At 73.5% G+C, this 112,693-nt stretch carries 103 protein-coding genes, 1 pseudogene and 1 riboswitch (2 of these 105 only partly in view); of the genes and pseudogenes, 47 read left to right on the top strand and 57 right to left on the bottom strand.

What is annotated here, in order from left to right; translation table 11 throughout:
- Window positions 1-674 carry the 5' end (the start) of an NAD(P)H-quinone dehydrogenase gene (locus ACI2LW_RS01680; RefSeq protein ID WP_404729110.1) on the bottom strand. 775 nt of this gene lie to the left of the window's left edge, so the window shows 674 of its 1,449 coding nt (coding positions 1-674); it begins with the start codon at window positions 672-674; its stop codon lies off the left edge, out of view.
- A gap of 104 nt (window positions 675-778) precedes the next feature.
- Between ACI2LW_RS01680 and ACI2LW_RS01685 the strand changes: the two genes are divergently transcribed.
- Together ACI2LW_RS01685 and ACI2LW_RS01690 are read left to right on the top strand one after the other, a co-directional pair.
- The gene (locus ACI2LW_RS01685; protein ID WP_404729111.1) at window positions 779-1,216 is read left to right on the top strand and encodes a gamma-glutamylcyclotransferase; all 438 of its coding nucleotides are present in this window, start codon (window positions 779-781) and stop codon (window positions 1,214-1,216) included.
- A gap of 205 nt (window positions 1,217-1,421) precedes the next feature.
- Window positions 1,422-2,105 (top strand): PH domain-containing protein, encoded by a 684-nt coding sequence (locus tag ACI2LW_RS01690; RefSeq protein ID WP_404729112.1) that lies wholly within the window; start codon window positions 1,422-1,424, stop codon window positions 2,103-2,105.
- Between the two features lie 1,084 nt (window positions 2,106-3,189).
- Here ACI2LW_RS01690 and ACI2LW_RS01695 read toward each other — a convergent pair.
- Both ACI2LW_RS01695 and ACI2LW_RS01700 read right to left on the bottom strand, forming a co-directional pair.
- Window positions 3,190-4,839 (bottom strand): phospho-sugar mutase, encoded by a 1,650-nt coding sequence (locus tag ACI2LW_RS01695; protein ID WP_404729113.1) that lies wholly within the window; start codon window positions 4,837-4,839, stop codon window positions 3,190-3,192.
- 348 nt (window positions 4,840-5,187) lie between these two features.
- Window positions 5,188-6,012 carry a purine-nucleoside phosphorylase gene (locus ACI2LW_RS01700; protein WP_404729114.1) on the bottom strand — a complete coding sequence of 275 codons (825 nt, stop codon included), beginning with the start codon at window positions 6,010-6,012 and terminating at the stop codon, window positions 5,188-5,190.
- A gap of 339 nt (window positions 6,013-6,351) precedes the next feature.
- Here ACI2LW_RS01700 and deoC point away from each other — a divergent pair, with 339 nt between their 5' ends.
- From deoC to ACI2LW_RS01725, 5 genes are all read left to right on the top strand, one after another.
- On the top strand, window positions 6,352-7,311 hold the full coding sequence (gene deoC, locus ACI2LW_RS01705; protein ID WP_404729494.1) for a deoxyribose-phosphate aldolase: 960 nt from the start codon (window positions 6,352-6,354) through the stop codon (window positions 7,309-7,311).
- 5 nt (window positions 7,312-7,316) lie between these two features.
- Window positions 7,317-8,774: an aldehyde dehydrogenase family protein gene (locus ACI2LW_RS01710; RefSeq protein WP_404729115.1), complete on the top strand. Its 1,458-nt coding sequence runs from the start codon at window positions 7,317-7,319 to the stop codon at window positions 8,772-8,774.
- The gene (locus ACI2LW_RS01715; RefSeq protein ID WP_404729116.1) at window positions 8,775-9,689 is read left to right on the top strand and encodes an aldehyde dehydrogenase family protein; all 915 of its coding nucleotides are present in this window, start codon (window positions 8,775-8,777) and stop codon (window positions 9,687-9,689) included.
- Between the two features lie 120 nt (window positions 9,690-9,809).
- A complete protein-coding gene (locus tag ACI2LW_RS01720; RefSeq protein WP_404729117.1) occupies window positions 9,810-10,064 on the top strand; it encodes a type II toxin-antitoxin system Phd/YefM family antitoxin in 255 nt (84 codons plus the stop codon).
- Window positions 10,061-10,312 (top strand): type II toxin-antitoxin system RelE/ParE family toxin, encoded by a 252-nt coding sequence (locus tag ACI2LW_RS01725; protein WP_404729118.1) that lies wholly within the window; start codon window positions 10,061-10,063, stop codon window positions 10,310-10,312. Before ACI2LW_RS01720 ends, ACI2LW_RS01725 begins: the two co-directional genes overlap by 4 nt.
- 78 nt (window positions 10,313-10,390) lie before the next feature.
- Here ACI2LW_RS01725 and ACI2LW_RS01730 read toward each other — a convergent pair whose 3' ends face one another.
- Window positions 10,391-10,789, bottom strand: coding sequence for a hypothetical protein (locus ACI2LW_RS01730; protein ID WP_404729119.1), 399 nt, complete (start codon window positions 10,787-10,789; stop codon window positions 10,391-10,393).
- Between the two features lie 256 nt (window positions 10,790-11,045).
- Here ACI2LW_RS01730 and ACI2LW_RS01735 point away from each other — a divergent pair, with 256 nt between their 5' ends.
- Window positions 11,046-11,681 (top strand): uridine kinase, encoded by a 636-nt coding sequence (locus tag ACI2LW_RS01735; protein ID WP_404729120.1) that lies wholly within the window; start codon window positions 11,046-11,048, stop codon window positions 11,679-11,681.
- A 241-nt stretch (window positions 11,682-11,922) separates the two neighbouring features.
- Here ACI2LW_RS01735 and ACI2LW_RS01740 read toward each other — a convergent pair whose 3' ends face one another.
- The gene (locus ACI2LW_RS01740) at window positions 11,923-12,666 is read right to left on the bottom strand and encodes a SigE family RNA polymerase sigma factor (protein WP_404729121.1); all 744 of its coding nucleotides are present in this window, start codon (window positions 12,664-12,666) and stop codon (window positions 11,923-11,925) included.
- 285 nt (window positions 12,667-12,951) lie between these two features.
- On the opposite strand from ACI2LW_RS01740, the gene afsQ1 reads away from it, so the two are divergent.
- The 5 genes from afsQ1 (at window position 12,952) to ACI2LW_RS01765 (ending at window position 16,903) form a co-directional block, all read left to right on the top strand.
- Complete coding sequence (afsQ1, locus tag ACI2LW_RS01745; protein WP_404729122.1) at window positions 12,952-13,629, top strand: two-component system response regulator AfsQ1; 678 nt, start codon at window positions 12,952-12,954, stop codon at window positions 13,627-13,629.
- Window positions 13,626-15,353 (top strand): sensor histidine kinase, encoded by a 1,728-nt coding sequence (locus ACI2LW_RS01750; RefSeq protein ID WP_404729123.1) that lies wholly within the window; start codon window positions 13,626-13,628, stop codon window positions 15,351-15,353. Before afsQ1 ends, ACI2LW_RS01750 begins: the two co-directional genes overlap by 4 nt.
- Window positions 15,350-15,964, top strand: a complete 615-nt coding sequence (locus tag ACI2LW_RS01755; protein WP_404729124.1) for a hypothetical protein — start codon at window positions 15,350-15,352, stop codon at window positions 15,962-15,964. Before ACI2LW_RS01750 ends, ACI2LW_RS01755 begins: the two co-directional genes overlap by 4 nt.
- Before the next feature lie 94 nt (window positions 15,965-16,058).
- A complete protein-coding gene (locus tag ACI2LW_RS01760; protein WP_404729125.1) occupies window positions 16,059-16,640 on the top strand; it encodes a VanZ family protein in 582 nt (193 codons plus the stop codon).
- Window positions 16,641-16,702: 62 nt separating this feature from the next.
- A complete protein-coding gene (locus ACI2LW_RS01765; protein WP_404729126.1) occupies window positions 16,703-16,903 on the top strand; it encodes a PspC domain-containing protein in 201 nt (66 codons plus the stop codon).
- Window positions 16,904-17,121: 218 nt separating this feature from the next.
- On the opposite strand, the gene ACI2LW_RS01770 is transcribed toward ACI2LW_RS01765, so the two are convergent.
- Entirely contained in the window at window positions 17,122-17,472 is a 351-nt protein-coding gene (locus tag ACI2LW_RS01770; protein ID WP_404729127.1) for an ATP-binding protein, read from the bottom strand.
- A gap of 127 nt (window positions 17,473-17,599) precedes the next feature.
- Entirely contained in the window at window positions 17,600-18,763 is a 1,164-nt protein-coding gene (locus tag ACI2LW_RS01775; RefSeq protein ID WP_404729128.1) for an adenosine deaminase, read from the bottom strand.
- A 112-nt stretch (window positions 18,764-18,875) separates the two neighbouring features.
- Here ACI2LW_RS01775 and ACI2LW_RS01780 point away from each other — a divergent pair, with 112 nt between their 5' ends.
- Window positions 18,876-19,640 carry an alpha/beta hydrolase gene (locus ACI2LW_RS01780; RefSeq protein WP_404729129.1) on the top strand — a complete coding sequence of 255 codons (765 nt, stop codon included), beginning with the start codon at window positions 18,876-18,878 and terminating at the stop codon, window positions 19,638-19,640.
- A gap of 76 nt (window positions 19,641-19,716) precedes the next feature.
- Here ACI2LW_RS01780 and ACI2LW_RS01785 read toward each other — a convergent pair whose 3' ends face one another.
- Complete coding sequence (locus ACI2LW_RS01785) at window positions 19,717-20,679, bottom strand: LysR substrate-binding domain-containing protein (RefSeq protein ID WP_404729130.1); 963 nt, start codon at window positions 20,677-20,679, stop codon at window positions 19,717-19,719.
- Between the two features lie 252 nt (window positions 20,680-20,931).
- Between ACI2LW_RS01785 and ACI2LW_RS01790 the strand changes: the two genes are divergently transcribed.
- Both ACI2LW_RS01790 and ACI2LW_RS01795 read left to right on the top strand, forming a co-directional pair.
- Window positions 20,932-22,134, top strand: coding sequence for an MFS transporter (locus ACI2LW_RS01790; protein WP_404729495.1), 1,203 nt, complete (start codon window positions 20,932-20,934; stop codon window positions 22,132-22,134).
- Between the two features lie 226 nt (window positions 22,135-22,360).
- Complete coding sequence (locus tag ACI2LW_RS01795; protein WP_404729496.1) at window positions 22,361-23,377, top strand: sigma-70 family RNA polymerase sigma factor; 1,017 nt, start codon at window positions 22,361-22,363, stop codon at window positions 23,375-23,377.
- On the opposite strand, the gene ACI2LW_RS01800 is transcribed toward ACI2LW_RS01795, so the two are convergent.
- A complete protein-coding gene (locus ACI2LW_RS01800) occupies window positions 23,261-23,647 on the bottom strand; it encodes an STAS domain-containing protein (RefSeq protein WP_404729497.1) in 387 nt (128 codons plus the stop codon). The two genes, ACI2LW_RS01795 and ACI2LW_RS01800, sit on opposite strands and share 117 nt — an antisense overlap.
- Before the next feature lie 129 nt (window positions 23,648-23,776).
- On the opposite strand from ACI2LW_RS01800, the gene ACI2LW_RS01805 reads away from it, so the two are divergent.
- Complete coding sequence (locus tag ACI2LW_RS01805) at window positions 23,777-24,697, top strand: AEC family transporter (protein WP_404729131.1); 921 nt, start codon at window positions 23,777-23,779, stop codon at window positions 24,695-24,697.
- A 204-nt stretch (window positions 24,698-24,901) separates the two neighbouring features.
- On the opposite strand, the gene ACI2LW_RS01810 is transcribed toward ACI2LW_RS01805, so the two are convergent.
- From ACI2LW_RS01810 to ACI2LW_RS01835, 6 genes are all read right to left on the bottom strand, one after another.
- Window positions 24,902-26,185: a thymidine phosphorylase gene (locus tag ACI2LW_RS01810; RefSeq protein ID WP_404729132.1), complete on the bottom strand. Its 1,284-nt coding sequence runs from the start codon at window positions 26,183-26,185 to the stop codon at window positions 24,902-24,904.
- An 80-nt stretch (window positions 26,186-26,265) separates the two neighbouring features.
- Window positions 26,266-26,670, bottom strand: a complete 405-nt coding sequence (locus tag ACI2LW_RS01815; RefSeq protein WP_404729133.1) for a cytidine deaminase — start codon at window positions 26,668-26,670, stop codon at window positions 26,266-26,268.
- Window positions 26,667-27,929, bottom strand: coding sequence for an ABC transporter permease (locus ACI2LW_RS01820; protein ID WP_404729134.1), 1,263 nt, complete (start codon window positions 27,927-27,929; stop codon window positions 26,667-26,669). Before ACI2LW_RS01820 ends, ACI2LW_RS01815 begins: the two co-directional genes overlap by 4 nt.
- Window positions 27,926-29,053 carry an ABC transporter permease gene (locus ACI2LW_RS01825; protein WP_404729135.1) on the bottom strand — a complete coding sequence of 376 codons (1,128 nt, stop codon included), beginning with the start codon at window positions 29,051-29,053 and terminating at the stop codon, window positions 27,926-27,928. Before ACI2LW_RS01825 ends, ACI2LW_RS01820 begins: the two co-directional genes overlap by 4 nt.
- Window positions 29,050-30,666, bottom strand: a complete 1,617-nt coding sequence (locus tag ACI2LW_RS01830) for an ABC transporter ATP-binding protein (RefSeq protein ID WP_404729136.1) — start codon at window positions 30,664-30,666, stop codon at window positions 29,050-29,052. The genes ACI2LW_RS01825 and ACI2LW_RS01830 overlap by 4 nt, the downstream gene beginning before the upstream one ends.
- Before the next feature lie 287 nt (window positions 30,667-30,953).
- Window positions 30,954-32,009: a BMP family protein gene (locus ACI2LW_RS01835; RefSeq protein ID WP_404729137.1), complete on the bottom strand. Its 1,056-nt coding sequence runs from the start codon at window positions 32,007-32,009 to the stop codon at window positions 30,954-30,956.
- A 315-nt stretch (window positions 32,010-32,324) separates the two neighbouring features.
- On the opposite strand from ACI2LW_RS01835, the gene ACI2LW_RS01840 reads away from it, so the two are divergent.
- Window positions 32,325-32,669, top strand: a complete 345-nt coding sequence (locus ACI2LW_RS01840; RefSeq protein WP_404729138.1) for a hypothetical protein — start codon at window positions 32,325-32,327, stop codon at window positions 32,667-32,669.
- A gap of 88 nt (window positions 32,670-32,757) precedes the next feature.
- Here ACI2LW_RS01840 and ACI2LW_RS01845 read toward each other — a convergent pair whose 3' ends face one another.
- The 6 genes from ACI2LW_RS01845 to ACI2LW_RS01870 form a co-directional block, all read right to left on the bottom strand.
- Window positions 32,758-33,831: a BMP family protein gene (locus tag ACI2LW_RS01845; protein WP_404729139.1), complete on the bottom strand. Its 1,074-nt coding sequence runs from the start codon at window positions 33,829-33,831 to the stop codon at window positions 32,758-32,760.
- A 230-nt stretch (window positions 33,832-34,061) separates the two neighbouring features.
- On the bottom strand, window positions 34,062-35,330 hold the full coding sequence (locus ACI2LW_RS01850; protein ID WP_404729140.1) for an amidohydrolase: 1,269 nt from the start codon (window positions 35,328-35,330) through the stop codon (window positions 34,062-34,064).
- Window positions 35,331-35,621: 291 nt separating this feature from the next.
- Complete coding sequence (locus ACI2LW_RS01855; RefSeq protein WP_404729141.1) at window positions 35,622-36,860, bottom strand: hypothetical protein; 1,239 nt, start codon at window positions 36,858-36,860, stop codon at window positions 35,622-35,624.
- 34 nt (window positions 36,861-36,894) lie between these two features.
- Window positions 36,895-37,833 carry an N-acetylneuraminate synthase family protein gene (locus ACI2LW_RS01860; RefSeq protein ID WP_404729142.1) on the bottom strand — a complete coding sequence of 313 codons (939 nt, stop codon included), beginning with the start codon at window positions 37,831-37,833 and terminating at the stop codon, window positions 36,895-36,897.
- A 14-nt stretch (window positions 37,834-37,847) separates the two neighbouring features.
- A complete protein-coding gene (locus ACI2LW_RS01865) occupies window positions 37,848-39,203 on the bottom strand; it encodes a cytidylyltransferase domain-containing protein (protein ID WP_404729143.1) in 1,356 nt (451 codons plus the stop codon).
- A 32-nt stretch (window positions 39,204-39,235) separates the two neighbouring features.
- On the bottom strand, window positions 39,236-40,810 hold the full coding sequence (locus ACI2LW_RS01870) for a DUF6716 putative glycosyltransferase (protein ID WP_404729144.1): 1,575 nt from the start codon (window positions 40,808-40,810) through the stop codon (window positions 39,236-39,238).
- Window positions 40,811-41,009: 199 nt separating this feature from the next.
- On the opposite strand from ACI2LW_RS01870, the gene ACI2LW_RS01875 reads away from it, so the two are divergent.
- Both ACI2LW_RS01875 and ACI2LW_RS01880 read left to right on the top strand, forming a co-directional pair.
- The gene (locus tag ACI2LW_RS01875; RefSeq protein WP_404729145.1) at window positions 41,010-41,987 is read left to right on the top strand and encodes a glycosyltransferase family 2 protein; all 978 of its coding nucleotides are present in this window, start codon (window positions 41,010-41,012) and stop codon (window positions 41,985-41,987) included.
- Complete coding sequence (locus ACI2LW_RS01880; protein ID WP_404729146.1) at window positions 41,984-43,372, top strand: polysialyltransferase family glycosyltransferase; 1,389 nt, start codon at window positions 41,984-41,986, stop codon at window positions 43,370-43,372. The genes ACI2LW_RS01875 and ACI2LW_RS01880 overlap by 4 nt, the downstream gene beginning before the upstream one ends.
- A gap of 48 nt (window positions 43,373-43,420) precedes the next feature.
- On the opposite strand, the gene leuE is transcribed toward ACI2LW_RS01880, so the two are convergent.
- A complete protein-coding gene (leuE, locus tag ACI2LW_RS01885) occupies window positions 43,421-44,089 on the bottom strand; it encodes a leucine efflux protein LeuE (protein ID WP_404729147.1) in 669 nt (222 codons plus the stop codon).
- Window positions 44,090-44,185: 96 nt separating this feature from the next.
- Window positions 44,186-45,766, bottom strand: a complete 1,581-nt coding sequence (locus ACI2LW_RS01890; protein WP_404729148.1) for a methylmalonyl-CoA mutase — start codon at window positions 45,764-45,766, stop codon at window positions 44,186-44,188.
- Window positions 45,767-46,031: 265 nt separating this feature from the next.
- Here ACI2LW_RS01890 and ACI2LW_RS01895 point away from each other — a divergent pair, with 265 nt between their 5' ends.
- The gene (locus ACI2LW_RS01895; protein WP_404729149.1) at window positions 46,032-46,916 is read left to right on the top strand and encodes a L,D-transpeptidase family protein; all 885 of its coding nucleotides are present in this window, start codon (window positions 46,032-46,034) and stop codon (window positions 46,914-46,916) included.
- A 473-nt stretch (window positions 46,917-47,389) separates the two neighbouring features.
- On the opposite strand, the gene ACI2LW_RS01900 is transcribed toward ACI2LW_RS01895, so the two are convergent.
- The 5 genes from ACI2LW_RS01900 to ACI2LW_RS01920 all read right to left on the bottom strand — a co-directional run bounded on the left by ACI2LW_RS01900 (window position 47,390) and on the right by ACI2LW_RS01920 (window position 52,617).
- Complete coding sequence (locus ACI2LW_RS01900; RefSeq protein WP_404729150.1) at window positions 47,390-48,676, bottom strand: hypothetical protein; 1,287 nt, start codon at window positions 48,674-48,676, stop codon at window positions 47,390-47,392.
- The gene (locus ACI2LW_RS01905) at window positions 48,676-49,338 is read right to left on the bottom strand and encodes an RNA polymerase sigma factor (RefSeq protein WP_404729498.1); all 663 of its coding nucleotides are present in this window, start codon (window positions 49,336-49,338) and stop codon (window positions 48,676-48,678) included. The genes ACI2LW_RS01900 and ACI2LW_RS01905 overlap by 1 nt, the downstream gene beginning before the upstream one ends.
- Window positions 49,339-49,765: 427 nt before the next feature.
- Window positions 49,766-51,118 carry an MFS transporter gene (locus ACI2LW_RS01910; protein WP_404729151.1) on the bottom strand — a complete coding sequence of 451 codons (1,353 nt, stop codon included), beginning with the start codon at window positions 51,116-51,118 and terminating at the stop codon, window positions 49,766-49,768.
- On the bottom strand, window positions 51,111-51,899 hold the full coding sequence (locus tag ACI2LW_RS01915; RefSeq protein WP_404729152.1) for a thioesterase II family protein: 789 nt from the start codon (window positions 51,897-51,899) through the stop codon (window positions 51,111-51,113). Before ACI2LW_RS01915 ends, ACI2LW_RS01910 begins: the two co-directional genes overlap by 8 nt.
- Before the next feature lie 28 nt (window positions 51,900-51,927).
- A complete protein-coding gene (locus ACI2LW_RS01920; RefSeq protein WP_404729153.1) occupies window positions 51,928-52,617 on the bottom strand; it encodes a FadR/GntR family transcriptional regulator in 690 nt (229 codons plus the stop codon).
- Between the two features lie 189 nt (window positions 52,618-52,806).
- Between ACI2LW_RS01920 and leuA the strand changes: the two genes are divergently transcribed.
- Both leuA and ACI2LW_RS01930 read left to right on the top strand, forming a co-directional pair.
- Window positions 52,807-54,606, top strand: coding sequence for a 2-isopropylmalate synthase (gene leuA, locus ACI2LW_RS01925; RefSeq protein WP_404729154.1), 1,800 nt, complete (start codon window positions 52,807-52,809; stop codon window positions 54,604-54,606).
- Between the two features lie 20 nt (window positions 54,607-54,626).
- The gene (locus ACI2LW_RS01930; protein ID WP_404729155.1) at window positions 54,627-55,412 is read left to right on the top strand and encodes an ABC transporter ATP-binding protein; all 786 of its coding nucleotides are present in this window, start codon (window positions 54,627-54,629) and stop codon (window positions 55,410-55,412) included.
- A gap of 54 nt (window positions 55,413-55,466) precedes the next feature.
- Here ACI2LW_RS01930 and ACI2LW_RS01935 read toward each other — a convergent pair whose 3' ends face one another.
- The 6 genes from ACI2LW_RS01935 to ACI2LW_RS01960 form a co-directional block, all read right to left on the bottom strand.
- Window positions 55,467-56,324 carry a hypothetical protein gene (locus ACI2LW_RS01935; protein WP_404729156.1) on the bottom strand — a complete coding sequence of 286 codons (858 nt, stop codon included), beginning with the start codon at window positions 56,322-56,324 and terminating at the stop codon, window positions 55,467-55,469.
- A 352-nt stretch (window positions 56,325-56,676) separates the two neighbouring features.
- Window positions 56,677-57,492 (bottom strand): hypothetical protein, encoded by an 816-nt coding sequence (locus tag ACI2LW_RS01940; RefSeq protein WP_404729157.1) that lies wholly within the window; start codon window positions 57,490-57,492, stop codon window positions 56,677-56,679.
- Window positions 57,493-57,654: 162 nt separating this feature from the next.
- Window positions 57,655-58,245: an RNA polymerase sigma factor gene (locus tag ACI2LW_RS01945; protein ID WP_404729158.1), complete on the bottom strand. Its 591-nt coding sequence runs from the start codon at window positions 58,243-58,245 to the stop codon at window positions 57,655-57,657.
- Window positions 58,246-58,477: 232 nt separating this feature from the next.
- The gene (locus tag ACI2LW_RS01950) at window positions 58,478-58,894 is read right to left on the bottom strand and encodes a hypothetical protein (protein ID WP_404729159.1); all 417 of its coding nucleotides are present in this window, start codon (window positions 58,892-58,894) and stop codon (window positions 58,478-58,480) included.
- 251 nt (window positions 58,895-59,145) lie between these two features.
- Window positions 59,146-59,763, bottom strand: coding sequence for a hypothetical protein (locus ACI2LW_RS01955; protein WP_404729160.1), 618 nt, complete (start codon window positions 59,761-59,763; stop codon window positions 59,146-59,148).
- 189 nt (window positions 59,764-59,952) lie between these two features.
- The gene (locus ACI2LW_RS01960; RefSeq protein ID WP_404729161.1) at window positions 59,953-61,596 is read right to left on the bottom strand and encodes a glycoside hydrolase family 20 protein; all 1,644 of its coding nucleotides are present in this window, start codon (window positions 61,594-61,596) and stop codon (window positions 59,953-59,955) included.
- Between the two features lie 182 nt (window positions 61,597-61,778).
- On the opposite strand from ACI2LW_RS01960, the pseudogene ACI2LW_RS01965 reads away from it, so the two are divergent.
- The 10 genes and pseudogenes from ACI2LW_RS01965 to ACI2LW_RS02010 all read left to right on the top strand — a co-directional run.
- Window positions 61,779-62,288, top strand: a pseudogene (locus ACI2LW_RS01965) (2-oxo-4-hydroxy-4-carboxy-5-ureidoimidazoline decarboxylase); the annotation flags it as partial.
- A 358-nt stretch (window positions 62,289-62,646) separates the two neighbouring features.
- Window positions 62,647-63,027: a succinate dehydrogenase, cytochrome b556 subunit gene (gene sdhC / locus ACI2LW_RS01970; protein WP_404729162.1), complete on the top strand. Its 381-nt coding sequence runs from the start codon at window positions 62,647-62,649 to the stop codon at window positions 63,025-63,027.
- Between the two features lie 5 nt (window positions 63,028-63,032).
- A complete protein-coding gene (locus tag ACI2LW_RS01975) occupies window positions 63,033-63,512 on the top strand; it encodes a succinate dehydrogenase hydrophobic membrane anchor subunit (RefSeq protein WP_404729163.1) in 480 nt (159 codons plus the stop codon).
- Window positions 63,513-63,536: 24 nt separating this feature from the next.
- Window positions 63,537-65,291 carry a succinate dehydrogenase flavoprotein subunit gene (gene sdhA / locus ACI2LW_RS01980; RefSeq protein ID WP_404729164.1) on the top strand — a complete coding sequence of 585 codons (1,755 nt, stop codon included), beginning with the start codon at window positions 63,537-63,539 and terminating at the stop codon, window positions 65,289-65,291.
- A complete protein-coding gene (locus ACI2LW_RS01985; protein WP_404729165.1) occupies window positions 65,291-66,055 on the top strand; it encodes a succinate dehydrogenase iron-sulfur subunit in 765 nt (254 codons plus the stop codon). The genes sdhA and ACI2LW_RS01985 overlap by 1 nt, the downstream gene beginning before the upstream one ends.
- A gap of 107 nt (window positions 66,056-66,162) precedes the next feature.
- Complete coding sequence (locus ACI2LW_RS01990) at window positions 66,163-66,573, top strand: VOC family protein (protein WP_404729166.1); 411 nt, start codon at window positions 66,163-66,165, stop codon at window positions 66,571-66,573.
- Window positions 66,574-66,742: 169 nt separating this feature from the next.
- Complete coding sequence (locus tag ACI2LW_RS01995; protein ID WP_404729167.1) at window positions 66,743-67,150, top strand: hypothetical protein; 408 nt, start codon at window positions 66,743-66,745, stop codon at window positions 67,148-67,150.
- On the top strand, window positions 67,147-67,695 hold the full coding sequence (locus ACI2LW_RS02000; RefSeq protein ID WP_404729168.1) for a thiol-disulfide oxidoreductase DCC family protein: 549 nt from the start codon (window positions 67,147-67,149) through the stop codon (window positions 67,693-67,695). The genes ACI2LW_RS01995 and ACI2LW_RS02000 overlap by 4 nt, the downstream gene beginning before the upstream one ends.
- A gap of 9 nt (window positions 67,696-67,704) precedes the next feature.
- Window positions 67,705-68,451, top strand: a complete 747-nt coding sequence (locus tag ACI2LW_RS02005; protein WP_404729169.1) for a TetR family transcriptional regulator — start codon at window positions 67,705-67,707, stop codon at window positions 68,449-68,451.
- Between the two features lie 90 nt (window positions 68,452-68,541).
- Window positions 68,542-69,156: a Uma2 family endonuclease gene (locus tag ACI2LW_RS02010; RefSeq protein ID WP_404729170.1), complete on the top strand. Its 615-nt coding sequence runs from the start codon at window positions 68,542-68,544 to the stop codon at window positions 69,154-69,156.
- Here the strand turns inward: ACI2LW_RS02010 and ACI2LW_RS02015 are convergent.
- The gene (locus tag ACI2LW_RS02015) at window positions 69,128-71,554 is read right to left on the bottom strand and encodes an MMPL family transporter (protein ID WP_404729499.1); all 2,427 of its coding nucleotides are present in this window, start codon (window positions 71,552-71,554) and stop codon (window positions 69,128-69,130) included. The genes ACI2LW_RS02010 and ACI2LW_RS02015 overlap by 29 nt on opposite strands.
- Window positions 71,555-71,715: 161 nt before the next feature.
- Between ACI2LW_RS02015 and ACI2LW_RS02020 the strand changes: the two genes are divergently transcribed.
- Complete coding sequence (locus ACI2LW_RS02020; RefSeq protein WP_404729171.1) at window positions 71,716-72,405, top strand: response regulator transcription factor; 690 nt, start codon at window positions 71,716-71,718, stop codon at window positions 72,403-72,405.
- Window positions 72,402-73,880: a sensor histidine kinase gene (locus ACI2LW_RS02025; protein WP_404729172.1), complete on the top strand. Its 1,479-nt coding sequence runs from the start codon at window positions 72,402-72,404 to the stop codon at window positions 73,878-73,880. The genes ACI2LW_RS02020 and ACI2LW_RS02025 overlap by 4 nt, the downstream gene beginning before the upstream one ends.
- A 177-nt stretch (window positions 73,881-74,057) precedes the next feature.
- Here ACI2LW_RS02025 and ACI2LW_RS02030 read toward each other — a convergent pair whose 3' ends face one another.
- Both ACI2LW_RS02030 and ACI2LW_RS02035 read right to left on the bottom strand, forming a co-directional pair.
- Window positions 74,058-75,470, bottom strand: a complete 1,413-nt coding sequence (locus tag ACI2LW_RS02030) for a metallophosphoesterase (RefSeq protein ID WP_404729173.1) — start codon at window positions 75,468-75,470, stop codon at window positions 74,058-74,060.
- Between the two features lie 44 nt (window positions 75,471-75,514).
- Window positions 75,515-75,754 carry an SCO4848 family membrane protein gene (locus tag ACI2LW_RS02035; RefSeq protein ID WP_404729174.1) on the bottom strand — a complete coding sequence of 80 codons (240 nt, stop codon included), beginning with the start codon at window positions 75,752-75,754 and terminating at the stop codon, window positions 75,515-75,517.
- Between the two features lie 91 nt (window positions 75,755-75,845).
- On the opposite strand from ACI2LW_RS02035, the gene ACI2LW_RS02040 reads away from it, so the two are divergent.
- Entirely contained in the window at window positions 75,846-77,108 is a 1,263-nt protein-coding gene (locus tag ACI2LW_RS02040; protein WP_404729175.1) for a D-alanyl-D-alanine carboxypeptidase family protein, read from the top strand.
- Here the strand turns inward: ACI2LW_RS02040 and ACI2LW_RS02045 are convergent.
- Window positions 77,056-77,964 carry a YihY/virulence factor BrkB family protein gene (locus ACI2LW_RS02045; protein WP_404729176.1) on the bottom strand — a complete coding sequence of 303 codons (909 nt, stop codon included), beginning with the start codon at window positions 77,962-77,964 and terminating at the stop codon, window positions 77,056-77,058. The genes ACI2LW_RS02040 and ACI2LW_RS02045 overlap by 53 nt on opposite strands.
- Before the next feature lie 167 nt (window positions 77,965-78,131).
- Between ACI2LW_RS02045 and ACI2LW_RS02050 the strand changes: the two genes are divergently transcribed.
- Window positions 78,132-78,896 carry an SDR family NAD(P)-dependent oxidoreductase gene (locus tag ACI2LW_RS02050; RefSeq protein ID WP_404729500.1) on the top strand — a complete coding sequence of 255 codons (765 nt, stop codon included), beginning with the start codon at window positions 78,132-78,134 and terminating at the stop codon, window positions 78,894-78,896.
- 107 nt (window positions 78,897-79,003) lie between these two features.
- Here the strand turns inward: ACI2LW_RS02050 and ACI2LW_RS02055 are convergent, their stop codons facing one another.
- The gene (locus ACI2LW_RS02055) at window positions 79,004-79,585 is read right to left on the bottom strand and encodes a 2'-5' RNA ligase family protein (protein ID WP_404729177.1); all 582 of its coding nucleotides are present in this window, start codon (window positions 79,583-79,585) and stop codon (window positions 79,004-79,006) included.
- Between the two features lie 169 nt (window positions 79,586-79,754).
- A complete protein-coding gene (trpS, locus tag ACI2LW_RS02060) occupies window positions 79,755-80,768 on the bottom strand; it encodes a tryptophan--tRNA ligase (RefSeq protein WP_404729178.1) in 1,014 nt (337 codons plus the stop codon).
- A gap of 246 nt (window positions 80,769-81,014) precedes the next feature.
- Between trpS and ACI2LW_RS02065 the strand changes: the two genes are divergently transcribed.
- The gene (locus ACI2LW_RS02065; protein WP_404729501.1) at window positions 81,015-81,695 is read left to right on the top strand and encodes a hypothetical protein; all 681 of its coding nucleotides are present in this window, start codon (window positions 81,015-81,017) and stop codon (window positions 81,693-81,695) included.
- 83 nt (window positions 81,696-81,778) lie between these two features.
- On the opposite strand, the gene ACI2LW_RS02070 is transcribed toward ACI2LW_RS02065, so the two are convergent.
- Entirely contained in the window at window positions 81,779-83,227 is a 1,449-nt protein-coding gene (locus ACI2LW_RS02070) for a glycine hydroxymethyltransferase (protein WP_404729179.1), read from the bottom strand.
- Window positions 83,228-83,260: 33 nt separating this feature from the next.
- Window positions 83,261-83,371: riboswitch (ZMP/ZTP riboswitch) on the bottom strand.
- A gap of 104 nt (window positions 83,372-83,475) precedes the next feature.
- Here ACI2LW_RS02070 and rocD point away from each other — a divergent pair.
- Both rocD and cutA read left to right on the top strand, forming a co-directional pair.
- A complete protein-coding gene (gene rocD, locus ACI2LW_RS02075; protein WP_404729180.1) occupies window positions 83,476-84,681 on the top strand; it encodes an ornithine--oxo-acid transaminase in 1,206 nt (401 codons plus the stop codon).
- Window positions 84,682-84,751: 70 nt separating this feature from the next.
- Complete coding sequence (cutA, locus tag ACI2LW_RS02080; protein WP_404729181.1) at window positions 84,752-85,087, top strand: divalent-cation tolerance protein CutA; 336 nt, start codon at window positions 84,752-84,754, stop codon at window positions 85,085-85,087.
- Window positions 85,088-85,195: 108 nt separating this feature from the next.
- Here cutA and ACI2LW_RS02085 read toward each other — a convergent pair whose 3' ends face one another.
- The gene (locus tag ACI2LW_RS02085; RefSeq protein ID WP_404729182.1) at window positions 85,196-86,386 is read right to left on the bottom strand and encodes a glutathionylspermidine synthase family protein; all 1,191 of its coding nucleotides are present in this window, start codon (window positions 86,384-86,386) and stop codon (window positions 85,196-85,198) included.
- Between the two features lie 7 nt (window positions 86,387-86,393).
- On the bottom strand, window positions 86,394-86,741 hold the full coding sequence (locus ACI2LW_RS02090) for a hypothetical protein (protein WP_404729183.1): 348 nt from the start codon (window positions 86,739-86,741) through the stop codon (window positions 86,394-86,396).
- Between the two features lie 149 nt (window positions 86,742-86,890).
- Here ACI2LW_RS02090 and ACI2LW_RS02095 point away from each other — a divergent pair, with 149 nt between their 5' ends.
- On the top strand, window positions 86,891-87,784 hold the full coding sequence (locus ACI2LW_RS02095) for a hypothetical protein (RefSeq protein WP_404729502.1): 894 nt from the start codon (window positions 86,891-86,893) through the stop codon (window positions 87,782-87,784).
- 279 nt (window positions 87,785-88,063) lie between these two features.
- Here ACI2LW_RS02095 and ACI2LW_RS02100 read toward each other — a convergent pair whose 3' ends face one another.
- On the bottom strand, window positions 88,064-89,491 hold the full coding sequence (locus ACI2LW_RS02100) for a PLP-dependent aminotransferase family protein (protein ID WP_404729184.1): 1,428 nt from the start codon (window positions 89,489-89,491) through the stop codon (window positions 88,064-88,066).
- A 47-nt stretch (window positions 89,492-89,538) separates the two neighbouring features.
- Here ACI2LW_RS02100 and ACI2LW_RS02105 point away from each other — a divergent pair, with 47 nt between their 5' ends.
- Window positions 89,539-90,045, top strand: coding sequence for a carboxymuconolactone decarboxylase family protein (locus tag ACI2LW_RS02105; RefSeq protein ID WP_404729185.1), 507 nt, complete (start codon window positions 89,539-89,541; stop codon window positions 90,043-90,045).
- Here ACI2LW_RS02105 and ACI2LW_RS02110 read toward each other — a convergent pair.
- Genes ACI2LW_RS02110 through ACI2LW_RS02120 form a run of 3 tightly spaced genes read right to left on the bottom strand, consistent with a single transcriptional unit; the run spans window position 90,021 to window position 91,789 of the window.
- Complete coding sequence (locus ACI2LW_RS02110) at window positions 90,021-90,713, bottom strand: hypothetical protein (RefSeq protein WP_404729186.1); 693 nt, start codon at window positions 90,711-90,713, stop codon at window positions 90,021-90,023. The genes ACI2LW_RS02105 and ACI2LW_RS02110 overlap by 25 nt on opposite strands.
- 26 nt (window positions 90,714-90,739) lie before the next feature.
- Window positions 90,740-90,931: a hypothetical protein gene (locus ACI2LW_RS02115; RefSeq protein WP_404729187.1), complete on the bottom strand. Its 192-nt coding sequence runs from the start codon at window positions 90,929-90,931 to the stop codon at window positions 90,740-90,742.
- 9 nt (window positions 90,932-90,940) lie between these two features.
- Window positions 90,941-91,789 carry a helix-turn-helix domain-containing protein gene (locus ACI2LW_RS02120; protein ID WP_404729188.1) on the bottom strand — a complete coding sequence of 283 codons (849 nt, stop codon included), beginning with the start codon at window positions 91,787-91,789 and terminating at the stop codon, window positions 90,941-90,943.
- Window positions 91,790-91,999: 210 nt separating this feature from the next.
- Between ACI2LW_RS02120 and ACI2LW_RS02125 the strand changes: the two genes are divergently transcribed.
- Window positions 92,000-92,467, top strand: a complete 468-nt coding sequence (locus ACI2LW_RS02125; protein WP_404729189.1) for an ATP-binding protein — start codon at window positions 92,000-92,002, stop codon at window positions 92,465-92,467.
- A gap of 193 nt (window positions 92,468-92,660) precedes the next feature.
- Here ACI2LW_RS02125 and ACI2LW_RS02130 read toward each other — a convergent pair whose 3' ends face one another.
- The 8 genes from ACI2LW_RS02130 to ACI2LW_RS02165 all read right to left on the bottom strand — a co-directional run bounded on the left by ACI2LW_RS02130 (window position 92,661) and on the right by ACI2LW_RS02165 (window position 103,748).
- Window positions 92,661-93,626 (bottom strand): ABC transporter substrate-binding protein, encoded by a 966-nt coding sequence (locus ACI2LW_RS02130; RefSeq protein WP_404729190.1) that lies wholly within the window; start codon window positions 93,624-93,626, stop codon window positions 92,661-92,663.
- Window position 93,627: 1 nt separating this feature from the next.
- Window positions 93,628-95,580 (bottom strand): ABC transporter permease, encoded by a 1,953-nt coding sequence (locus tag ACI2LW_RS02135; RefSeq protein WP_404729191.1) that lies wholly within the window; start codon window positions 95,578-95,580, stop codon window positions 93,628-93,630.
- Window positions 95,580-96,884: a glycine betaine/L-proline ABC transporter ATP-binding protein gene (locus ACI2LW_RS02140; protein ID WP_404729192.1), complete on the bottom strand. Its 1,305-nt coding sequence runs from the start codon at window positions 96,882-96,884 to the stop codon at window positions 95,580-95,582. Before ACI2LW_RS02140 ends, ACI2LW_RS02135 begins: the two co-directional genes overlap by 1 nt.
- Complete coding sequence (locus ACI2LW_RS02145; RefSeq protein WP_404729193.1) at window positions 96,884-98,413, bottom strand: GMC family oxidoreductase; 1,530 nt, start codon at window positions 98,411-98,413, stop codon at window positions 96,884-96,886. Before ACI2LW_RS02145 ends, ACI2LW_RS02140 begins: the two co-directional genes overlap by 1 nt.
- Window positions 98,414-98,564: 151 nt before the next feature.
- Window positions 98,565-100,127, bottom strand: coding sequence for an aldehyde dehydrogenase family protein (locus ACI2LW_RS02150; protein ID WP_404729194.1), 1,563 nt, complete (start codon window positions 100,125-100,127; stop codon window positions 98,565-98,567).
- 186 nt (window positions 100,128-100,313) lie between these two features.
- A complete protein-coding gene (locus tag ACI2LW_RS02155) occupies window positions 100,314-100,991 on the bottom strand; it encodes a hypothetical protein (protein WP_404729195.1) in 678 nt (225 codons plus the stop codon).
- A 671-nt stretch (window positions 100,992-101,662) separates the two neighbouring features.
- The gene (locus ACI2LW_RS02160) at window positions 101,663-102,022 is read right to left on the bottom strand and encodes a hypothetical protein (protein ID WP_404729196.1); all 360 of its coding nucleotides are present in this window, start codon (window positions 102,020-102,022) and stop codon (window positions 101,663-101,665) included.
- On the bottom strand, window positions 102,006-103,748 hold the full coding sequence (locus tag ACI2LW_RS02165; protein ID WP_404729503.1) for a hypothetical protein: 1,743 nt from the start codon (window positions 103,746-103,748) through the stop codon (window positions 102,006-102,008). The genes ACI2LW_RS02160 and ACI2LW_RS02165 overlap by 17 nt, the downstream gene beginning before the upstream one ends.
- 221 nt (window positions 103,749-103,969) lie before the next feature.
- On the opposite strand from ACI2LW_RS02165, the gene ACI2LW_RS02170 reads away from it, so the two are divergent.
- Genes ACI2LW_RS02170 through ACI2LW_RS02185 form a run of 4 tightly spaced genes read left to right on the top strand, consistent with a single transcriptional unit; the run spans window position 103,970 to window position 110,933 of the window.
- On the top strand, window positions 103,970-104,494 hold the full coding sequence (locus ACI2LW_RS02170) for a CU044_2847 family protein (RefSeq protein ID WP_404729197.1): 525 nt from the start codon (window positions 103,970-103,972) through the stop codon (window positions 104,492-104,494).
- A gap of 3 nt (window positions 104,495-104,497) precedes the next feature.
- On the top strand, window positions 104,498-106,654 hold the full coding sequence (locus tag ACI2LW_RS02175) for a trypsin-like peptidase domain-containing protein (RefSeq protein WP_404729198.1): 2,157 nt from the start codon (window positions 104,498-104,500) through the stop codon (window positions 106,652-106,654).
- Window positions 106,651-107,601, top strand: a complete 951-nt coding sequence (locus ACI2LW_RS02180; protein WP_404729199.1) for an AAA family ATPase — start codon at window positions 106,651-106,653, stop codon at window positions 107,599-107,601. The genes ACI2LW_RS02175 and ACI2LW_RS02180 overlap by 4 nt, the downstream gene beginning before the upstream one ends.
- Window positions 107,598-110,933, top strand: coding sequence for an SAV_2336 N-terminal domain-related protein (locus ACI2LW_RS02185; RefSeq protein ID WP_404729200.1), 3,336 nt, complete (start codon window positions 107,598-107,600; stop codon window positions 110,931-110,933). The genes ACI2LW_RS02180 and ACI2LW_RS02185 overlap by 4 nt, the downstream gene beginning before the upstream one ends.
- 186 nt (window positions 110,934-111,119) lie before the next feature.
- Here the strand turns inward: ACI2LW_RS02185 and ACI2LW_RS02190 are convergent, their stop codons facing one another.
- Together ACI2LW_RS02190 and ACI2LW_RS02195 are read right to left on the bottom strand one after the other, a co-directional pair.
- Window positions 111,120-112,124, bottom strand: a complete 1,005-nt coding sequence (locus tag ACI2LW_RS02190) for a hypothetical protein (protein WP_404729201.1) — start codon at window positions 112,122-112,124, stop codon at window positions 111,120-111,122.
- Window positions 112,125-112,245: 121 nt separating this feature from the next.
- Window positions 112,246-112,693, bottom strand: partial view of a malate dehydrogenase gene (locus ACI2LW_RS02195; RefSeq protein ID WP_404729202.1) — the final stretch only. It continues 542 nt past the right edge of the window; the window shows 448 of its 990 coding nt (coding positions 543-990); its start codon lies off the right edge, out of view; it ends in the stop codon at window positions 112,246-112,248.

Raw genomic sequence — 112,693 nt, forward strand, 5'->3', positions numbered from 1 at the left:
CGGTCCCGGGACGACACGAGCGTGACCTTCGACCCGAGCGCCTGGTACGCGCCGGCGAACTCGGCGCCGGTCACGCCGGAGCCGACCACGATGAGCTCCTCGGGCAGCTCGGTGAGGTCGTAGACCTGGGTCCAGTTCAGGATGCGCTCGCCGTCCGGCTGGGCGTCGGGCAGCTCGCGCGGGTGGCCGCCGGTGGCGATCAGGACGGCGTCCGCGGTGAGCGTCTCCTCGCTGCCGTCGGCGGCGGTGACCACCACCTTGCGCGAGCCGTCGAGGGCCTGCATGCCCTCCAGCCGGCCGCGCCCGCGCATGACCCGGGCGCCCGCGCGGGTCACGGAGGCGGTGATGTCGTGCGACTGCGCGAGCGCGAGCCGCTTCACACGCCGGTTGACCTTGCCCAGGTCGACGCCCACCACCCGGGCCGCCTGCTCCACGTGCGGGGTGTCGTCGGCGACGATGATCCCCAGTTCCTCGTAGGAGGAGTCGAAGGTGGTCATCACCTCGGCGGTGGCGATCAGGGTCTTCGACGGCACGCAGTCGGTGAGCACCGAGGCGCCGCCCAGGCCGTCGCAGTCGACGACGGTCACCTCCGCGCCGAGCTGCGCGGCCACCAGCGCCGCTTCATATCCGCCGGGTCCGCCACCGATGATCACGATCCGAGTCACGTACTCCATTGTCCCGCACCGCTCGCGGTGCCTCGCCCCGGGGGCGCGGGCGGGCCCCTTCCGTTACCTGAGGGCCCGGAGGGGCGGCTGCGGCCTGCCGTACGCTTCGTCGCATGTCGCTCTACGCCGCGTACGCCGGCAACCTCGACGCGCGGCTGATGTCCCGCCGCGCCCCGCACTCGCCGCTGCGCGCCACCGGCTGGCTGAACGGCTGGCGGCTGACCTTCGGGGGCGAGCACATGGGCTGGGAGGGAGCGCTGGCCACCCTGGTGGAGGACCCGATCTCCCAGGTCTTCGTCGCGCTGTACGACATCGCCCCCATGGACGAGGACGCCCTGGACCGCTGGGAGGGCGTGGGCCTGGGCCTCTACCGCCGCACCCGGATCCGGGTGCACACCCTGGAGGGCGAGGAGCAGGCCTGGACCTACGTCCTCAACGCCTACGAGGGGGGCCTGCCCTCGGCCCGCTACCTCGGCGAGATCGCCGACGCGGCCGAGTCCGCGGGAGCCCCCCACGACTACGTGATGGAACTGCGCAAGCGCCCCTGCTGACGGGGCCCGGCGAAGGACCCCGGGCGGGGCGTTGGGCGGGGGCGTCCCGGGGCCGTGGGTGGGGGGCCGTCCCGGGGCCGTGGGTGGGGGCGTCCCGGGGCCGTGGGCGGGGGCCGTCCGGAGGCCGCGGGTGGGGGCCGCCCCGGGGCCGTGAAGTGGGGGGCCGTGGGTGGGGCCCGTTCGGGGGGTCGTGCAGAATCGGGGCATGACGACGCCCGAGTCCGAGTCCCCCGCGCCGCGGCCGCCGGCCCCCGAGTCCGCCGACCGGGTCCACCGGTCGTCCGCAGGCATCGCGGGCGGTGTGCTGATGCTCGCCATCGTCCTGTGGCTGGGCGTGGACGCGCTGGTCACGGGCCATGGCCGCGTCCCCTGGCTCGCGCTCGCCGCGATGATCCTCGCCGTGCCGCTGGTGGTCGCCTTCACCCTGCGGCCCGCCGTGTACGCCAACGAGGAGCGGCTGCGCGTCCGCAACCCGTTCCGTGTGATCGTGCTCCCCTGGGAGCAGGTCGCCGCCCTGCGCTCCGGCTACTCGAACGAGGTGGTCACCAGGTCCGGCGGCAAGTACCAGCTGTGGGCGGTGCCCGTCTCCCTGCGGGCGCGCAAGCGGGCCTCCCGGCAGCAGGCGCGGGCCACCGCCGCGGGCGCCCGGGGTGCGACGCCCGGGCGGGGCGGCCTGCTCGGCTTCGGCGGGCCGAGCGGCGGGGCCGACGCCGGTCCCACCCGGGCGTCGGCCGACCAGTACATGGACGACCTGCGCGAACTCCAGGAGAGCCGGGAGGGCCGGGAGGGCGCCCCTCAGGGCGAGGTCACGGTCCGCTGGGCGTACGAGATCATCGGCCCGGCACTGGCCGGGGCGGTCCTGCTGGCGATCCTGCTGGCCGTGACCTGAGCCACGGAGCCCACCCCGGCACTCGCCCCGCCCACGCCGGCCTCACGCCACCCGCCCGGGCCGGCTGGGCACTGCCCGTCCGGCGCGGCGCGGCACCGCCCGTCCGCGGTGTCTCGCGCCACCCGCCCCGTCTGGCGTCGCCTCAGTCCCCGGCGCCGCCTCGCATCGCCCCGGCCTGGCTTCGCGTCGGCACGGCTCCACCGCCGCCGGGCCGGCCTCACACCGCCCGCCCGGGCCGGCTGGGCACTGCCCGTCCGGCGCGGCGCGGCACCGCCCGTCCGCGGTGTCTCGCGCCACCCGCCCCGTCTGGCGTCGCCTCAGTCCCCGGCGCCGCCTCGCATCGCCCCGGCCTGGCTTCGCGTCGGCACGGCTCCACCGCCGCCGGGCCGGCCTCACGCCACCCGCCCGGCGCGGCTTCGCATCGCTCGCATCGCTCGCCCGGCCTGACCTGCGCCGCACACCGCACGCCCGGCCCGGCTCGGCACCCCCCGCCCGGCCCGGCTCGGCTCGGCACTGCCCCTCCGCGGCGTCTCGCGCCACCCTCCCGACGCGACGTCGCACCGCCACCCGGCCGACCGCACCCCACCCGCTCGGCACGGCTTCGCACCGCCCGCCCGGTCCGGCCTCACACCGCACGCCCAACGCGACTTCGCACCCCGCCCGGCCGGTCTCACGCCACCCGCTCGGCACGGCATCGCACCGCCCGTCCGGTCCGACCGCGCACCACCCGGCCGCCGCGACCGCGCACCACCCGCCCGCCGCGACCGCGCACCACCCGCCCGCCGCGACCGCGCACCACCCGCCCGCCGCGACCGCGCACCACCCGCCCGGCACGACCGCGCCACCTGCCCGGCAACGGCTTCACACCGCACGCCCGGTCCAGCCGCAGGCCACCCGCCCGCCGCGACAGCGTGCCACCCCCGCCCGGCCCGGTCTCGCGCAATTGGGCCGCGCCTTGGCCGCTGAACCGCGCGTCCCCGCCCCGTCACGGCGAACGGCCGCCCCCGCCCGTCACGGGCGGGGGGCGGCCGTTCGTGCCGTGCGCGGTGGTCCGGGCCGGGCCGGCGCGGCGCGGCGCGGGGTGTCAGATGCCTGCCGCCGCCGACAGGTCCCGCTTGATCGTCGCCAGTGTCTCGGCGGCCTTCGCGCGGGCCCCGGGCAGGGCGGCGCGCGACTCCACCGGGACCACGACCTCCAGGTAGCACTTCAGCTTGGGCTCCGTGCCGCTGGGGCGGACGATGACGCGGGCGCCCTCGAGCGTGTAGCGCAGACCGTCCGTGGGCGGCAGGGACTCCGTGCCCCGGGAGAGGTCCTCGGACCGGATGACGGGCAGGCCCGCCAGCTCGGCCGGAGGCCGCTCGCGCAGCCGGCGCATCGCGTCGGCGATCAGCGAGAGGTCCTGGACACGGACCGACAGCTGGTCCGTGGCGTGCAGCCCGTGCTCCAGCGCGAGGTCGTCGAGCAGGTCCAACAGCGTGCGGCCCTGCTCCTTGAGCTGCGAGGCCAGCTCGGTGATCAGCAGGGCGGCGGTGATGCCGTCCTTGTCGCGCACGCCGTCCGGGTCCACGCAGTACCCCAGCGCCTCCTCGTAGCCGTAGCGCAGGCCCTCGACGCGGGCGATCCACTTGAAGCCGGTGAGGGTCTCCACGTACGGCAGCTTCGCCCGCTCGGCGATGCGGCCGAGCAGGGAGGAGGAGACGATCGACTCGGCGAAGGTACCGGTCGCCCCCCGCGCCACCAGGTGGGCGGCGAGCAGCGCGCCGACCTCGTCGCCGCGCAGCATCCGCCAGTCCGCGCCGTCCCTGACCGCCACGGCGCAGCGGTCGGCGTCCGGGTCGTTGGCGATCACCAGGTCGGGGCCGGTCTCGCGGGCCCGGGCGAAGGCCAGGTCCATCGCGCCGGGCTCCTCCGGGTTGGGGAAGGCGACGGTGGGGAAGTCCGGGTCGGGCTCGGCCTGTTCGGGCACGAGCACGGGCTCCGGGAAGCCGGCCCGGGCGAAGGCCGCGAGCAGGACGTCCTTGCCGACGCCGTGCATGGCCGTGTAGACGGTGCGGGCGGTGCGCGGGGAGCCGGGGGCCAGGACCGCGTCCGTGCGGGCGAGATAGGCGTTCAGCACCTCCTCGCCGAGGACCTCCCAGCCGGAGTCCGGACGCGGCACGTCGGCCAGGCTCGCGATCGCCGCGATCTCGGCGGCGATCTCCGCGTCGGCGGGCGGGACGATCTGGGAGCCGTCGCCCAGGTACACCTTGTAGCCGTTGTCCCGGGGCGGGTTGTGGCTGGCGGTGACCTCCACGCCGGCGACCGCGCCCAGGTGCCGGACGGCGAAGGCGAGGACGGGCGTGGGCAGGGGCCGGGGCAGCACGGCGGCGCGCAGGCCGGCGCCGGTCATGACGGCGGCGGTGTCGCGGGCGAAGTCGGCGGACTTGTGGCGGGCGTCGTAGCCGATGACGACGAGGCCGGGCGCCGTGCCCTCCGGTGCGGCGGGCGCGTGCTTCTTCAGGTACGCGGCGAGGCCGGCGGCGGCCCGGACGACCACGGCGCGGTTCATCCGCATGGGACCGGCGCCCAGTTCCCCGCGCAGGCCCGCGGTGCCGAACTGGAGGGTGCCGGAGAAGCGCGCGGCGAGTTCCTCGACGTCCCCGGCGGCGATGAGGCCGGCGAGTTCCTCACGGGTCTCCTCGTCGGGGTCCTCGGCCAGCCACGTCTTGGCGCGTGCGATGAGGTCGTCCTGCACGGTTCGTCAGCCTCTCGTGTGTCGTCGGTCCCCGCGGCCGTGGCCCGTGAGCCGTGGGCCTTGAGCCGTGGGCCTTGGGCCGTTGCGCCCGTGGTGCTCCCGCGGGCGGGTGCCGCGGGAGCCCGTCGCGGGCACGGGTGCGATCCGGTCGCGGGGGTCCGGTGCGGGTGCGGTCGGGTAGCGGGGTCCGGTGCGGGTGCGGTCCGGATCCGCGGTGCGGGGGCAGATGCGGTGGGTGCGGTGCGATCGGGCGTCGCGGGCGCGGCGCCCGCGGGCCGCACGCCCATCCTGCGCCCCCGGGGGCGGGCCGGGCCGTGGTGCCGCGCCGGGCCCGCCGCGCGGGACGGCTCAGATGCGGCCGAGCACCTGCGCCAGCAGGGAGCCCATACGGGTCGCCGAGTCGCGGCCCGCCTGGAGGACCTCCTCGTGGTTGAGGGGTTCGCCGGTCATGCCCGCGGCCAGGTTGGTGACCAGGGAGATGCCCAGGACCTCGGCACCGGCCTCGCGGGCGGCGATCGCCTCCAGGACCGTGGACATGCCGACCAGGTCCGCTCCGATGACGCGGGCCATGCGGATCTCGGCCGGGGTCTCGTAGTGCGGCCCGGGGAACTGCGCGTAGACGCCCTCCTCGAGGGTGGGGTCGATCTCCTTGCACAGGGCGCGCAGGCGCGGCGAGTACAGGTCGGTCAGGTCGACGAAGTTGGCGCCCACGATCGGCGAGGTCGCCGTGAGGTTGATGTGGTCGCTGATCAGGACCGGCTGGCCGGGGCGCATGCCCTCACGCAGACCGCCGCAGCCGTTGGTCAGGACGACGGTCTTGCAGCCGGCCGAGACCGCGGTACGCACACCGTGGGCGACGGCGGCCACGCCGCGGCCCTCGTAGTAGTGGGTGCGGCCGAGGAAGACGAGGGCGCGCTTGTTCCCGATCGTGTACGAGCGGATCTTGCCGCCGTGCCCTTCGACCGCCGGCGGCGGGAACCCGGGCAGCTCGGTGACCTGGAACTCGGCGTCGGGAACGCCCAGCGCGTCGACGGCCGGTGCCCAGCCGGAGCCCATCACGAGGGCGACGTCGTGGGTCTCGGCGCCGGTGAGTTCGCGCAGGCGCGCGGCGGCGGCGTCGGCTGCGGCGTGGGGGTCGCCCTGGAGGTCGTCCGGAAGAAGAGATGCGTTCACGCGCATGAGAGTAGCCGGTCCTGGCCTACGCGCGTAGATGACGGTGCTCACGGGAATGCGATCGTTGTCTTGTCGTTTCCCGCCAAGCCCCGCCGGCCGTCCGACGGCCACGGACCGCCCTCGTGACGCACGGGCGGGTGCGCCCCCGCACGCACGGGCGGGCGCGGCCCGTGGCGCACCGGCGGCCGGACCCCGGCACGCACGCACGGCGGGCCCGGCCCCCCGGCCGAGGACCCCGCACGCCCCGGCAGGCGCCCCCAGCGCACCCCGGGGGGGTGTACAGCCGCACCCCGGGGGGTGTACAGCCGCTACGCGCGTAGATATGCTCGTCTGGTGACCATGCCCACCACTGCACCCACCGCGACAGCTCTCGCCGACGTCACCGCGTCCGACAGCACGCTGCGCCGCTTCCTGCACGGGCTGCCCGGCGTCGACGCGGTCGGCCTGGAGGCGCGCGCCGCCTCGCTCGGCACCCGTTCCATCAAGACCACCGCGAAGGCGTACGCCATCGACCTCGCCATCTCGATGGTCGACCTGACGACGCTGGAAGGCGCGGACACCCCGGGCAAGGTCCGGGCGCTCGGCGCCAAGGCGGTGCGTCCCGACCCGACCGACCGTACGGCTCCCGCCACCGCCGCGGTCTGCGTGTATCCCGACATGGTGGCCGTCGCCAAGGAGGCGGTCGCCGGCTCGGGCGTGAGGGTCGCCTCGGTCGCCACCGCCTTCCCGGCCGGCCGCGCACCGCTGACGGTGAAACTGGCCGATGTGCGCGAGGCGGTCGCCGCGGGCGCCGACGAGATCGACATGGTCATCGACCGCGGGGCGTTCCTCGCCGGCAGGTACCTGAAGGTGTACGACGAGATCGCCGCCGTGCGGGAGGCCTGCGGGACCTCGGCCCGGCTGAAGGTCATCTTCGAGACCGGCGAGCTGTCGACGTACGACAACATCCGCCGCGCGAGCTGGCTCGGGATGCTGGCGGGCGCCGACTTCATCAAGACCTCCACCGGAAAGGTCGCCGTCAACGCGACCCCCGCCAACACCCTGCTCATGCTGGAGGCGGTCCGCGACTTCCGGGCGCAGACCGGCGTCCAGGTCGGCGTCAAGCCCGCCGGCGGCATCCGCACCTCCAAGGACGCGATCAAGTTCCTGGTCCTGGTCAACGAGACCGTGGGCGGGGACTGGCTGGACAACCACTGGTTCCGCTTCGGCGCCTCCTCGCTCCTGAACGACCTGCTGATGCAGCGTCAGAAGCTGGCCACCGGCCGCTACTCCGGCCCCGACTACGTGACGGTGGACTGATCACCATGGCATCCGCATTCGCATACGCACCGGCCCCCGAGTCCCGGTCGGTCGTCGACATCGCGCCGTCCTACGGCCTGTTCGTGGACGGCGAGTTCACCGAGGCGGCCGACGGCAAGGTCTTCAAGACGGTCAGCCCGGCCACCGAGGAGGTGCTCTCCGAGGTCGCGCAGGCCGGTGAGGCGGACGTGGACCGGGCGGTGCGGGCCGCCCGGAAGGCGTTCGAGAAGTGGTCGGCGCTGCCCGGCGCCGAGCGCGCCAAGTACCTGTTCCGGATCGCCCGGATCATCCAGGAGCGCAGCCGTGAGCTGGCGGTCCTGGAGACGCTGGACAACGGCAAGCCGATCCGGGAGACCAGGGACGCGGACCTGCCCCTGGTGGCCGCGCACTTCTTCTACTACGCGGGCTGGGCCGACAAGCTGGACCACGCGGGCTTCGGCCCGGACCCGAGGCCCCTCGGCGTCGCCGGCCAGGTCATCCCGTGGAACTTCCCGCTGCTGATGCTGGCGTGGAAGATCGCCCCGGCGCTGGCGACCGGCAACACGGTGGTGCTCAAGCCCGCCGAGACGACCCCGCTGTCCGCGCTGTTCTTCGCCGACATCTGCCGGCAGGCGGGCCTGCCCAGGGGCGTCGTCAACATCCTGCCCGGGTACGGCGACGCGGGCGCCGCGCTGGTCGCGCACCCCGGCGTGGACAAGGTGGCGTTCACCGGCTCCACCGCCGTCGGCAAGGAGATCGCGCGGACCGTCGCCGGCACCCGCAAGAAGCTCACCCTGGAACTGGGCGGCAAGGGCGCCAACATCGTCTTCGACGACGCCCCGGTCGACCAGGCCGTCGAGGGCATCGTCAACGGCATCTTCTTCAACCAGGGCCAGGTCTGCTGCGCGGGCTCCCGCCTGCTGGTGCAGGAGTCGGTCCACGACGAGCTGCTGGACTCCCTCAAGCGCAGGCTCTCCACGCTCCGCCTGGGCGACCCGCTGGACAAGAACACCGACATCGGCGCGATCAACTCCGCCGAGCAGCTGGCCAGGATCACCGCGCTCGCCGAGCAGGGCGAGGCGGAGGGCGCCGAGCGCTGGTCCCCGTCCTGCGAACTGCCCACCTCGGGCTACTGGTTCGCTCCGACACTGTTCACCAACGTCACCCAGGCGCACACCGTGGCCCGCGAGGAGATCTTCGGCCCGGTGCTGTCGGTCCTGACCTTCCGCACCCCCGACGAGGCCGTCGCCAAGGCCAACAACACCCCGTACGGCCTCTCGGCGGGCATCTGGTCCGACAAGGGCTCGCGCATCCTCGCGGTCGCGAGCAGGCTCCGCGCGGGCGTGATCTGGTCCAACACGTTCAACAAGTTCGACCCGACCTCGCCGTTCGGCGGCTACAAGGAGTCGGGCTTCGGCCGCGAGGGCGGCCGCCACGGCCTGGAGGCGTACCTCGCCCCGTCGAGCCCGGAGGGCGAGCGATAAATGAGCACAGTCGACAAGACGGACAAGACCGAACCGCGGCTTTCGGTCTTCAAGACCTACAAGCTGTACGTCGGCGGGAAGTTCCCGCGTTCGGAGAGCGGCCGGGTGTACGAGGTGACCGACTCCAAGGGCAACTGGCTGGCGAACGCGCCCCTGGCGTCCCGCAAGGACGCCCGCGACGCGGTCGTCGCGGCGCGCAAGGCCTTCGGCGGCTGGTCGGGCGCCACCGCCTACAACCGCGGGCAGGTCCTCTACCGGGTCGCGGAGATGCTGGAGGGCCGGCGCGAGCAGTTCGTGCGCGAGGTCGCCGACGCCGAGGGCCTGTCGAAGGCGAAGGCGGCGGCGGTCGTGGACGCGGCGATCGACCGCTGGGTCTGGTACGCGGGCTGGACCGACAAGATCGCCCAGGTCACCGGCGGCGCCAACCCGGTGGCGGGCCCGTTCTTCAACCTGTCCTCCCCCGAGCCGACCGGCGTGGTGGCCGTCCTCGCCCCGCAGAAGTCGTCGCTCCTCGGGCTGGTCTCCGTGGTCGCCCCGGTGATCGCCACCGGCAACACCGCGGTCGTGGTGGCGAGCGAGAGGTCGCCGCTGCCGGCCCTGTCCCTGGCCGAGGTGCTGGCCACCTCCGACGTCCCCGGCGGGGTGGTCAACGTCCTCTCCGGCCGTACGGCCGAGATCGCGGCGCCGCTCGCCGCGCACCAGGACGTCAACGCGATCGACCTCGCGGGCGCCGACGAGGCGCTGGCGAAGGAGCTGGAGATCGCCGCGGCGGACAACCTCAAGCGCGTGCTCCGTCCACAGCCTGTGGACGACTGGACGGCGACGCCCGGGACCGAGCGGCTGACCGCCTTCATGGAGACCAAGACGGTCTGGCACACGACGGGCTCACTGGGCGCCTCGGGCTCGTCGTACTGAGCCGCCCCGGGGCAACGGGCCGTGCCACCCTTCCGTCGTGCCGGGGGGTGGCACGGCCCGTTGCCGTCTCGACCCGACATCCAATTGACCACAAGATGCATGTTGTGGAAGGGTGTGCACATGGTTGAGATCGCCATCAGCGCCGCCCGTTCCCAGCTCGGTGACCTGGTCCGCCGCGCGGCCCACGGTCGGGAGACCATCGCGCTCACCGACCACGGGCACGTGGCCGCCCTGCTCGTCTCCCCTCAGGTGATAGAGGATCTGGAAGACGCCTTGGCGGTTGCCGACTATCAGCGACGCAAGGCAGAGGGAACACTCGGACCCGGCATCCCCATGGCGGAGGTGCGAAGGCGGCTGGGACTCGAACAGCGGTGACCTACGAGATCATTTTCGAACCGCACGCTCTCGACTCCGCAGCCCGGTTCCTGAAAGAGGACCCGAACGGTCTCGCTCTGGTCCTGGACACGATCGACGAACTCGCCCACGACCCTCGCCCGGCGATGTCCGTTCCATACGGTTCACCGGATCTACGCCGCCTGCGCATCGGCGATTACCGCGTGCTCTACATCATCGAGGAAGACGTGATCCGCGTCATGGTCACCCGTCTCGGTCGCACCGCCTGACCTCCAGGACTGAGCACAAGAGCCGCGCCTGCCCTCCCCCGGCGGGACGCGGCTCGCTCGGCACCCAGCGCCCGCGCCCTACCGCACGGAGCCGACCACCCGCCCCACCACCGGCACGCTCCCGACCGACCGGGCCTTCGTCACCGGGTCGGTGACCGTCCTCGTGCCGACCGGTTCGAAGTCGGCGACCTCGGTGCCGACCGCGTTGCTGAGCGGGTCCACGCCGGTGCCCGCGAACACGTTGGGCCTCATGTCCGCGACCGGTCCCACGGCCCGCCCGGTCACCCCGGTCACCTCCTTCAGCGCGGACCCCGGCCCGGCCTCGCCGGCCGACGGGTGCCTGTCCGGCCCGTCCGCGGCGGGGGACGTGCCCGCCGCGGCGGCCGTCGCGCCCGCGCCGACGGCGACGCCGGCGGTCGCGAGGGCGACCAGGGCGCGCCGGGCGGTGGAGCGGAGGAGGGACGCGTGTGGAGCCATTGCTGGTGCCGCCTTCTGGTGTCTGCGGGAGGTCTGGAGAAGCCGTCGGGGTGCGCCCTGACGAGGCCCCCGGCGTCCGCCGGAGTGCGCCGGGACGCGCCCCCGGTGTCCGCCGGGGTGTGCGCCGGGACACGCGGGGCGCTTCCGGTGCGCTGAGTGACGGGTTCGGTGCACAGGGTAGTTGAGACGCGGTCCACACACCAAAGCCGACCCGCGGGGTCGGCAGCGGCGCCGCCATACGTCAAACTGGTCTTCCGTGAGCCTCCATCCCCCGTCACCCGCCCGAGTGGTGCTGCTCTGCGGCCCGTCGGGTTCGGGCAAGTCCCTCGTCGCCGCCCGCTCCGGGCTGCCCGTGCTGCGCCTCGACGACTTCTACAAGGAGGGCGACGACCCGACGCTCCCCCAGGTGGCGGGGAGTTCGGACATCGACTGGGACCATCCCGGGTCGTGGGACGCGGACGTCGCGGTCGCGGCGATCGCCCGGCTGTGCGCGACCGGCAGCACCGGCGTGCCCGTCTACGACATCTCGCTCAGCGCCCGCACCGGTGAGCAGGAGCTGCACATCGGAAGCACCCCGCTGTTCGTGGCCGAGGGCGTCTTCGCCGCCGAGATCGTGGAGCGCTGCCGTGAACTGGGCCTGCTGGCCGACGCGCTGTGCCTGACCCGCGGCCCGCTCACCACCTTCCGCCGCCGCTTCCTGCGGGATCTGAAGGAGGGCCGCAAGTCGGTGCCGTTCCTGCTGCGCCGCGGCTGGCGGCTGATGCGTGCCGAGCGCTCGATCGTGGCCCGCCAGGTGGCCCTGGGCGCCCACCCCTGCGACCGCGACGAGGCGCTGGGACGGCTGGCCGCGGCGGCGGCCGAAGGCCGGACGCAGGCACCCACGGCGGCCTGAGAACGCGAGGAAGCGGGGCGGGGCGCCTCCCCCGGCGTCCCTCCAGCGCACGGGAGCGGGACGGGGACGCCCCCGCACACACGGAAGCGGGACTGGACGGACCCCCCGGCCCTCCAGTCCCGCTCCCTTTGTGCGCTCCCCCCACGTTCCCCCGTGGTGGTGCTTCCCCCCGTTTTCCCCCGTGTCCCCCGTGCTTCCCCCCGTGTTCTCCCCGTTCCCCCCGGCCTCCGGCCCGGCTCGTTCAGGCGACGAGCTCGCCGAAGGACTCCTCCTGGTCACGGCCGAAGCTGAGGACCTCGTCCTCGCGCAGCCGGCGCAGGGACCGCCAGATGCTGGACTTCACCGTGCCGACGCTGATGCCGAGGATCTCCGCGATCTCCGGGTCCGTGCGGCCCTCGTAGTAGCGCAGGACCAGCATGGTGCGCTGGAGTTCGGGCAGCCGGGCCAGCGCCTGCCACAGCACCGCGCGCAGCTCGGTGCCGCGCATGGCGTCCGTGTCGCCGGGCGTCTCCGGCAGTTCCTCGGTCGGGTACTCGTTGAGCTTGCGGCGCCGCCAGGCGCTGATGTGCAGATTGGTCATGGTGCGGCGGAGGTATCCGCCGACCGCCGCCTTGTCACTGATCCGGTCCCACGCCCGGTACGTCGAGAACAGCGCGCTCTGCAGCAGGTCCTCGGCCTCGAAGCGGTCGCCGGTGAGGTGGTAGGCGGTCGCGTACAGGGAGGCGCGGCGCTCCTGCACGTAGGCGGTGAACTCCGCCTCCGACAGGGTGCGGCGCTCCCCCGGGTCCTCCCCGTACGCGGTTCCCCCGTGCGTTTCCCCCGTGTGCGCGTCAACCACCGTCATGAACGCGGTGTGCTGACGCCCGGTACCGCGAGCGCACCCCCGCGGGCTCACGGCACCGGACTTCTCCGAACCCCGGGTGACGTTCACATCGTGCAGACGCGTGACCACTGCGCTGGTGCCAGCACTGTGCAGCGTGTTCATCTCGCGCCCCCCGTCGTGGAGTTCCGGTGTTCGTGCTTGCTTCCTTGCCTGTGCCGAAAAGCTTGCCGCCGCCACTTCATCGCCGTGTCCGCCGACTGTCACAGACGTGTCACAGGGGTCGGTACGGCCGTGACGGGGGTGGTCACGGCCCGCAACGCAACGGCTGCGCGGACGGCCGTACGGACGGTGGTACGGACGCGTCCGGGCAGCGGATCGTTCCGGCAAGTCGGGCGGGAGCGCTCCAGGTGTCGAAACCCCGGCCCGGCATGGGCCAGAATGAGGCCCGTGCCTTCCCTGTTGCTGATCGAGGACGACGACGCCATCCGGACGGCCCTGGAGCTCTCACTGACGCGCCAGGGACACCGGGTGGCCACCGCTGCCAGCGGTGAGGACGGTCTGAAGCTGCTGCGCGAGCAGCGGCCGGACCTGATCGTGCTGGACGTGATGCTGCCCGGCATCGACGGCTTCGAGGTGTGCCGGCGCATCCGGCGCACCGACCAGCTGCCGATCATCCTGCTGACCGCGCGCAGCGACGACATCGACGTGGTGGTCGGCCTGGAGTCCGGCGCCGACGACTACGTCGTCAAGCCCGTGCAGGGCCGGGTGCTCGACGCCCGGATCCGCGCCGTGCTGCGCCGCGGGGAGCGGGAGGCGACCGACTCGGCGACCTTCGGCAGCCTGGTCATCGACCGTGCGGCGATGACAGTGACGAAGAACGGCGAGGACCTCCAGCTGACCCCGACCGAGCTGAGGCTGCTGCTCGAGCTGAGCCGGCGGCCGGGGCAGGCGCTGTCCCGGCAGCAGCTGCTGCGGCTGGTGTGGGAGCACGACTACCTCGGTGACTCGCGGCTCGTGGACGCCTGTGTGCAGCGGCTGCGCGCGAAGGTGGAGGACGTGCCGTCGTCCCCGACACTGATCCGTACCGTGCGCGGGGTCGGCTACCGCCTGGACGCGCCTCAGTGACCAAGGAGCAAGGGGGGCTCCGCGGCTGGGCCGCGGGACGCAAGGGGGCACTGTCCCGGCTGCGGTTCACGAGCCTGCGGCTGCGGCTGGTCGTGGTGTTCGCGCTGGTGGCGCTGACCGCCGCCGTGTCCGCGTCCGCGATCGCCTACTGGCTCAACCGGGAGGCGGTGCTCACCCGCACCCAGGACGCGGTGCTGCGGGACTTCCAGCAGGAGATGCAGAACCGGGCGGGCGCGCTGCCCGCGCATCCCACCCAGGACCAGCTGCAGCACACGGCCGGCCAGATGGCGGGCAGCAGCCGGCGGTTCAGCGTGCTGCTGGTCGCCCAGGACGCGAACGGCAGGCCGGTGTACGGCAACTCCGGGGGCCTGAGCGGCTTCGCCCTGGAGGACGTGCCCGAGTCGCTGCGCGTCGCGGTGAACAAGCGGCAGCCGGTGTCCTCGGCGAACAGGTCGCCGTACCACCTGTACTGGCAGCGGGTCACCGAGCACGGCACGCCGTACCTGGTGGCGGGGACCCGGGTGATCGGCGGCGGCCCGACCGGCTACATGCTCAAGTCACTGGAGCCGGAGGCCAAGGACCTCAACTCGCTGGCCTGGTCGCTGGGGATCGCCACGGCCCTCGCCCTGATCGGCGCCGCGCTGCTCGCGCAGGCCGCCGCCACCACCGTGCTGAAGCCGGTGCACCGCCTCGGCGTCGCCGCGCGGCGCCTCGGCGAGGGCAAGCTGGACACCCGGCTGCGCGTGTCCGGCACCGACGAACTGGCCGACCTGTCCCGCACGTTCAACAACGCGGCCGAGGCGCTGGAGAAGCGGGTCGCCGACATGGCCGCCCGCGACGAGGCCTCCCGCCGTTTCGTGGCCGACATGAGCCATGAGCTGCGTACGCCGCTGACCGCCATCACCGCCGTGACGGAGGTGCTGGAGGAGGAGCTGGACTCCGAGAGCGGCGGCATCGACCCGATGATCGAGCCCGCGGTCCGGCTCGTGGTCAGCGAGACCCGGCGGCTGAACGACCTGGTGGAGAACCTGATGGAGGTCACCCGCTTCGACGCGGGGACGGCCCGCCTGGTCCTGGACGACGTCGACATCGCCGACCAGATCACCGCGTGCATCGACGCCCGCGCCTGGCTGGACGCGGTGGAGCTGGACGCCGAGCGCGGTCTGCACGCCCGCCTGGACCCGCGCCGCCTGGACGTCATCCTCGCCAACCTGATCGGCAACGCGCTCAAGCACGGCGGCTCGCCGGTGCGGGTGTCGGTGCGGGAGACGGCCGGGGAGCCGCCGCAGCAGGCGGAGATCGTCATCGAGGTCCGCGACCACGGTCCGGGCATCCCGGAGGACGTCCTGCCGCACGTCTTCGACCGCTTCTACAAGGCGAGCGCCTCCCGGCCGCGCTCCGAGGGCAGCGGCCTCGGCCTGTCCATCGCCCTGAACAACGCCCACATCCACGGCGGCGACATCACCGCCGCCAACTCCCCCGACGGCGGTGCCGTGTTCACCCTGCGCCTGCCCAAGGACGCCTCGGCCCTCGCCGAGGAACGGCAGGAGAGGGGCCGGGAGCGGGACGGCAAGAAGGACAAGAAGGAGAGGAACCGCGACAGGGACAGGGACAGGGCCAAGGACGAGGGCAGGGGCAAGGACGAGGGCAGGGGCAAGGACGAGGGCAGGGGCAAGGACAAGGGCAAGGGCCGGGGCGACGACTCGGAGGGTGACGTCCGATGAACGTACGCCGGCTCCTTGTGGCCGCCCTCCCCGTACCCGCCGCGGCCCTGCTGCTCACCGGCTGCGGCATCCGCCCCACCGAGGTGCCCACGGACTTCGGCGCCGCGCCCTCGCGGGTGCCCTGCTCGGTGTCCCAGCCCGACCTGTCCTCGCCGGCCCCGCGCGGACTGCCCGTGCAGGTGTTCCTGCTGTGCGGCTCGTCGCTGGTGGCCGTCGACCGCACGGTGCGGGTGCCGGAGGGCACGGCGGACGTACGGCGCCGGGTGGTCGTGGCGCAGGGCCTGCTGGACCAGCTCGCCGCGCCGCCCTCGGCCGGTGAGAAGGCGGCCGGTTACACCACGCACGTTCCGGCCGGGCTGAAGGCCACCGGCCCGCACCCCAGGGACCCCGAGGACGCGCTCCGGCTGAGCGCCGACCCGGCCGGCCTCATCCCCTACGCCCTCGCCCAGATCGTGTGCACGCTGTCCGACTCGGCGGCGGCCGAGGGGGACGGCTCCGTGGTCCTGGGCGGACCCGGCGAGGCCCGTCCGCGCCGCTACGAGTGCACCGAGCAGGTCCGCTCCCACCCCGGCACCACCGTGCCGCCGTCCACGGAGGTGGCCGCCGGCTGACGTCCGGCCGTCGGTCGCGTGTGGCACAGGACTCATTCCGGTGCGTGTCCGGCTTCCCGGAACCGATCCCGCCGGTGACGGCGTCTAGGGGGGCGTGCAGCGTCAAGGCTCCATCGGCGGCAACGCCGCGATCCGCGTCCGCGTGACAGGGGGTGTCCTCCTCGTCGCCCATCTCGCGCTCGTCGCCTGGCTCACGCTGCGCCCCCTGGACGTCCCCTGGGTGACGCCCGCCAACTTCCGTCCGCTCGCCACCGTCCGCGCCGACCTGGCCCTCGGCGGGGCCGAGGCGGCCCGGCGCATCGGCGCGGGCCTCGCACTGCTCGCCCCGCTGGGCGTCCTGCTGCCGATGGCGCACGGCAGGCTCCGCGTCTCCGCGCCGGCGTCCCTGGTCCGTACGACGGCGGCCGGCGCCCTCGCCTCCGTGGGCATCGCCCTGCTGCAGACCGGGGTCCCCGGCCGGGTGGCCGACGTCGACACCCTCCTGCTCAACACGGTGGGCGTGGCCCTCGCGCACCTCGCCCTGGTCCCCGCGGGCCGGTTGCTCCTCCGCCGCAGGGCGGAGCGCCGGGACCGTTCGGCCGCCCGCCAGGAGGACCCGTCCCAGGGACGGACCCCGACGATTCCCAGGGTCGGCATCGCCCCGTGGAGCGACGCTTTGCCCCCTTCGTCTCCGTAACGTGGAAGTCGCTCGGGGCCGCCGACGGGGCGGCCTCGCACCGACGCTCACGAGGAGTCGAGATGACCGCCCTTGCCCGCCCGACCCACGGCCGCATGATCGGTGGAGTGTGCGCCGCGCTGGCTCGGCGCTTCGGTACCTCCGCGACGACGATGCGGGTGATCTTCCTGCTGTCCTGCCTGCTGCCGGGGCCGCAGTTCGTGGTCTACATAGCGCTGTGGATCCTGCTGCCCTCGGAGGACAAGACCCGTACGGCGTGGTGAGCGCGGTACCGCGCGGGAAGCGCGGTATGGCGCGGTGGGTGCTGTACGGCGCGGTGGCCGTACCGCGCGGTGAGCGCCCTACCGCGCGGTGGGCGCCGTACGCCGTACCGCCGCACCCACGAGGTCCTGTGCCCCTCCCCCGACACACGGACGCCGTCGGCGCGCACCCGGGACAACGGGTGGGCGCCGACGGCGTTCTCGTCGTGCGGTGGGCGTGCTCAGGCCAGCGGAAGGCCGGCCAGGCCCACGCCCTGGGTGGGCAGGCGCACCGGGAGGCCGCCGAGCAGGCCGGCGACGGGCTTGGTCGGGTCCTGCTTCAGCGCGGTCCGGGTGGCCGGCTTCGCCGCGGTGAGGCCGCTGCGGACGGCCGGCTTGGCCTGGTCGAGCGCCTGGCCGGCCGCCGGCAGCGACTTGGCGGCGCCCTGCGTCGGGAGCGCCTTGCTGACGGTGCCCAGTGCCTGCCCGGCGTCCGGGGCGGCCGGCGCCGCGTTCGCGGCACCCGCGCCGGCGGCGGCGAAGGCGGCACCGAGGGCGGCGACACCGAGGGTCTTGGCGGCAGACTGCTTCATGAAAACGCGTCCTTGAATGGAAGACGGGGAACTGAGCGGTCCACGACCGTAAACACGCCAGGACCTCCCCCGCAAACAACGAAATAAGGACGGATGGTGAAGCCCGTCCGTGTCCCGTGTCCCCCATTCAGCCCTCTGCGGCCCCGGAACCGCTGGTGGCGGCGGCCTGCGTAAACAGCCATTCGGACTTGAGGGCCGCATATCCGGGCTTGATCACGTCATTGATCATCCCCAGCCGTTCATCGAAAGGAATGAACGCGGACTTCATCGCATTGACAGTGAACCACTGCATGTCGTCGAGCGTGTAGCCGAATGCCTCGACAAGGTGCTCGAATTCGCGGCTCATGCTGGTGTGGGACATCAGCCGGTTGTCCGTGTTGACGGTGGCCCGGAAGTGCAGCCGGCGCAGCAGCCCGATGGGGTGCTCGGCGTAGGAGGAGGCGGCGCCGGTCTGGAGGTTGGAGCTGGGGCACAGCTCCAGCGGGACGCGCTTGTCGCGGACGTAGGAGGCGAGCCGCCCGAGCTCGACGCGGCCGTCCTCGTGCACGTGGATGTCGTCGATGATGCGCACCCCGTGGCCGAGCCGGTCCGCGCCGCACCACTGCAGCGCCTGCCAGATGGACGGCAGTCCGAACGCCTCGCCGGCGTGGATGGTGAAGTGGTTGTTCTCCCGTTTGAGGTACTCGAAGGCGTCCAGGTGCCGGGTGGGCGGGTAACCGGCCTCCGCGCCGGCGATGTCGAAGCCGACGACGCCCAGGTCGCGGTAGTGGTTGGCGAGTTCGGCGATCTCCAGGGCGCGGGCGGCGTGCCGCATGGCGGTGAGCAGGGCGCCGACCCGGATGCGCCGGCCGGCCGCCAGCGCGGCCCGCTCGCCCTCCCGCAGGCCCTCGTTGACGGCCTCGACGACCTCCTCCAGGCTCAGCCCGCCCTCCAGGTGCTGCTCTGGGGCGTAGCGCACCTCGGCGTAGACGACCCCGTCGGCGGCGAGGTCCTCGGCGCACTCGCGGGCGACCCGGACGAGGGCGTCGCGGGTCTGCATCACCGCCACGGTGTGCGAGAAGGTCTCCAAGTACCGTTCGAGGGAGCCGGAGTCGGCGGCCTCGCGGAACCACAGGCCGAGCTTGTCCGGGTCGGTGGCGGGGAGCCGGCCGTACCCGGCCTCCCGGGCGAGTTCGACGATCGTGGCCGGGCGCAGCCCGCCGTCGAGGTGGTCGTGCAGCAGAACCTTGGGCGCCCGGCGGATCTGGTCCGTGCTCGGGGTGTTCCCCAGGTGGGCAGTCTGGCTCGTCATCTCCGCACTCTAACTCCTACGCGCGTAGAGGGATCCTGTACACATCCGCCGATACGTAACGGTGACCGCACGGACGGGTGGCGTACACGACCGCTTCTGACACTGTTCTGTCATGGCACAGCAAGCGATGCCGGTTCGCACGGCCCGGCTGGGGAGGACGCTCGGCACGGAGCCGGCGACGGTCAGCGGAGTGGTGCTGCTGCTCCCCGGGGGCGAGGAGGTGTCCGTCCGCAGACCGTCCCCGGTGCTGGGAACGGCCTCGGTGCGGGCCCTCGGGCGCCGGCTGGCGCGCGACGGACGCGGCGAGGGCCTGGCCGCCCACGTGGTCCACTACCGCTACCGCGGCTGGAACGGCGGCGAGGCGCATCCGGCCCGCGACGCCACCTGGGCCGTGGAGGAGGCCGTACGGCGCTACGGCGACGTGCCGGTGTGCCTGGCGGGGGTCGACATGGGCGGGCGGGCGGCACTGCACGCCGGCGGGCACGAGGCCGTCAACTCCGTGGTGGCCATCGCCCCCTGGCTGCCGGGGGACGACGTGGCCGCCTCACCGGAACCGGTGAAACAGCTCGCCGGCCGGCGGGTGCTGATCGTGCACGGCACCCACGACGGCCGCAACGACCCCGAACTGTCCTTCCGGTTCGCGGCCCGGGCGAAGAAGGCCAACCGGGACGTGTGCCGGTTCGAGGTCCACGCCGACGGGCACGGTCTGCACCAGTACCGCGCCGAAGTCCTCGCGCTCGCCTCGGACTTCGTCATGGGGGCGCTGTTCGGCGCCCCGCTGTCGCGGCCGGTGCAGGACGCGCTGGCCGCGCCGCCTCCGCTCGGGCTGCGGATGCCGCTGGCGGCGGGCTTCGGGCGGACACTGCGGCGGTGGTGAGGGCGCGGGGGCGGGGGCAGGAACCCGGGACGGGGCCAGGCGCCCGGGGCGGGGCGGGATCGGCAGGGGAGGCCGCTCAGGCCGGGAGCAGCTTCCCGCGCTTGGACAGCAGGAACTTCTTGAAGGCGGCCACCGGCGGGGTGTCCGGGTGGCCCTCCAGCCAGGCCACGCCGATCTCCCGTACCGCCCGCGGGGCCGTGACCGTCAGTTCGGCCACGCCGGGGCGGGGAACGGCCGGCGGCGGGAGCAGGGCCACGCCCAGGCCCGCCGCGACCAGGCCGCGCAGCGTCTCCGCCTCCTCCCCCTCGAAGGCGACCCGCGGCTTGAAGCCCGCCTCGCGGCACAGGTCGTCGGTGATGCGGCGCAGGCCGTAGCCGGGCTCCAGGGTCACGAAGGTCTCGTCGGCGGCCTCGGCCAGCCGGACCCGGCGGCGGCCGGCCAGCCGGTGGTCGGCCGGGACCACGAGCCGCAGCTTCTGCTCGTCGAGGCGGCGCGCGGCGAGGTCCGGCGCGCTGGGCACCGGTGAGGTCAGGCAGAGGTCCAGCTCGCCCGCCCGCAGCCCCTCCAGCATGGCCTCGCCGTAGTTCTGCACGAGGCTGAAGCGGACCCGGGGGTGGTCGGCGCGGAAGGCGTGGATGAGGCCGGGCACGGTCTCGGCGCCCATGGTGTGCAGGAAGCCGAAGGCGACCTTGCCGGTGGCCGGGTCGGCGTCGGCACGCACCTCGTCGGCGGCGCGCTCGATCTCGGCGAGGGCGCGCTCGACGGAGCCGAGGAAGGTGCGGCCGGCCGGGGTGAGGGACAGCGTGCGGCCCCGGCGGGCGAACAGGTCGACGCCGAGGTCCTGCTCGAGGCGGACCATGGCCCGGGACAGGGTGGACTGCGGGACCTGCATCTCCTGCGCGGCCCGGGTCACGTGCTCGGTGCGGGCGACGCCCGCGAAGTGGGCGAGGCGGGGGGCGAGCAGCGCGGCGATGTCCCGTGTGTCTTTTGTGTCACTGGACGGTGACAGGCGCGGCTGTGACCTCTGTTGATGCTCCATGGGAACGATTATGGCGATTCCGTGCATTGGACGGATGAACGGGCCGCTCCGTAGCGTCGAGGCATGTCTCCCGCCAGTACCGGGGCGTCCACCACCCTGGGCGCCGCCTCGTCCGTCCCGTCCGCCTCGCCGGTGCCGTCCGCCTCGCCGGTGCCGTCGGTTCCTTCCGACGGAGCCGCCGCCACCGCCCAGGCCGCCGGAGCCACCGGAACCGCCCGGGCCGCCGAGGCCGCCCGGGCCGCCGACCCCCGTATGGCCCCGGGCGGGCCCGGCTACCGCCGGATGAGCCTCGCCCTCTTCCTCGCCGGCGTCGCCACCTTCGCGCTGCTGTACGCCACGCAGGCGCTGCTGCCGCTGATCTCGGGCGAGTTCGGGGTGACGGCGAGCGAGGCGAGCTGGACCGTGGCGGCGGCCACCGGCGGGCTCGCGCTGTTCGTCCTGCCGATGAGCGCCCTGTCCGAGCGCTTCGGGCGGCGCACGGTGATGACCGCCTCGCTCGCGGTGGCGGTGACCGTCGGCCTGCTGGTGCCCTTCGCGCCGTCGCTCGGCACGCTCGTCGTACTGCGGGCGCTGCAGGGCGCCGCGCTGGCCGGGGTGCCCGCCTCGGCGCAGGCGTATCTGGCCGAGGAGGTCCGGCCCCGGGCGCTGGTGACGGCGATCGGCCTGTTCGTGGCCGGGAACAGCGTGGGCGGCATGAGCGGCCGGGTCGTCACCGGCTGGGTCGCCCAGGCGTGGGGCTGGCGGCCCGCCGTCGCCGTGGTCGGGGTGATCGCCGTGCTGTGCGCCGTCTCCTTCCGGCTGCTGCTCCCGGCCCCGCGGCACTTCACCGCCGGCTCGCTGCGCCCGCGGGTGCTGGCCGGCACGGTCCGCGACCACCTCGCCGACCCGCTGCTGCGCCGCCTGTACGCGATCGGCGCGCTGTTCATGACGGTCTTCGGCGGGGTCTACACGGTGATCGGCTACCGCCTGACCGGGGCGCCCTTCTCCCTCCCCCAGGGCATCGCCGGCTCGGTCTTCCTGGTGTACCTGGTGGGCACCGTGTCGGCTTCGACGGCGGGCCGGCTGGTGGGCCGGCTGGGCCGCAGGGGCGCCCTGTACCTGGCGGCGGCCACGACGGCGGCCGGGCTGCTGCTGTCCCTGCTGGACTCGGTGGTGCCGGTACTGCTGGGCCTGGTGCTGATCACGGCGGGCTTCTTCGCCGGTCACGCGGTGGCCTCCTCGGCGGTCAGCAGGACCGCCACGCACGGCCGCGCCCAGGCCTCGGCGCTGTACCAGTCGGCGTACTACATCGGGTCCAGCGCGGGCAGCACGGCCGGCGCCGTCGCCTTCCACGCCCGGGGCTGGGCCGGAACGGTCGGGGTGGGCGTGCTGGCGGTGCTGGGCGTGGTGGCCATCACCCTGCTGGGGTCACGGGCGGCGCGCGCGGCGGCCCGGCGGGAGCCGGCGGCGGCGTGACGGCGTGCGGGCCGCGGCCCCCGTAGCGCGCCGGTCGCGACCCGTGCCGGCGCACCGGCCGCGGCCGCCGGCGTGACGCGCCGGCCGCGACCCCGGCCGGCGCACCGGCCGTGACCTGCCGGTTCTCCCGCTGAGGGGGCCGTTGTCAGTGGGCTGCGGTAGCTTCCGGAGTGCTGGGCGCGACGGCGCGCTCCGGATGTCAGGGCCGCAGGGGCGGGTGGACACGATGGGCAACGGCACGGCGACGACGACCGATCTCGACACGCAGCTGGAGAAGTACCGGGTCGAGCTGACCGGCTACTGCTACCGCATGCTCGGCTCGTCCTTCGAGGCGGAGGACGCGGTCCAGGACACCCTGGTCCGCGCCTGGCGGAGCCACGACAAGTTCGAGGGCCGCTCCAGCCTGCGGTCGTGGCTGTACCGGATCGCGACGAACGTATGCCTGGACATGCTGACGGCGGGCAACAAGCGGGCCCGGCCGATGGACCTCACCGAGCCGACGCCGCTGGCCCGGGCCGCGCTGGCGCCCCGCCCCGACCACACCTGGCTGGAGCCGATGCCCGACGGCCGGGTCCTGCCCGCCGTCGAGGACCCGGCGGAGGCGGCCGTCGCCAAGGAGTCGGTGCGGCTGGCGTTCATGGCGGCGCTGCAGCAGCTGCCGCCCAAGCAGCGGGCGGTGCTGATCCTGCGGGAGGTGCTGGCCTGGAAGGCGAGCGAGGTCGCCGAGCTGCTCGGCACCACGGTCGCCTCGGTCAACAGCGCCCTGCAGCGGGCGCGGGCCACGCTCGCCGAGCGGGAGGACCGGGGCGCCCGCGCCGATGTCTCCGACCCGCTGGACGAGGAGCAGCGCAAGCTCCTGGAGCGCTATGTGAAGGCGTTCGAGGGGTACGACATGACGGCGCTGACCGCGCTGCTGGCCGAGGACGCGGTGATGACGATGCCGCCGTTCGACCTGTGGCTGACCGGCGCCCCGGACATCACCGGCTTCATGACCACCCTGGGCGCCGCCTGCGCGGGCTCCCGCCTGGTGCCGGTCGAGGCCAACGGGCTGCCCGGCTTCGCCCAGTACAAGCCGGACCCGGAGCGGGGCGGCTTCGGCGCGTGGGCGGTGCAGGTACTGGAGACCTCAGACGGCCGGATCACCGGGTTCCACTGCTTCCTCGACACCCAGCGCTGGTTCCCGCTGTTCGGGCTGCCGCTCCGTCTCGAGGGCGAGACCGACCAGGCCGAGCAGGGCGCATAGCCCGGGACCGGGGGCGCGCAGGCGGATACGGCCCCCGGCCCGGCGGGCGGCGAGCTGGAGCCGCGCCAGCAGGTCGACGGCGCCCAGGCCCGGCGGCCCCAGCCCGGCCACGTCGCACACCACGGCACCGGCCCCGGTCGTCTCCAGCAGCCCGCGCACGTCGTCGCACAGCCCCTCCACCTCCTCCCGGGTGACGGGCCCGGTCAGCACGAGTACGGCGGGCGTCGTGGCATCCACGACCGGTAGACCCCCCTGCGGGCGACAACTCATCGCGGCGCGTGACCCGCCGGAGATCACATTGACCTGCCGCCCTCCCGCCCCGGAGGGTGAGTGCATGCCCCATGGATCAGCACCGCCCTGGATACCCGACGGCCTCCCGCCCCGCGCCGAGGAGGCCGTGTGCAAGGGGTGCTGACCGGTTTCGCGGTCATCGCCGTCGTGATCGGCGTCGGCTGGCTGATCGGGCGGCGCGGTTACCTCGGCGACCAGGGTCAGGACGTGCTGACCAGGCTGGCCTTCCATGTGGCGACCCCGGCCCTGCTGTTCACCACGCTGGCCCGGGCCGACCTGTCGGTGGTCTTCTCGGGCCGGCTGCTGGTGACGGCGGCGAGCACGGCGGCGGCGGCCGGCGTCTTCGTGGCGTTCGGCGTGGTACGGCACTGGGGCGTGGGCCGCACCACGATCGGCGCCCTGTGCTCCAGTTACGTCAACTCGGGCAACCTGGGCATCCCGATCGCCGCGTACGTCCTCGGTGACGCCTCACTGGTGGCCCCGGTGCTGCTGTTCCAGCAGATCCTGGTCACGCCCGTCGCCCTGACGATCCTGGACCTGTCCGGCGCGGGCGAGAAGGGCCCCCTGTGGCAGCGCCTGCTCACCCCGCTGCGGAACCCGGTCGCGGTGGGCGCCCTGAGCGGCGTACTGGTCTCGGCCACCGGTGTGCGGGTGCCCGGCCCGGTGCTGGAGCCGCTCACCCTGATCGCCCACATGTCCGTCCCGGCCGTCCTGCTGGCCTTCGGCATCGCCCTGCGCGGCGGCGCGGCCCCCGGCCGGGGCCGGGACCGCCACCTGGTGCTGCTGTCGGTGGCGCTGAAATCCGTGGGCCAGCCCCTCGCCGCCTGGGCGCTGGCGACGAGCGTCTTCGGACTGCGGGGCCCGCAACTGCTGGACGTGGTGGTGACCTCGGCCCTGCCCGCCGCCCAGAACCTCTTCACCTACGCCGGTCGCTACCGCGTGGGCGAGTCACTTGCCCAGGAGTCGATCCTGCTGTCGACCATCGCGTCGGTGCCGGTGCTGGTGGCGGTCGCGGCGTTGTTGGGGTGACCGCGCATCGGTCCACCGGGAACTCGCCGGTGTCGATCACGACATCGAAGGGCGCGGGAGGTCGTCCCAGCTCCGCTCGGGGCCTCGCTCACGGTGAGTGCGCTCATGGCGGTTCTCCCATCGGTGGGTCACCGATTCCAGCACGCCGAACGGGACCGGTGGCGGTCCACCGATCCCGTTCACCCGAATGGAAGAAACGCCTGTTCAGGCGATACGTTCCAGCACCACCGGGGACGCCGTGAAGTCGGTGCCCGGGGCGGCGATGTCGTAGGAGCCCTCGACCGCCTCCAGTGCGTACGCGAAGCGCTCCGGGGTGTCCGTGTGGAGGGTCAGCAGGGGCTGGCCCTGCGTCACCGTGTCGCCCGGCCTGGCGTGGAGTTCGACGCCCGCCGCCGCCTGCACCGGGTCCTCCTTGCGGGCGCGGCCCGCGCCCAGGCGCCAGGCCGCGATGCCGATGCCGTAGGCGTCGAGGCGGGTCAGCACGCCGGAGGCGGCGGCCTTGACCACGTGCTGTTCCTTCGACGTGGGCAGGGGCGCGTCCGGGTCGCCGCCCTGGGCCGCGATCATGCGGCGCCAGACGTCCATCGCCGAGCCGTCGGCCAGGGCCTTGGCGGGGTCGGCGTCCTTCAGCCCGGCCGCGTCCAGCATCTCGCGGGCCAGGGCGAGGGTCAGCTCCACCACGTCCGCCGGGCCGCCGCCCGCCAGGACCTCCACGGACTCGCGGACCTCCAGGGCGTTGCCCGCCGTCAGGCCCAGCGGGGTGGACATGTCGGTGAGCAGGGCGACCGTCCGCACGCCGTGGTCCGTGCCGAGGCCGACCATGGTGGACGCCAGCTCACGGGCGTCCTCGAGGGTCTTCATGAACGCGCCGGAGCCCACCTTGACGTCCAGGACCAGGCTGCCCGTGCCCTCCGCGATCTTCTTGGACATGATCGAGGAGGCGATCAGCGGGATCGCCTCGACCGTGCCGGTCACGTCGCGCAGCGCGTAGAGCTTCTTGTCCGCCGGGGCCAGGCCGTCGCCCGCCGCGCAGATCACCGCGCCGGTGGTGTCGAGGACGTTCAGCATCTCCTCGTTGGACAGCAGGGCCCGCCAGCCGGGGATCGACTCCAGCTTGTCCAGCGTGCCGCCGGTGTGTCCGAGGCCGCGGCCGGACAGCTGCGGGACGGCCGCGCCGCACGCCGCCACCAGCGGGGCCAGCGGCAGGGTGATCTTGTCGCCGACGCCGCCCGTCGAGTGCTTGTCCGCGGTCGGGCGGGACAGCGAGGAGAAGTCCATGCGCTCGCCGGAGGCGATCATCGCGGCGGTCCAGCGGGCGATCTCGCGCCGGTTCATGCCGTTGAGCAGGATGGCCATCGCGAGCGCGGACATCTGCTCGTCGGCGACCTCCCCGCGGGTGTACGCGTCGATGACCCAGTCGATCTGCTCGTCGCTGAGCTCGCCGCGGTCCCGCTTGGTGCGGATGACGGAGATGGCGTCCATGGCCATGGGTGTCGGGTTCCTTCCGGGTGCGAAGGGGGTGAGGCGCCGCGGCCCCCCTGATCGCTCAGGAGGGCCGCGGCGCGGTGTCACTTGGTGAGATGGTCCGGGCCGAAGGCCTGCGGCAGCATCTCGGACAGCGGCAGGATGCCCTCCGGGGTCTCCAGCAGCATCCGCGGCCCGCCGGCCTCGTACAGCAGCTGGCGGCAGCGCCCGCACGGCACCAGGATGTCGCCGTTGCCGTCCACGCAGGTGAAGTGGGTCAGCCGCCCGCCGCCGGTGTTGTGCAGCTGGGAGACGAGGCCGCACTCGGCGCACAGACCGATCCCGTAGGAGGCGTTCTCGACGTTGCAGCCGGTGACGATCCGGCCGTCGTCGACCAGGGCGGCGACGCCCACCGGGTAGTGCGAGTAGGGCACGTAGGCGCGGGTCATCGCCGCGCGCGCCTCCTCGCGCAGTGCCGCCCAGTCGGCCTCCGGCCCGTCCGCCGTCACTTGCCCTGCCCCTTCCGGTACGGCAGGCCGTCCGCCTTCGGCATCCGCAGATGCTGCGCCGACAGCGACAGCACCAGCAGGGTGACGATGTACGGGGTGGCCGTCACGAGCTGGCGGGGGACCTCGTTGGTGGAGGTGTACCAGACGAACATCGCGGCCGCGATCACGGCGGTGACCAGCGCGGGAACGTACTTCTTGCGCCAGGCCAGGTAGGCCGCCCCGAACACCAGCAGGATCGCCAGCAGCAGGATGAGCGCGTGGACGTTCACCGTGCCGCCGCGCAGGTTCAGGCTGTCGGTGTAGCCGAACAGGCCCGCGCCGAGGGCGAGGCCGCCCGGCATCCAGTTGCCGAAGATCATCGCGGCGAGGCCGATGTAGCCGCGGCCGGCGGTCTGGCCGTCGAGGTAGACGTTGGAGGCCACGATCGACAGGAACGCGCCGCCCAGGCCGGCGAAGCCGCCGGAGATGATCACGGCGATGTACTTGTACTTGTAGACGTTGACGCCGAGCGACTCCGCCGCGACCGGGTTCTCGCCGCAGGAGCGCAGGCGCAGCCCGAAGGCGGTGCGCCACAGCACCCACCAGGTCACCGGCACGAGCGCGACCGCGACGACGGTGAGCGGCGACAGGTCGGTGATCAGGCCGCCGAGCAGGCCGGCGAGGTCGGAGAGCAGGAACCAGTGCTTGCCGTTGAGCGTCTCCAGCCAGTCCGACAGGCCGGGCACGGAGAAGCTGCCCAGCGAGTCGATCGGCGGGGACTGCTTGGAGGAGCCCTGGGGCGCGTTCTCGAAGGTGAACTTGGACAGGTAACGGGTGGTGCCCAGGGCCAGGATGTTGATCGCCACACCGGACACGATGTGGTTGACGTTGAAGGTCACCGTGGCGATGGCGTGCAGCACCGCGCCGAGCGCGCCGCCGACGACGCCGAACAGGACGCCGGCCCACGGGCCCCACTGGTAGCCGGCCCAGGCGCCGAACCAGGTGCCGAGGATCATCATGCCCTCGAGGCCGATGTTGACGACGCCGGAGCGCTCGGACCACAGGCCGCCCAGGCCGGCCAGGCCGATCGGGACGGCCAGGCGCAGCGCGGTGGACATCTGCCCGGTGGAGGTGATGCCGTCGGCGCCGGTGATCAGGCGGACGGCCGAGGTCAGCACCAGCACGCCCGCGATGATCAGCAGGAGCACCGGGAGGGAGACGCGGCGGCCGCCCCTGCCGGGCTTGGCGGCCTGCGGCTTGGCGATGGTCGCGGTGGTCATCGGGCCGCCGCCTCCTTCGTCTGGTCGTTGTTCTTGACGGCCGCGGCGAGTTCCGCGCCGACCAGCTTCTGCTGCCGGCGCAGGCCCCACTGCCGTACGGCCTCGTAGGAGATGACGACGGCGAAGACGATCAGGCCCTGCATGATCGTCGCGATCTCCTTCTCGTACGCCACCGGGGTGGCGTAGTCGAGGGCGGGCGAGGCCTTGTCCAGGAAGGCCCAGAGCAGGGCCGCCAGGGCGATGCCGCCGGGGTTGTTGCGGCCCAGCAGGGCGATGCCGATGGCGGTGAAGCCGAGGCCCGCGGGGAAGCTGAGGCTGTAGGTGTGCGAGTCGCCGAGCAGCAGCGGCAGGCCGGCCAGGCCGGAGACCCCGCCGGAGATCAGCATGGCGGTGAGGACCATGCGCTTGGAGTCGACGCCGGAGGCCGCGGCGGCGGTCTCCGAGGCGCCCGAGGCGCGCAGGTCGAAGCCGAAGCGGGTGCGGTTGAGGACGACCCAGTACAGGACGCCGAGCAGGACGGCGAGGAAGACCAGGCCGTAGATCTCGCCGACGTCCGGGCCGAGGTCGATGCCGGGGATCCAGCCCGACTTGTGCATGATGCCGGTCGTCATGTTGTTGCCGACCTGCACGCCCCACACGTCGGACAGGGTGACGTAGCCGATGACGCTGGTGGCGATGGCGTTGAGCATGATCGTGGCGACGACCTCGCTCACGCCCCGGGTGACCTTCAGCACGCCCGCGATGCCGGCCCAGAAGGCGCCGGTGCACACGGCGACCAGCAGCAGCATCGGGATCTGCAGGAAGGCCGGCAGGGCGACGTTGGCGCCGACCACGGCGGTCATCACGGCGGCGAGCCGGTACTGGCCGTCGACGCCGATGTTGAACAGGTTCATGCGGAAGCCGAGGGCCACCGCGAGCGCGGCGATGTAGTACAGCGACGCCTGGTTGATGATCAGGACCTGGGTGTCGGAGTACGCCGCCTGCTGGAGCATCAGCGAGTACGGTTCGATCGGGCTCTTGCCCGAGGCGATCAGCACGACCGAGGTCAGCAGGATCGCCGCGACGAGCGCGATGACCGGGCCGGCCACCGCGAGGAGCAGTCGCTCCTTGTCGAACTTCTTCATCGGGCCTCGTCCTCCGGACCGGCGTTGTCGTTGCCCTCTTCGGCGGTCTCTGTGTGTTCCAGGCGTCCGGTGGCGGCGCCCGTCATGGCGGAGCCCAGTTCCTCCGGGGTGATGGTGGCCGGGTCGGCCTCGGCGACCAGGCGGCCGTTGTAGATCACCCGCAGGGTGTCGGACAGGCCGATCAGCTCGTCCAGGTCGGCGGAGATCAGCAGGACGGCCAGGCCCTCGCGGCGGGCGTCGCGGATGTGGTCCCAGATCGCGGCCTGCGCGCCGACGTCCACACCGCGGGTGGGGTGGGCGGCGATCAGGAACTTCGGGCTGTGGCTCATCTCGCGGCCGACGATCAGCTTCTGCTGGTTGCCGCCGGACAGGGAGGCGGCGGTGACGTCGATGCCCGGGGTGCGCACGTCGTAGTCGCGGACGATCCGGCGGGTGTCCCGCTGGGCGCCCTTGATGTCGAGCCAGAAACCCTTGGCGTTGGGGCGCTCGGTGACGTGCCCGAGGATGCGGTTCTCCCACAGCGGCGCCTCGAGGAGCAGGCCGTGGCGGTGGCGGTCCTCGGGGATGTAGCCGATGCCCGCCTCGCGGCGGCGGCGGGTGGACCAGGAGGTGATGTCCTCGCCGAGGAAGACGATGGAGCCGGAGTCGGCGTTCTTCAGGCCGATCAGGGCGTCGATCAGCTCCGTCTGGCCGTTGCCCTCGACACCGGCGATGCCCATGACCTCACCGGCGTGGATGGTGAAGGCGACGTCGTCGAGGATGCGCTTGGTCTCGCCGCGCTGGACCTCGTCCATCAGCAGCCCGGCCGAGGACTCGCCGAGCGTCACGGCGCCGGAGGAGTAGACGGTCAGGCCCTTGACCTCGATCACCGGCTTGTCGGTGACGGTCGACTCGGCGGTCTCCGGCGTCGGCAGCTCGCTGCCCACCATCATCTCGGCGAGCTGGCGCGGGGTGGTCCGCGCGGGGACGGCCGTGCCGACGGTCGTGCCCCGGCGGATGACGGTGATGTCGTCGGCGACCGACAGCACCTCGCCCAGCTTGTGGGAGATGAAGATGACCGACAGGCCCTCGGACTTCAGCTCGCGCAGGTTGTGGAAGAGCGCGTCGACCTCCTGCGGGACCAGTACGGCGGTCGGCTCGTCGAGGATCAGGATGCGGGCGCCGCGGTAGAGGACCTTGAGGATCTCCACGCGCTGGCGGTCGGCCACGCCGAGTTCCTCGACCAGGGCGTCGGGGCGGACGCCGAGGCCGTAGCGCTCGGAGATCTCCTTGATCTTCCGGCGGGCGCCGCCGCCGATGCCGTACAGCTTCTCGCTGCCGAGGACGACGTTCTCGAGCACGGTCAGGTTGTCCGCCAGCATGAAGTGCTGGTGGACCATGCCGATGCCGCGGGCGATGGCGTCCGCGGGGCTGCCGAAGGAGACCTGCTCGCCGTCGACCTCGATGGTGCCCTCGTCCGGCTTCTGCATGCCGTAGAGGATCTTCATCAGGGTCGACTTGCCGGCGCCGTTCTCGCCGACGAGGGCGTGCACGGTGCCCTTGCGGACCGTGAGGTGGATGTCCCGGTTGGCCACCACTCCGGGGAATCGCTTGGTGATGCCCGCGAGCTCCACCGCGACTGTCGACTGAGCGGTGAGCGGAGGGCTGCTGGACGCGTCGATGGCGCACTCTCCTCAGGAAAGGGGCCGCTCTACGCGCGTAGCGCCCCTGCTTTAAATAGTGCCCGGACCTGATCGATCTTGAATTGCCTGCGATCCGTTCCGAGCATTGTGCCGCGCGAACGGGGTGCGGTCGTCACCCTCCCGCACCCCGTTCCACAGCCGCAACACTGCCGTGGCAGCGCTTTCGCGACCAGGCCCCGGACGGCCTTCCGGCCGGTCCGAGGGGCCCTGCCGTCAGGTCAGGAGGTCTTGACCTTGATGGTGCCGTTCTTGATGCCTTCCTCGGCCTTCTTCAGCGCGGCCTGGAGGTCGGCGTTGTTCTTGAAGACCGGGTTGGAGTCGGCGAGGCTCACGCCGCCGTTCGACAGCGAGCCGCGGATCTCGCCCGACAGCGGCTTGCCGTCCTTGATGACCGACTTGGCCAGGTCGTACACCGCGCCCGAGACGTTCTTCAGGGCGGAGGTCAGGATGGAGTCCTTGTACTTGGCCAGCGAGGACTGCGCGTACTGGTCGGAGTCGACGCCGATCGCCCACACCTTGTGCTCGGCCGCCGACTGGATGACGCCCTGACCCGACAGGCCCGCCGCGTGGTACACGACGTCCGCGCCCGCCTCGATCTGGCCGTTGGCCGCGTCCTTGCCCTTGTCGGGGCTGGAGAAGCCGCCCTCCTGCGCGGTCTGCGTCAGGTACTGCGACTCGATCTTGATCTTCGGGTTCACCGACCGGGCGCCCTGGACGAAGCCCGCCTGGAACTTGTGGATCAGCGGGATGTCCACACCGCCGATGAAGCCGATGTGGTTCTTCTTGGTGGTCTTCGCGGCGGCGACACCGGCGAGGTAGGAGGACTCCTCCTCGTGGAACACCAGGTCGGCGACGTTCTTGGCCTTGATCTGGTTGTCGTCGATGATGCCGAAGGTGGTCTTCGGGAACTTGGCGGCGACCTCCTTGACGGCCGGCGCGTAGACGAAGCCGACGCCGATGACCGGGTTGTAGCCCGCCTTGGCGAGCGTCTCCAGGCGCTGGACCTTGTCGGCGTCCGTCTCGCCGTCCTGCGGCTCGACGTCCCGGCCGCCGGCGCCGAAGTCCTTCTCGGCCTTCTGGAAGCCGGCGAAGGCGGCGTCGTTGAACGACTGGTCGCCCTTGCCGCCGATGTCGTACGCGAGGCCTATGCCCTTGGACTTGCCGCCGCCCTTCGCGGCCGAGCTGGAGCTGGACGAGCTGCCACAGGCGGAAACAGTGACGGCGAGAGCTGCGGTTGCAACGCCTGCAACCGCGATACGGGACACCCGGCGCATGGAACGAGACTCCTTTGTGCAAGCGCCCAAACCAGGCGCTGGTTCCGCCGCAGCGTAACGCGCGTAGACCTCGTGCAGAACCCTCCCTTACCAGGATGTTATGCGACCGTTTCGAACCACTCCGCGCCCCTCGCGGCCGCGCACCCGGGCGCACGGGCAGCCCCTCCGGGGGCGCGAGTTACCAGAGTGACTCGCCGGTAAAGATCGTTCCCGAGTTCGATCTTTTTGCGCCACCCGCGTGCGAATCTCCTTGACCGAGGACAGCACCGCAGGTCGGACCAGCCTGCGGGCCTCGTTCCGATCCAGGGGAGGATCATGAAACTCGCCAGATTCGCGGCCGCGACCGCCGTCGTCGGCGTCGCCCTGTCGGCCACCGTGAGCGGTCTCGCGACGCCGGCCATGGCCGCTTCGACCTGCTCGACCTGGAAGTCCAAGGACGGCACGACCGGCTACGGCAAGTGCACGGGGGGCAACACCCGGTTCAGCGTCCACCGGGTCAAGGTCGTGTGCGTCAGCCCGCACGGCACCAAGTGGAACGTCAACGGCAAGTGGGTCAGCACCCGCAAGGGTGAGACCTCCAAGGCCGTCTGTTCCACCGACGGCGGCTACTCGGGCACCGGTGTGCTCTCGATGAAGATCGAGACCGACGAGCCGATCTGATCCGGGCGACGGCCGCGCCCGCGCGGCCCGGACAGCAAGGAGGGCGCCTCCCGACGGGGGGCGCCCTCCGCGCACGTCGAGGACCGCGTCACTGGGTGTTGACGGTGACCTTGCCGCTGATGATGTCCTGCTTGGCCTTGTCCACCGCGGCGACGGCGTCCTTCATCGCCTGGTACTTCGGGTTGGAGTCGGCGAAGCCCACGCCGCCCGACTTCAGGTCGCCGCGCACCTCGCCGCTGAGCGGCTTGCCCTCGACCACGGACTTGGTCAGGTCGTACACCGCGCCGCCGACGTTCTTCAGCGCCGAGCCGAGGATGTAGTCCTTGTACTTGGCCAGCGAGGACTGCGCGTACTGGTCGGAGTCGACGCCGATCGCCCACACCTTGTGCTCGGCCGCCGACTGGATGACGCCCTGACCGGACAGTCCGGCGGCGTGGTAGATGACGTCCGCGCCCGCCTCGATCTGGCCGTTGGCGGCGTCCTTGCCCTTGTCGGGGCTGGAGAAGCCGCCCTCCTGCGCGGTCTGCGTCAGGTACTGCGACTCGATCTTGATCTTCGGGTTCACCGACCGGGCGCCCTGGACGAAGCCCGCCTGGAACTTGTGGATCAGCGGGATGTCCACACCGCCGATGAAACCGATGTGGTTCTTCTTGGTGGCCTTGGCCGCCGCGACGCCGGCGAGGTAGGACGACTGCTCCTCGTGGAACACCAGGTCGGCGACGTTCTTCGCCTGCACGGTGTTGTCGTCGATGATGCCGAAGGTGGTCTTCGGGAACTTCGCCGCGACCTCCTTCACCGCCGGGCCGTAGACGAAGCCGACGCCGATGACCGGGTTGTAGCCGGACTTGGCGAGCTGCTCCAGCCGCTGGACCTTGTCGGCGTTGGACTCGTTGTCGTTCGGCTCGACGTCCCGGCCGCCGATCTTGAACTCCTTCTCGGCCTTCTGGAAGCCGGCGAAGGCGGCGTCGTTGAACGACTGGTCGCCCTTGCCGCCGATGTCGTACGCGAGGCCTATGCCCTTGCCCGAGTACGTGCCGGACTCCGAGGAGCCGCCGCCGGCCGACTCGCTGCTGGACTTGCCGCAGCCGGCGGCCGCGAGCGCGATGACCGCGGCGGTCGCCGCGGCTTGGGAGAACCTGGTCCTCCGGGAATTCAGACGCACAGCAAGCACCCCTTCTTGCCCCACGGCACCGTCGCCGGCCCGCTTCCCACGCCGCTTCCGGCGGCGATTTTCGGCGCACAGTAACGCGCGTAGAAGTACCGGGGAACGGTGTTTTCGCGGGCCGTTACCGAACCGTGCCGACAACGCCCCGGGCGCGCCCGCCGCCGGTTACGGACGGGTGACGGAACCGGACGAAGGGGTACCGGCCGGGCACCCCTTCCCAGCATGCCTCAGTGCCCGGGGTGCAGCAGCGCCGCCGCGGTGAACAGCTCCACGCCCACCCTGATCGCCGACTCGTCGGCGTCGAAGTCGCCCTGGTGCAGGTCGCGCACGGTCCGCTCGCCGGGGGTGCGCACGCCGAGACGGGCCATGGCGCCGGGCACGTGCTCCAGGTACCAGGAGAAGTCCTCGCCGCCGAGGCTCTGCTCGGTGCCCTCCACGGAGTCGGCGCCGCGCCGGGCCACCATGGCCTCCCGCAGCAGTTCGGTCACCACCGGCTCGTTGACCACCGGCGGCACGCCACGGACGTAGTTGATCTCCGACTTGGCCTTGTGCAGGTTGGCCACCTCGTCGATCGCGGCGACCACAATGTCCGGCGCCTGCCGCCAGGCGTGGATGTCGAGGCAGCGCACGGTACCGGCGATCTCGGCGTGCTGCGGGATGACGTTGGGGGCGTGGCCGGACTCGATCCGGCCCCAGGTCACGGCGAGTCCCGCGCGGGTGTCGACGCGCCGGCCGACCAGGGCGGGCACGTCGGTGACCACGCGGGCGACGGCGGTGACGAGGTCGGTGGTCAGGTGCGGGCGGGCGGTGTGCCCGCCGGGACCGTCCAGCGAGACCTCGAGCCGGTCGCAGGCGGAGGTGATGGGGCCCTGCCGCAGCCCGATCCGGCCGGCGTCGACCCGGGGGTCGCAGTGCACGGCGATGATCCGGCCCACCCCGTTGAGGACCCCGCTCTTGATCGCCTCGGCGGCGCCGCCGGGCAGCACCTCCTCGGCGGGCTGGAAGACCAGCCGCACCGGGCGGGGCAGCAGGCCCTGTCTGTCCAGCTCGGCGAGGACCAGCCCGGCGCCGAGCACGACGGTGGTGTGCACGTCGTGTCCGCAGGCGTGCGCGCGGTCGGGCACGGTGGAGCGGTACGGGCTCTCGCTCTTGGTGTCGGGGATGGGCAGCGCGTCGATGTCCGCGCGCAGGGCGAGGATGCCGCCCGCCGGCCGCGCCGGGCCGCCGTCCTCGGGGCCGGTCCCGTCCAGCGCGTCCGCGGAGCGCATGCCGATGTCGCAGACGAGCCCCGTCCCCGAGGGCAGGACCCTCGGCTCCAGGCCGGCCTTCTCCAGCCGCGCCTTGATCGCGGCGGTGGTGCGGAACTCCTGGTTGCCGAGCTCCGGGTGCATGTGGAGGTCGCGACGGAACACGACGAGCTCGGCGAACAGCGCCTCCGGCAAAGTGCCGGGCAGGACGGTTTCCGCGGGGGTATCGGCCTCGGACTCTGGGGACATCAGTTGCTTCACCCTCTGAAGGGTAGGACGCCGGGGCGGTCAACTGTCCCTCGATCAACAAAACTTCAGCCCGTCAGGGGAAGAAAAGGCGGCCGCTCGACGCATGGGTACCGGTGGGGATGGGTAGACTCCGCCGCTCATCCGGCCGAGTCGAGCACGGCGCCCCGGGAAAGTGATCCCGGCCACACCGTTCGCGCGCCCATCCCACTTGTTGTCACCTCCACGCATACCACGGCCGACGGGGACCACGCCCGAGATGTTCGTCTGTCGGACGCGGTCCGTCCCCCCGGGTCAGCCGGACGGGGCCGTACGGGCGAGGCCCAGCCGGTCGGCGTACCGGGCCGTGCCCGTGACGCCGGACAGAAAACCCTGGGCCCGGGGCGAGGCCTGCGCGGTGAGCCAGTCCGGGTCGATGTCGCAGACGGCGACGCGGACCCCGGTGCCGGCCAGGGCCGGCGGCAGGGTGTGGACGACGGTGGAGGGGAAGCTGAGGAGCGTACGGCCGACCGGGCCCCGCCGGGCGACCAGTTCCAGCGGGAGGTCGGGCCGCACGATCTCCAGCCCGGTGCGCGCGGCCAGCCGGCGCAGCTTGTCCGGGCTCTCGCGGCGGTGCGCGAAGTAGCGGCGGGCGCCGTGCGCCGCGGCCAGGGCGTGGACGGCCTCCAGATAGGGCGCGTCCTCGACCACGCCCGTCTCCACGAGGGAGGTGCCCACCAGGTCCGCGCCGGCGAGCACGCGGGGCGGGCCGAAGCGGGCGCGGGTCCAGCCGAAGCCGTTCGCGGTGACGGCCACGCCGGCCGGGGCCTCGGCGATCGGCATGGCGGAGAAGACCTCCACCCGGCGCCGGGTGCCGCGCGGGGCGAGTCGGCGGCGGGCCGCGGCGGACACCGGGGCGAGGACGAGGTCGCGCGCGGCGGGCCGGCCGCCCTTGCGGTGCCAGCGCACCAGCCGCTCGCCGCGGGCCAGCTGGGCGACGAACTCCATGGTCGCCGTGCCGTCGTCCACGACCACGAGGTCGCGCGCCGTGGTGATGGTCAGCAGCAGCTGGACGTAGCGGGAGAACGGGTCCCCCATGACGAGGCGGCCGGCCCGGCGCAGCAGCGGGGCCAGCCCGCCGATGGTCCGGAACGGCGCCGCCGCCCCGCCCCTGGCCTCCTCCCAGCGCACCTGGTACCCCTCGTCCCGCGCCAGCTCGGCCATCCGCCGCAGCTGCCCCCGGGTCATGGGGTCGGTCGGCGACAGCACGACGACGGTGAGCCACGAGCGGGCTTCGGGCGGGGGTGCGGGTGCCGGTGTCGGCGGAGGTGTGGGCGGGGGTGCGGGCGCCTGGGCCGGCGCCGCAGGGACGGGCGCGGGCACGGTCGCGGGCGGCCCGGCGGGCGGGGGTGCGGGCGGCCCGGCGGGCGCGGGGGGCCCGGTGGGCGGGGACGGCCGGCCGTGGGCGTGGGCGTGGGCCCATTCCAGTACGTTCAGCAGCTGTACCGGGCTCTCGACGAAGGCCAGGGTGTGCGCGGCGGCGTGGGGGCTCATCGGTTCCGACCGTCCCGTCGTGCGGGGCCCGGTCTCACACCGCGACCGGCTCGCCGGCCGCCGCGGCGATCTCCGCCTCGGCGACGGCGCCGGCCACACGGCGCAGTTTCTTCATGGGGCCGAGCTCGGAGCCGTAGACCCGCTTCACCCCGTCGCCCAGCGACGCCTCGATCGTGCGGATGTCGCGGACCAGCCGGGTCAGGCCCTGCGGCTCCACGGAGGCCGCCTGGTCGGAGCCCCACATCGCGCGGTCCAGGGTGATGTGGCGCTCGACGAAGACCGCGCCGAGGGCGACGGCGGCCAGCGTGGTCTGCAGGCCGGTCTCGTGGCCGGAGTAGCCGATCGGGACGTTCGGGTACTCGTTCTGCAGAGTGTTGATGACGCGGAGGTTGAGCTCCTCGGCCTTCGCGGGGTAGGTCGACGTGGCGTGGCAGAGCAGGATGTTCTCGCTGCCCAGGACCTCCACCGCGTGCCGGATCTGCTGGGGGGTGGACATGCCGGTGGAGAGGATGACCGTGCGGCCGGTCGAGCGCAGGGCGCGCAGCAGTTCGTCGTCGGTCAGACAGGCGCTGGCCACCTTGTGGGCGGGCACGTCGAACTTCTCCAGGAAGGCGACGGCCTCGGTGTCCCACGGGGAGGCGAACCAGCCGATCCCCCTCTGCTCGCAGTACGCGTCGATCCGCCGGTACTCGTCCTCGCCGAACTCCACCCGGTGGCGGTAGTCGATGTAGGTCATCCGGCCCCAGGGGGTGTCGCGCTCGATGTCCCACTGGTCGCGCGGGGTGCAGATCTCCGGGGTGCGCTTCTGGAACTTGACCGCGTCGCAGCCGGCCTCGGCGGCCACGTCGATCAGCCTGAAGGCGTTCTCCAGGTCACCGTTGTGGTTGATGCCGATCTCGCCGGTGACGTAGACGGGGCGGCCGGGGCCGGCCTCGCGCGAACCGAGGGTGCGGATGCGGGGGTTGGTGCTCATGACGGGGTGTTTCCTTACTCGGTGAGGGAGTCGGGGGACTCGGGGAAGTCGCAGGACTTGGGGGAGTCGCAGGAGTCGAGGGACTCCGGGGAGCCGGGGCGGTCGAGGGAGGGGCCGAGGAGCCAGCCGGCGATCTCCCGGATCGCGCCGTCGCCGCCGGGGGCGGTGGTGACCGCGCGTGCGGCGCCGCGGACGACGCCGTGGGCGCTCGCGACCGCCACGGGCCAGCCGACGAGGGCGAAGCACGGCAGGTCGTTGACGTCGTTGCCGGCGTAGAGCACGCGCTCCGGCGCGATGCCCTGCTGCTCGCACCACTGCTTCAGCGCGAGGTCCTTGCGGTCGACGCCGTGCAGCACGGGGAGCCCGAGCTTGCGGGCCCGTGCGGCGACGACCGGGTTCCGCTCCGTGGAAAGGATCAGCATCCGCAGGCCGCCGCGGCGCAGTGCCGCGATGCCGAGGCCGTCCCCGCGGTGCACGGAGACGAACTCCCGTCCGTCGGAGTCGATCAGCACCCGGTCGTCGGTCTGGGTGCCGTCGAAGTCGAGGACGACCGCGTCGATGTCGCCGGCGGACGGGAGGGCTCCGGGCCGGGCCGCGTCGAGGAGCGGCGCCAGGGCCCGGGCGCGGGCCAGGTCGTGCGGGTCGTCGATCTCCAGCACCCTGGCGGGGTCGGTCCGTACGAGCTCCGTACGGCCGAAGAAGCGGTGCCGGTGCGCGCGGAAGCCGGCCGCGTCCATCGCGTAGGCGGCGCCGGTCTCCAGCAGGTCCTGGGGGCGGTCCTGGCGGCGCGGGCGGAAGGTCTTGTCGTGGTTGACGCCGTAGCCGCCGCTCACAACGGGTGCGGCGGCACCGCCCGGCGCCGCGTCCGCGGGGTCCGGCGTCCGCGCGGTCCGCGGTGCGTCGCGCCAGAGGAACCCGTGGAAGGGGGCCACGGTCACCGCCGTGTCGGCGCCGCCCGCGACGACCGCGCCGGCCACCGCGTCGATGTCCTCGCGGACGAGGAAGGGGCTGGTGCACTGCACGAGCAGCACCGCGTCGACCGCCGTGCCGTGCAGCGTCTCGTGGGCGTCCAGGGCGTGCAGGACCGCGGCCTCCGAGGTGGCCGTGTCCCCGGCGAGGGCGGCGGGCCGCAGCACCACCTCGGCGCCCGCCTCCCGGGCCGCCGCGGCGATGGCCCGGTCGTCGGTGGACACCACGACGTCGGTCACCAGGCGGGTGGCGCGGCACTCGCGCACCGCCCGTGCGACCAGTGGTACGCCCCCGACGGGGGCGAGGTTCTTCGCGGGCACTCCCCTGGAGCCGCCGCGCGCGGGGACGACCGCGAGCACGCGGCGCGCCGGAGCGCCGTGACCCGCCGGCGGGTGGGACATGGGTTTCGCTCCTCGAGGTGGGACGAGAGGGTTCACAGCTCCCCCATCCGCCGGATGACGGGTGCCACCCGCTGGACGCCGTGCCGGTAGGCGCCGCGGGCCGCGCGGCGGACGGCCCGCCGGACCGGTCCGGGCTCGCGGCCGGCGGCCGGGGCGCCGGGCAGCGGGCCGCCGTCGGGGCCGAGGTGGTGACGGGCGAGGATGCCGGGCAGATAGCCGGGGGCGGTGGCGTGCGTGTAGTAGGGGGCCAGCGGCGGGAGCCCGCCGGGCGCGGCCAGCAGTCCGGCGATGCGCGCGCGGGCCGTGTCGAAGGCCGCCTCGTGCCCGCCCGTCCCGTCGCCGCCGGCGGCGACGCCCTGGCGGGCCAGCCACTTCTCGTCGGGCACCGGGCGGTACCCGGCGTCGAGCTGGTCCCAGGAGGCCAGGCAGCCGGAGCCGACGAAGTGGTGGTTGCCGAGCGCCTCGCGCACCCCGAGGTCGGTGAGGACGGCGGTGGGGATGCGGCGGTGCAGTGCCTCCAGGGCGGCGGTGGAGCTGACCGTGACCAGCAGGTCGGTGCGGTCCAGCACCTCGCCCATGCGGCCGTGGACCAGCCGGAGGTTGGCCGGCGGATCGGCCCGCCGCACCAGCTTCTGGTACGGCAGTTCCTCGATGTGGGTGGTGTGCTCGCCGGGCCTGGAGCGCAGCTTGAGCAGCACCTCGCGGTCCGGGTGCCGGCGGGCGTGCCGGATCAGCCGGTCGAGCAGGTGGACCCGGTCCGCGCGGCGCTCCGGGACGGAGGGCTGGGCCGCGAACACCACCGTGTAGGGCCTGCGCCCTCGCCGACCGGACGGCCCGGGTCCGCCCGCGTAGGGCGCTCCGCCGAGGAACGGCAGCGCCACCTCGGTGACCGCCGAGGCGTCGGCGCCCACGCCCTCGTACACGGCGCGGAAACGCTCGGCGTCCTGGCGGGAGTTGGCGAGCACCAGGTCGGCGCCGTGGCGCAGCAGCAGTCCGTCGGTGAGCTTCTCGTAGACGACGCCGACGTACCCGGTGACGACGACCGGCCGCTCGGGCCGGCCCGCGAAGATCCGCCCGAGGCCGTGCAGCATCGCCTGCACACCGCCGCCGACGAGGGCGAGGACGACGACGTCGTAGGGCTCCTCGCCCGCCGCGTTCTCCTCCACGGCGCGCAGGAACTCCACGGCGGTCACCTCGCGCAGCGTGTCCGCGCGGGCGCCGACCTCCTGGAGCTGGCGGGCGGTGGGGGTGGCGCGGCCCCGCAGGAGGTAGCCGTCGAGACGGACGGTCCCCCCTTTCCGGGCGCTTTCGCCGGTGCGGGCGCTTTCGCCCTTCGCGGCGTATTCACCCTTCCGGGCCCTTTCGCCCTTCCCGGCGTATTCGCCTTTCCCGGCGCTTTGGCCTTCCCCGGCGCTTTGGCCTTCCCCGGCGCTTTCGCCTTCCCCGGTGCTTTCGCCTTCCCTGGGGCTGTCGCCGCTTTCCGCGCCGCCGGCGTTCCCGGTGTGTTCGGGTATGAGGCGCCGGGCGGTGAGCGCACCCCATTTCCACCGGGTGTCGGAATCCGCGAGAACGGCGACCCGCTGGGTCTTCTTCGCACTTACTGGCACGCCGAAGACCGTAGGAAGGCATTTCCAGCTTCCGCCCAACCCGAACGCAACAAAGGGTTAACAGGACACCGCCGAACGGCGAATCGGGCCCGGACCGGCCGGGGAACGGGCCTGGTTCACGGCATCGCCACGCGTCGTTCACCCACGGTCGAACCGACGGTAAAGACGCGGGGCGGGGCCACCCCTTAGCGTCACCCGCGTGGTCAAGCTCTCCGTCATCGTGCCGTTCTACAACGTGCAGCAATACGCCCCCGACACCTTGCGGAGTCTGCGGGCGAACGCGCGTGAGGACTTCGAATTCATCCTGGTCGACGACTGCTCGCGCGACGGGACACCGGACGTTCTCGCGCGCGCCGAACGCGAACTGCCCGGCGCGGTCCACGTCCGGCACGAGCGGAACGCGGGGCTGGCGACCGCGCGCAACACCGGAATCGACCGGGCGCGCGGCGCATACCTCACCTTCCTGGACGGCGACGACTGGCTGGCCCCCGGTTACCTTCCGCGTCTGCTGTCCGCGATCGAGGAGCTGGGCTGCGACTTCGTGCGCGCCGACCACGTGCAGTGCACCGGACGGGCGCGCACCGTCCACCGCGTGCCGCACGGCCGGCGCGGCGTGGTGCTCGACCCGCGGGCGGCGATACTGCCCGCCGACCGCTCGACCTGCGTGGACTACCCGTACGCCTGGGCCGGGGTCTATCACCGCCGGCTGGCCGACCGGGGCCTGCTGCACTTCACCGACGGGCTGCGCACCGCCGAGGACCGGCCGTGGATCTGGCGGCTGCACCGCGAGGCGGCCTCCTTCGCCGCGGTGAGCCTGCTCGGCGTCCACTACCGGCGCGGGGTGGCGTCCTCGCTGACGCAGATCGGGGACGTGCGCCAACTGGACTTCATCCGCGCCTTCGACCAGGTCGTCGCGGAGACGGCCGGCGACCGGGAGGCGGACCGGCTGCTGCCCAAGGCCGTACGCACCTACTGCGCGATCATCTCCCATCACCTGGGCTCCCTCGAGAGGTTCGAGCCTGCCGTGGCGCGGAAGCTGAAGTCGCTGAGCGCCGCCGCCCTGCGCCGTATGCCGCAGGACGTCCTGGACGAGGCGCTGGACTCCATGGACGCCCGGCGCGCCACCCGGCTGCGCCGGCTGCGCCGCCGCCCCGCCCCGGCCGGAGCCGCCGCGTGACCACTCAGATCTTCCAGGCGTCGACGCTGTACGGCACGGCCACGCTCGCCGCCGCCCTGGACTCCGACCGCTTCGGCCCCGCCGACCGCCGCATCCTGCTGGTCTGCAACAACGCGGCCACCCCCGAGACGACGCCGGGCCTGGACGAGATGCCGGGGTTCGCGCGGCTGCGGGAGCGCTTCGACGAGGTCGTGTCGTGGAACGGGGTCATCTCCCCCTTCCACCCCGGGGGCTGGGCGCCCCGCCCGGACGACGTACCGCTGTGGGAGCGGCATCTGCGGCTGCTGTGGCGGCTCGGAGACGACGACGTCGAACTGGCCGTCGAGTCGATCCAGGTCAACCCGGCGAGGGCGATCGCGCAGATCTTCACCGGCGCGCCGGTCACCGTCTACGCCGACGGTCTGATGAGCTACGGCCCCACCCGCAACAAGATCGACCCGCTGGTCGGCACCCGCATCGAGCGGCTGCTCCACCTGGACCTGGTGCCGGGCCTGACGCCCGTGCTGCTCACCGAGTTCGGCGTCGGGCCGGAGCTGGTGCCGGACGGCGCCTTCCTGAAGGTGGTGGCCGAACTGGCCGAACTCCCGGGCACCGGCGGCGAACTGTCCGGGGCGGGCGGCGAACTGTCCGGGGCGGGCGGCGACGCATCCGGCACCGGCGGCGGACCGGCCCTGCTGCTCGGCCAGTACCTGTCCGCGCTGGACATCCTCACCGCCGGGGAGGAGGAGGCGCTGCACCTGCGGATGCTGCGCGGCGCGGTGGCGCTCGGACACACCCGGCTGGTGTTCAAGCCGCACCCCTCGGCCCCCGCCCACTGGTCACGGACGCTGGAGCGGGAGGCGCGGCGGCTGGGCGCCGGCCTGACGGTCCTCGATACGCCGGTGCTCGCCGAGGTGCTCTACCAGCGGATGCGTCCCGCGCTGGTCGTCGGCTGCTTCTCCACCGCGCTGCTCACCGCCTCCGCGATGTACGGGCTGCCGGTCGCCCGCACCGGCACGGGCACCCTGCTGGACCGTCTGACGCCGTACGAGAACAGCAACCGGGTGCCGGTCACCGTGGTCGACGCCCTGCTGCCCGACCTCGACGACCGGGCGGCCGTCGCGGCGCAGCGCCCGGGCATGGCCGTGACCGCGCTGGACGAGCTGGTCCGGGCCGTGTCCTACGCGATGCAGCCGAAGATCCACCCGAGCCTGCGCCCGGCCGCCGAACGGTATCTGGCCGCGCACCTCGACGCGCACACCCGGCGCTACTTCAAGCGCCGCCGCCTGACCTCCCTGGCGCTGCCCGGCGGCGTGCCCGCCAAGCTCGCCTTCGTCCCGCGCAACGCGACGGTGCGGCGGGTGGCCCGCCGGGCCCGCTCGCTGGGGCGCTCGGCGGGACGCTGATGCGGCCGGGGGCCCGGCAGCCGCGCCGGGTCCGGCTGCGCCCGCCGGTCAGGCGCTCGCCAGCGACAGCTTGACCGCGAACCCGAGGAACAGCGCGCCCGCCGCCGAGGTCGCCCACGCCGACAGGCGCTTGCGGCGGCGGAAGGCGGCGGCCAGCCGGGTGCCGCCGAATATCAGCGCGCTGAGGTAGAGGAAGCTGGCCAGCTGGGCGAAGGCGCCCAGGACGACGAAGGACAGGGCCGGGTAGGCGTATCCCGGGTCGACGAACTGCACGAAGAAGGCGACGAAGAACAGGATCGCCTTGGGGTTGAAGATGCTGATGACGAGCGCCCGGCGGTAGGGCCGCTCGTCCGCCCGCGGGCCGCGGGTGGCCGCCGGGCCCTCCTCCAGGTCCTCCAGGACCTGCTCCCGCCGTGTCCGCCACATCGCGCGGGCGGCCCGGAGCATCCCGACGGCGAGCCAGGTCAGATATCCGGCGCCGGCGTACTTCACGATCCCGAACAGCAGGGCGTTCGCCTGGAGCAGGGAGGCGACGCCGGCCGCCGACAGGGTCATCAGCACGGTGTCCCCGCACCAGACGCCGGCCGCGGCCGTGTACCCGGCCCGGACACCGCGCCGGGCGGCGACGGACAGCACATAGAGCGAGTTGGGCCCGGGCAGCAGGACGATGAGCACGAGCCCCGCCAGATAGGTGGGCAGATCGATGACGCCGAACATGGCAGGAGTGTCGCACGAGGGTACGACACTCCGCGCAGCCGTTTCACCCGTCGAGCAGGACGTCCCCGTTCACTCGTGCGGAGGAACCGCCCCCGGTCAGAACGCGTCCGACGGGACATAGGTGCCCCAGACCTCGCGCAGGGCGTTGCAGACCTCGCCGACCGTGGCGCGGGCGCGCAGGGCGTCCTTCATCGGGTACAGGACGTTGTCCTCGCCCTGGGCGGCCTTCTTCAGGGCCTCCAGGGCGGTGTCCACGGCCGCCTGGTCGCGCTCGGCGCGCAGCCTGGCCAGGCGCTCGGCCTGCTGGGCCTCGATGGCGGGGTCGACGCGCAGCGGCTCGTAGGGCTCCTCCTCGTCGAGCTGGAAGCGGTTGACGCCGACCACGACCCGCTCGCCGGAGTCGGTCTCCTGGGCGATGCGGTAGGCGCTGCGCTCGATCTCGTTCTTCTGGAAGCCGTGCTCGATGGCCGTCACCGCGCCGCCGAGGTCCTCGACCTTCTTCATCAGCTCCAGCGCCGCCGCCTCGACGTCGTCGGTCATCCTCTCGATGACGTACGACCCGGCGAACGGGTCCACGGTCGCCGTCACGTCCGTCTCGTAGGCGAGGACCTGCTGCGTGCGCAGGGCGAGGCGCGCGGACTTGTCCGTCGGCAGCGCGATCGCCTCGTCGAAGGAGTTGGTGTGCAGCGACTGCGTGCCGCCCAGCACCGCCGCCAGGCCCTGCACCGCCACCCGCACCAGGTTCACCTCCGGCTGCTGCGCCGTCAGCTGCACCCCGGCCGTCTGCGTGTGGAAGCGCAGCATCAGCGACTTGGGGTTCTTCGCGCCGAACTCCTCGCGCATCACGCGCGCCCAGATCCGGCGGGCCGCGCGGAACTTGGCGACCTCCTCCAGGATGGTGGTGCGGGCGACGAAGAAGAACGACAGGCGGGGCGCGAAGTCGTCCACGTCCATGCCGGCCGCGACCGCCGTGCGCACGTACTCGATGCCGTCGGCGAGGGTGAAGGCGATCTCCTGCGCGGGGGACGCGCCCGCCTCCGCCATGTGGTAGCCGGAGATCGAGATGGTGTTCCACTTCGGGATCTCGGCCTTGCAGTACTTGAAGATGTCGGCGATCAGGCGCAGCGAGGGCTTGGGCGGGAAGATGTACGTCCCGCGCGCGATGTACTCCTTGAGCACGTCGTTCTGGATGGTGCCGGTGAGCTTGTCGGCGGCGACGCCCTGCTCCTCCGCGACGAGCTGGTACAGCAGGAGCAGCAGCGCGGCCGGGGCGTTGATCGTCATCGACGTGGACACCTTGTCCAGCGGGATGCCGCCGAACAGCACCCGCATGTCGTCGATGGAGTCGATGGCCACGCCGACCTTGCCGACCTCGCCGTGCGCGATCGGCGCGTCGGAGTCGTGGCCCATCTGGGTGGGCAGGTCGAAGGCGACCGACAGACCCATGGTGCCGTTGGCGATCAGCTGCTTGTAGCGGGCGTTGGACTCGGTGGCGGTGCCGAAGCCGGCGTACTGGCGCATGGTCCAGGGGCGGCCGGTGTACATCGTCGGGTACACACCGCGGGTGAACGGGTAGGACCCCGGCTCGCCCAGTTTCTCGACCGGGTCCCAGCCCTCCAGGGCGTCCGGTCCGTAGACCGGCTCGATGGGCAGCCCGGACTCCGACTCGCGCGCCATGGTGTGTGCCTCCGCGTTGTGGATTGCTGTGATGTGCTCGGTACTCGCCGGTTACCCGCCAGTACGGCCGACCCTCGCCACGGACTGTAGCGGCGGCCGTGCGCCGGGTGGAGAGCCCCACGCTGGGACCTTGCTCACAGAACGGTGCTCCCGTCCCGATCCCACCTTGCCCCGTGGTTCGCCGCGCGTCACGCGCGGGGAGACATCCCTGGTACGTACGGGCACGAGGGTGAGACGGCCGGGGGGCGGTATGCGTACCGGGGGCATGAGGAGATCGATCGCCGCCGTCGCGGCGGCCGCGGCGCTGACGGCGCTCGCGGCGCTGTGCGGCTGCACGGTGCAGGCACCGGGCCAGGACGGCCGCAACCGCTCGCCGGTGCACATCGAGATACCGTCCACCCGGCCGCCCGCCGGCACTTCCTCCGCCGGCGGCGGGCAGCGCGCGGGCGGCGGGCCGGGTACGGGCGGCGGACGGCGCGGCGCCCCGCCGGGCGGCGTCCCCTCCCGGACGGTGAGCGCGCCCGTGCTCTGGTCGCGCGGCGACCGCGGGTCCGGCGTCCGCGAACTGCAGGCCCGGCTCCGGCAGATCGGCTGGCTGTTCGACGGCCCGACGGGGACCTACGACGACCTGACGGAGCAGGCGGTGCGCGGCTTCCAGGGCAAGCGCGGCCTCGCCCGCACGGGCCGGACGGACACCGTCACCTGGCGGCGGCTGCGGGCGATGACGCACGAGCCGGGCCGGTGGGAGCTGTATCTGATGGGCGGCCAGCCGGCCGGCGCCCCGGACCCTCGCTGTCTGACCGGGCGGGTGCTGTGCATCGACAAGACCACCCGCACCCTGCGCTGGATGGTGGACGGGCGGACCGTCTCGACGATGGCGGTGCGGTTCGGGGCGCAGTACACACCCACCCGTGAGGGTGTGTTCCAGGTCTACTGGAAGTCGCGCCACCATGTGTCGACGATCTACCACTCCCCCATGCCGTACGCGCTGTTCTTCAGCGGCGGCCAGGCGGTGCACTACTCGTACGACTTCGCCGCCCGGGGTTACGCGGGCGGCTCGCACGGGTGCGTCAACGTACGGGACGAGGCGGCGATCTCGCGGCTGTTCGCGCAGGTCCGGGTGGGCGACAAGGTCGTCGTGCACTGGTGAGGCACGGCCCGCCGGACGGCAAGGGGAGAAGGGGATTCGGGGCGCGGGCGGGACCGGGGGAACGTGTCCCGCCCGCGCCGGGTGCACGAGCCGTAGGTACGGGGGGAACCCCGGCTCTGTGCGACGGCCGATGACCAGTCGGCTCACTCATTACTGCGCCGCGGCGGCCGAAAACGTCACACCCGGCGCGAAGAATTTTTCAGCACTTACGAAACCGCAGGTCAGAGGCGGTCCGGGGAGTGACCCGAACGCGCCGGTGGAGGTGGCCGTCGCGGCCCTCGCCGCGCGGGGCCGTCAGGCGGGGGTGTCACGCGGGGGCTGTCACGCGCCGACCGCCACCACGGTCACGGGGCGCTCGGGCCGGGGCCGGGGCCGCGGTCGCCGGGGTCCGGTGCGGGAGCGGGAGCGCGGGGTGGCGGGGTGGCGGGGCGGTGTCCTGCCGCGGGCCCCCGCCCGCACGGCCGCCGTCGTCGTCACCGGCCGTGCCGCCCGGTCCGCCCTTCTCCGTGCCCGTGACCGCCCTTGCCGTCGCCGTGGCCGCCCTTGCCATGGCCATGGCCGTGGCCGGCCTTGCCGTCGTCCCGGCCGTCCTGCTGACCGCTCCGGTCCTTCCGTCCGCCGTGCCCCGCGCCCTTGTCCCCGCCCTTGCCGTTCGCGGTGCCGCTGCCGTTCCCGTCGCCCTTGCCGTTCCCGGTGCCGCTGCCGTTCCCGTCGCCCTTGCCGTTCCCGGTGCCGTTGCCCTTGCCGTTCCCGCCCGGGGTGCGGTCGTCGACGGCCCTGAGGACGCCCTTGCAGTACGTCCACACCCGTGCGGAGCCGCCGGCCGCGCTGTCCAGGGCGCGCCTGCGCCCGGCGCCCAGGTTCTTGCCCGCGCGCAGGTCACGGCAGGCCGACGCCAGGCGCTTGAAGCGGTCGCCGGGGTGCCCGTGCCCCGCGCCGGGGCCGGCGGTGGGGTCCTGGCCGGGGGTCGCGCCGCCGGAGGAGCCCGCGACGGCGCTGCCGGGCGCGGTCGCGCCGGCGCCGCCCGCCACGCCGTTCGCACCGGACGGCGGCGCGGAGACCGGCACGGTCGGCCGGGCCGAGACGGAGGAGCCGGGACCCGGCTCGCCGCCGTGGAACAACGGCGTGGGCAGGACGCCCGTCGTGGCCGCCGCGACCCCGCCGACCGTGCCCGCGGCCAGCGCGGCGCACAGCGCGAGCCGCACCGGGCGCCCCCAGCGCGAGCGCCGGGAACCCGAGGAGCGTCCGGCGCCCCGGGGAGCATGCGGGCCGATGCGGACCAGCCCCGCCGTACCCGCCGTACCCGCCGTGCCCAACGCGTCCGCGGCGTCCGCGGCGCTTCGCGCGGAAGGGGCTCGTCCGGGTTCCGGTTCCGTCTCCGGCCGGCCGAGCGCCTGGGCCCGCGCGTCCGCCCGCTCGGCGCGGGCCTTGCGGAACGCGGCGAGGGCCGCCGCCTCGCCGGGCAGTTCGCCGGGCAGGTCGTCGTCGACGGGGTGTCCGGGGGCGGCGGACAGCCCGGCGCCGGAGGGGGACGGCCGGGCGGACGGCGCGTCGGCGGGGGCGGCGGAGGGCCCGGCGCGGAACCGGGGGGACGGCCCGGCGGCGGCTTCGCCGGACAGCTCGGCGGACAGGGCGTTCAGCGCCTGGGCGAGCCGCCGCGCCCGGTCGCGGACGGCGGGGTCGACGGATTCCGGTGGCTCTCCGCGCAGCAGACGTTCCGCGGTTTCGCGGTCCAGCCATCGGTACTGCTCGTCGGCCATCACATGTCCTTCTGCGTCCGGGCGCGCGTATGCGTCACACCGGCGGACGTCACCGCGCGGCCGTGCGGTTCTCGCGGGGGTGGCAGTGCGTCGAGGCCGCCGGCGGATTCCGGTTCGTCGCCCAGCAGCTCCGCGAGCCGTTTCAGGCCCCGGTGCGCGGCGGTGCGCACGGCGCCGGGCCGCTTGCCCAGGGTCTCGGCGGCGGTCTTGGCGTCGAGGCCCACCACCACGCGCAGCACCACCGCCTCGGCCTGTTCCTGCGGGAGCTGCGCGATCAGCGACAGGGTGCTGCCGGTGGCCAGTGCCTCCATGGCCTCGCCCGCGGTGTCGGACTCCGCCGGCCGGCCGGCCAGCTCCGTTTCGTCACCGCCGATCGCGGGGCGGCGGCCGCGCATCCTGATGTGGTCGAGCGCGCGGTTGCGGGCTATCCGGGCGGCCCAGCCGCGGAACCGGTCGGCGTCCCCGCTGAACCGCTCCAGGTCCCGGGCTATCTGCAGCCAGGCCTCGGAGGCCACGTCCTCGGCGTCGGGCTCGCCGACCAGCGTCCGTACGTATCCCAGCAGCCGCGGGTGCACGGCGCGGTACACAGTACGGAACGCGGTCTCGTCCCCGTCCTGTGCCGCGAGCACCGCGGCGGTCAGCTCCGCGTCGTCCCCCAGCACCCCGTGGTGCCCTTCCTCGCGCCCGAACCGCCGCCGCTGGCGCGGCCCCGGTTCTCGCCGTCGTGGTTCCTCGATGGATGGTTGGTTGCGGTGTTCGAGGCCGCAGATCGTTGCGGTGGTCATACGCCCGCCGCGCCTCGGCGCGATACGCACGTTACGGCCTGAAACCGGCTTACGTCCATGACCGTACAACGTGCAACTAACTAAATCGGGGGTGGGGTGTGACAGAAAACGCATCCTCGGCGCTGTAGGGAGTACGGGCCGCCGCGCGGCCCGTGCCGCGCGACGGCCGGGGCCTCTCCTGTGGGGGGTGGCGGCCCCGGCCGTTGCTTCGGTTCAGCGCTCTGACCTGGGGTTTTACCCGGATTCGCTGTTGTCTCTGTCCCTGGTGAGGCGCGTTGCAGGACGCTGACCGTGCCTACCAGGCTCAGACCTTCATGAGCTCGCGTTCTCGCGTCTCGGGCAGAAGCAGCAGGCAGATCAGCGACAGTACGGCCATGAAGCTCACATACCAGCCGACCGAAGCCGAGCCGAATTCGGCCTGGAGACGTGTCGCCACCAGTGGCGCGACAGCGCCTCCCGCCACGCCACCCAGACTGTAGGCGAGACCGGCCCCGGAGTAGCGCAGTTCCGCCGGGAACAACTCAGGCAGGAACGCCCCCATGGGTCCGTAGATCACACCCATGAGCAAAAGAGTGCCGCCGAGCCCGAAGACGATCAGCGGCAGGCGACCGGTGTCCAGGAGCGGAAAGAGCAACGGGCCCCACACCACCGCCGCGATCGTGCCGGAAAGCGCCATGCGCCGTCGCCCGAGCCGGTCGGATCTCGTCGCAGCGACCCATGTTCCGGCAGCGAGGAAGACAACCGCGGCCATCGAGGCCAGCAGCATGTCGGTGCGGCCGACACCGAGCGTCCTGGTCCCGTAGGAGAGGCAGTACGTGGTGGCGGTGTAGAACAAGCCGTACGCCACGATCACCGCACCGGAGCCGAGCAGCAGCTCCCGCGGGTGGCCACGAACGACATCGACGAAGGGTGTCCGACTGGTCTGCCGGTCCGCCATCACCTTCCTGAAGGCTGGAGTCTCGCTGATCCGAAGCCGGACGAACAGGCCCACCGCCACCAGGACGAGCGACAGCAGGAACGGAACCCTCCACGCCCACCCCTGAAACGCAGCGTCACTCACCGTGGTGGACAGCAGCAGAAAGACACCGGTCGCGCCGAGGAAGCCGACGGAGGGACCGAGCTGAGGGTAGGCCGCGTACCGCCCTCTACGGCCGGACGGTGCGTGCTCCACCGCCAGCAGAGCCGCACCGCCCCACTCTCCGCCGAGCCCGATGCCCTGCAAGAAGCGCAGCAGCACCAGCAGCGCCGGCGCCCCGGCTCCCCACATGCCGTACGTGGGCAGAAAGCCGACCGCCGCCGTCGAAAGGCCCATGAGAAGCAGTGAGGTCACGAGAACGGACTTGCGGCCCACCCTGTCCCCGAAGTGGCCGAACAAGACCGAGCCCAGAGGACGAGCCACGAAGGCTACGGCGTAGGTGGAGAAGGCGGCGAGTACGCCGTTGACCCGGGAGAGATGGGGGAAGAACGCTTCGTCGATGACGAGTGCGGCAGCGGTGCCATAGATGTAGAAGTCGTAGAACTCGATCGCCGTGCCGATGAAGCTCGCCACGGCGACGCGTCGCATCAGCCGGGAACCGACGGGCTCGTCATCATGGGCGGGGGTCCCGGAGCTCGCTCCCTGTACTGACGCCTCGTGCCCGGACGTCGCGTCACCCATGGCGGACTCCCGTTCCCTCCCGATCGGTTGTCATGACGTGGCGCAGGATGTCCGCCACTTCCCTGGTGCACTCGTTGGTGAAGAAGTGCCCGCCAGGGAGCGCGTGCACTCGCAGCGTCGAGGTCGTGTGCTGCTGCCATGCCTGTACGTCGGGGAGGTTGGTGAAGGGATCCGTGGTTCCCATGAGGGCGATGACGGGACAGCTGACGGCCGAGCCGGCTTCGGGGCGGTAGCGGCTGTGCGCCATGAGGTCGCCGCGTACGGCAGGCAGGAACATGCGACGCAGCAGCGCATGGTCCAGGAGGTCGGCATCGGCACCGCCCAGCGACCTGACCAGCTCGATCAGCGGCTCGTCGGGGTCCTTCGAGGCATCGTCGACGGCGTCGAGGGCGGGCAGACTCAAGCGGGAAGGTGCCGGATGCCCGGAGGCCACGAGCACGATCCGCTGCTGAGAGGGCATACGGCGCACGACCTCATAGGCCACGGCCGCCCCCAGGCTGTGACCGAAGAAGATCATCGGTCCGTCCTCGCGCGCTGCGGCAAGTGCTTCGGCCACCTGGTTCGCGAGGACGTGGACATCCGTGAAGAGGGGCTCCCGCTGGCGCTCCGCGCGCCCCGGGTACTGAACACCCGCCGTCCACGCGATGTCGGCCACCTGCACCGCGAGGTGCCGGTGGGAGGCGGCGGAGCCGCCCGAGTGCGGAAAGAAGAGGATCGTCCAAGGGGTGGCCGGCGGTGCGGCGACGGGAAAGGACCGTACCCACCGTTCGGCGTCGAGCATGGCTACCGTTTCCTCGAAGGCGACATGGTCAGAGGGAGTGCAACAGGGCGAGCGTCTGCTCGAGTTCGTCCCGCAGTGCGCGTCCGGCCGCCTCGGCGTCTCCCTGCACGACGGCGTTCACCAGTACGGCGTGCCCCTCGTCGCCATGGTTCGGATCGTCGGAGCGGAGGCTGAGCAGTTCGACCAGATCCAGCAGCCGTCGTTGCAGCACGGGGACGAACTCGGTGAACAAACCGGTGAGCACCGGGTTGTGCGCCGCGGCGACCACGGCCTCGTGCAGGGCGATGTCGGCCTCGACGAACTCGGCGTTGCCGGCGTTCGCGGCGTCACGACGCCTGGCCAGGGACTCGTGGAGGGCGGCGATGTCTTCTTCGGTCCGGCGCTGCGCGGCCAACTGGGCTGCTTCCACCTCGACGAGCATCCGGACTTCGTAGACATCGGTGATGACCGCCTGGCGGAGCTGGGTGGACCAGTCCTCCTTGGGCTTGGTCGCGATGACGAAGACACCGGATCCCTGGCGCGCCTGCACCAGCCCGGCGCCGGCCAGGGCGCGGAGGGCCTCACGGACGGTGGAGCGCCCCACTCCGAGGGTCTTGGCGAGGGCGGTCTCGCCGGGGAGTTTCGCCCCTACGGCCCATTCACCGCCGGTGATCTGCTCGCGCAGGTGTTCAGTGGCCTGCTCGACCAAGGGGGACGGCCGCAAGGCGCCTAGTGACATGTGAGGTTCACCTTCCTACACCTCTCAGGTTGTCTGAGGAGCTGAGTTGTCGTTACTGTACCCCCATGCTGCCGCACGAGCTCCTTCTCCTCGGCTGCCGCTGCGGGGCCTGACATGACCGGCACCCCGCAGCGGGGTGCCGGGCTGCGCCGGTCATTTCGGATGGCCGACTGAAAGAAGTTCCGCACGATGGCTTCCTCCTTCCAGAACACGGTGTTTCCCACCCTGCGCACGCCCTCCGGTGATGTCCCGGTGGATGCTCCGCACTGGAACCCCCAGCGTCCGAGCGCGATGCCGCATCACCGCTACCAGCCCGCACACCGGCGAGTCGCCCTGCCACTGACCGACCGGACCTGGCCGTCGCGCCGGATCGAGCGGGCCCCGCTGTGGGTGCCGGTCGACCTGCGTGACGGCAACCAGGCGCTGGCCGAGCCGATGGACACCGAGCGCAAGCGCCGGATGTTCGACCTCCTGGTCACCATGGGTTTCAAGGAGATCGAGGTAGGCTACCCCTCCGCCAGCCAAACCGATTTCGACTTCGTACGGCACCTGGCCGACAGCGGCGCCGTTCCCGACGACGTGACCGTCTCCGTGTTCACCGCGGCCCGCCGGGACCTGATCGACCGGACCATCGCCTCCGTCGAAGGACTCCCCCGCACTCTCGTGCACCTCTACACCGCGACCGCGCCCACGTGGCGGGACGTCGTCCTGGGCCGCTCCCGCGCCGAAGTTCACGAACTCATCCGCGACGCCGCCACCTACCTGGTGCGTCGTGCCGAAGAACGGCCGAGTGCCGACATCCGGTTCGAGTTCTCACCGGAGGTCTTCAACCTCACGGAACCGGACTTCGTCCTGGAGGTGTGCAACAGCCTGACCGAGCTGTGGGAGGCGAGCCCGGACCGGCCGGTCGTCCACAACCTGCCGGCGACGGTGGAGATCGCCACCCCCAACGTGTACGCGGACCAGATCGAGTACATGGACCGCCACCTGGCGCGCCGTGAGTCCGTGATCCTGTCGGTCCATCCGCACAACGACCGCGGCACCGGCGTCGCCTGTGCCGAACTCGCCGTCCTGGCAGGGGCGCAGCGCGTGGAGGGCTGCCTGTTCGGCAACGGCGAGCGCACCGGGAACGTCGACCTGGTGACCCTGGCCCTGAACCTGTACGCGCAGGGCGTGAACCCGATGATCGACTTCTCCGACATCGACGCGGTGCGCGAGGTGGTGGAGTACTGCAACCGGCTGCCCGTCCACCCCCGCCACCCCTACGGCGGCGACCTCGTGCACACGGCCTTCTCCGGCACCCACCAGGACGCCATCGCCAAGGGCATGGCCCACCACGCCGAGCAGGCCGCCGAGAAGGGCGTCCGCGCCGAGGAGGCCCCGTGGGCGGTGCCGTATCTGCCCATCGACCCGGGCGACATCGGCCGCACGTACGAGGAGGTCATCCGTATCAACTCCCAGTCCGGCAAGGGAGGCATCGCGCACCTCCTCCACACCCACCACGGCCTGGACCTGCCCCGGACGATGCGTCCGGACTTCTCCCGAGCGGTGCAGCACCTCACCGACGCCACCGGTCAGGAGCTCTCGCACAAGGAGCTGTGGGAACTCTTCCGAACCACCTACATCACCCCTGCCCTGGACGGCCCGGTCACCCTGGCCTCCTGGAACACCACGGAGCCCGTACCGGGCGAGCACCGGTTCACCTGCACGCTCCACGCCGACGGGCAGGAGCACTCCTGCCACGGCATCGGCAACGGACCGCTGTCCGCCCTCGCCGACGCCCTCCGTGCCGTCGGCATCACCGTGGACATCCTCGGCTACACCGAGCACTCCACCGGCACAGGGCCGGGCAGTCCCGCAGTCGCTTACGCCGAGTGCCGCGTGAACGACGTCACTTGCTGGGGCGCGGGCTGGGACACGTCGGTCCTGACCGCATCAGTCCACGCCGTCATGGCTGCCGTCAACCGTTCCGGGCGGGCCTCCTCGTGAACGCGAATCCGGTAGTCCGCGTGGAAGACGTGGACATCGTCCGCGACGGCAATCGGATCCTGCGCGAAGTGTCACTGACCGTACGAGCCGGCGAGCACTGGGCGTTGCTCGGCGCCAACGGGGCGGGCAAGAGCACCCTGCTCAGTCTCCTGGGAGCGCTCGCGCACCCCACCCGCGGCACTGTCGAGGTACTGGGCCACCGGCTGGGACGGGTCGACATGCGCCAACTGCGCTCCTACGTCGGCCACGTCAACCCACGGCACGATCTGCGCTCACCCCTCACCGTCCAGGACGTCGTACTGACCGGGCTGACCAACACCCTTGAGCGTGTTCCGCGCTGGAATCCGGCACCCGAACAGGTCGCGATGGCGGACCGTCTCATCGATCTGCTCGGCCTCGGCGATCGCCACGGTGCGCGGTGGCCGACCCTGTCCCAGGGGGAACGGGGCCGTGCGCTCATCGCCAGGGCGCTCATGCCCAGTCCGAAACTTCTGCTGCTCGACGAGCCCGCGACCGGTCTGGACGTCGCCGGCCGCGAACAGCTCATCGAGCGGATCGACACACTGCAGCACACCTGCACAGATCTCGCATCCGTCCTGGTCACCCACCATCTGGAGGAGCTTCCTCCGGGGACGACCCACGTGATGCTGCTGCGTGACGGCCGCTGTCTGGCCTCGGGCCCCTCCGACGAGGTCCTGACCAGCGACCAGGTCAGCAAGTGCTTCGACCACCCCATCCGCCTCACCCGCGTCGACGGACGCTGGAGCGTGAGGGCCGACCGTCCGGTCAGAGCACACCTCGGCTGACGCGGTTGTCGCGGTGGTACGCGCCGACCGGCGCGCCCCACCGCGACCGTTGCATCAGGCCAGCGACTTCTCGGCCTTCTCGACGGCGCCCTGGGCCCGATCCCAGTCCCCGTCGAAGTGAACCGCCAGGGCGTGGAGCCACCGCTCGATGCCGAAGCCGACACAACTGGTGGAGACCGGGCCGCCGCTGGGCAGCGATATGGAGCACCGCTCGCCGAAGAAGGTGTGATGGGTGTTCACGGAGGCGATCGCCACGCCCTGGTGGACGTACTCGTGCTTGACCGGAACGATCTGCTGGAAGGTGGCGCGCTCCCCGGACTGGTCGTAGAAGGGGTCGGAGGCCGCACGGCGTTCCAGCGGCAGACCGATCTCACCGGCCAGAGCGTCCAGGAAACAGGCCGAGTGATCGAGGTGGGCCGTGACGTGCTCCGGGGTTCCCAGGGCGACCACCTCCCTCATCCGGAACGCCTTGAGGCGGCGGAGTCCGTCGAAGTGGTCCTCGTTGCGGAAGCACTGCCCCAACAGGGTCACCAACTTCCCTTCCTGGGGCACCTGCCGGTTCTGATAGTGGAGGTACACCCCGTAACAGGCGCTGGAGGGGAGTGCGAGGGCGGCCGCGCGCAGGGAATCGGGACGGAACTCGCCCAGGACGGCCTCCTGGGCGATCTGCCCGGCCCCGGCCGTAGCAACATCCAGGGCCGACGAGACGAGGGCGAGTTGGGGGAAGTTCCGGTACACGTCGAGCGCGGCCAGGTCGGTGACCGGCAGCAGCGGTGGCACGGTCAGTGCGACAGCGCCCCACTCCTTGGCCCACCGCGTGCAGACGCGGTCCAGCGTCTCGGCGAGCCGCGTGGGCTCCTCCTCCAGTGCAGCGAGTCCTTCTGACACCCGGACATCGGTCTTGATGCTCATCAGAAGCTCCTTAGCGTGAATGCCTCACCTGGCAGGAAGCCCCGCCGGCCGTGGAGACGCGGCTCTCGACCACTCCGCTCTGCTCCGCGGCGTCGAACTCCTCAGCGGATACGACCACGAGTAGAGATCCCGCGACTCAGTTCCTCTGCCCCGGCCTCGCCCCCGCCGAGGCCGGGGAGGACCACGTGAGAACTGTGGAGGAGCCCGATCGCCGATCACGGCTACCGCGCCGCCGACCGTGCTGCCGCGGTAGCGAACCCATCGCAGGCCGTCGAGGGCGCCCTGCGGCATGAAGGTCACGCCGAACCCCGGTAGTCGTCGCCTCGGCGGCACGCCCGGTCAGTACACCCGGTCAGTCGTCGCCGCTGCCGTTGTCGGCGCCGTTGCGCGCGTTGTCGCCGTTGTCGCCGCCCTTGCCGGGTGCCGCGGTCCGGCCGGGGACGGTGTCGCGTGATCCCCCGCCGGCGCCGGGCGCCCCGTTGCCGGCCGGCGGGCGCGTACCGGTGCCCGCGCCGGCCTTCCCGCTCGTGCCGCCCTTCCCGGCGGCCGTCCGCTCCAGGCGCCGCGCGCAGTAGGCGGCCACCTCGTCCTCGCCGCCCGCCGCGGTGACCAGCCGCTGCCAGGCGGTGGCGTCGAGTGCCTTGCCGCGGCCCCTGACCTGCTCGTAGGCGCGGCAGTGGGCCGCGGTGTCCGCGGCCGTGTCCGGACGGGCCGGCGCCGGCGGGGCGGCGGGCGCGCCGGAGGAGGAGGCGGCCGGCGTGGGCCGGGCGCGCGAGGTGTCGTCCTCGGCGGAGGGTCGCACGGACGGCGAGGACCGCGGCCCGCGGTCGGGGCCCGCGTGCGGGGAGCCGGCGGAGCCGATGGCGGCGACCGCCACGCCGCCCAGCGTCAGGCTCGCCAGCACCACCGCCAGGGTGGTCTTCACCGAACGCCGGACCCTCCGGTCCCGGTGGGGCCGCCAGTCGTCCCGGCGCCGGGGCCGGGCCGCGCGGGCCGCCCGGTGGACCCCCTCGGCGCGGGCGGCCCGGAAGGCCTCCACCGCCCGCTGCTCGGCCGCCGCGTCCAGGGCGCCCTCCCGCAGCGCCGCGACAAGCAGAACCTCGGGAGCGAGGCCCGCGTGCCCGGGACCGTCGTCCTCGGGGCGGAGCCCGTCGTCCCCGTCGTCCACAGGGCGAGGCCCCTCGCCGCCGGGACCGGTCCGGTAGGCGTCCGGGCGCGGGTGCACGTGCCGACGGCCGCGTCCTGCGCGGTCGCTGTGCGCTTCACCCATGCCCGTGTCCATCCCTGTCCGGCGGTCGGCAGTCCATACGGTTGCCGGGGCCGCTCCTGTTCACTCCGACTCCCCCAGCGTCCTGGGACCGTCCTGCGTCACACCCGCCGCGTCCAGCCGGGCGGCGAGTCGCTTCAGCCCCCGGTACGCGGCCGTGCGCACCGCGCCGGGCCGCTTGCCGAGGACCCGGGCCGCCGCGGGCCCGTCCAGGCCGACCACGACCCGCAGCAGCACGGCCTCGGCCTGGTCGCGCGGCAGGGCCCTGACGAGTTCGAGGGCGCGTTCGGTGGACAGGGACTCCAGGGCCTGGTCGTGCGTGCTGTGCGGAGCGGGCAGGTCCAGCACGTCCTGCTCCAGCGCCGTCGACCGGGGCCGCACCCGGCGGCGCCGCAGGTGGTCCAGCGCGCGGTGCCGGGCGATGGTCGCGGTCCAGCCGCGGAAGCCCGCGCCGTCGCCCCGGAACCGGCCGAGGTCCCGGGCGATCTCCAGCCAGGCCTCGGACGCCACGTCCTCGGCGTCCTCGCCGACGATCCCGCGCAGATAGCCGAGCAGTCCGGGCTGCACGATCCGGTACGCCGTCGCGAAGGCGGCCTCGTCGCCCTCCTGGGCCCGCGCGACGGCCGCGCCCAGCTGCCCGTCGTACGCCTGCACGCGGCGGGTTTCCCTCCCTGGCCCAACACTGTCCTCGTCCGCACCGAGCGGAGCGGGCCGCCCGCGCACCCGCGCCGTGCCCACGGCCGGCCGTGCGCACGGCCCATGGTCATCAGCGTCGGGCTCCACGGAAATGTCACAGCCCGGACGGACGGGACACCCCGGCGGGCGGGGAATCCGGCGGGCGGGCAGTCGGCGGGCGGGCAGTCGGCAAACAGCCCGCCCGGCCCCCTCAGGACCCCCGAAGGCCCGCGCCCGCCAGCGCGTCGCGGCAGAGCAGCCGCAGGGACCCGTGGCCGGCGAAGCAGCGGCGGGCCTCTTCGACGGGGTCCCACAGGCGGCCGTCGGGCGTGCGGATCCAGTGCTCGCCGCCGCCGGCCCACCACTCGGCCCCGCTCTCGCGGGCGATCACCTCGCCGGCGTAGGCGCCGAAGCCGCGCAGCACGCTCTCCACCGCCGCGTAGGGCGTGCCCTCGCGCCGTAGCTCCTCGATCACCCGGTCGACGCGCCACAGACTGCGCGCCGAGTAGTCCAGGCGCAGCCGGGCGCCCTCCCGCATCGCCGCCACGGTGTCCGCCGCCCAGCGCACCGGCTTGACGGCGGCGTGCGGCCTGGTCTGCTGCTGGGTCGTCCCATAGTGCGCTGTCACATAGGGAAGAGCGGGGCCGGGGCGGTTTCCGTCACCCGGATCCGGGCCCTTCCCACGACCCTTCCAGGACCCGACCAGGAACACCCCGCGACGCCCGCAGGACGGGCACACGATCCCCCTGCGGCGCGCGTGGGGCGCCGTGGGGCGCGTCGTGGGGCGCGTGGCGCGCGTGGGTCGGCGGCGCGGCCGTACGAGCCGGCCCGTGCGGCCGCCGTCCGGCCTCAAGCCCGGCGCGAGACCGCCGCCCGGCCTCACACCCGGCCGCGTGCCCGGCGCGAGACCACCGCGCGCAGGACCCGGCGGCCCTCGGTGCAGACCTCCAGGGCCTGGCGCAGTCCGGCGGTGCCGTGCCCGGCGAGCAGCTCCAGTACGGCGACCTGGCGCCGCAGCTCGGCGGCGACCAGCGGCGACATGCCCTCCGTGCGGCCCTCCACGGGGCCCGCACCGGCCCGGGCCAGGACGAGTGCCTCGGGCAGCGGGCCGTCCGGGGCGGCGTCCTCGGCCGGGTCGAGCAGCCGGTGTATCCGGAGGGAGGCGACGGAGCAGGCGTCGGCCCACGCCCGCACCTCCCCGGCGGTCCGGGCGGCGGGGGCGGTGGCGAGCATCCCGCGGGCCAGCTCCGTGGCCTCGTCCCCGGCGGCGCCCTCCGGGGCGGCCGCCGCGAGCGTGCCGCGCGCCCGCTCCAGCCGCTCGGCCCAGTCGCCGTCTCCCCCGGCCGCCCCGGCCGGGTCTCCGGCGAGGCTTCCCCACAGGGGCCGCAGCACCTCGTCGTCCCCGCCGAGCAGGGGCACACACCGATCCAAACAAGCCAGCCCGCTGGCGGCCAATCCGCGCTCGTCGGCCTGCGCGATCAGTTCCACCAGGCTCATTCACGCCTCCTTGCCGGGGCGCCGACCTTCACGGAGCCCGCACTCGCCCTTACTGCGTGCGACAGCCCCGTAGTGTCACACGGTCATCACACGCAGTCGAGGGGGAGACGGAAGAAAAGATTTCGGCCAACGCCGAACAACAACGCCGAAGGAAGGCGGGCCGGCCCCGCGCCGGCGGCGGGGCCGGGCTCAGCCCAGCCGGCCCGCGAGCGCCTTGAACTCCGCCCACGTCATCGCCGGCCTGCGCGGGTCCCACAGCTTCTGCGCGGTGGCCCGCAGCGGCATCCGGATGCCCCGGGCCACCTGGTCCTGGGTCTGGGAGTTCGCGAGGTCGCTCCACACGGCGAACGAACCGCCCAGGATCTGCGCGTCGTAGGCGGCGGGGACCGCCTCGGTGCCGCGCAGCACGCGCGGGGTCCACTGCTCGTAGATCCGCTGCCCGGTCGGGTAGACGAAGGTCTGCGGCTCGCCGAGGACGTAGTACAGGTACTCGTCGTTGTAGTTGAGCAGCTTGCGTCCGGCGGCGAGGTACTCGGCCGGCTTCCGGGCGCCGATCTCCTTGCCGGTCCAGTAGGCGACCTCGATGTCCTTGGCGGGCTGCACGGACGTGCCGCGCAGGAAGCCGTCGTTCCAGGCCCGCGGGGCGCGGTCGTGGTTGCGGACGGTGGCCGCGCGGTCGTTGAGCCAGGTGGTGGCCAGGTCGGACACGGTGCCGCCGGAGCCGTGGGTGCCGCGGGCGGCGGCGGCCAGCTGCGGGTAGGAGGCCGCGGGGCTGCGCACGGTCAGCGCCTGGTACTCGTCGCCGCCCAGGTGCCACTGGCCGCCGGGGAACAGGCCCGCGTACTCGTCGAGCAGGTCGTCGACGATCTGCGCGGACTGGTCCTTGGAGATGTCGACGGCGCCCCGGGTGGGCACGCCCCGCGCGGTGCGCAGCTGGAGATCGGGGTGGGCGGCGAGCACCGCGCCCAGGTGGCCGGGCGAGTCGATCTCCGGCACGACGGTCATGTGCCGGCCGGCGGCCAGGTCGACGATCCGCTTGACCTGCGCCTTGGTCAGGTGGTCGCGGGAGACGACCTCCGGGTGCGTGCCGGACTCGATACGGAAGCCCTGGTCGTCGGAGAAGTGCAGGCCGAGCTCGTTGTACTTCAGGTCGCCCAGTTCCCTTATGCGGTCCTCTATCCAGTCCGCCGAGTACGGCTTGCGCGCGATGTCGAGCATGAAACCGCGCCGGGGCTTGGCGGGCGCGTCGTTGACGACGCCCTCGGGCGCGGTGCCGCCGCCGTGCACCACCTGCTTGAGCGTGCGGGTGCCGTAGAAGACGCCCGCGTCGGCCGGCCCGCTGATCACCACCCGGCCGCCGCGCACGGTCATGGAGTACGACTCCGGGTTCCCGCCCTCGCCGCCGCTGAGGGCGAGGCGCACGTCGCCGGGGCGCACGTCGTCGCGCTCGCCCGCGTACGCGAGGCCGAGTTCGCCGGCGATCAGCCGTCCCTCGTCGGTGAGGGAGGCGTCGCTGACGACCACCCGCTCGCCGGGGGCCGGGCGCCAGCCGGGGCCGCGGGCGGCGGTGTGCGAGCGCACGGCGGGGATGGTGCGCGGCGCCTGGGACAGGGGGTAGCTGCGGGTGGGGCCGGGGCTGGCCGAGGCGGAGGAGGGCGCCGCGGCGGAGGCGTCGGAGGTGCGCCCGGCCGGACCGGCCGGCGGTTCCTCGCCCCCCGAGGCCCATACGGCGAGGCCGACGCCGAGGCCGACCGTCACGGCGAACGCCCCGCCGGCCAGTGCCTGCCTGTGCCGCACCCTGCCCCTCGGAGCCCGGTGCCTGTGCTGACTCACGCCCCCCAACCTAAGACCTGGGCGAGCGGGCCGCGTCCAGCGGCCGTTCCGAAACTCTCCCGTCCGGGTGAAATCCGGGCTTCCCCCGGACACGTCATGAGCACACCCGATAACGTAGCGGCACATCTCTCACAGCATCCCCTGCCGACACACACGGGGCGTCCACCGCGCACGCCGCCGTCATCCCACGCCGAGGACCCACGCTGCCCGCGCAGACTCTGGAGCACTTCAACGCCGCCCGCGCCGACGAGGCCCACCGCACCCTCCTGGCCTGTCTGCACAGCGCCCGCTGGGCCCGGCGGATCGCCGACCACCGCCCCTACCCGGACCTGCCCGCCCTGCTGGCGGCGGCCGACGAGGCGGCGTACGACCTGGGGCCGGCGGATCTCGCCGAGGCCCTGGCGGCCGAGTCGCTGCCGGCGCTGCCCGCGGGGACGTACTCGGCGGCCCACACGGCCCTCCGCGCGGCCCAGGCGGCGTACGAGAGCCGTTTTGGGCACGCGTTCGTGATCTGCCTGGACGACGTCCCGCCCGGCGAGGTGCTGGACCGGCTGCTGGCCGCCGTCCGCTCCCGGCTGGCGCACGACCCGGAGGAGGAGCGGCTGGTCGCGGCGGAGGAACTGCGGCGGCTGGCCCGCGGACGGCTGCTGCGGGCCACCCGCGGACACCGCGACGCGGCACAGGCGGGGCCGCGGGCCGCCACGCACACCGGGCCACACGCCGGGCCGCAGACCGGCACACACGCCGGGCCACAGGCCGGACAGCAGGCCGCCACGCATGCCGGACCGCAGGCCGTGACGCAGACCGGGCCACACGCCGGGCCGCAGGCCGGACGGCACGTGGGCCCGCCCGCCGCGCGGCGCGCCCCCGCCGCGCCGACTCACCCGTCCGTGCCCCTTTGAGTGCCAGTTTGATCACATGACCAGGCCCCCTGTAAGCACCACTGGCCCCGGTCGCTACGATGCTGGGGGCCGGTGGACCGTACCCGGCCGGGCCCGACCGACAGTGAAGCCGGCGCGGCCCTAGTCCCCGCTCCCGGAGGGTTCTTCCGTGCCGGCTGGAACGCTGTACCGCGGCCGGGAAGGAATGTGGTCCTGGGTGGCTCACCGAGTCACCGGCGTCCTCATCTTCTTCTTCCTGTTCGTTCACGTGCTGGACACCGCACTCGTGCGGGTTTCCCCAGAGGACTACGACAAGGTCGTGTCCACGTACAAGGCGCCGATCGTCGCGCTGCTGGAGTACGGCCTCGTCGCCGCCATCCTCTTCCACGCGCTCAACGGCCTGCGTGTCATCGCCGTCGACTTCTGGGCCAAGGGCGCGCGCTACCAGAAGCAGATGCTCTGGACGGTCGTCGGTGTCTGGGTCCTGCTGATGCTCGGGGCGATCTACCCCGTCCTGGGCCACGCCGCTCGAGTTGTGTTCGGGAGCTGACGCACATGGCCACCACTGAAACCACCCCTTCCGGCGTCGGCCCCGTCGAGGGCGGCTCGTACGGCGTCGACAACCCGGCGCCCTACATCGAGGCCCCGCGCAAGCGCACCAAGAAGACCCCGAAGTCGACCCGGGGCAACTTCGAGATGTACGGCTGGCTGTTCATGCGGCTGTCCGGCGTCGTGCTGGTCGTGCTGGTCATCGGGCACCTGCTGATCCAGCTGGTGCTGGACGGCGGCGTCTCCAAGATCGGCTTCGCCTTCGTGGCCGGCCGCTGGGCCTCCCCCTGGTGGCAGGTCTGGGACCTGCTCATGCTGTGGCTGGCGATGCTGCACGGCTGCAACGGCCTGCGCACGGTCATCAACGACTACGCGGAGCGGGCGAACACCCGGCTGTGGCTGAAGGCGCTGCTGTACACCGCCACGGTGTGGACCATCCTGCTGGGCACGCTGGTGATCTTCACCTTCGACCCGAACATCCGCTAGGCCCCGGGACCGAGGTAAATCCTGATGAAGATCCACAAGTACGACACCGTCATCGTCGGCGCCGGTGGCGCCGGTATGCGGGCCGCCATCGAGGCGACCAAGCGCAGCCGCACCGCGGTCCTGACCAAGCTCTACCCCACCCGCTCCCACACGGGCGCCGCGCAGGGCGGCATGGCCGCCGCGCTGGCCAACGTGGAGGAGGACAACTGGGAGTGGCACACCTTCGACACGGTCAAGGGCGGTGACTACCTGGTCGACCAGGACGCCGCCGAGATCCTGGCGAAGGAGGCCATCGACTCCGTCCTCGACCTGGAGAAGATGGGCCTGCCGTTCAACCGCACCCCGGACGGCACCATCGACCAGCGCCGCTTCGGCGGTCACTCCCGCAACCACGGCGAGGCCCCGGTCCGCCGGTCCTGCTACGCGGCCGACCGCACCGGTCACATGATCCTCCAGACGCTGTACCAGAACTGCGTCAAGGAGGGCGTGGAGTTCTTCAACGAGTTCTACGTCCTGGACCAGCTGATCACCGAGGTCGACGGCGTCAAGCGCTCGGCCGGCGTGGTGGCGTACGAGCTGGCGACCGGCGAGATCCACGTCTTCCAGGCGAAGGCCGTGATCTACGCCTCCGGCGGCTGCGGCAAGTTCTTCAAGGTGACCTCCAACGCGCACACGCTGACCGGTGACGGCCAGGCGGCCGTCTACCGCCGCGGTCTGCCGCTGGAGGACATGGAGTTCTTCCAGTTCCACCCGACCGGCATCTGGCGCATGGGCATCCTGCTCACCGAGGGCGCCCGCGGCGAGGGCGGCATCCTGCGCAACAAGGACGGCGAGCGCTTCATGGAGAAGTACGCGCCGGTCATGAAGGACCTCGCCTCCCGTGACGTCGTCTCCCGCTCCATCTACACGGAGATCCGCGAGGGCCGCGGCTGCGGCCCCGAGGGCGACCACGTCTACCTGGACCTGACCCACCTGCCGCCGGAGCAGCTGGACGCCAAGCTGCCGGACATCACCGAGTTCGCGCGGACCTACCTCGGCATCGAGCCCTACACGGACCCGATCCCGATCCAGCCGACCGCGCACTACGCCATGGGCGGCATCCCGACCAACGTCCAGGGCGAGGTGCTCGCGGACAACACCACGGTCGTCCCCGGCCTGTACGCGGCCGGTGAGGTGGCGTGCGTGTCCGTGCACGGCGCCAACCGCCTGGGCACCAACTCGCTGCTCGACATCAACGTCTTCGGCCGCCGGGCCGGCATCGCCGCCGCCGAGTACGCGGCGACGGCCGACTACGTCGAGCTGCCGGAGGACCCGGAGTCCTTCGTCGTCGAGCAGATCGAGCGGCTGCGGAGCTCCACCGGCACCGAGCGGGTGGCGACCCTGCGCCGCGAGCTGCAGGAGACCATGGACGCCAACGTCATGGTGTTCCGCACCGAGCAGACCATCAAGACGGCGGTCGAGAAGATCGCGGAACTGCGCGAGCGCTACAAGAACGTGGCGATCCAGGACAAGGGCAAGCGGTTCAACACCGACCTCCTGGAGGCCATCGAGCTGGGCAACCTGCTGGACCTGGCCGAGGTCATGGCGGTGTCCGCCCTGGCCCGCAAGGAGTCCCGCGGCGGCCACTACCGCGAGGACTACCCCAACCGCGACGACGTCAACTTCATGCGCCACACCATGGCGTACCGCGAGGTCGGCGCCGACGGGTCCGAATCCATCCGTCTCGACTACAAGCCGGTCGTCCAGACCCGCTACCAGCCGATGGAGCGTAAGTACTGATGGCAACCCCTGTTCTGGACAAGGCCGAGGCGGAGGCCCAGCCCGCGTCCCCCTACATCACGGTCACCTTCCGCGTCCGCCGGTTCAACCCGGAGGTCTCGGAGGAGGCGACCTGGGAAGACTTCCAGCTGGAGATCGACCCGAAGGAGCGCGTCCTCGACGGGCTCCACAAGATCAAGTGGGATCTGGACGGCACCCTCACCTTCCGCCGCTCCTGCGCCCACGGCATCTGCGGCTCGGACGCGATGAGGATCAACGGCAAGAACCGCCTCGCCTGCAAGACCCTCATCAAGGACATCAACCCCGAGAAGCCGATCACGGTCGAGCCCATAAAGGGGCTGACGGTCCTCAAGGACCTGGTCGTCGACATGGAGCCGTTCTTCCAGGCGTACCGGGACGTGATGCCCTTCCTGATCACGAAGGACACCAACGAGCCGACGCGTGAGCGCCTGCAGTCGGCCGAGGACCGCGAGCGGTTCGACGACACCACCAAGTGCATCCTGTGCGCCGCCTGCACGTCCTCGTGCCCGGTGTTCTGGAACGACGGCCAGTACTTCGGCCCGGCGGCCATCGTCAACGCGCACCGCTTCATCTTCGACTCGCGCGACGAGGCCGCCGAGCAGCGGCTGGAGATCCTCAACGACAAGGACGGCGTCTGGCGCTGCCGCACCACCTTCAACTGCACCGACGCCTGCCCCCGGGGCATCGAGGTGACGAAGGCGATCGCGGAGGTCAAGCGCGCGCTGATCACCCGGCGTTTCTGACCCGGCCCGCACCGCACCACGACGCGGACCCCGCCACCGGCTGCCGGCCGGTGGCGGGGTCCGCGTCGTTGCGTCCACGGGCCCCGGCACCGATCTAATCTGATGGCATGTCAGACGAAGAGTCGTACGAGCTGCTCGGGTTCGACAACGTGCTGCTGTCCGTGGGGGACCTCGGCGAGGCCGTGGGGTTCTACGGGCGCGCCGGGTTCGAGGTGGCGTTCCGCCTGGACGAGGCCGGGATCGCGCTGCTGAAGGTGGGGGGTGAGACGCCGGGGCTGCTGCTGCGTCAGGAGGAGGCGCTCGGGCACCGGCCGCCGCCGTGGGCCGCGCCGCGGGTGTGGCTGGAGGTCGCGGACGCGCGGGCGGCGGCGCGCGCACTCACGGCGGCGGGGGTCGCGCTGCTGGACGAGCCGTTCGCGGTGGCCACCGGCTGGACCGTGGAGATCGCCGACCCGTGGGGGAACGTCATCGGCCTCACCGACTACCGCAAGCGGCCGGAGCTGGGCCGGCGGCCCTGAAGGGCTGGGACCTTGAGGGGCGGGGACCCTGAGGGGCGGGGACCCTGAGGGACTGGGGCTGAGACGGGGGTCACGCCGGCCCCGCGCACCCTTGTGTTGAACACGTTCAAAAGCATCGCTACAGTCATCCACGACAGCGTTTTGAACGCGTTCAAGAAGGGGTGGGGTCATGGACCGCACGGTCATCGCCTATGTCATCTATCTGCTCGTCAGCGTCTGCCTGACCATCTGGGTGGCCCGCACGCTCAGCCGGAACGGGCGGATCTTCCTCGCCGATGTGCTGCACGGCGACGAGAAGCTCGCCGACGCCGTGAACCACCTGCTGGTGGTCGGCTTCTACCTGGTCAACCTCGGCTTCGTCGCGCTCTATCTGAGCGACGACGCCACCATCGAGGACACCCGGGGCATCTTCGAGGCCCTGTCGACCAAGCTCGGCGTGGTGCTGCTGGTGCTCGGCGCCATGCACCTGGGCAACGTGTACGTGCTCAACCGGATCCGGCGGCGCGGGGTCATGGAGCGCGAGCAGGTGCCGCCGGTCGCGCCGCAGGGCTGGGTCGCCCCGGCGGGCGAGGCGTGAGCGCGGTGCCGGCCGTGGCCGACGGGGGCGCCGGCGCCGCGCGGGTCCCGGTGCGCGGGCTGACCGTCCTGTACGACGCCGAGTGCTCGCTGTGCGCCTTCGTGCGCGACTGGCTCGTCCGGCAGCGGCAGCTGGTCCGGCTGGAGCTGGTGCCGGCGGGCTCCGAGGAGGCGCGGCGCCGCTTCCCCGGCCTCGACCACCGGTCCACCCTGGAGGAGATCACCGTGGTCGGCGACTGCGGTCAGGTCTACCGGGGCGCCGCCGCCTGGGTCACCGTCCTGTGGGCGCTGCGCGAGCACCGGCCGCTGGCCCACCGGCTCAGCACCCCGGCCGGGGCGAGGCTCGCCCGGGGCGCGGTGCTCGCCGCCGCGAAGTGGCGTGAGAGCCGGCAGCGGGGCGGCGCGCCGCGGGACGGCGGGCAGTGGGACGGCGGGCAGTGGGGCGGCGGCGTCTACCGGCGCGAGGACGGGTGGTCGTACGACCCGCGCGTCGGGTGGATGTACGACCGACCCGGCTGTGCCGGCGGCTCCTGCCCCACTGGCTAGGCTCTGACCGTGTCCCCGAAGAACGACGACGGCCCCGCCCCCGCCGCGGGCCCCAGCAAGTCCGAGCAGACCCGCGCCCTGATCCTGGAGACGGCCATGCGGCTGTTCCAGGAGCGCGGCTACGACCGGACGACCATGCGGGCCATCGCCAAGGAGGCCGGGGTCTCCGTCGGCAACGCGTACTACTACTTCGCGGGCAAGGAACACCTGATCCAGGGCTTCTACGACCGGATCGCCGCCGAGCACCAGGAGGCGGTCCGGGAGGTCCTGGCCCGGGAGAGGGACCTGGAGGCGCGGCTGGCGGGCGTGCTGAAGGCCTGGCTGGACGTGGCCACGCCCTACCACGAGTTCGCGGTGCAGTTCTTCAAGAACGCCGCCGACCCCGACAGCCCGCTCAGCCCCTTCTCCCCCGAGTCCGAGCACGCGCGCCGGGAGGCGATCAGCGTGCACCGGCAGGTGCTGCACGGGGCGAGGACCAAGGTGCCGGAGGAGCTGCGGGAGGTGCTGCCCGAGCTGATGTGGCTCGCGCAGATGGGGCTCGTCCTGTACTGGGTCTTCGACCGGACCGAGGGCCGCGAGCGCAGCTACCGGCTGGCCGAGCGGGGCGCGCGGCTGACCGCGCGCGGAGTCGTCCTCGCCCGGTTCCGGGTGCTGCGGCCCCTGGTGCACGAGGTCCACGAGCTGTTCCGGGACTTCCTCCCGGGCATGACGAGGGCGCTCCCGGACCCGGCGCGGGTCAACCGCCGGGAGACATGATCACTTCCGGGTGAACCGCCCGTAACGGGACACCGGCAGGCCCGGCTGCCTACGATGATGCTCTCGACACCAGCCCCTGGGAGGCACGCGATGTCCGCCGCAGCCATCGGGCAGCCCTTCGACGACCAGCCGTTCTCACTCACGGCCATCGCCGACGAGATCATGGAGCGCCATCCGGGCTACCGAGTCGAGATCATCGGAGGACATCTCCTCGTGACCCCTTCACCGGATGCCCCTCACGCCCGCGCCCTCACCGGCCTCATGATCCCGTTCATCGCAGCCGGCCTGCACGGCGACGAAACCGAGGTCCTGCAGAACGTCGGCCTCTGGCTGCCCACCGGGGACGAGGACTACGCCATCCCCGACCTCGTGATCGTGGACGCCGACATCGACGACCACTTCGTCGAGAACAACGCGTACGACCCTGTCTGCTTCCGCCTGGTCCTCGAGGTCACCGCCGGCAATTGGAGGGACGACCTGAAGACAAAGGCCGTCGCCTACGCCAGGGCGAAGGTGCCGGTCTATGTCATCGTCGACCGCGAGCACCAGCGCCTGCACGTGCTCACCGACCCCACCGGGGAGAAGTACGAGCACCACCGCCCGTACTCCCCCGGCGAGACCGTCACGCTGCCCGAGTCGATCGGCGCCAAGGTCACCCTCGACGTGACCGAGATCCTCAAGGCCGCGCGGAAGAAGGCCGGTTGACCGCGTCCCTCTCACCCTCCGCCAGCTCCACGTCGTACAGCAACGGCCCCTCCGTCACCACCACGTGCGCCCGTGACCCGTACGTCGCGGCCGTCGTCGCCAGCAGATAGGCACCCGGACCCGGTACCGACACGATGTACGAGCCGTCCGCCAGGGACGTCACCCGGTCCAGTCGGCGCCCGCCCTTGGACAGCAGCGTCACCGAGGCGCCCTCGACCGGGTCGCCGTCGGCCGTGCGGATGACGCCGTGGACCACGGAGGCGGGGCCCTCCGCGGTCGCCGGTGAGTCCGGCGACTCCTCCGCCGGCTCCACCGCCAGGTGCGGCAGCCGCTTCTCCAGCCAGGCCGGCAGCCACCAGTTGGACGAGCCCAGCAGGTGCATCGCCGCCGGGACGAGGGCCGTACGGAGGATGAAGGCGTCCAGGGCGACCGCCGCCGCGAGGCCCACGCCCGCCATCGCCGCGCCGTTGTCGCCGCTCAGCACGAAGGCCAGGAAGACGCAGACCATGATGAGCGCGGCGGAGTTGATGACCCGGCTGGTCTCCGCGAGGCCCACCCGGACCGCGCGGGCGTTGTCCCGGGTGTGCACCCACTCCTCGTGCATACGGCTGACCAGGAACACCTGGTAGTCCATCGACAGGCCGAACAGCAGGGACAGCATGATGACCGGCAGGAAGGCGTTGATCGGGCCCTCCCTGCCGAGGCCGAGCAGGTCCAGGCCCCAGCCCCACTGGAAGATCGCGACCAGGACGCCGAAGGAGGCCGCCGCGGCGATCAGGTTCATCACGGCCGCCGTCAGCGGCACCACCAGGGAGCGGAAGGCGACCAGCAGGAGCAGGAAGCCGAGTCCGATGATGGTGGCGACGAAGTACGGCAGCCGGTCGCCGGTGACGGACGCGAAGTCCTTGGAGACCGCGGTGACCCCGCCCACGTGCGCCCGCGCCCCGGCGCCCGGGATCACCTCGTCCCGCAGGGTGTCGATGAGGTCGTCGGTCTGCCGGGACTGCGGCGAGGTGGCCGGCACGACCTGGATCACCGTCACCCCGTGCCGCGGCGGCAGGGCCGCGACCCGCGCCACCCCGGAGGTCGCCTCGATGTCCTTGACCAGGGTGGTGGTGTCGCCGCCGGCCGACACCACCTGGAGGGGCCCGTTGAAGCCCGGGCCGAAGCCCTCGGCGAGCAGGTCGTAGGCCTTGCGGGTGGTGGTGGACGGGTCGTCGTTGCCCTGGTCCACGGCGCCCAGGCGCAGTGAGAGCACCGGCAGCGCCAGGACGGCCATGACGACGACGGCGAGCGCGGCGATCGTACGGGGCCGCCGCTGCACCTGCGCCGCCCAGCGGGCCGCCGGGCCGCTCGCCCGCTCCGCCTCGACGCCCCCGGCCGCCGTCCGGCGCCGCTGCCTGCGGCTGAGCACGCGCGGGCCGAGGAAGCCGAGCAGGGCGGGCAGCAGGGTGACCGCCGCCAGCACGCTGAGCACGACGGTGAGGGAGGTGCCGATGACCACGCCGTCCAGGAAGCGCAGATTGGTCACCAGCATGCCGGCCAGCGCGATGCACACCGTGCCGCCCGCGAACAGCACCGCCCGGCCGGAGGTGTTGAGCGCGGTGACCGCCGACTCCTCCGGGCCGTCGCCGCGCAGCATGCCGCGCCGGTGCCGGGTGACGATGAACAGCGCGTAGTCGATGCCGACGCCGAGGCCGATCAGCGAGGACAGCAGCGGGGCGAGGTCGGGGATGTCGGTGGTGTGGCTGAGGAGCTGCACGGCGAAGAGCCCGGTGCCGACGCCGAAGACCGCCACGGCGATCGGCAGCAGCATCGCGAACAGCGAGCCGAAGGCCAGGAACAGCACCACGGCCGCGGCCAGCAGGCCGACCATCTCCGCGAGGCCGGTGGGCGGCTCCTGCACCCGCTGGATGGCCTGGCCGCCCAACTCGACCTCCAGGCCCGCCGCTTCGGCGCCCCGGGCGGTGTCGACGACGTTCTGCACCAGGTCCTTGGGTACGGCGTTCGCCCGCTCGGTGAAGGTGATCTGCGCGTAGGCGATACGCCCGTCCCGGCTGATCTGCGCCGCTCCCTGCGGACCCGTGTACGGCCCGGCGACGTCGCCGACGCCCTCCATGTGCGCGATCCGGTCCAGCGCCGGCTGGATCCGGGACCGTACGTCCCGGTCCCGGACCGTGCCCCGGTCCGTCTTCCACACCACCGTGTCGGTGTCGCCGGCGCGCGCCGGGAAGGCCTTCTCCATCAGGTCGTACGCGCGCTTGGAGTCCGTGTCCGGGAGCGAGAACACGTTCGCGTAGTCCGTGCCCGCCGAGGAGGCCGTCGCTCCCAGCCCCAACAGCGCCCCCACCCACACCAACAGGACCACCAGCCGGTGCCGGTAGCACCACCGTGCCAATGCCGTCACGCTCAACGCCCCTTCGTCCTCGGTCGGTCCCCCAGGTCCTGGCTCCAGCATCGGCGGCGCTCCCCGCGTGCGAGGGGTGCCGCGCGCAACTCTCAAGGAACTCCAAAGCGGTGGCGGCCCCGGGCGCGGGCGGCGGAGCCGATACTGGGGGCATGACGACGGCCCCAGGCACCGTGCTGGTCGTGGAGGACGAGCCGAGCATCGCGGACGTCCTCGCGATCGCCCTGCGCTACCACCGCTTCGAGGTGATGACGGCGGGCACCGTCCGCGAGGCCCGCACGCTCGCCGGGCGCACCCGGCCGGACGCGGCCCTGCTGGACGTGATGCTCCCGGACGGCGACGGGCGGGGGCTGGGCCGGGAACTGCGGTCCCGGCAGCCCGAGCTGGCGCTGATATTCCTCACCGCCCGCGACTCGCCGGGCGAGATCGTCGGCGCGCTGTCCTTCGGCGACGACTACATCACCAAGCCGTTCAACATCGACGAGGTGGTCGCGCGGCTCACCGCGGTGCTGCGCCGCACCCGTCCCGCCGACGTCCTGCCGCAGCGCCCGCCGCTGCGCTACGGCGACCTGGAGCTGGACGAGACGACGTACTCGGTGCGCCGCGCGGGCCGGACCGTGGAGCTGACGCCCACCGAGTACGCCCTGCTGCGCTTCCTGGTGCGCAACGGCGGCCGGATCGTGCCCAAGGAGCAACTCCTCAAGCACGTCTGGCAGTACGAGCACACGCCGTCGGAGTCCACGGTCGTCGAGACCTACATCAGCTATCTGCGGCGCAAGCTGGACGCCCTGGGCGCCCCGGTGATCACCACCCGGCGCGGCGTCGGGTACGGGCTGGCATGAGGATTCCCCGGCTCCGGCGGCCGCGTGCGCCGCAGCGCCGGCGCGGCACCCACTCGCTGCGCGGCAAGCTGACGCTGGCCAACGTGGGGCTGCTCGCCGTGGGCATCGTCGTCGCGACGGCGGTGAGCCTGATGGGGATGCGGCACTACCTGCTCGGGCAGATCGACGCCCAGCTGATGAAGACCAGGCAGTCGCTGGGCAGTTCGGGGCTGACCATGCGGCAGATCGACTCGCTGGCCGCGCTGGCCCTGATCCGGGACCGGTTCGTGCAGCCCGCCGGCCAGCGGTCCCGGCCGGACTCGGTGTTCACCGCCGTCGACCCCGGCGGCCGGGCCATCCCGATCGCCGGTTTCGCGCCCAGCGACGCCCAGCGTGCCCTGGCCGACGCCGTCGGCGACCCGCGCGCGCTGGCCGCCGGCAGCACGCCCGAGGACATCGGCCTGCACGGCGCCTCCTACCGGGCGACCGCCGCCCGGCTCGACGACGGCAACTACATCGTGCTCGCCAGCACCACCGACGCGCTGCACCGGGGCATCGGCAAGGCGCTGAAGCTGGACCTGGCCGTCGGCACGCTGCTGCTGGCGCTGCTGGCGTGCCTGACCATGTTCTCCGTGCGGCGCCGGATGCTGCCGCTGGAGGACATGGTGGAGACCTCCTCGGCCATCGCCGAGGGGGATCTGACCCGGCGGGTGCCCTCCAGCCACCATCCGACCCAGGAGGTCGAACAGTTGCGGGTCGCGCTGAACTCGATGCTGCACCAGGTGGAGTCGGCGTACCGCACGCGCGAGCGCAGCGCGGCCCAGCTGCGCCGCTTCGTGGCCGACGCCTCGCACGAGCTGCGCACCCCGCTGGCGGCGATACGGGGCTATCTCCAGCTGTACGACAAGGGGATGCTGACCGAGCCGGCCGAGCGCAGGCGCGCCTGGGACCGGATGAACGCCGAGGCCGACCGCATGGGGCGGCTGGTGGACGAGCTGCTCACCCTGGCCCGCCTCGACCAGCGGCCAGAACTGCGGCTGCGCGAGGTGGACGCCGGCCGTCTGGTGCGCGACGCGGCCGAGGACCTGCGGGCGCAGCAGCCGGAGCGGCCGCTGACGGTCGAGGCGGACGGCGCGCTGCCGGTGCGCGCCGACGAGTCGGGGCTGCGCCAGGTGCTGGGCAACCTGGTGACCAACGTCCGGGTGCACACGCCCGCCGACGTCCCGGTGCGGCTCGCCGCGGAGCGCGTGGCGGGGACGGTACGGCTGCTGGTCGCGGACAAGGGCCCGGGGCTGGACGAGGACGACGCGGCCCGCGTCTTCGACCGCTTCTTCCGCGCGGGCGGCGGCGCGGGCAGCGGGCTGGGGATGGCCATCGTGCAGGGGGTGGTGGCCGCGCACGGCGGCACGGTCACGGTCCGCACGGCCTTGGGCCAGGGCTTCGCGGTGACGGTCGTGCTGCCGGCGGCGACGGCGGCCGGGGAGGACACGGCGTGACGTGCCCGCGGCCCGGCCCGGACCGTCCGCGGCCCGCCGCGAACCTCCCGCGGGCCGCCCGGGACCTCCCGCCGCCCGGCGCCGGACCGCCACCGGGCCGCCCCGCGGAGTGCGCCGCCGCCGTCGGATCCGGCGGGGCTTCCCCAGGCGGAGGACAGCGGGCGGGAAGCGTCCGTTTCACGCCTCGCGCGAAGCGAGCTGGATCACGGTGATGTCCGACGGAGCGCCCACGCGGGTGGGCGGTCCCCACGCACCGGCTCCCCGGCTGACGTACAGCTGGGTGTCGCCGTAGCGCTCCAGGCCCGCGACCGTGGGATTGGCCGCGGCGGCGATCAGGCTGCCGGGCCACAGCTGGCCCCCGTGGGTGTGGCCGGAGAGCTGGAGGTCCACGCCGTGCCGTACGGCCTCGTGGATCTGCACCGGCTGATGGGCCAGCAGCACACAGGCGCGGGCGGGGTCCCGGCCGCCGAGCGCGCGGCCGAAGTCGGGTCCCCGGCCCTCGCCGGCGCCCCGCACGTCGTTGACCCCGGCGAGGTCGAACGCGGGCAGCTCGGTGCGCGCGTTCTCCAGCGGGTGCAGCCCGAGCCGCCGCACCTCCTCCACCCACTGCGCGGCGCCGGAGAAGTACTCGTGGTTCCCGGTGACGAAGTACGCGCCGTGCCGGGCCCGCAGTCCGGCCAGCGGGGCCGCGGCCGGGCCGAGGTCCCCGACGCTGCCGTCCACGAGGTCGCCGACGACCGCGATGAGGTCGGGCTGGGTCGCGTTGACGGTGTCCACGACCCGCTGTGCGAAGCCGCGCCCGAGGACCGGTCCCAGATGGATGTCGCTGACCACGGCGATCCGGAACCCGTCGGCCGTGCGCGGGAGTCGGGCGAGCGGCACGGTGACCCGTTTCACACCGGGCCCGCGCAGCACGCCGTACGTCCCGTAGCCGACCGTCCCGGCGGCCGCGGCGGCCGCCGCCCCGGCGACGACCCGGGAGACGAACAGCCGCCGGGTGGGGCCGGCGGAGGCGGGCGTGTCCGGTGCGGGCCGCGCGGGCGGCCGGGGCGGCGTGGGTGAGCCGTCCTGCTCGCGGCCGGTTCCGGGCGCGGACCGGGAGCTTCCGGGCGTGGACCGGGAGGCTCCGGACACGCAACGGGAGCTTCCGGGCGCGGGCCGGGAGGCTCCGGACGCGGACGTGGCGCCGGAGGGTGTGGTGACCGACGCGGGCACCGGCTCCTCGGACGGCTCGGACGGGACGCCGCGGGTCCGCGCGGCGCGGCGGGCGCCCCGGACCGGCAGCCGCATCAGCAGCGGGCGCAGGAGCTCACCGGCGACCACCGCGAGCAGCAGGTACAGCGAGAGAGCCGCCCACAGGAACCCGGGCCAGGCCAGGGCGCGCTGGAGCGCGAAGGGGGCGCCGGCGCGTTCGGCGGCCAGGGCCCCCACGGCCAGCGCCCAGCCCCCGGCGATCAGCGCCGCACCCGCGCGCCGCACCCGTCCCGGGGCGCGGGTCGTGTCGCGGAACAGGCGCCGCCACACGTACCAGTTGGCCGCCACCACGGCGGCCAGTACCAGCAGTGCCACCAGCACCACGACGACCACCATGTGCTGCCCGACCCTTCCGTCGCTCGCGCGGTATGTCCGAAACGCTATGACGGGCGGCGCAGGGCGCGCAGCCCGCGCAACCCGATGCCACCGATGACCGTCCCCCATACGAAGGACGCGATGGCCAGGGCCAGATGGACCCAGAAGTACGCCGTCGGCCGGCCGTGGTCGAAGGCGAGCCCGCTGCCGTCCTTGACGAGATTCTTGACGAAAGTGACCCAGATGACCCAGCTCCACACCCCGAAGGCGAGCAGGAACCAGGACAGGGGGCGGCTGAGCTTCATACCTCCAGTATCGCTGCCGGGCATCCGGCTCCGGCCCCGGGGTGGGAGGGGGCCTGGGACACCGATGTCCATGACAGGTACCTTTCCGAGCGTGCTCGCACCTCACCGGACCACCAGGCGATCCCTGCTGGTCACTTCCGCCGCCCTGATATCCGTTTCGCTGACCGCGCCCGCCGCGCTCGCGGTGCCGGCCCCCAGGACCTCGGCCACTCCGCCGGCGCAGATGTCGGCCGTGGGCGGCGCCCGCCTGGGCCGGGCGGGCACCCAGGTCGACCTGGCGGGCGGCGCGCCCGTACTGCCCAAGGACCTCACCGCGCGCTCCTGGATCGTCGCCGACGCCGAGTCCGGCGAGGTGCTGGCCGCGCACAACGCGCACTGGCAGCTGCCCCCGGCGAGCACGCTGAAGATGCTGTTCGCGGACACGGTGCTGCCGAAGTTCCCCAGGTCCCAGAAGCACAAGGTGGCCGCGAGCGACCTGGCCGGGATGGGCGAGGGGTCCAGCCTGGTCGGGATCAAGGAGAACGAGACCTACACGGTGCACGACCTGTGGCTGGGCGTCTTCCTGCGCTCCGGCAACGACGCGGTGCATGTGCTGGCCGCGATGAACGGCGGTGTCCCGCAGACCGTGAAGGACATGAACGCGCACGCCCGTGAACTGCGGGCGCTGGACACCCACGTGGTGAGCCCGGACGGCTACGACGCGGACCGCCAGGTCTCCTCGGCGTACGACCTGACCCTGTTCGCCCGCTCCGGGCTGCAGAAGAAGGACTTCCGGGAGTACTGCTCGACCGTGCGGGCCAAGTTCCCCGGCGAGACGAAGAAGGACAAGAAGGGCAGGACCTCGCGGGGTTCCTTCGAGATCCAGAACACCAACCGGCTGCTGAGCGGCGACTACGACATCTCCGTCTACCAGGGCATCGCGGGGGTGAAGAACGGCAACACCACCCACGCGGGCGCCACCTTCACCGGCGTCGCCGAGCGGGACGGCCGGGTGCTGCTCGTCACGGTGATGAACCCGGAGAAGAAGGAGCACAACGAGGTCTACAAGGAGACCGCGAGGCTCTTCGACTGGGGCTTCAAGGCGGCCGGCAAAGTGCGACCGGTGGGCGAGCTGGTGCCGCCGACGAGCGCGGGCCGGCCCGGCGCGACCCCCTCGGCGGGCCGGGCGGGTGGCGGGGGCGGCGGCTCCTCGTCCCGCCCGGTGGCCGGCGCCTCCGTCGCCAAGGGCTCGAGCGGCGCCGGGGTCGCCCTCGGCATCACCGCCGGGGTGCTGGCGCTGCTGGCGGCCGGGGTCTTCCTGGTCAACCGCCGCTGGCCGCTGCCGGATCTGGTGCGCCGCCGGAGCCGTTCCTGACCGCCGCCCCCTTGCTTCCCGTCGCCGTCCAGGACGCGCAGTACAGCACCAGCTTGGAGGTGAAGTTGATCCACAGCAGCAGGGCGACGGGGACCCCGAAGGCGCCGTACACGCTCTTCGCCGCGACCCCCTGGATGTAGCCACTGAGCAGCAGCTTCAGCAGCTCGAAGCCGACCGCCCCGAGCAGCGCCGCGACCAGCAGCCGGCGGCGGGGCGGCTCGACCCCGGGCAGCAGCGTGAGGACGTACAGCAGCACCAGGAAGTCGGCGAGCACGGCTACGGCGAAGGCGACGATCCGCAACAGCACGCTGCCCCAGCCGTGTTCGTCCAGGCCGAACTGGCGGGAGGTCCAGCCGACGGCGGCCGAGGCGACGGTGGAGACGGCGAGCGTGACCACCACCGCGCCGCCGAAGCCGACCAGGACGCCCGCGTCCTTCACCTTGCCCAGCAGCGGGTTCTCCTCCGGGTCGGGCAACTCCCAGACGGCGCGCAGGCAGTCGCGCATCTGGCCGACCCAGCCGATGCCGGTCAGCAGCAGTACGGCGCCCGCGATCACACCGACGGTGCCGGCGTTCTCCACCAGGGCGCCGATGTCCAGTTGACCGCCCAGACCGGGGAACTGCTGCTCGATCCGGCTCTGCAGGGCGCGCTGCCGCCCGGCGCCGAGCGTCGCGGCGCCGATCGCGGCGCCCACCGTGAGCAGCGGGAAGAGCGCGACGAAGCTGACGAACGTCATCGCGGCGGCCAGCCGCGTCCACTTGACCCGGTCCAGCCGTTCGTAGGACCGCCAGGCGTGCGTGAGCATCAGGCGGGCCGCCCAGGGGCCGACGACGGGGAGGTTCCTCAGCCAGTCCATGACCCGACAGTGCCCGCCGGTGCCCGCTCCATGGCGGCGCCGACACCGCGTTTCTGCGACAAAACGCCCATAACCGAGCGATACAGTCGTCTGCCGTGAAGGATGCCTCCGGTCTGCACCGCCCCGCCCGTCCCGACCTCCTCCCCCGCCTGGACCGCCTCCCGCGCCTGGACCGCCTCGCCCCGGCCGGCCGGCTGCCCCGGTCGCTGCTCGTCCTCGGCGGCACCTCGGGGATCGCGCTGGCCGTCGCCCGGCGGCTGATCGCCCGGCGCACCCGCACGGTGTGGCTGGCGGGCCGGCCCTCGCCGGCGCTGGAGGAGGCCGCCGCCCATCTGCGGTCGCTGGGCGCCGAGGTGCGCACGGTCGCCTTCGACGCGCTCGACCCCGCCTCCCACGACGCGGCTCTCGGCAAGGTGTTCGCCGAGGGACCGGTCGACATGGCGTTGCTGGCCTTCGGTGTGCACGGCGACCAGGCCTACGACGAGCGGGAGCCGCTGAACGCGGTGCGGGTCGCGCAGACCAACTACACCGGCGCGGTGTCCGCGGGGCTGGTGGTGGCGCGGGAGCTGCAGAACCAGGGGCACGGCTCGCTGGTGGTGCTCTCCTCGGTGGCCGCCGAGCGGGCCCGCCGCACCGACTTCATCTACGGCTCCAGCAAGGCGGGGCTCGACACCTTCACGCAGGGGCTGGGCGACGCGCTGTACGGCACGGGCGTGCACGTCATGGTCGTACGCCCCGGGTTCGTGCGGTCGCCGGCCACGGCGGGCCGGGCGGCCGAACCGCTGTCGAGCACGCCGGAGGAGGTCGCCTCGGCCGTCGAACTCGGCCTGCGGCGGCGCTCGGAGAACGTGTGGGTGCCCGGCAGGCTGCGGCTGGCGGCGGGGGTGCTGCGGCACCTGCCGCGGGCGCTGTACCGGCGGCTGCCGCTGTGAGCGGCCGCGCCACCTGCCGTGCGGGCGCCACCTGCCGTGCGGGCGGGCGCCGCCTGCCGTGCGGGCGCCGCCTGCCGTGCGGGCGCCGCCTCCCGTGCGGGCGCCGCCTACCGTGCGGGCAGGGTGCCGCGGTCCACCGGGCCCGCCTGCGGGGGCACCACGGCACGGCCGCCGAAGGCGAACTCGCGCAGCCTGCGCCAGACTCCGTCGCCGCCCTGCTCGTGCAGGGCGAAACCGGTGCACTGCCACTCGGCCTCGTAGCCGGCGAGCTCCTCGAAGGCGCGGTCCATCGCCGCGTCCTCGATGCCGTGCGCCACCGTGACGTGCGGGTGGTAGGGGAACTGCAGCTCGCGGGCCACCGGGCCGGAGGCGTCGCGGACCTGCTTCTGCAGCCAGGTGCACGCCTCGGCGCCCTCGACGACCCGTACGTACACCACCGGTGACAGCGGCCGGAAGGTGTCCGTGCCGGACAGCCGCATGGTGAAGGGGCGCCCGGCCGCGGCCACCTCGGTCAGATGGGCCTCGATGGCCGGCAGGTCCGCCGGGTCGACCTCGGTCGGCGGCAGCAGGGTGACGTGCGTGAAGATGCCGTGAGCCGCGGCGTCGCCGAAGCCCACGCGCCGCTGCTGGAGCAGGCTGCCGTGGGGCTCCGGGACCGCGATCGACACGCCGATCGTTACGGTCCCCACGTCGTCTCCTTCGTCTGCCGGAAGGCTCGTCTTTTCGTTCTTCGCGGTTTGGCCGTTTTCGTCACCGCCGTCCGGCTTCGACTGTACGACCACGGCCGTGCCGTGGGCAGGCGCAGCCGGAGTGATGTGCAGCGCTTTGCCCGGGTACGGGAATGTGCGGGAGCGCGCCTCAGTGCTTGGCGGGCAGGAAGCCCACCCTGGCGTACGCCTGGGAGAGCGTCTCCGCGGCGACCGCGCGCGCCTTCTCCGCGCCCTTGGCCAGCACCGAGTCCAGCGTCTCCGGGTCGTCCAGGTAGGCCTGGGTGCGCTCCCGGAACGGCGTCACGAACTCGACCATGACCTCGGCGAGATCCGTCTTGAGCGCACCGTAGCCCTTGCCCGCGTACTTCTCCTCCAGTTCGCCGATACCCGTACCCGTCAGGGTCGAGTAGATCGTCAGGAGGTTGCTGACGCCCGGCTTGGCCTCCGGGTCGAAGCGGACGACGGTGTCGGTGTCGGTGACGGCGCTCCTGACCTTCTTGGCCGTGGCCTTGGGCTCGTCCAGCAGGTTGATCAGGCCCTTCGGCGTGGACGCCGACTTGCTCATCTTGATCGTCGGGTCCTGGAGGTCGTAGATCTTCGCCGTCTCCTTGAGGATGTACGCGCTGGGAACGGTGAAGGTGTCGCCGAAGCGGCCGTTGAAGCGCTCGGCGAGGTCGCGGGTCAGCTCGATGTGCTGGCGCTGGTCCTCCCCGACGGGCACCTCGTTGGCCTGGTACAGCAGGATGTCGGCGACCTGGAGGATCGGGTACGTGAACAGGCCGACCGAGGCGCGGTCGGCGCCCTGCTTGGCGGACTTGTCCTTGAACTGGGTCATCCGGGACGCCTCGCCGAAGCCGGTGAGGCAGTTCATCACCCAGGCGAGCTGGGCGTGCTCGGGCACATGGCTCTGGACGAACAGCGTGCACCGCTCCGGGTCGAGACCGGCGGCCAGCAGCTGGGCGGCGGCCAGCCGGGTGTTGGCGCGCAGCTCGGCCGGGTCCTGCGGGACCGTGATCGCGTGCAGGTCGACGACCATGTAGAACGCGTCGTGGGTCTCCTGCAGGGCCACCCACTGGCGGACGGCGCCCAGGTAGTTGCCGAGGTGGAACGAGCCTGCGGTGGGCTGGATTCCGGAGAGCACACGGGGTCGGTCGTTGGCCATGTGCACCATTCTCTCAGGTGCGGGGCACTGATCCGGAACTGGCCGGGCACCGGCCCCGCACCCGTCGCGCGCCGCGGCGGGTCCGTTGTGCCCACGGGGTGGGTAGGTAGAGCCGGAGGGACGGAAGGGGAGGAGGGGGTCCTCGTGCGACGGCCGGCGGGTGCGGTGGTGACGGGTGCGATGGCGGCGGGTGCGGTGGTGGTGGCTACGGCGGTGGTCCTGGCGCCGGCGGCTGCGGCGGCGGTCATGGCGCCGGCGGGCCGGCCGGGGGCCGTTGCGGTGGAAGCCCCGGCGCCTCGCCCGGGATCCGTCTCGGGGCCCTGTGCGGAGCCCGGCGCTGCTCCCGGTGCGGCTCCGGGGCGCTGCGCGGAGCCCGATGTGGCGGTGGTCACGTACACCGCCACCGGGCGGACCGCGGCCTGGCATTCCGGGGAGACGGAGTTCGACGCGCTGCGCGGCGTGCTGGACCCGGCGTATCCGGCCACCGAGCGGGTCCCCCAGGCCTGGACCGAGGGCCGCCATCCGCCGGTACGGATCACCGTGCTGTGGGGGCTGACCGGGGTCGGGGGCTGGCCGCAGACGAACCGGGCGCCCGGCGGCGACGTGGCGATGCTGCGCCAGGACCAGCTGTTCGTGGCCGAGGACGGCACTCCGTGGGTGCGCACCGACCCCGCCCCGGACCTGCCCGACGACGACATCCGCTGGCACCGGGCACCGCGCCGGTTCTTCGACCTCGCGGACCACGACGGCCTGCTCGGCCGCCCGCCCGTGACGGCCGGCGGCGACGGGACGCGGGAGCGGGTGTGGTGGGCGGCCGCGGGCGCCGCGGCCGGGATCGCCGGCTCCGTGCTGGTGCGGCGTGCGGCGGGCCGGCGCGGGGACGGTCCGCCGCGCCGGGAGCCGCGGCAGGAGCTGATCGACCTCTGACCGCTTCCGGGGGCCCGGACGCCTCCCCGGGGCCCGGGGCGGCCGTCCGGCCCCGGGGCGGCGAGGGCGGGGGCGGCGGCGGATCAGCCGAGGTCGATCTCCGGGTACAGCGGGAAGCCGGCCACCAGGTCCGTGGCGCGGCGGGAGATCTCGTCGGAGATCTTGGCGTCGAGGACGTGCTGGGCCTTGGAGGGGGCGCCCTTGGCGGTGGTGCCGGGCTCGGTGGCCGTCAGCACCCGGTCGATCAGGCCGGCGACCTCGTCCATCTCCGCGGTGCCCAGGCCCCGGGTGGTCAGGGCGGGGGTGCCGACGCGGATGCCGGAGGTGTACCAGGCGCCGTTGGGGTCGGCCGGGATCGCGTTGCGGTTGGTGACGATGCCCGACTCGAGCAGGGCCGCCTCGGCCTGGCGGCCGGTGAGACCGTAGGAGGTGGCGACGTCGATCAGGTTGAGGTGGTTGTCGGTGCCGCCGGTGACGAGGGTGGCGCCGCGCCGCATCAGGCCCTCGGCGAGGGCGCGGGAGTTGTCGACGATGCGCTGGGCGTAGTCGCGGAAGGAGTCCTGCCGGGCCTCGGCCAGGGCGACCGCCTTGGCGGCCATGACGTGCGGCAGCGGGCCGCCGAGCACCATCGGGCAGCCGCGGTCGACCTGGTCCTTGAGGGAGTCGTCGCACAGCACCATGCCGCCGCGCGGGCCGCGCAGCGACTTGTGCGTGGTGGTGGTGACGATCTGGGCGTGCGGCACCGGGTCGAAGTCGCCGGTGAGCACCTTGCCGGCGACCAGGCCCGCGAAGTGGGCCATGTCGACCATGAGGGTGGCGCCCACCTCGTCGGCGATCTCCCGCATGGTCCGGAAGTTCACCAGGCGGGGGTAGGCGGAGTAGCCGGCGACGATGATCAGCGGCTTGAACTCGCGGGCCTGGGCGCGCAGCGCGTCGTAGTCGATCAGGCCGGTCGCCGGGTCCGTGCCGTAGGAGCGCTGGTCGAACATCTTGCCGGAGATGTTCGGGCGGAAGCCGTGGGTGAGGTGACCGCCGGCGTCCAGGGACATGCCGAGCATGCGCTGGTTGCCGAAGGCGCGGCGCAGCTCCGCCCAGTCCTGCTCGGACAGGTCGTTGACCTGGCGGGCGCCGGCCTTCTCCAGGGCGGGCACCTCGACGCGCTGGGCGAGCACGGCCCAGAAGGCGACGAGGTTGGCGTCGATGCCGGAGTGCGGCTGGACGTAGGCGTGGCGGGCGCCGAACAGCTCGCGCGCGTGCTCGGCGGCCAGCGACTCCACGGTGTCGACGTTGCGGCATCCGGCGTAGAAGCGGCGGCCGACGGTGCCCTCGGCGTACTTGTCGCTGAACCAGTTGCCCATCGCCAGCAGGGTGGCCGGGGAGGCGTAGTTCTCGGAGGCGATCAGCTTGAGCATCTCGCGCTGGTCCGCCACCTCCTGGCCGATCGCGTCGGCGACACGCGGCTCGACCGCGCGGATCACGTCGAGGGCGGCGCGGAAGGCGGTGGACTCCGGGGAGAGGGGATGCTTGGACATGGGGACCTCCGGACGGCGTGCGTTCAGCGTTCACGGTACGGCCCAGGCGCACGGCACTCTTTCCCGCTCGGGCCGCTCCCCGATGGTCCGTCCCATCTTCGGATCCCGCTGCCGGAACCCAGCGCGCCAGTCACGGCCCGTTGATCAGCCTACCGGGCGGCGGTCACGGCCGGGTTCCCGCGTCCAGCATGCGAGCGACGGTAGGAAGGAGGACGTCCCCCGTCCTCAGGACAGCCCCGGGAGCCGCCGTGTCCGCCACGGAAGACCTGATCGCCGCCGCCGACGCCCACAGCGCGCACACCTACCATCCGCTGCCCGTGGTGATCGCCACCGCGGACGGCGCCTGGATGACGGACGTCGAGGGCCGCCGCTACCTCGACTTCCTGGCCGGCTACTCGGCACTGAACTTCGGGCACGGCAACCGGCGGCTGGTCGAGGCGGCCAAGGCGCAGCTGGACCGGGTGACGCTGACCTCGCGGGCGTTCCACCACGACCTGTTCGGGGCGTTCTGCGAGCGGCTGGCGGCGCTGTGCGGCATGGAGACGGTGCTGCCGATGAACAGCGGCGCCGAGGCGGTGGAGACCGCCGTGAAGACGGCCCGCAAGTGGGGGTACAAGGTCAAGGGCGTGCCCGCCGAGATGGCGAAGATCGTGGTCGCGGGCAACAACTTCCACGGCCGTACGACGACGATCGTCAGCTTCTCCACCGATCCGCAGGCGCGGGCGGACTACGGCCCGTACACCCCGGGCTTCCAGATCGTGCCCTACGGCGATCTGACCGCCCTGCGGTCGGCGCTGACCGAGAACACGGTGGCCGTGCTGCTGGAGCCGATCCAGGGCGAGGCGGGGGTGGTCGTGCCCCCGGCGGGCTATCTGCCGGCGGTGCGGGAGCTGACCCGGGAGCGGAACGTGCTCTTCGTGGCCGACGAGATCCAGTCGGGGCTGGGCCGCACCGGGCGCACCTTCGCCTGCGAGCACGAGGGCGTGGTGCCGGACGTGTACGTCCTCGGCAAGGCGCTCGGCGGCGGGATCGTGCCGGTGTCGGCGGTGGTGTCCTCGTGGGACGTGCTCGGGGTGTTCCGGCCGGGCGAGCACGGGTCGACGTTCGGCGGGAACCCGCTGGCCTGCGCGGTGGCGCTGGAGGTGATCGCCATGCTGCGGTCGGGCGAGTACCAGGCGCGGGCCGCGGAGCTGGGCGAGCATCTGCACCGGGAACTGGGGCTGCTCGCCGGGACCGGCCGGGTCACGGCGGTGCGCGGGCGGGGTCTGTGGGCGGGGGTGGACGTCGACCCGGCGGCCGGCACCGGGCGGGAGATCTCCGAGCGGCTGATGGACCGGCGGGTCCTGGTGAAGGACACGCACGGCTCCACCATCCGGATCGCCCCGCCGCTGGTGATCGGCAAGGAGGACCTGGACTGGGGGCTGGACCGGCTGCGGGAGGTACTGGGCGCGTGAGGCCGCACGGTGCGGGGCCGCGCGGGCGGCGTGGGTAGTGTCGTCGTACCCGACGTGGAAGGGCAGTTGCATGGCCGGCGAGATCGTGATCGTGCAGACGACCATTGACGACGAGGAGCGGGCGAAGGCCCTCGCTCGCGGGGCGGTCGAGAACCGGCTGGCCGCCTGCGCCCACATCGACCAGCCGTTCACCGCGGTGTACCGGTGGAAGGGCGCCGTCGAGACCGCCCAGGAGTGGCGGGTGTCGTACAAGACGACCACGGACCGGCTTCCACAGCTGGAGGCCTGGGTCGCCGAACGACACAGCTACGAGGTCCCGGAGTGGATCGCTCTCCCGGTGAGCGGCGGATCCGAGGCCTACCTGAAGTGGGTGGTCGAGGAGTCCTCGCCGCGGTCCGCCGGGTGACTCCTTGGGCCGGCAGTCCCGCGCCGCACCGCGGACCGCCCGCGGGCGAGGACCCGGCGGCCCACCGCACGGCCGTCCCCGCCGTGCGCGCACGGCGGGGACGGCCGGTCAGAGGATCACGTGGGGCAGGAAGCGGGCGTACTCGTCCGTGATCAGGCCGGAGGACTCGCGGATGCCGAGTCCGGCGGCCTCGTCGCCGACGACCCACGCGCCGAGGACGACGTGGTTGCCGTCGAAGGCCGGCAGCGGTGCGAGAGCCTGGTAGCAGCAGGGCTCCTCGCGCGGGACCGGATCGGCACCGTTCCCGGCCTCGTGCACGGTCACCCCGGCGCCCTCGCGCCCGAGCAGGGGCTTGGCGACGTAGCCGGTGGTGGCCGCCAGCTCGCGCGGGCCGTCCAGGTAGGCGGGCAGCAGGTTGGGGTGGCCGGGGAACAGCTCCCACAGGACGGCGAGCAGCGCCTTGTTGCTGAGCAGCATCTTCCAGGCGGGCTCGATCCACAGGGTGCTGCCGGTGCCGCCGCCGTTGTCCAGGGTGTCCAGCAGGGGGCCGGCGAACCGGTCGGTGGTGAGCCACTCCCAGGGGTAGAGCTTGAAGATGCTGCGGATGAAACGGAGTTGGTTGTCGACGAACCGGCCGGACAGCGGGTCCCAGCCGATCTCCTCCATGGAGATCCAGTCGGTGTCCAGCCCGGCCTGCTCGGCGGTCTCCTTGAGGTAGGCGACCGTCATGAGGTCCTCGCCCAGCTCGTCGTCGCTGGTGTGCGCGAAGTACAGCGGGCTCCCCGGCGGCAGCAGCGGGGCCTGCTCGCGCCAGGCCGCGACCAGGCGTTCGTGCAGGGAGTTCCACTGGTCGGCGCCGGGGAAGCGGTCCTCCATCCAGAACCACTGGGGCGAGGCGGCCTCCACCAGGGAGGTGGGGGTGTCGGCGTTGTACTCCAGCAGCCGCGCCGGGCCGGTGCCGTCGTAGCGCAGGTCGAAACGGCCGTAGAGGGAGGGGAGTTCGCCCCGCCGGTGCCATGCCTCGGCGACGGCCCGGGCGACGCGCGGGTCGGTGATGCCGAGGTCGGCGAAGCGGTCCTCGGCCACGATGTGCGCGGCCGCCTCCAGGCACATGCGGTGCAGTTCCTCGACGGTCTCCTCCAGCGCCTCGACCTCCGGCAGGCCGAAGACGTAGTGGGCGCTCTCGTCCCAGTAGGGGCGCAGCACGCCGTCCGGGTGCCGGGTGAGCGGGTAGATCAGGCCCTGGGACTCGACGGTGCGCTGCCAGTCGGGCCGGGGCTGTATGGTGCGGCGCTCCACGCGGGCCTCAGCCGCCCGACTTGCCGTGGCCGCCGCCGAAGCCGCCGCGGTCGACGCCGCCGTGGCTGCCGCCGCTCGAACTCCCCGAGCCGGAGCGGGGCTTGGTGAAGGAGCCGCCGTCGACCCAGCCGTTCTTCTTCTTCCCGCCGTAGTACCAGGAGCCGTTCACGGAGGTCTTGGCCGACTTGCAGTTCTTGTCGGCGACGACCTTGTAGCCCTTGGCGAGCGTGTAGCTGTCGCGGTCGACGCACCGCTTGTCCGGGTCGGAGGAGCAGGCGGTGAGCGCTGCCGCGAGCAGTCCCACACCGCCCAGTACGACCGTTCCCGAGCGAAGTTGCCGGCGTGCGTCCACCATGTCCGTCTCCCCGTCGTCGTGGCCGGCGGCTGTTTCCCGTTGCTTCCCGTCGGCCGGTTTCCGGCGGTCAGCCTAGAGATCGGTGAGAACTCCGGATGCGGCGGCCCCGGGCTGCCGCCCTCGCCTACAGTCGGTTCGTGCTCTTTGGAATGGTGTGCGCGCTTGGCGCCGCGGTGTGTTTCGGTACGGCGACGGTCCTCCAGGCGGTCGCCGCGCGGGCCGCGGCCGCCTCGGGCGGCGGCGGGGGCGGGGACGCGGCGCTGCTGCTGCGGGCGGTGCGGCAGTGGCGGTACCTGGCGGGGCTGGGCCTGGACGGCCTGGGCTTCCTGCTGCAGATCGCCGCCCTGCGGTCGGTGCCGATCTACGCGGTCGGCGCGGCGCTCGCCTCCAGCCTCGCGGTGACGGCGGTGGCGTCGGCCCGGCTGCTCGGGGTGCGGCTGAGCGCGCTGGAGTGGGGCGCGGTGGGCGTGGTCTGCGCGGGCCTGGGGATGCTCGGCCTCGCCTCCGGCGCGGAGGGCGACCGGTCCGGTACGGCGGCGCTGAGGTGGGCGATGCTCGGCGCGGCGGTGGGTGTGGCGGCCCTCGGCGCGGTGGCCGGCCGGCTGCCCGGGCGCGGCCGCGCGCTGCTGCTGGGGCTGGGCGCGGGTCTCGGCTTCGGGGTGGTGGAGGTCTCGGTGCGGCTGATCGACTCCCTCGCCCCGGCCCGGCTGCCGGCCAACCCGGCGGCGTACGCGCTGGTGCTGGGCGGCGGCGCCGCGTTCGTGCTGCTGACCTCGGCCCTGCAGCGCGGCTCGGTGACCACGGCCACCGCCGGCCTGGTGGTCGGCGAGACCGTGGGGCCCGCCCTCATCGGCGTCACCCTGCTCGGCGACCGCACCCGGGAGGGCCTGGGCTGGCTCGCCGTCCTGGGGTTCGCGGTGGCGGTCGCCGGCGCCCTGGCGCTGGGCCGCTTCGGGGAGGCCCCGGGCGACACGCCGGCTGACGGCTCGGCCGACGGCCCGGTGGATGGCTCGGCGGAGGCGGTGCCGGCCTCGCAGGCGTGAGGCGGGGGGACAACGCCCGCCGGACCGGACCGTGCGGCGGACGGGGCGCACACGGCGGCGGCGGGACGGCGGTGCGGACCGGCCGGGAAGGCGGCGCGGGCGCGGGCGGGGCGCACACGGCGGCGGCGCGGGCGCGGGCCGACCGGTCGGGACAGCGGTCCGCAGCGGCGGATCCGGCGGCCCGGCGGCGGGGCGGCGGCGATCCCGGCGGCGGGGCGAAGCGGCGACGGCGGGGCGGCCACACCGCAGCCCGGGCTCACCGCACCACGTCGTCACGGCTCACGGGAGCACGCGGCACAGGGCGTCCAGGGCTGCCGTCCAGGCGTGGTCGGGCGGGGTGCCGTAGCCGACGACCAGGGCGTCCAGCCGGGGCGCGGTGGCCTCCGGATGCCGGAAACGGGCCAGGCCGTGCAGGGCGAGGCCCTGCCAGGCCGCCGCCTGGACCACGGAGGGCTCGGTGCCCGGCGGCAGGCGCAGCACCGCGTGCAGCCCGGCGGCGATGCCCGTCGGGCGCACCTCGGGGGCGCGTTCGGCCAGGGCCGCGACCAGGCCGTCGCGGCGGCGGCGGTAGCGGAGCCGGGCGGCGCGCACATGACGGTCGTAGGCGCCGGAGACGAGGAGCTCCGCCAGCGTCAGCTGGTCCAGGACCCCGCAGGTGTCGTGGGGACCCTTGACGGCCACGGCCTCCTCCACCAGGGCCGGCGGCAGCGCCATCCAGGCCAGGCGCAGACCGGGGGCCAGGGCCTTGCTGACGGTGCCCAGGTACACCACGTGGTCGGGGGCCAGTCCCTGGAGCGCGCCGACCGGCTGGCGGTCGTAGCGGAACTCGCCGTCGTAGTCGTCCTCCAGGACCAGTCCGCCGGTGCGGCGGGCCCAGTCCACGACGGCCGCGCGCCGGTCCGGCCGCAGTGTCACGCCCATCGGGAACTGGTGCGAGGGCGTGAGCAGGACCGCGCCCGCGCCGGCCGGGCAGGCGTCGCCGTCCGTGACCGTGCCGCGTTCGTCGAAGGGCAGCGGGCGGGTGCGCAGCCCCGCCTCGGCCAGCAGCCGCCGGTGCACGTCCAGGCCGTAGGACTCGACGGCGACCGTGCTCGCGCCCCGCGCCCGCAGCACCGCGCCGAGGATGCGCAGGCCGTCCGAGAAGCCCGCGCACACCATCAGGTGCCCGGGGTCGGTGCGTACGCCGCGGACGCGGGCGAGGTGACCGGCGAGCGCGGTGCGCAGTTCCAGGCTGCCGCGCGGGTCGCCGTAGCCCAGCACCCGGCTGGGGGCCGCGGTCAGGGCGCGGCGGGCGGCCCTGAGCCATGCCGCGCGAGGGAAGGAGGCGAGGTCGGGGATGCCGGGCACGAGGTCGTGCACCGGGCGGCCGGCTTCGCGGGGCGGCGGGGACGTGCGCGCCGGTGGTGCCGCCCCCTGCCCCCGCCGCCCGGGTGACGGGGCGGCCACCCCCGTGGCGACCCGGGTGCCCGAGCCCTGGCGTGCGGTCAGCCAGCCCTCGGCGACCAGGTCGGCGTAGGCGTCGGCGACCGTGTTGCGGGCGATGCCCAGGTCGGCGGCGAGGGTGCGGGAGGACGGCAGCCGGGTGCCGGGCGCGAGCCGGCCGGTGCGCACGGCGTCGCGCAGGGCGTCGGTCAGTCCGCGGCGCAGCCCCGGACCGGCCGGTTCCAGATGGAGGTCGACACCCGAAGTGGCCCATGTTCTCGCCATGGAAATGGACCATACTCCTGGGCTGCCCGGCTTCTAGGGTCGAGGCCATGAGCACAGAACAGACCGCTGAGACCGTCGAGTACGCACCCGAACACCCCGCCCGGCTCGCGTGGGCCGAGCACGCTCCCGAGGTCTACCGGGCGATGGTCCGCGTGGACGCCGCCGCCCGCAAGGGCCTCGACCCCAAGCTGTACGAGCTGGTGAAGATCCGCGCCTCCCAGCTGAACCACTGCGCCTTCTGCCTGGACATGCACACCAAGGACGCGCTGGCGGCGGGCGAGAGCGTGGAGCGGGTGGTGCAGCTGGCCGCCTGGCAGGAGTCGCGGCACTTCTACACCGAGAAGGAGCTCGCGGCGTTCGAGCTGACCGACGCGGTGACCGTGCTGACGGACGGGTTCGTGCCGGACGAGGTGTACGAGCGGGCCGCGAAGCACTTCGACGAGGCCGAACTGGCGCAGCTGGTGTCGGCGATCGCGGTGATCAACGCCTGGAACCGGTTCGGGGTGGCCTTCCGCATGGCCCCGGGGCACTACACACCGGGCCAGCACGGGTGAGCCGAGCCGCCTCCTGACTCGACCAGTTCCCTCAGAGCCCGGTCGCCGGGATGTGCGGCGGCGAGTCGGTGTCTGGCATCACCGGCCCATTCGGGCTCGGATGCGGCGAGGGCGTTGAGGAACAGGGCGAGTTGTACGCCGAGGTCGAACTTGACGTGATCGCCTGCCGCGAGGCGGGCGATGCCTCGGTCGACGACGGCTGAGAGGTCACCCCGGCACGCCGAGACGATCTCCGGGTACAGCAGGTCGTTCGCACTGCGGTCGAGTTGGACCCGGTCGGCGATCCGGATCAACGCCCGAGCCGCCTCGATGCGTTCGGCCGAGGTGCCTCGCTCGTCGACCATGTCCCGGCTGCGGCCCACTGCTTCAGCCAGGTGCGCGAACGTGTCGTCCTGGCTGTTGAAGCGGTCGTACGTCTGGCCTCGCCAAGCCAGGTCGTCCGGTGCGCCGGCCGCCTCGACGACCGTCGCGTAGCCGATCGGATCCGCCCACGAGCAGAGCGCGCAGCACGCGAGGAAGCGTGCGGCCGGATCGGCGTTCTCGTCGCGGAGGAGGGCCACCAGGCCCTCGGTGCGTTCGACGTAGCCGCCGTCGAGAGCATCGGCAATGACGTCGTCCGGCTCGGCGGGCAGGCCGTCGAAGTCCGTGAACAGGAGTCGCCTCAGCACAGGATCCGGTCCCATCCGTGCAGGCCCTACAGCAGGTGGTCGGCCTTGCCGGCCTTGATGTCGGTGATGAGGGTTCGCAGGGCTTCGAGGGAGTCGGTGAGATAGCGGTCCTCTTGCCCGGCAACGGCTATGTAGGCGTTGCCGTCGGCGTCGGTGCCGAGGCGGAAGCAGGAGCTGCCTTCGGCGCAGAAGGGGCTTTCCCAGGTGATGTCGGGCACTGGTACTCCTCACAGTTGTCGTGCGAGTTCACGAATGAAGTCTCGGGACTGCTCTGGCGGCAGTGCCAGATCTTCCAACAGATCGAGTTGCGCCCGGTATTTCGCCAACTGCCCCTCAGCGTGCAGGAACGTGGGTCCGTGGGAACTGTCCACCTGCACTGTGTCGAGCTGCGGTACGGGGCCTTCGAGGTAGACGACGGTCTGCCCCGCCCCAGGGAAGGCGCCGTGGGCGAAGGGGAGGACGAGCACGGTGACGTTGTCCCACTCGGAGACCTCCAGCAGGTGCTCCAACTGGGCCCGGGCCACGTCGGTACCGCCGAACTGCATCCGCAGTGCGGCCTCGTGGATGACAGCGACGTACGGGATCGCGGTGTCGCCGGTGATCACCTGCTGACGTTCCGAACGCAGCGCGAGCCGCAGGGCAACCTCGTGCTCGGGCAGAGCAGGTACCGCCGCTCGGAAGATGGCCATCGCCTGTTCCGACGTCTGAAGCATGCCCGGCACATGCACGGTGTTGGCGCCCCGCATGCGTACAGCACCGCTCTCCGTTTCCGCGATGTCCAGCAGGCCTTGGGGCAGGGTGCCTCGATAGCGCTCCCACCAGCCTGTCCTCACCTGGGCCATCTCGACGAGTGCCTCGACGTATGCCCCATCGGTCACATCGCAGTTGCAGGCCAGTGTGCGCAAGCGGTCGGCGTTGATGCCCCGGACGCCGGACTCGATGTTGGAGATCTTGCCTCGGTCCACACCCAGCAGACCCGCCGCGAACTCGGCGGAGACTCCTGCCGCAGTGCGGATGCGTCGCAGTTCACTGCCCAGTCGCTTCTGCCGTTCCGTGGGGGTCGTCCTCGGGGGCATGGGGTTCCTCAGTTCTGTGTGGTGAATTTTCTCGAGCGCGTGGAAAATTTACCACCTACTGCTCTACCGTCAGTATCGCGCACGCTACACACCGCAACACCGGAAGCGCACCGCGCGAGCATGCCCGCCTGCCCTGGGGCGGGTGTGCTCGCGACCAGGGCGGCAGGCCACCGGCGGCTCCAAACCCCTCACCTCGTCGCGGAGTTCGCCATGCCCGAGATCCCCATTGTCCCCGTCCACTGGCACTTCCCCGCCCACCCCACCTCCGTACGGCGGGCCCGGCACGCCGTCGCCGAGTCTCTGCCGGACGTGCTTCGCCCCCATCTCGACGACGACCTGGGCCTGTTGACCTCAGAACTGGTCACCAACGCCATCCGCCACGGCGCCTGTCGGGAGGACGAGGACCTGATCGAACTCGTCCTGTGGCCCGCCGACGGACACTACTGGCTCGCCGTCTCCGACCCCGGCACCGGCAAACCCCAAGTGACCCGTCCACACACGGACTCCGAGAGCGGCCGTGGCCTGCTCCTCGTAGACAACCTCGCCGCCGCCTGGACCGTCCGGCCCCGCCCCACACACGGAACGTCCGTGATCGCGGGCCTTTCGCTCCACCCCACGCTGTCAGACCTACTCCCGATCAGAGTCTCAACACTCCCCGCCAGGTCCAACCGGCGTTGAGAACCACGTTCTGCAAGGGGTCTGTCATCTCGCGTGTATCGAAGCGGAACGCCTCGACCTTGCGCCGTTTGCCGTCAGGGCCCTGCTCCGTGTGCCACTGCCGGTACACGGCAGGCGCATGGCCGCGCCCTGCCCAGCCCGGAGGCACCGCCGTAGGTCCGCTCGGCTGGACGGCGACGCCCCCGTCCGCCGGCTAGGGCAGCCACCCCTTCCAGGTGGACCTGTGGGTGTCGACCCACTTCTTTGCTGCCTCGGCCGGGGTCAGTTTCTGGTCGGCGATCATCAACGAGACCTCGTTCTGATCCTCGGTGGTCCACTTGAAGTTCTTCAGGAAGGCCGCCGCCTTGCCGCCGGACTTCGCGAAGTGCGCGTTCAGGTACTTCTGCAAGGGCGTGTGCGGGTAGGCGCAGGCGACCTTGGCCGCGTCCGTGTCGCAGCCCTCCTTGTACGGCGGCAGCCTCACCTCCGTCATGGGGACCTTCTCGAACAGCCACTGCGGCGCGTACCAGTACGTCAGGAAGGGCTTGTGCTCCTTGGCGAACTGGCGGATCTGCGTGATCTGCGCGGCCTCCGAACCGGCGAACACCACCTGGTAGTTCAGCTTGAGGTTCTTCACCAGCGCCTTGTCGTTGGTGACGTAGGACGGGGAGCCGTCCAGCAGCTGGCCCTTGCCGCCGCTCTCCGGGGTGCGGAAGAAGGAGGCGTACTTGTCGAGGTTGCGCCAGTCGGTGATGTCCGGGTGCTGCTTGGCCAGGTACGTCGGGACGTACCAGCCGATGTGCCCGGTCACCCCGAGTCCGCCGCCGCGGGTGATGGTCTTCTTGTCGTCGACGTACCGCTTCTCCTGCTCCGGGTGGCCCCAGTCCTCCAGGATGGCGTCGACCCGGCCCTGGCTGAGCGCGTCCCAGGCGGGGACCTCGTCGACCTGGACGGTGTCGACCCGGTAGCCGAGCTCGTGCTCCAGCAGGTACTGGGCGACGGCCACGTTGGCCTGGGCACCCACCCACGACTGCACGGACAGGGTCACGGTCTTCGCGCCGCGCACGCCCGCGAACGGCGAGGCCTGTCTGGTCATGTCGGCCGCCCCGCAGCCGGCCAGCAGGGAGCAGGTGGCCGCTCCCGCGGCGATCAGCGCGGTCGCGCGTACCGGCTTCCTCATGTCAGGCTCCCTTCTCCGTGCGGTTCCGCGTCGGCTGCGTCACCCGGTCGAGCGTCAGGCCGAGGCAGACGATCGCGATGCCGGCGACCAGCCCGGTGGCCAGGTCGCCCTGGGCGAGTCCGAAGACGACGTCGTAGCCGAGCGCGCCGCCGCCGACCAGGCCGCCGATGATCACGACGGCGAGGACCAGGACCACGCCCTGGTTGACGGCGAGCAGCAGCGACCGGCGGGCGAGCGGGAGCTGCACCTGGCGCAGCTGCTGCCCGCTGGTCGCGCCGAGCGAGCGGGCCGACTCCAGCGCGGCCGGGTCGACCTGGCGCAGGCCCTGCGCGGTGATCCGGACGACGGCGGGCAGGGCGTAGACGACGGCGGCGGCGACGGCGGGGGCACGGCCCACGCCGAACAGCGCCACGACCGGGATCAGGTACACGAACTGCGGCATGGTCTGCAGGACGTCCAGCACCGGGCGCAGCAGCTTCTCGAAGCGGTCGCCGCGGGCGGCGGCGATCCCGGTCGCGAAGCCGAGGACCAGGGTGACGGCCACCGCCGCGAGCACCTGGGACAGGGTGTCCAGGGACGGTTTCCACACCCCGAGCACGCCGATGGCGGCCATGGCGCCGGCGGCGGTCAGCGCGGTGCGCCAGGTGCCGATCAGCCAGGCGAGCGCCGCGACGATCAGCAGGACGGACCACCACGGCAGCCACTGGAGCCCGTCACGCACCGGGTCCAGCACCCAGGTGGTGAAGCGGCCCGCCCAGTCGGCGGTGCCGCCGACGTACGGGACGCCCGAGTAGAGGTGGGCGGTCATCCAGTCGACGGCCCGGTCGACCGGCCCGGCGATGTCCACGGTGCCGCCCGTGGGCCACTCCAGACGGCCGGCCAGGCGCGCGGCCAGGGCCGCGGCGACGACGGCGGCGCCGGCCACGGCGGTGTGCAGCCGGGGGCGGGGCGCGTGCTCGTCGTGGCCGAGGCGCTCGCCCGCCGCGCCGGTGACGCGGTCCAGCACGACGGCCAGCAGCACGATCGGGATGCCCGCGGCGAGGGCCGCGCCGACGTCGACCGAGGCCAGCGCCTGGTACACGCGGTCGCCGAGGCCGCCGGCGCCGATCACGGAGGCGATGACGGCCATGGACAGCGCCATCATGATCGTCTGGTTGAGGCCGAGCAGCAGCTCCTTGCGGGCCAGCGGGAGGCGGGCGGTCAGCAGCCGCTGGCGCGCGGTCGCGCCGAGCGAGTCGACCGCCTCCAGCACCTCCTTGTCCGCGCCGCGCAGCCCGAGGGCGGTCAGCCGGGCCATGGGCGGGGCGGCGTAGACGACGGTGGCGAGGACGGCGGCGGGCACGCCGATGCCGAACACCAGCACCACGGGCAGGAGGTACGCGAACGCCGGGAGCACCTGCATGGTGTCCAGCACCGGGCGCAGTGCGCGGTCCATGCGGTCGGACAGGCCGGCCGCGAGGCCCAGCAGCGCGCCGACGGCGACGGAGACGAGGACCGCGACCGCCATCAGGGCCAGGGTCTGCATGGTCGGCACCCACATGCCGAGCAGACCGCAGGCGAGGAACGCGGCGGCGGTGCCGAGGGCGAGCCGGGCGCCGGCCACGCGCCAGGCGACGGCCGCGCCGAGGGCGGTGACCCCGGCCCACCCCGCGGCCAGCAGGAACAGGTAGACGGCGCGCACCGAGACGACGACCGCCTCACTGATGTAGCCGAAGAAGTACAGGAACAGCGGGTGGCCGTCCCGGTTGTCGATGATCCAGTCACTGGCGCGGCCGAGCGGCCCGGACAGGTCGACGGTCAGTTCCCGCGGCCAGCCGCCGCTTCCCCAGCGGGCGTCGGCCAGCGGCACGAGGACCGCGGCGAGGACCACGAGGACGGCCAGTTTCCGCGGGGCGCGGTGTGCGAGGAGGGCGGGGACGGTACGGGGGGACGGTGCGCCGATCGTCGTCGCCATCAGACCGCCTCCGCGCCGGGGCCGGGGTCACGCGGGGCCGCGCCGTCGGGGCCGGGGTCGCCGGGGGGCGCCTGACCGGCGCCCGGGCCGCGCGAGGGTGCCCGGCCGGGGCCGGAGTCGCCCGTGGGTACCCGGCCGGGGCCGGGGTCGCCGGACCGTCCGGGGTCGCGGTCGCGGGGGGTGGCCGGGTCCGGTGCGGGTGCCGCCTCGGCGGTACGGCCGCCCGCGGCGGGGCCGCCGGTTCCGGCGACCACTTCGAGCAGCGCGTCGGCGTCGACGACGCCCACGCACCTGCCCCCGTCGAGCACCCGCGCCGCGGTGCCCGCCCGGGCCACCGCCTCGATCGCCTCCGCGACCGTGGCCTCCGGAGGGACGGCCGGGCCGGTGGCCGCGTCCCCGGCCGGGGCCGGGCGCATGGCCCGGCGGACCGTGACCACCTGTTCGCGGGGGACGTCGCGGACGAACGCGCGGACGTAGTCGTCGGCCGGGGAGGCGACGATCTCCTCTGGGGTGCCGAGCTGGACCACGCGGCCGTCGCGCATCAGCGCGATGCGGTCGCCGAGCCTGAGCGCCTCCTGGAGGTCGTGGGTGATGAACACCATCGTGCGGCCCTCCTCCTGGTGCAGACGGACGACCTCCTCCTGCATGTCCCGCCGGATGAGCGGGTCCAGGGCGCTGAACGGCTCGTCGAAGAGCAGCACCTCCGGGTCCACGGCCAGGGCCCGGGCCAGGCCGACGCGCTGGCGCTGGCCGCCCGACAGCTGGCCCGGGCGGCGCTGCTCCATGCCCTCCAGGCCGACCTTCGCCACCACCTCGGCGGCCCGCTCGCGCCGTTCGCCCTTGCCCACGCCCTGGATCTCCAGGCCGTAGGCGACGTTGTCGAGGACGGTGCGGTGCGGCAGCAGGCCGAAGTGCTGGAAGACCATCGCGGCGCGGTGCCGGCGCAGTTGGCGCAGCCGCGCCTTGTCCATGGCGCGCACGTCCTCGCCGTCGATGGCGATGGTGCCGGCCGTGGGCTCGATCAGCCGGGTCAGGCAGCGCACCAGCGTGGACTTGCCGGAGCCGGACAGGCCCATGACGACGAAGACCTCACCCTTGCGCACGTCGAAGGAGACGTCCCGGACCGCGGCCATGCAGCCGGTGCGCGCGCGCAGCTCGGCCGGGCCGAGCGTGTTCAGCGCGGGGTCGCCGGGGACCCGGCCGGCCTTGGGACCGAAGACCTTCCACAGGCCGTCGACGGAGAAGACGGGGGCGGCGGGGGGTTCGCCGGTGGGCGGTTTGCGTGTGGGGACCGCGAGAGCCATCAGGCCTCACCTCCGATGAGAGCGGCGGCCTTCTCCCCGACCATGAGGACCCCGATCATCGGGTTCACGGCGGTCATGGTGGGGAAGACGGAGGCGTCCGCGACACGGATGCCTTCCAGGCCTCGGATGCGCAACTGGGGGTCGACGACCGCGAGTTCGTCGTCGGGGGCGCCCATCCGGCAGGTGCCGGCGGGGTGGTAGACCGTGTGGGCGACCCTGCGGGCGTACTCGCCGAGCTCCTCGTCGCCGGTGACGTCCGGGCCGGGGCACACCTCCCGCTTCAGCCAGCCGGCCAGCGGCTGGGTCCTCGCGATCTCGCGGGCGATGCGGATGCCGTCGACGAGGGTGCGGCCGTCGTAGTCGTCCTCGTCGGTGAAGTAGCGGAAGTCCAGGGCCGGTTTGACGGCCGGGTCGGCGCTGGTCAGGTACAGCCGGCCGCGGCTTCTCGGCTTGGGGATGTTCGGGGTCATGGAGACGCCGTACGGGGGCCGTTCGTAGCCGAGGCGCTCGGGGTTGTCCGTGAACGGGATCTGGTAGAAGTGGAACATCAGGTCGGGGCCCGGCTGTCCGGGGTCCCGCCGCACGAACAGGCCCGCGTCGGAGTCCATCGCGGAGTTCTCCGGGATGGGGCCGTCGGTCTCCCACACGATGACCGACTCGGGGTGGTCGAGCAGGTTCTCGCCGACGCCGGGCAGGTCGTGCGCCACGGGAATGCCGAGCCTTTCCAGGTCCGCCCGCGGGCCGACACCGGAGTGCAGCAGCAGCCGCGGCGAGTCGACGGCGCCGGCGCAGAGCACGACCTCCCGGCGGGCCCGCAGCGACAGCTCCTCGCCCTCCTTGGTGCGCACGCGCACCCCCTCGGCGCGGGTACCGTCCAGCTCCAGCCGGTACGCCCACGTCTCCAGCCAGAGGGTCAGGTTGGCGCGCTCGTCCATCACCGGGTGCAGGTACGCCACCGAGGCGCTGGAGCGCTTGTTGTCCTCCGGGTGGTAGGCGAGGTCGAAGAAGCCGACGCCCTCGGTGAACGGCTTCCTGTTGAAGCTCTCGACGCGGGGCACGCCGAGCGCGGCCTGCGCGGAGTCGACGAAGTCGCGGGCGATGGCGTTGCGGTCCTTCTCGTCGACCGGGACGATGTTGTTCTTCAGCCGGTCGAAGTAGGCGTCCATGGCCGCCGCGCCCCAGCCCTTGGCGCCGGCCGCCTCCCACTCGTCCCAGTCGGACGGCAGCGGCTTGAAGGCGATCAGCGTGTTGTGGGAGGAGCAGCCGCCCAGGACGCGGGCGCGGCTGTGCCGGATGTGCGAGTTGCCGCGCGGCTGCTCGGTGGTCGGGTAGTCGTAGTCGAGTTCGCCGCCGAGCAGGCCCATCCAGCGGCGCAGGGTCAGCACGTCCTCGCGGCCGACGTCGCTGGGGCCGCCCTCGACGACGGCGACGGTGACGTCGGGGTTCTCGGTGAGGCGGGAGGCGATCACGGAGCCTGCCGTGCCGCCGCCTATGACGACGTAGTCGTACTCGTGGGTGGTCTCGGGCATGGGGTGTGCACTCCTGGGGACGGGGAGGTGGGGGTTCTGCGGTGGTGGTGGGGGGCTGCGGGGGTCCCGGGGCGGGGCCGTCCGGTGTACGGCCGCGGGCTCGCCCGCGGTCGGCACGCGGGGTCGGCCCGGCGGGGCCGGCCCGCGGGGGTCAGCCCGCGAACCAGCGCACCGGGGCGGGTGCGAGGTTCTGGTAGACGTGCTTGGTCTCGCGGTACTCGGCGAGTCCGGCGGGTCCCAGTTCGCGGCCGGTTCCGCTCCGGCCGAAGCCGCCCCACTCCGCCTGCGGGAGGTAGGGGTGGAAGTCGTTGATCCACACCGTCCCGTGGCGCATCCGGCCCGCGACGCGGCGGGCGCGGCCCGCGTCGGCGGTCCAGACGGCCCCCGCGAGGCCGTACTCGGTGTCGTTGGCGAGGGCGACCGCCTCGGCCTCGGTGCGGAAGGTCTCGACGGTGAGGACGGGCCCGAAGACCTCTTCCCGGACGACCCGCATCTGCCGGGTGCAGTGGTCGAGGACGGTCGGCTCGTAGAAGTAACCCGTGGCGGGGCGGCTCGGGCCGGGTTCCGGGCGCCGGCCGCCGCAGCGCAGCACCGCGCCCTCGGCGAGCGCCGAGGCGACGTACTCCTCGGTCCTGGCCCGCTGCCGCTCGGAGACGAGCGGGCCGCACTCGACGCCGGGCTCGGTGCCGCGGCCGAGCCTGATCCTTCGGGCGCGGCGGGCGAGTTCGGCGACGAACCGGTCGCGCACGGACTCCTCGACGATGAGCCGGGAACCGGCCGAGCAGACCTGTCCGCTGTGGATGAAGGCCGCGTTGAGGGCCTGGTCGACGGCGGTGTCGAAGCCCTCGTCGGTGGCGCAGGCGTCGGCGAAGACCACGTTGGGGTTCTTGCCGCCGAGTTCGAGGGCGACCTTCTTGACGGTGGGTGCGGCGGCCCGGGCCACCTTGGTGCCGCTGGCCAGGCCGCCGGTGAAGGAGACGAGGTCGACGTCGGGGTGTTCGGCGAGCCGGGCGCCGACCGTGTGGCCGGGGCCGGTGACGAGGTTGGCGACGCCCGCGGGCAGCCCGGCCTCGACGAGCAGTTCGATCAGGGCGACGGTGGTCAGCGGGGTGATCTCGCTCGGCTTGACCACGAAGGTGTTGCCGGCCGCCAGCGCCGGCGCGATCTTCCAACTGGCCTGGAGCAGCGGGTAGTTCCACGGGGTGATCAGGGCGCAGACGCCCACGGGCTCGTGCACGACGACGCTGTGGACGTCCGGGGAGCCCGCGTCCACGACCCGGCCGGGCGCCTCCGCGGCGACGAGATCGGCGAAGTAGCGGAAGGCGTCGGCGACGCAGTCCACGTCGACCCGGCCCTCCTCGACCGTCTTGCCGGCGTCGCGGCTCTCCAGCAGACCGAGCCGTTCGCGATCGCGCACCAGGAGGTCCGCCACCCGGCGCAGCAGGGCGGCGCGCTCGGCGACCGGGGTGCGGGGCCAGGCGCCCTCGCCGCCGTCGAATGCGCGCCGGGCGGCCTCGACGGCCCGGTCCGCGTCCTTCTCGTCGCCCTCGGCGACCACGGCGAACGGCCTGGCGTCCGCGGGGTCGAGAATCTCCCGGGTGGCCCCGGAGACCGCCTCCAGCCACTCACCGCCCGCGTGCAGGGTGTGGTGCGCCGCGCGTTCCGTCCTGTCCGCGCGTTCCGTACTGTCCGCGCGTTCCGTACTGTCCGCCATGATCGATACTGCCTTCCGTTCCCACTCGGTCCCCCCTGGTCGCCTGGGGGTCACCCACAGGGACCGTGGGCACATGCCCATCCCCCCGAATCGCATGCGCAATCCCCGGTGGAAAGTGCTCTGCGTCACGGAACTTGGGGACGTGAAAGGACAAAAGGGACACGGTTCAGTGGGTGGTGGCGGAGATCATCGGGTGGTGAAGAAGGCGAGGGCGGTGTCGGCGTCGCGCTGGGCCCGCGGCCACTCCGCAGCGGGGCCGGCCGCGAGCACCGCGTACTTCCTGCCGTCGCCGGCGGTGAAGGCGTACTCGACCACCTGCCGCCGCTCCCCCAGCTTGTCGCTGTCGTAGGCGTACACCAGCCGGGCCGCGTCCCCGCCGACCTCACTGGAGACTCCGTCCGGGGAGGCGGCCTCGTCCAGGCTGATCTCCTCGTAGGCGGGCTGCCGGCTCAGGTTCGCCGACGACTGCCGTACGGCCTCGTACGGGGTCATCCCGGCCTCGGTGACGACGAAGACCTGCAGCAGCCTGTGGTCGCCGTCGGTGCTGTAGAAGACGCCGGTCGCACGCTCGCTGCGCTGCCATCCGTCGGGCACGGCGAGGGTGAACCCCGCGGGGTCGGCGACGACGCGGTAGCCCTCCGGCGGCGCGGACGCCGAGGGCGACCCGGAAGCCTGGCCGCCGGTTCCGTCGCCGCCGGCCCCGCCTCCGGGGGCGCCGTCCGTGGCCGGCGGCGAGGGCGCCGGGGCGCTGGTGCCGGGCCGGGCCGTGGCCGCCGTACGGGCCGTGTCGGAGTCGTCCCCTCCGGTCAGCTGCAGCACGCCGGCCGCGGCGCCGGCGCCGACGACCGCGGCGGCCGCCGCCACCTTCCACCACAGCGCGCGCCCGGAGCGACCGCGCGCCGGGGCGGGCGGGGCGGAGGCCGTGGGCGGGTGCCATCCGGCGTCCGGGACCGGCGGTGGGGGCGGGGGCCGGTGCCCCGCGGGCCCGCCGGCGAACTCCGGCGGCAGCGGGGGCGTGGGCGGGCCGGCGTACTCGGGCGGCAGCGGAGGCGTGGGCGGGCCGTCCGGGCGCAGGGAGGCCGGCGCGCCGGGCGCGGGGGACGGCGCCGCGGACCACGGCGCGGGCGCCGGGGACGACCCCTCGGAGGCCGGGGACGGCGGCGCGGACGCCGGGGACACCGGGGATGACGTCCCAGCCGTCGCGGGCCACGGCCCGGACGCCACCGGTGCCGACGGCTCGGACGCCGAGGACGACCCTCCGGGCGTCGCCGACGCCGAGGACGGTGGCGCTGGAGCCGCGGCCGTCGGCCCGGTCGCGGCGACCGGTCCCCCGGTCGCGGAGCCCGGGACCGGGCCCGCAGAAGCCGGCGCCGAGCCCGGGGCCGGAGGGGCCGGCGCGGAGCCCGGGGCCGGGGTCGGAGGGGGCGTCGCGGGGGCCGGAGGTGGGGTGTCGGTCGCCGGTGCCGGGCGGGTGGCGGCGTCCTCCCAGCGCTGGGCGTCCTCGTTCCAGTACCGCCGGCCCCCGTTCACCGCGCTCACAGCCCGAGCAGCCCCGCCACGGCGCCCGCGGAGGCCAGGACGTTCAGCAGGGACTGGGAGTCGGCGAGCGCGGCGCGCAGCCGTTCGCGGCGGGTCGGGCCCGCCTGCCCGGTGCTGGTGATCTCCTCCTCGGTCCCGGCCAGTTCGGCGTCCAGGGCCGCGGTCTGCTCGGTGCCGCGCACCCGGGTCAGGTCGGCGCGCAGTTCGCGCACCGCGGCCAGCAGCGCCTCGGCCGCCTCGTCGCGCGCCGGCCCGGTGCCGTGGTGGCTGACCGCGCGGGCGTGGCTGCCGATGGCGAAGGTGCTGCCGGAGACGTTGCCCAGGGACACGTTCGGCTCGTCATGCGGGCCGGCCATCGCTGTCGGCTCCCTTCTGCGGCTCGGCGCCGCTGGTGGCGGTGGCGTGGGACCCCACGGCGAAGGTGGAGTCCTGCACCGATTCGATGTTCACGCCGCCGTTGCTGATGTTGATGATCTTCTGGACGAACTCCCCGGTCCGGTAGCCGGCGTCGGTCAGCGCGGCGCGCACCCCGTGTGCGATCCGGTCCTGGATCGTGCGCAGGTAGCGGTCCACGTCCATTTCCTGGAACAGCGACGCGCCCGGCGCCGCCCCCAGTTCGCGCACCGACAGGGCCGGTCCCTCCGGCAGCGCGCCGGCGTTGCCCGCGGTCAGCAGCCGCCAGCCGAACACGGCCAGCCGGGCCAGGTGCGCGAGCGCCGTGCCCGCCGACCGCGGCACCCGGGGGACGGCGTAGGCGGCCTTGCCCAGCGGGTTGTTGCGGTGGTAGCGGTGGGCGACGCGGTCGGCGTCCTTGAACTCCTCGCGGACCGGGTTCAGTACGTGCGGGGCGACCTCGAGCATCAGCATCCGGCCCTGGGTGTGGACGCGGACGAAGACGGTGACGACCAGTTCCTCCTCCCAGCCGCCGACCCGCACGCGCAGGAAGTGCCGCCGCTTCTCGGCGCCCTCCTCCACCGCGCGCGCCCGGTGGTCCTCGAAGAACGCCGGGTCGTAGGGGGCTTCCTCGCGCCGCAGCAGGCCCTCCACCGGAAGGAAGACGCACTCGTCGATCTCCAGGCGGCGCAGCCGGTCGCGCACCGGGTACTGGGCGGTCGTCGCGGACTCGCGCAACTGCTCCAGCAGCGGGCGCACGGTGTCCAGGACGGCCCGGTTGCTCAGCGGGAGCTGCTTCTTCATGCCGTCGGGCCGCAGTTCCACGGCGAGCACCCAGGTGTCGTAGGCGCCGCCCGCCCCGCAGAACGGGTGGGCCTCGTGGTACATGATCAGCGGCTGGTGCTGCTCGGTGCGGATGCGCTCCAGCAGTCGCCGGAACCGCGCCCCCTCGGCGGCGAGGGCGGGGTCGCCCGCCGTGTCCGGGAAGCGCCGCCCCGACAGCTCCTGGGCGAGCGACCGGGTGACCTGGCCGCGCTGAGCGGCGACGCACAGCGCGATGAGCGCGAGCACGGCCAGCGACAGCCAGGCGTGGAGGGGGCGGTAGGTGGAGCCGCCGGGGGCGAGGACGTCCGTCCAGAGCGAGCCGGGCGCGCTCGTGGGGCCGTACCCGCCGTCGTACGACGACGAGCCGCCGGAGCCGGAGTCGTCCCCGGCGCCGAAGGCGAGGTACACGGTGGCGATGAACAGGTAGAACAGGCCGATGCGGCTCCACCAGCGCAGCAGCCACGCGGGCACGAGCCGGTACAGCGGCGGGCGCTCGCCCCTGCCGCGGATCCAGGACGCGACCGCGAGCTGCAGGCCGGCGCCGAGGAAGAGCAGCAGCCACCCCTCGCTGAGCGCGGCCCCCACCGCCCACAGCCCGAGGATCGCCGCGTCCCAGGCCAGCTCCAGGCGCCGGGCGCGCAGCGCGTGGGCGAGGACCCGGCCGGCGTCGAGACCGAGCGACGGCGCGGCGATGCGCTGCTCGTTGAGGTACAGCTCGTCGATGACCCGGTCGCGGTAGCCGGGGTCCAGATAGGTGCCCGCGCACAGCAGCCGGGTGGCCTCACTGGCGTACGGCGCCGTGGGCGGCGCCGGTGCCGCGGGCGGGGCCGGCTGTGGCTGGTGCGGCACGTAGGCGGTACTCACGCCCATCCCCCGATGGTTACGAACAGGCTTTCACGGAAAGGTGTGTGATGCATCATCAGCATAGTGGGGCGGGTGAGCGGCCGGAAGCGGATCGTCATCGGCCGACGCCCAAGTGTTACCGGCTGCCGGCGTGCGCCGGCGCGGCGTGGATCCGCCCCGGCCCCGGCAAGGTGGCGGCCCGCAGCATTCACTTGGCCGAGTTGTGGGTATCGACTCCTGACATGAGCCTGCCTCGTGACGATGCGACCACGGCCACTCGGACCGGCCCCGGCCCGGGCCCGGGCCCCGGCCCCGATCTCGAACTCGGCGACGGGACCCCCGTCCGCTTCCTGCTCACTCCCGCCGAGGGTGCGCGGCTCCCCGATCCCGGCGCCGGTCCCGGCGACGACCGGCCCCCGGGCCTGGGCCGCGCCGTGCCCGTCGCCTCCGGCCGCCGGGCCGCCGTCGACCTCGCGGAGGGCGCGCTGCGCGGGGCGCTGCGTCCCCTGGGCCCGCTGCTGCAGGAGGTGCACGACGCCGCCACGGCCGTGCCCCGGCCGCCCGCCGAGCTGAGCGTGACGTTCGGCGTGCAGGTGGGCCACGACCTGAAGTTCGGCATCGTGGGCGCGAGCGGCCAGGCCCATCTCACCGTCACCGCCAGCTGGAAACCGGACGCGGAGCCGGGCGCGGCGTCCCCCGCGGCGTCCGGCACGGCGTCCCCCGCGGCGTCCGGCACGGCGTCCGGCACGGCGTCCGGCGGGGAGTGACACGTGCGGTGGTTCCGGACGCAGGCGGACCCGTACGGCGATCCCTCCGCCCACGTCGTGACCGTGCGGCGCTCGGCGGAGGGCCGTGCCGCCGAGGTCGCCGGGGCCGGGTTCCTGCTGGCCCCGGACACGGTGCTCACCTGCGCCCACGTCGTCAACGACGCCCTCGACCGGCCGCTGCTCGATCCGCGGCCGCCGGGCCCCGAGGACATCCAGGTCGAGACCGGCGGGAGCGGGGGGCGGCAGCGCCGCCTGGCGCGAGTGGCGTACTGGATCCCGCCGCGCGGCCGGGACGGCGGCGCGGTGCGCGAGGGCGACGGCGAGTGGCTCGGCGACCTCGCCGTGCTGCGGGTCGACGGTGCGCCGGCCGGCGCGCCCGCGACGGTGCCGGAGCGGGCGCCGATGGCGACCGGTCAGGAGGTCATGGCCTGGCACGGCAGCCGCGACTCCGCGGGATACGCCCGCCTGACCGTCACCTCCCTGAACGGCGCGCTGAGTTACGCCGACGGCGCGGCCACCGGCATGGCGGTCGGCCCCGGTTTCAGCGGCGGTCCCCTGTGGTGCGCGGACGAGCACGCCGTGGTCGGGCTGGTCGCCGCCCACTTCATGCCCGCGCGGGACCCGGACACCGGCGCCGAGCTGCCGTTCAGCCCGCAGGACACGATCCGGCGCAGCTACACCATTCCCTGGCAGCAGGCGGAGCGGGAACTGAGCCGGCTCGGCGTCCTCGCCGCCGTCCCGCCCGGCTCCTGCGACCCCGACGACCCGGCCCACCTGCTGCTGGTGGAGCTGATCGACCGGGTGCTGTCCTCGCCCAACGGCCGCTGCGCCTGCGCACAGCGGCTGGCCACGGCCTGCGGGGTCGGGTACGGCAGCGACGTCACCCCGCCCACCGCCGAGGAGTTCGCCGGTTTCCTGCTCACGCACCCGCGCGCCCTGGCCGCGCTGTCGGCGATCCTGCGGCGCGACGACCCGGAGGCGGCCGACCAGTTCCTCGCCGTGGGGAACCTCTCGCCCGTACCCCGGCTGCTCAGCCCGCAGGAGTACGAGCGGCTGCACCGGCACCTGCGCACGCTGGACCGGTCCGTGCTCGAGCGGTTCGCGGAGACGGTGCGGGCAGCGCTGCCGCACCTGCCGTCGCCGCCCGGCGACACCCCGGACGCCCTGATCGACCATCTCGAGCAGTTCCCCGGCGACGGTCACTCCGCCGACGGCGAGCCGAGGGTCCCGGCGCTGCTGCGCGTCGTCGAATACCTGGCCACCCTGTGCCCCGCGCCCAAGCGCGCCGAGCTGCGGCTGTGGGCGGACGGGGTGGGCCGGCGCCTGGGCATTCCGCGCGGCGGGCTGAGCGAGCGCCGCGCGGAGGCCGAGGACTGGGGCCGCACCGCGCGGGAACGCTCCGTGCGCGTGCGGGTGCTGGTGCAGGTGACCCGCGCCGGGAACGGACGGCACCGGCTGCAGCTGTGGTGCGACGAGGGCGCGGGCCCGCGCCGGGTGTCGGCCGACAGCGTCACGACGTACACGCCGTCCCAGGCGGCCCGCGAGGTGCTGCGCGTCCTGGCGTCCGTGACGGCGTCCCGGAAGGAGGAGCGGCCCGCGCTGGTCGAGGTGCTGGTGGACCGCGCCGGCCTGAACCTCCCGGTCGACGAGTGGGACGCCCGCGGCCCGGACGACCTGGTGCCCGGCGTGCTCGGGGTGCAGTTCCCGCTGGTCGTGCACTGCCCCGAACTGCTGCGGCTGCACCAGGAGCTGTTCGTGCCGCACTGGCGCACCCGGTGGAGCCGGCTGGAGTCCGGCGGGACGTTCGTCGTCGACGAGCCGATCGACCCGGACACGCTGTACTACCGGCTGGTCAACCAACTCGACACGGTGCGCGTCTGTGTGGCCGTACCGCCCGGTTCCCGGGACGGCATCGTGCAGACCTGCCTCGCCATGGGCATACCCGTGGTGGTGTGGGACCGCGGGCCGGACGGCTGCGCGCACGCCGTCGAGCACATGGCCCATGTCGCCACCCCGGAGCTGCCCGAAGGAGTGCGCGACTACCGCGCCAACGCCCGAGCCAGACCCCCCGAGTTCCCCGGCCGCCCGGTCCTCGCCTGGGCCGACGCCGACCGCACCGTACCCCGGCTGTCCCTGACTCCACCGCAGGAGAGCGCATGACATCCGTACCCGAGGCCGAGTGGCGGCTCTTCCACGGCGACAACGTGCCGCGCGACGTCACCCTGCCGGCGGCCCCGCCCTGGCGCCGCTTCACCACCGCCCGGCCGGGCCGCGCGGAGCAGCCGTACCTGATCGAGCCCCGGCACGCCAACGTCGTCAACGCGGCGCTGCACCTGCGCCGTCCGCTGCTGGTCACCGGCCCGGCCGGCACCGGCAAGTCGTCGCTGGCCCGGGCGATCGCGTACGAACTGCGCCTCGGGGAGCTGCTGCGCTGGCCCGTCAACAGCCGCTCCACCGTCCAGGACGCCCTGTACGACTACGACGCGATCGGCCGGCTGCGCGAGACCACGCTCAGCCGGGAGCGCGGCGAACACGAGCCGTCCATCGGCACGTTCATCCGGCTGGGGCCGCTCGGCACCGCCCTGGTGCCCTCCCGCACCCCGCGCGCCCTGCTCATCGACGAGATGGACAAGGGCGACGTGGACCTTCCCAACGACCTGCTGACCGTCTTCGAGGAGGGCGTCTTCGACATTCCGGTGCTGACCCGGCTGCCCGAGGACATGGCGGACGTCGAGGTGCAGACGCACGACCACGGCGGCACCGTCGCCGTCCACCGGGGACGCGTGCAGTGCACCGAGTTCCCCGTCGTGGTCATCACCAGCAACGGCGAACGCGACTTCCCGCCCGCCTTCCTGCGCCGCTGCGTCCGGCTCGACCTGCCGGTGCCCGACGAGGAGCGGCTGCGGCAGATCGTCGCGGCGCACCTGGGCGAGGAGGCGCTGCGGGAGGCGGAGGACCTGATCCAGGCCTTCCTGAGCCGCCGGGCCCCGCGCGACCTGGCCACCGACCAGCTGCTCAACGCGGTGTTCCTGCGCCGGGGCGGGGTCGACCTGGACGCGGACGGGCTGCTGGACGCGGTCCTGCACCAGCTCACCGGGGCGCTGTGAGCACGGCGGGCCGGGGGGCGCGGCTGGCCGAGGCGCTGCGGGTCCTGGCCGCGTGCGGTCACGACCTGGACGCCGACGAGGTGCTCGACGTGCTCTGGCTGGCCCGCCGGCTGCCCCCGGGGGCCGACGCGCCCCTGCATCAGGAGCCCCCCGCCGCACCGCGCACCCCGCCCCCGGACCCCGAGCAGCCGCCGGCCGCCACCGCGCCGCCCGTCACCGGACCCGACGACCCGGACCTGCCCGACCTCACCGCCCCCGCCCTGTACGCGGCGGCCCGGCAGCAGCCGGAGGCCCAGCTGCGCGCGGCACCGCCCGGCCCGGAGCCGCGCCGGGCCGTGCCCGTCCGCGTGCCCGAGGACAAGGCGCTGCCCGACGAGCTCGAACTGGGGCGGGCGCTGCGGCCGTTGCGCCGCCGCCGGGCGAGCCGGCACCGCCGGGAGATCGACGAGGAGCGCACGGCCGCCGCGGTCGCCGAGACCGGGCTGCCCGACGTGGTGGAACGGCCGGTCAGGGAACGCTGGCTGCACCTGGCGCTGCTCGTCGACGACGGCCTGTCCATGCTGCTGTGGCACCGGCTCGGCGCCGAACTGCGCACCCTGCTGGACCGCCTGGGCGCCTTCGCCACCAGCCGGGTCCTCGGCCTGGACACGCGGTCCGCCCGTGCGCCGCGGCTGTCCGCCCGGCCCTTCCAGCCCGGCAGCGCCCGGCTGCCGGCGAGCACCGTCAACGACCCCTCCGGCCGCACGCTCGTGCTGGTGGTCAGCGACGGCATGGGCCCCGCCTGGCGGTCCGGGGCCATGCACGAGCTGCTGGCCCGCCGGGCCGCCCACGGACCGGTGGCCGTGCTGCACACCCTGCCGCCCGAGATGTGGGAGGGCTCGGGCATCTCCGCCTCCCGCTGGCAGGCCACCACCCGGCGGATCGGCGGCGCCAACAGCGCCTGGCAGATCAAGGACCCGGTGCTGCCGCCCGAGCTCGCCGCGTTCGACGGCATACCCGTGCCCGTGCTGGAGCCCCGCCCCGGCCCGCTGCGCGAGTGGACGCGGCTGCTCGCCTCGCCCGGCACCACCGTGGAACTCCCCCTGCTGGCCCCGGCCGGCCGGCACGGGACCGTCGCCGCCGCCCGTGATCTGGGCAGCGCCCAGCACTTCCGGGACGCGGCCACACCGGAGGCGTACCGGCTGGCCGCCCATCTGGCCGCGGTCTCCCCGCTGTCGGTCCCGGTGATGCGTCTGGTGCAGACGGCGGTGCCCTGGCAGGCCAGGACCTCCCAGCTGGCCGAGGTGTTCCTCGGCGGGCTGCTGCGGCCGCACCCGGCGCCCGTGCCGGGACCGCTGCCCGCCAAGCACCGGGTGTTCGACTTCTCCGAGGAGGCCAAGGCCGTCCTGCTCGACGCCGTCCCGCAGGCCGAACTGCTGCGCACCAGCCGGAGGATCGGCCGGCACCTGGAACGGCTGGCGGGCAACTCGCCCGACTTCCCCGCCTGGCTGGCCCACCCGGACGGCGCCGCCCAACTGCCCGGCTCGCAGCAGCCCTTCACCACTGTGGAGCGCAGGCTGCTCAGCCGGTTCGGCGTGTCCTTCGAGCGGAGCCCCTCCACCCTCGGCGGCCGGCCGGAGGTACCGCTCGCCGACCCCGACGACTGGGCGCCGCTGACGGACGACGACCCCCGGCGGATCGGCGCGTTCACCCTGCGCGGCAGACGCCGGGGCCGCCGTACCGTGGTGTACCGGGGAGTCGACTCCGCCGGCACGGAGGCCGTGCTGCGCGTGCCCCGGCCCGATCTGCCCGCCGTCAACGCCCGGCTGATCGAGGTGGAGGCCGAGGCCCTGGCCCGGCTCGACGGGCAGTACGCGCCCCGGCTGCTCGCCGCCGGCACCGGCGAGTCACCGCCGTGGCTGGCGATGACGCCGGTCGCGGACGCCGACGCGCCGGAGGCGCAGCCGCCGCGGCTCGCGGAGATCGTCACCCAGGCCCTGGCCGACGGCACCGCCCCCTTCGACATCCTGCGCGGACTGCTGGTCTCCTGGCACCTGGCCAACGCCCTCGCCCTGTGCCACGTCAACGGGCTGGTGCCCGCGTCGCTGAGCGCGGACAGCGTGTTCGTGCTGCGGCGCACGGTGGTCCTGGGGGACCTGTCGGACTGCGTGGTCGACGGCGAGTACCTGGGCTCGGGGGCGGTGCCCACCCGGGAGGACAGCGTCCGGGCCCTCGGCGAACTGCTGCAGCTCGTCAGCAGCAAGGCCGGCTTGGACATGCCGAACCTGCCGGACGGCATGCATCTGTGGCAGGGCGACACCTGGGACAAGCTGCGCCGGCTGGTCCTGCGGTGTCTCGACGACGACCCCGCCCGCCGCCCGCCGGCCAGCGAGGTCGCGGAGACCCTGGCCCGCTATGTGGCCCTGGCCCGGGCGCAGCGCGGCATCACCGCGCGCGCCGTCCCGGCGCCGCCCGGCGGCCCGCTCGAGCCGACGCCGCTCGACCCGCCGCGCTCCGCGGACCGCGGGCCGGCCGGCCGGGGCCTGCGCCTGCCGCGTTTCGCCCCGGCCCGCAAGGAGCTGGAGCGGCGCCTGGAACGGCTGCGCGTCCCCCTCCCGCACAGCAGGCGGCTCACCCTGCTGAGCGCCGCCCACTACAGCGGGCGGGCCACCGTCACCGTCCTCCTCGGCTCCCTGCTGGCCGCCGTGCGCGCGGAGCCCGTCCTCGCGCTCGACGGCGCGCCGGCCGACGGCACGCTGGACTTCTTCCTGCCCCGCGACCGCAACCCCGCCGTGCCGCGCGACCTGGCGGCCCTGCCGCCCGGCCCCTCCTACGAGGCGGTCCGACGGTGCACGACCCGCCTGGCCTCCGGGCTCGAAGTCGTCGCCCACCGCGCCGGCCACGTCGGCTCCAACCCGGCGCACGCCCAGGAGTACACACGGATCCTGGCCCATACGGCCGCCCACTACCCCTTCGTGCTGACCGACTGGGCGCCGCTGCGCCTGGACGCGTCCGCCGAGGTGGTGCTGGACCGCACCGACCAGCTGATCGTGTGCTGCGGCACCGACGACCACTCCCTCGACGAGGCCGTGGGCGCGATCCGGGCGGTGCGGGGGACGGGCCGCGGTTCCCTGGCCCGCGAGGCGCTGGTGGCGGCCTCCGACATCCACGGGCCCTCGGGCCGCGAGCTGCCCGCCGAGTTCGCCCGGCGCCTGGGCGTGGACCCGCTCCAGGTGGTGCGCGTCCCCTTCGACCCCGCGGTGCAGGCGGGGGCGCCGGAACCGCTCGGCCGGCTGCGTCCGGCCACCCTCAGGGCGCTGCTGGACCTCGCGGAGCTGGTCGTCCTCCTGTGACCCTGTGACCGTCCGGGGCGTCGACGTCGTACGACCGTCAAGCGCGCCGGTCTCGTAGACCGTCCCGGGCGTCGACCTCCTACGACGGTCCGGCGCGCCGGTCTCGTACGACGGCCCGGCGCGCCGGCCTCGTACGACGGCGGACGACCGCCCGTGCTCGCGGGACCGGTGTCGCCGGGGGCGTCCTCAGCCGGCCGGGCAGGTGGCGCCGGACGGGCAGAAGGAGGCGTACGCCGCCGTGAAGGGCTCCGTCACGTCCGAGCCCTCCGGGCCGCTGGAGCGGATGGCGTAGAGCCGGCCGTCGGGTGCGGCGAAGCGCCGGTCGATGACGTGGGTGGGGCCGGAACGGGTGTCGTCGTAGCGGTAGTCGAGCTGGGCCCAGCCGGCGCCGGAGGAGCGGTCGAGGACCCGGTAGCCGTGGAGCACGTCGACGAATCCGCTCGGGCCGTTCTCCGCGAGGTCCAGGGACTCCTGGGGTGTGCGCTCCACCACCTCGAACAGCTTCAGGCTGCGGCCGTCGCCGGGCGAGGTGTAGGTGACGACCTGCGCGCTGACCCCGCGCTCCTCCTTGCGCACCCAGCCCTCGGGCACGTTCAGGCTGTAGCCCACGGGGTCCACGGCCCGGCGGTAGCCCGGGGAGGGCCGCGCCCCGGCCAGGGTCTCCTCGGTGGCGGTGGCGGTCGCGGAGGGTGAGGCGGTCGCGGGCGTGGTGGCGGGGGACGCGGAGGGCGATTCCGGGGGCGGGTCCGTGGCCGGGGCGCCGGTGGGCGGGGCGGTCACGGACGGGCGGGCCTGCGGATGGCCCGGGGCGTGGTCGCGGGCCAGCCACCACACCGCGCCCCCTGCCCCGCCGCCGGCCAGCACGGCCAGCACCGCGACCAGCACGAGCGTCGTGCGCGCACCCCGCGGCCCCGGCGCGGGCGCCGGCCTCGCCGGTGACGTGGGCGCGGGCGCGGAGGTGGGCGCCGGGGGCGGCGGGGGTGCGGGTATCGGCGCCGGGGTGATCGCCGTCGGGGTGGGCGGCACCGGGGGCGGCGGCGGCGTGGACCCGGGGGGCGGGGTGGCGACGCCGATCTGCGTCTCCGCCCCGGCCCACCAGGGGCCCTCCGGGTTCGGCGACGGCGGCTGCGTGCCCGCGCTCCCGTCGTCGTCGACCCACCGCTGCTGTTCCGCGTCCCACCGTTGGCGCATGTCGTACCGTCCCCCAGAAGCCGTACGGAACTCGACGATAGCGGCGTACACGCCGACAGGCCCCGTCCCGGACGAAAACGGGACGGGGCCTGTACGCGACGGTGACGGGCGGGCCGGCGGCTCAGATGAGGCCGAGACCGCGGACCGCCTCGCGCTCCTCCTCGAGCTCCTTGACGGAGGCGTCGATGCGGGCGCGGGAGAACTCGTTGATGTCCAGGCCCTGGACGATCTCGTACTTGCCGTCCTTGCAGGTGACCGGGAAGGAGGAGATCAGGCCCTCCGGGACGCCGTAGGAGCCGTCGGACGGGATGCCCATGGAGACCCAGTCGCCCTCGGCGGTGCCGTTGACCCAGGTGTGGATGTGGTCGATGGCGGCGTTGGCGGCGGAGGCGGCCGAGGAGGCGCCGCGGGCCTCGATGATGGCGGCGCCGCGCTTGGCGACGGTCGGGATGAAGTCCTCGGCCAGCCACTTCTCGTCGTTGACGACCTCGGCGGCGTTCTTGCCGGCGACGGTGGCGTGGAAGATGTCCGGGTACTGGGTGGCGGAGTGGTTGCCCCAGATGGTCAGG

Origin of the sequence: Streptomyces sp. NPDC004065, from assembly GCF_044903565.1 — a bacterium.
Lineage (GTDB): Bacteria > Actinomycetota > Actinomycetes > Streptomycetales > Streptomycetaceae > Streptomyces.

Bases quoted from the DNA above. Each gene is read 5' to 3' on its own strand.
- leuA (WP_404729154.1), top strand. From the start codon at position 52,807: ATGGCTTCCTCCTTCCAGAACACGGTGTTTCCCACCCTGCGCACGCCC.
- ACI2LW_RS02140 (WP_404729192.1), bottom strand. From the start codon at position 96,884: ATGGCTCTCGCGGTCCCCACACGCAAACCGCCCACCGGCGAACCCCCC.
- ACI2LW_RS01840 (WP_404729138.1), top strand. From the start codon at position 32,325: ATGAAACTCGCCAGATTCGCGGCCGCGACCGCCGTCGTCGGCGTCGCC.
- ACI2LW_RS01795 (WP_404729496.1), top strand. From the start codon at position 22,361: ATGGGCAACGGCACGGCGACGACGACCGATCTCGACACGCAGCTGGAG.
- ACI2LW_RS02120 (WP_404729188.1), bottom strand. From the start codon at position 91,789: ATGCCCCCGAGGACGACCCCCACGGAACGGCAGAAGCGACTGGGCAGT.
- ACI2LW_RS01985 (WP_404729165.1), top strand. From the start codon at position 65,291: ATGGCAACCCCTGTTCTGGACAAGGCCGAGGCGGAGGCCCAGCCCGCG.
- ACI2LW_RS02010 (WP_404729170.1), top strand. From the start codon at position 68,542: ATGTCCGCCGCAGCCATCGGGCAGCCCTTCGACGACCAGCCGTTCTCA.
- ACI2LW_RS02070 (WP_404729179.1), bottom strand. From the start codon at position 83,227: ATGTCCAAGCATCCCCTCTCCCCGGAGTCCACCGCCTTCCGCGCCGCC.
- ACI2LW_RS01910 (WP_404729151.1), bottom strand. From the start codon at position 51,118: ATGGGTGACGCGACGTCCGGGCACGAGGCGTCAGTACAGGGAGCGAGC.
- leuE (WP_404729147.1), bottom strand. From the start codon at position 44,089: ATGTTCGGCGTCATCGATCTGCCCACCTATCTGGCGGGGCTCGTGCTC.
- ACI2LW_RS01775 (WP_404729128.1), bottom strand. From the start codon at position 18,763: ATGACGAGCCAGACTGCCCACCTGGGGAACACCCCGAGCACGGACCAG.
- ACI2LW_RS01850 (WP_404729140.1), bottom strand. From the start codon at position 35,330: ATGTCCCCAGAGTCCGAGGCCGATACCCCCGCGGAAACCGTCCTGCCC.
- ACI2LW_RS02190 (WP_404729201.1), bottom strand. From the start codon at position 112,124: ATGCGCCAACGGTGGGACGCGGAACAGCAGCGGTGGGTCGACGACGAC.
- ACI2LW_RS02150 (WP_404729194.1), bottom strand. From the start codon at position 100,127: ATGGCGGACAGTACGGAACGCGCGGACAGTACGGAACGCGCGGACAGG.
- ACI2LW_RS01790 (WP_404729495.1), top strand. From the start codon at position 20,932: ATGGCCCCGGGCGGGCCCGGCTACCGCCGGATGAGCCTCGCCCTCTTC.
- ACI2LW_RS01890 (WP_404729148.1), bottom strand. From the start codon at position 45,766: ATGGCGCGCGAGTCGGAGTCCGGGCTGCCCATCGAGCCGGTCTACGGA.
- ACI2LW_RS02130 (WP_404729190.1), bottom strand. From the start codon at position 93,626: ATGAGGAAGCCGGTACGCGCGACCGCGCTGATCGCCGCGGGAGCGGCC.
- ACI2LW_RS01785 (WP_404729130.1), bottom strand. From the start codon at position 20,679: ATGGAGCATCAACAGAGGTCACAGCCGCGCCTGTCACCGTCCAGTGAC.
- ACI2LW_RS02035 (WP_404729174.1), bottom strand. From the start codon at position 75,754: ATGAAGCTCAGCCGCCCCCTGTCCTGGTTCCTGCTCGCCTTCGGGGTG.
- sdhA (WP_404729164.1), top strand. From the start codon at position 63,537: ATGAAGATCCACAAGTACGACACCGTCATCGTCGGCGCCGGTGGCGCC.
- ACI2LW_RS01990 (WP_404729166.1), top strand. From the start codon at position 66,163: ATGTCAGACGAAGAGTCGTACGAGCTGCTCGGGTTCGACAACGTGCTG.
- ACI2LW_RS01935 (WP_404729156.1), bottom strand. From the start codon at position 56,324: ATGAGCATCAAGACCGATGTCCGGGTGTCAGAAGGACTCGCTGCACTG.
- ACI2LW_RS02090 (WP_404729183.1), bottom strand. From the start codon at position 86,741: ATGGTGGACGCACGCCGGCAACTTCGCTCGGGAACGGTCGTACTGGGC.
- ACI2LW_RS02095 (WP_404729502.1), top strand. From the start codon at position 86,891: ATGGTGTGCGCGCTTGGCGCCGCGGTGTGTTTCGGTACGGCGACGGTC.
- ACI2LW_RS01780 (WP_404729129.1), top strand. From the start codon at position 18,876: ATGGCACAGCAAGCGATGCCGGTTCGCACGGCCCGGCTGGGGAGGACG.
- ACI2LW_RS01755 (WP_404729124.1), top strand. From the start codon at position 15,350: ATGAACGTACGCCGGCTCCTTGTGGCCGCCCTCCCCGTACCCGCCGCG.
- ACI2LW_RS01855 (WP_404729141.1), bottom strand. From the start codon at position 36,860: ATGAGCCCCCACGCCGCCGCGCACACCCTGGCCTTCGTCGAGAGCCCG.
- ACI2LW_RS01770 (WP_404729127.1), bottom strand. From the start codon at position 17,472: ATGAAGCAGTCTGCCGCCAAGACCCTCGGTGTCGCCGCCCTCGGTGCC.
- deoC (WP_404729494.1), top strand. From the start codon at position 6,352: ATGCCCACCACTGCACCCACCGCGACAGCTCTCGCCGACGTCACCGCG.
- ACI2LW_RS01810 (WP_404729132.1), bottom strand. From the start codon at position 26,185: ATGGCCATGGACGCCATCTCCGTCATCCGCACCAAGCGGGACCGCGGC.
- cutA (WP_404729181.1), top strand. From the start codon at position 84,752: ATGGCCGGCGAGATCGTGATCGTGCAGACGACCATTGACGACGAGGAG.
- ACI2LW_RS01900 (WP_404729150.1), bottom strand. From the start codon at position 48,676: ATGGCCGACGAGCAGTACCGATGGCTGGACCGCGAAACCGCGGAACGT.
- ACI2LW_RS02030 (WP_404729173.1), bottom strand. From the start codon at position 75,470: ATGGTGGTCGTCGTGGTGCTGGTGGCACTGCTGGTACTGGCCGCCGTG.
- ACI2LW_RS02020 (WP_404729171.1), top strand. From the start codon at position 71,716: ATGACGACGGCCCCAGGCACCGTGCTGGTCGTGGAGGACGAGCCGAGC.
- ACI2LW_RS01920 (WP_404729153.1), bottom strand. From the start codon at position 52,617: ATGTCACTAGGCGCCTTGCGGCCGTCCCCCTTGGTCGAGCAGGCCACT.
- ACI2LW_RS01740 (WP_404729121.1), bottom strand. From the start codon at position 12,666: ATGAACACGCTGCACAGTGCTGGCACCAGCGCAGTGGTCACGCGTCTG.
- ACI2LW_RS01895 (WP_404729149.1), top strand. From the start codon at position 46,032: ATGAGGAGATCGATCGCCGCCGTCGCGGCGGCCGCGGCGCTGACGGCG.
- ACI2LW_RS02125 (WP_404729189.1), top strand. From the start codon at position 92,000: ATGCCCGAGATCCCCATTGTCCCCGTCCACTGGCACTTCCCCGCCCAC.
- ACI2LW_RS02045 (WP_404729176.1), bottom strand. From the start codon at position 77,964: ATGGACTGGCTGAGGAACCTCCCCGTCGTCGGCCCCTGGGCGGCCCGC.
- ACI2LW_RS02100 (WP_404729184.1), bottom strand. From the start codon at position 89,491: ATGGCGAGAACATGGGCCACTTCGGGTGTCGACCTCCATCTGGAACCG.
- ACI2LW_RS02135 (WP_404729191.1), bottom strand. From the start codon at position 95,580: ATGGCGACGACGATCGGCGCACCGTCCCCCCGTACCGTCCCCGCCCTC.
- ACI2LW_RS01955 (WP_404729160.1), bottom strand. From the start codon at position 59,763: ATGAGCCTGGTGGAACTGATCGCGCAGGCCGACGAGCGCGGATTGGCC.
- ACI2LW_RS01730 (WP_404729119.1), bottom strand. From the start codon at position 10,789: ATGGCTCCACACGCGTCCCTCCTCCGCTCCACCGCCCGGCGCGCCCTG.
- ACI2LW_RS01715 (WP_404729116.1), top strand. From the start codon at position 8,775: ATGAGCACAGTCGACAAGACGGACAAGACCGAACCGCGGCTTTCGGTC.
- ACI2LW_RS01690 (WP_404729112.1), top strand. From the start codon at position 1,422: ATGACGACGCCCGAGTCCGAGTCCCCCGCGCCGCGGCCGCCGGCCCCC.
- ACI2LW_RS02145 (WP_404729193.1), bottom strand. From the start codon at position 98,413: ATGCCCGAGACCACCCACGAGTACGACTACGTCGTCATAGGCGGCGGC.
- ACI2LW_RS02065 (WP_404729501.1), top strand. From the start codon at position 81,015: ATGGCGCCGGCGGGCCGGCCGGGGGCCGTTGCGGTGGAAGCCCCGGCG.
- ACI2LW_RS02025 (WP_404729172.1), top strand. From the start codon at position 72,402: ATGAGGATTCCCCGGCTCCGGCGGCCGCGTGCGCCGCAGCGCCGGCGC.
- ACI2LW_RS01800 (WP_404729497.1), bottom strand. From the start codon at position 23,647: ATGAGTTGTCGCCCGCAGGGGGGTCTACCGGTCGTGGATGCCACGACG.
- ACI2LW_RS01825 (WP_404729135.1), bottom strand. From the start codon at position 29,053: ATGAAGAAGTTCGACAAGGAGCGACTGCTCCTCGCGGTGGCCGGCCCG.
- ACI2LW_RS02180 (WP_404729199.1), top strand. From the start codon at position 106,651: ATGACATCCGTACCCGAGGCCGAGTGGCGGCTCTTCCACGGCGACAAC.
- ACI2LW_RS01915 (WP_404729152.1), bottom strand. From the start codon at position 51,899: ATGCTCGACGCCGAACGGTGGGTACGGTCCTTTCCCGTCGCCGCACCG.
- ACI2LW_RS02170 (WP_404729197.1), top strand. From the start codon at position 103,970: ATGAGCCTGCCTCGTGACGATGCGACCACGGCCACTCGGACCGGCCCC.
- ACI2LW_RS01975 (WP_404729163.1), top strand. From the start codon at position 63,033: ATGGCCACCACTGAAACCACCCCTTCCGGCGTCGGCCCCGTCGAGGGC.
- ACI2LW_RS01860 (WP_404729142.1), bottom strand. From the start codon at position 37,833: ATGAGCACCAACCCCCGCATCCGCACCCTCGGTTCGCGCGAGGCCGGC.
- ACI2LW_RS01820 (WP_404729134.1), bottom strand. From the start codon at position 27,929: ATGACCACCGCGACCATCGCCAAGCCGCAGGCCGCCAAGCCCGGCAGG.
- ACI2LW_RS01865 (WP_404729143.1), bottom strand. From the start codon at position 39,203: ATGTCCCACCCGCCGGCGGGTCACGGCGCTCCGGCGCGCCGCGTGCTC.
- ACI2LW_RS01710 (WP_404729115.1), top strand. From the start codon at position 7,317: ATGGCATCCGCATTCGCATACGCACCGGCCCCCGAGTCCCGGTCGGTC.
- ACI2LW_RS01995 (WP_404729167.1), top strand. From the start codon at position 66,743: ATGGACCGCACGGTCATCGCCTATGTCATCTATCTGCTCGTCAGCGTC.
- ACI2LW_RS01765 (WP_404729126.1), top strand. From the start codon at position 16,703: ATGACCGCCCTTGCCCGCCCGACCCACGGCCGCATGATCGGTGGAGTG.
- ACI2LW_RS01835 (WP_404729137.1), bottom strand. From the start codon at position 32,009: ATGCGCCGGGTGTCCCGTATCGCGGTTGCAGGCGTTGCAACCGCAGCT.
- trpS (WP_404729178.1), bottom strand. From the start codon at position 80,768: ATGGCCAACGACCGACCCCGTGTGCTCTCCGGAATCCAGCCCACCGCA.
- ACI2LW_RS01685 (WP_404729111.1), top strand. From the start codon at position 779: ATGTCGCTCTACGCCGCGTACGCCGGCAACCTCGACGCGCGGCTGATG.
- ACI2LW_RS02160 (WP_404729196.1), bottom strand. From the start codon at position 102,022: ATGGCCGGCCCGCATGACGAGCCGAACGTGTCCCTGGGCAACGTCTCC.
- ACI2LW_RS01720 (WP_404729117.1), top strand. From the start codon at position 9,810: ATGGTTGAGATCGCCATCAGCGCCGCCCGTTCCCAGCTCGGTGACCTG.
- ACI2LW_RS02105 (WP_404729185.1), top strand. From the start codon at position 89,539: ATGAGCACAGAACAGACCGCTGAGACCGTCGAGTACGCACCCGAACAC.